The sequence below is a fragment of the Enemella evansiae genome (assembly GCF_004362375.1).
Lineage (GTDB): Bacteria > Actinomycetota > Actinomycetes > Propionibacteriales > Propionibacteriaceae > Enemella > Enemella evansiae.
Map to the genome: position 1 here is coordinate 57,672 of NZ_SNXA01000011.1, position 115,343 is coordinate 173,014.

The 115,343-nt window shown below is 69.5% G+C and carries 100 protein-coding genes, 3 tRNA genes and 1 pseudogene (2 of these 104 cut by a window edge); 38 read left to right on the plus strand and 66 right to left on the minus strand.

What is annotated here, in order from left to right:
- Window positions 1–311 carry the 3' portion of a GNAT family N-acetyltransferase gene (locus C8D81_RS14895; protein WP_133626344.1) on the plus strand. Its footprint begins 271 nt before the window's first position, so 311 of the gene's 582 nt are visible here — the last part of the coding sequence; its start codon lies beyond the left edge, outside the window; its stop codon occupies window positions 309–311.
- A gap of 69 nt (window positions 312–380) precedes the next feature.
- The gene (locus C8D81_RS14900; RefSeq protein WP_133626345.1) at window positions 381–905 is read left to right on the plus strand and encodes a TrmH family RNA methyltransferase; all 525 of its coding nucleotides are present in this window, start codon (window positions 381–383) and stop codon (window positions 903–905) included.
- A 500-nt stretch (window positions 906–1,405) separates the two neighbouring features.
- Here C8D81_RS14900 and C8D81_RS14905 read toward each other — a convergent pair whose 3' ends face one another.
- The 5 genes from C8D81_RS14905 to C8D81_RS14925 are packed head-to-tail and all read right to left on the minus strand — an operon-like array spanning window position 1,406 to window position 6,276.
- Complete coding sequence (locus tag C8D81_RS14905) at window positions 1,406–2,917, minus strand: peptide MFS transporter (RefSeq protein ID WP_133626346.1); 1,512 nt, start codon at window positions 2,915–2,917, stop codon at window positions 1,406–1,408.
- 53 nt (window positions 2,918–2,970) lie between these two features.
- Window positions 2,971–4,041, minus strand: a complete 1,071-nt coding sequence (locus C8D81_RS14910; protein ID WP_094432048.1) for a CPBP family intramembrane glutamic endopeptidase — start codon at window positions 4,039–4,041, stop codon at window positions 2,971–2,973.
- A 24-nt stretch (window positions 4,042–4,065) separates the two neighbouring features.
- Window positions 4,066–4,494: a nucleoside-diphosphate kinase gene (ndk, locus tag C8D81_RS14915; protein ID WP_094406993.1), complete on the minus strand. Its 429-nt coding sequence runs from the start codon at window positions 4,492–4,494 to the stop codon at window positions 4,066–4,068.
- Between the two features lie 10 nt (window positions 4,495–4,504).
- Window positions 4,505–4,855, minus strand: coding sequence for a DUF4233 domain-containing protein (locus tag C8D81_RS14920; protein ID WP_208109318.1), 351 nt, complete (start codon window positions 4,853–4,855; stop codon window positions 4,505–4,507).
- Window positions 4,855–6,276, minus strand: a complete 1,422-nt coding sequence (locus C8D81_RS14925) for a bifunctional folylpolyglutamate synthase/dihydrofolate synthase (RefSeq protein WP_229119637.1) — start codon at window positions 6,274–6,276, stop codon at window positions 4,855–4,857. Before C8D81_RS14925 ends, C8D81_RS14920 begins: the two co-directional genes overlap by 1 nt.
- Window positions 6,277–6,338: 62 nt before the next feature.
- Here C8D81_RS14925 and C8D81_RS14930 point away from each other — a divergent pair, with 62 nt between their 5' ends.
- Genes C8D81_RS14930 through C8D81_RS14940 form a run of 3 tightly spaced genes read left to right on the plus strand, consistent with a single transcriptional unit; the run spans window position 6,339 to window position 8,510 of the window.
- Window positions 6,339–6,953 (plus strand): MauE/DoxX family redox-associated membrane protein, encoded by a 615-nt coding sequence (locus C8D81_RS14930; protein WP_094355919.1) that lies wholly within the window; start codon window positions 6,339–6,341, stop codon window positions 6,951–6,953.
- Complete coding sequence (locus tag C8D81_RS14935) at window positions 6,950–7,717, plus strand: DsbA family protein (protein ID WP_094355918.1); 768 nt, start codon at window positions 6,950–6,952, stop codon at window positions 7,715–7,717. Before C8D81_RS14930 ends, C8D81_RS14935 begins: the two co-directional genes overlap by 4 nt.
- Window positions 7,718–7,730: 13 nt before the next feature.
- On the plus strand, window positions 7,731–8,510 hold the full coding sequence (locus C8D81_RS14940) for a DedA family protein (RefSeq protein ID WP_094432052.1): 780 nt from the start codon (window positions 7,731–7,733) through the stop codon (window positions 8,508–8,510).
- 91 nt (window positions 8,511–8,601) lie between these two features.
- Here the strand turns inward: C8D81_RS14940 and C8D81_RS14945 are convergent, their stop codons facing one another.
- Both C8D81_RS14945 and C8D81_RS14950 read right to left on the minus strand, forming a co-directional pair.
- Entirely contained in the window at window positions 8,602–9,648 is a 1,047-nt protein-coding gene (locus C8D81_RS14945; RefSeq protein ID WP_208109319.1) for a LacI family DNA-binding transcriptional regulator, read from the minus strand.
- Window positions 9,649–9,752: 104 nt separating this feature from the next.
- Window positions 9,753–10,730 (minus strand): hydroxyacid dehydrogenase, encoded by a 978-nt coding sequence (locus C8D81_RS14950; RefSeq protein WP_172421923.1) that lies wholly within the window; start codon window positions 10,728–10,730, stop codon window positions 9,753–9,755.
- 501 nt (window positions 10,731–11,231) lie between these two features.
- On the opposite strand from C8D81_RS14950, the gene C8D81_RS14955 reads away from it, so the two are divergent.
- The 4 genes from C8D81_RS14955 to C8D81_RS14970 are packed head-to-tail and all read left to right on the plus strand — an operon-like array spanning window position 11,232 to window position 16,522.
- Window positions 11,232–11,999, plus strand: a complete 768-nt coding sequence (locus C8D81_RS14955; RefSeq protein WP_229237973.1) for an ABC transporter permease — start codon at window positions 11,232–11,234, stop codon at window positions 11,997–11,999.
- Window positions 11,989–12,918, plus strand: coding sequence for a carbohydrate ABC transporter permease (locus C8D81_RS14960; RefSeq protein ID WP_229119640.1), 930 nt, complete (start codon window positions 11,989–11,991; stop codon window positions 12,916–12,918). Before C8D81_RS14955 ends, C8D81_RS14960 begins: the two co-directional genes overlap by 11 nt.
- A 28-nt stretch (window positions 12,919–12,946) precedes the next feature.
- Window positions 12,947–14,578: an extracellular solute-binding protein gene (locus C8D81_RS14965; protein ID WP_094406985.1), complete on the plus strand. Its 1,632-nt coding sequence runs from the start codon at window positions 12,947–12,949 to the stop codon at window positions 14,576–14,578.
- Window positions 14,579–14,581: 3 nt separating this feature from the next.
- Entirely contained in the window at window positions 14,582–16,522 is a 1,941-nt protein-coding gene (locus C8D81_RS14970; RefSeq protein WP_094432058.1) for a DUF2264 domain-containing protein, read from the plus strand.
- A 12-nt stretch (window positions 16,523–16,534) separates the two neighbouring features.
- Here C8D81_RS14970 and C8D81_RS14975 read toward each other — a convergent pair whose 3' ends face one another.
- Window positions 16,535–17,932, minus strand: a complete 1,398-nt coding sequence (locus C8D81_RS14975) for an alpha-L-fucosidase (protein ID WP_208109321.1) — start codon at window positions 17,930–17,932, stop codon at window positions 16,535–16,537.
- Window positions 17,933–18,277: 345 nt separating this feature from the next.
- On the opposite strand from C8D81_RS14975, the gene valS reads away from it, so the two are divergent.
- Both valS and C8D81_RS14985 read left to right on the plus strand, forming a co-directional pair.
- Window positions 18,278–20,863 carry a valine--tRNA ligase gene (gene valS, locus C8D81_RS14980; protein WP_133626349.1) on the plus strand — a complete coding sequence of 862 codons (2,586 nt, stop codon included), beginning with the start codon at window positions 18,278–18,280 and terminating at the stop codon, window positions 20,861–20,863.
- Between the two features lie 25 nt (window positions 20,864–20,888).
- On the plus strand, window positions 20,889–21,908 hold the full coding sequence (locus C8D81_RS14985) for a zinc-dependent alcohol dehydrogenase family protein (RefSeq protein WP_133626350.1): 1,020 nt from the start codon (window positions 20,889–20,891) through the stop codon (window positions 21,906–21,908).
- Between the two features lie 41 nt (window positions 21,909–21,949).
- Here C8D81_RS14985 and C8D81_RS14990 read toward each other — a convergent pair whose 3' ends face one another.
- The 9 genes from C8D81_RS14990 to C8D81_RS15030 all read right to left on the minus strand — a co-directional run bounded on the left by C8D81_RS14990 (window position 21,950) and on the right by C8D81_RS15030 (window position 30,991).
- Window positions 21,950–23,269: an MFS transporter gene (locus tag C8D81_RS14990; RefSeq protein ID WP_094355910.1), complete on the minus strand. Its 1,320-nt coding sequence runs from the start codon at window positions 23,267–23,269 to the stop codon at window positions 21,950–21,952.
- A 287-nt stretch (window positions 23,270–23,556) separates the two neighbouring features.
- Window positions 23,557–24,849 (minus strand): ATP-dependent Clp protease ATP-binding subunit ClpX, encoded by a 1,293-nt coding sequence (gene clpX / locus C8D81_RS14995; protein WP_094355909.1) that lies wholly within the window; start codon window positions 24,847–24,849, stop codon window positions 23,557–23,559.
- Between the two features lie 215 nt (window positions 24,850–25,064).
- Complete coding sequence (locus C8D81_RS15000; protein ID WP_094355908.1) at window positions 25,065–25,766, minus strand: ATP-dependent Clp protease proteolytic subunit; 702 nt, start codon at window positions 25,764–25,766, stop codon at window positions 25,065–25,067.
- A 25-nt stretch (window positions 25,767–25,791) separates the two neighbouring features.
- Window positions 25,792–26,364 carry an ATP-dependent Clp protease proteolytic subunit gene (locus tag C8D81_RS15005; protein WP_094355907.1) on the minus strand — a complete coding sequence of 191 codons (573 nt, stop codon included), beginning with the start codon at window positions 26,362–26,364 and terminating at the stop codon, window positions 25,792–25,794.
- Window positions 26,365–26,515: 151 nt separating this feature from the next.
- Window positions 26,516–27,313, minus strand: a complete 798-nt coding sequence (locus tag C8D81_RS15010) for an IclR family transcriptional regulator (RefSeq protein ID WP_133626351.1) — start codon at window positions 27,311–27,313, stop codon at window positions 26,516–26,518.
- A gap of 36 nt (window positions 27,314–27,349) precedes the next feature.
- Window positions 27,350–27,796, minus strand: coding sequence for an RbsD/FucU domain-containing protein (locus C8D81_RS15015; protein WP_133626352.1), 447 nt, complete (start codon window positions 27,794–27,796; stop codon window positions 27,350–27,352).
- A complete protein-coding gene (locus C8D81_RS15020) occupies window positions 27,793–28,554 on the minus strand; it encodes an SDR family NAD(P)-dependent oxidoreductase (RefSeq protein ID WP_133626353.1) in 762 nt (253 codons plus the stop codon). Before C8D81_RS15020 ends, C8D81_RS15015 begins: the two co-directional genes overlap by 4 nt.
- Before the next feature lie 53 nt (window positions 28,555–28,607).
- Window positions 28,608–29,951: an MFS transporter gene (locus tag C8D81_RS15025; RefSeq protein WP_208109322.1), complete on the minus strand. Its 1,344-nt coding sequence runs from the start codon at window positions 29,949–29,951 to the stop codon at window positions 28,608–28,610.
- A gap of 170 nt (window positions 29,952–30,121) precedes the next feature.
- Window positions 30,122–30,991, minus strand: coding sequence for a LysR family transcriptional regulator (locus tag C8D81_RS15030; protein ID WP_166646833.1), 870 nt, complete (start codon window positions 30,989–30,991; stop codon window positions 30,122–30,124).
- 93 nt (window positions 30,992–31,084) lie between these two features.
- On the opposite strand from C8D81_RS15030, the gene C8D81_RS15035 reads away from it, so the two are divergent.
- Together C8D81_RS15035 and fgd are read left to right on the plus strand one after the other, a co-directional pair.
- Window positions 31,085–32,044 (plus strand): DMT family transporter, encoded by a 960-nt coding sequence (locus C8D81_RS15035; RefSeq protein WP_208109323.1) that lies wholly within the window; start codon window positions 31,085–31,087, stop codon window positions 32,042–32,044.
- Between the two features lie 34 nt (window positions 32,045–32,078).
- Entirely contained in the window at window positions 32,079–33,080 is a 1,002-nt protein-coding gene (fgd, locus tag C8D81_RS15040) for a glucose-6-phosphate dehydrogenase (coenzyme-F420) (protein WP_094355904.1), read from the plus strand.
- 85 nt (window positions 33,081–33,165) lie between these two features.
- On the opposite strand, the gene C8D81_RS15045 is transcribed toward fgd, so the two are convergent.
- The 5 genes from C8D81_RS15045 to C8D81_RS15065 all read right to left on the minus strand — a co-directional run bounded on the left by C8D81_RS15045 (window position 33,166) and on the right by C8D81_RS15065 (window position 36,577).
- Window positions 33,166–33,699 carry a hypothetical protein gene (locus C8D81_RS15045; RefSeq protein WP_094432079.1) on the minus strand — a complete coding sequence of 178 codons (534 nt, stop codon included), beginning with the start codon at window positions 33,697–33,699 and terminating at the stop codon, window positions 33,166–33,168.
- A gap of 218 nt (window positions 33,700–33,917) precedes the next feature.
- Window positions 33,918–35,372, minus strand: coding sequence for a trigger factor (gene tig / locus C8D81_RS15050; RefSeq protein WP_094355903.1), 1,455 nt, complete (start codon window positions 35,370–35,372; stop codon window positions 33,918–33,920).
- A 154-nt stretch (window positions 35,373–35,526) separates the two neighbouring features.
- Window positions 35,527–35,599: transfer RNA gene (locus C8D81_RS15055), tRNA-Pro, on the minus strand.
- Window positions 35,600–35,665: 66 nt separating this feature from the next.
- Window positions 35,666–36,406 carry a class F sortase gene (locus C8D81_RS15060; RefSeq protein ID WP_094403913.1) on the minus strand — a complete coding sequence of 247 codons (741 nt, stop codon included), beginning with the start codon at window positions 36,404–36,406 and terminating at the stop codon, window positions 35,666–35,668.
- A 97-nt stretch (window positions 36,407–36,503) separates the two neighbouring features.
- Window positions 36,504–36,577 (minus strand) — tRNA-Gly (locus tag C8D81_RS15065).
- A gap of 89 nt (window positions 36,578–36,666) precedes the next feature.
- Here C8D81_RS15065 and C8D81_RS15070 point away from each other — a divergent pair.
- From C8D81_RS15070 to C8D81_RS15080, 3 genes are read left to right on the plus strand one after another with little or no spacing between them, the layout of a single operon-like run.
- Entirely contained in the window at window positions 36,667–37,044 is a 378-nt protein-coding gene (locus tag C8D81_RS15070) for a YidH family protein (protein WP_229118141.1), read from the plus strand.
- A 10-nt stretch (window positions 37,045–37,054) separates the two neighbouring features.
- Window positions 37,055–37,387: a DUF202 domain-containing protein gene (locus tag C8D81_RS15075; protein ID WP_133626354.1), complete on the plus strand. Its 333-nt coding sequence runs from the start codon at window positions 37,055–37,057 to the stop codon at window positions 37,385–37,387.
- Between the two features lie 3 nt (window positions 37,388–37,390).
- Window positions 37,391–38,860 carry a phospholipase D-like domain-containing protein gene (locus C8D81_RS15080; protein WP_133626355.1) on the plus strand — a complete coding sequence of 490 codons (1,470 nt, stop codon included), beginning with the start codon at window positions 37,391–37,393 and terminating at the stop codon, window positions 38,858–38,860.
- A 40-nt stretch (window positions 38,861–38,900) separates the two neighbouring features.
- On the opposite strand, the gene C8D81_RS15085 is transcribed toward C8D81_RS15080, so the two are convergent.
- The 11 genes from C8D81_RS15085 to C8D81_RS15135 form a co-directional block, all read right to left on the minus strand.
- Window positions 38,901–40,205: a M24 family metallopeptidase gene (locus C8D81_RS15085; RefSeq protein WP_133626356.1), complete on the minus strand. Its 1,305-nt coding sequence runs from the start codon at window positions 40,203–40,205 to the stop codon at window positions 38,901–38,903.
- Window positions 40,202–41,137, minus strand: coding sequence for an NAD(P)-dependent oxidoreductase (locus C8D81_RS15090; RefSeq protein WP_133626357.1), 936 nt, complete (start codon window positions 41,135–41,137; stop codon window positions 40,202–40,204). The genes C8D81_RS15085 and C8D81_RS15090 overlap by 4 nt, the downstream gene beginning before the upstream one ends.
- Window positions 41,138–41,166: 29 nt before the next feature.
- Window positions 41,167–41,901 carry an ABC transporter ATP-binding protein gene (locus C8D81_RS15095; RefSeq protein WP_094403910.1) on the minus strand — a complete coding sequence of 245 codons (735 nt, stop codon included), beginning with the start codon at window positions 41,899–41,901 and terminating at the stop codon, window positions 41,167–41,169.
- A complete protein-coding gene (locus C8D81_RS15100) occupies window positions 41,898–43,814 on the minus strand; it encodes a branched-chain amino acid ABC transporter ATP-binding protein/permease (protein ID WP_133626358.1) in 1,917 nt (638 codons plus the stop codon). The genes C8D81_RS15095 and C8D81_RS15100 overlap by 4 nt, the downstream gene beginning before the upstream one ends.
- Window positions 43,811–44,692: a branched-chain amino acid ABC transporter permease gene (locus tag C8D81_RS15105; protein ID WP_094355894.1), complete on the minus strand. Its 882-nt coding sequence runs from the start codon at window positions 44,690–44,692 to the stop codon at window positions 43,811–43,813. The genes C8D81_RS15100 and C8D81_RS15105 overlap by 4 nt, the downstream gene beginning before the upstream one ends.
- On the minus strand, window positions 44,689–45,921 hold the full coding sequence (locus C8D81_RS15110; RefSeq protein WP_229118140.1) for an amino acid ABC transporter substrate-binding protein: 1,233 nt from the start codon (window positions 45,919–45,921) through the stop codon (window positions 44,689–44,691). The genes C8D81_RS15105 and C8D81_RS15110 overlap by 4 nt, the downstream gene beginning before the upstream one ends.
- 148 nt (window positions 45,922–46,069) lie before the next feature.
- On the minus strand, window positions 46,070–47,089 hold the full coding sequence (locus C8D81_RS15115; RefSeq protein WP_133626359.1) for a LacI family DNA-binding transcriptional regulator: 1,020 nt from the start codon (window positions 47,087–47,089) through the stop codon (window positions 46,070–46,072).
- Window positions 47,090–47,138: 49 nt separating this feature from the next.
- The gene (locus C8D81_RS15120) at window positions 47,139–47,990 is read right to left on the minus strand and encodes an alpha/beta fold hydrolase (protein ID WP_133626360.1); all 852 of its coding nucleotides are present in this window, start codon (window positions 47,988–47,990) and stop codon (window positions 47,139–47,141) included.
- Window positions 47,991–47,992: 2 nt separating this feature from the next.
- Window positions 47,993–51,250 carry a bifunctional lysylphosphatidylglycerol synthetase/lysine--tRNA ligase LysX gene (gene lysX, locus C8D81_RS15125; RefSeq protein ID WP_133626361.1) on the minus strand — a complete coding sequence of 1,086 codons (3,258 nt, stop codon included), beginning with the start codon at window positions 51,248–51,250 and terminating at the stop codon, window positions 47,993–47,995.
- Between the two features lie 40 nt (window positions 51,251–51,290).
- On the minus strand, window positions 51,291–52,781 hold the full coding sequence (locus C8D81_RS15130) for a hypothetical protein (protein ID WP_133626362.1): 1,491 nt from the start codon (window positions 52,779–52,781) through the stop codon (window positions 51,291–51,293).
- A complete protein-coding gene (locus C8D81_RS15135; RefSeq protein WP_133626363.1) occupies window positions 52,754–53,560 on the minus strand; it encodes an Fpg/Nei family DNA glycosylase in 807 nt (268 codons plus the stop codon). The genes C8D81_RS15130 and C8D81_RS15135 overlap by 28 nt, the downstream gene beginning before the upstream one ends.
- Window positions 53,561–53,630: 70 nt before the next feature.
- Here C8D81_RS15135 and C8D81_RS15140 point away from each other — a divergent pair, with 70 nt between their 5' ends.
- Window positions 53,631–54,665 (plus strand): NAD(P)H-dependent flavin oxidoreductase, encoded by a 1,035-nt coding sequence (locus C8D81_RS15140; protein WP_133626364.1) that lies wholly within the window; start codon window positions 53,631–53,633, stop codon window positions 54,663–54,665.
- A gap of 265 nt (window positions 54,666–54,930) precedes the next feature.
- Here the strand turns inward: C8D81_RS15140 and C8D81_RS15145 are convergent.
- Window positions 54,931–55,552, minus strand: a pseudogene (locus C8D81_RS15145) (mycothiol-dependent nitroreductase Rv2466c family protein).
- A 161-nt stretch (window positions 55,553–55,713) separates the two neighbouring features.
- Between C8D81_RS15145 and pepN the strand changes: the two are divergent.
- From pepN to C8D81_RS15160, 3 genes are all read left to right on the plus strand, one after another.
- Window positions 55,714–58,299, plus strand: a complete 2,586-nt coding sequence (gene pepN / locus C8D81_RS15150; protein WP_094432113.1) for an aminopeptidase N — start codon at window positions 55,714–55,716, stop codon at window positions 58,297–58,299.
- A 440-nt stretch (window positions 58,300–58,739) separates the two neighbouring features.
- A complete protein-coding gene (locus tag C8D81_RS15155) occupies window positions 58,740–59,867 on the plus strand; it encodes a Nif3-like dinuclear metal center hexameric protein (RefSeq protein WP_229119644.1) in 1,128 nt (375 codons plus the stop codon).
- Window positions 59,864–60,751 (plus strand): DNA-3-methyladenine glycosylase family protein, encoded by an 888-nt coding sequence (locus C8D81_RS15160; protein WP_166646834.1) that lies wholly within the window; start codon window positions 59,864–59,866, stop codon window positions 60,749–60,751. The genes C8D81_RS15155 and C8D81_RS15160 overlap by 4 nt, the downstream gene beginning before the upstream one ends.
- A gap of 9 nt (window positions 60,752–60,760) precedes the next feature.
- Here the strand turns inward: C8D81_RS15160 and C8D81_RS15165 are convergent, their stop codons facing one another.
- The gene (locus C8D81_RS15165; RefSeq protein WP_094355882.1) at window positions 60,761–61,288 is read right to left on the minus strand and encodes a DUF3830 family protein; all 528 of its coding nucleotides are present in this window, start codon (window positions 61,286–61,288) and stop codon (window positions 60,761–60,763) included.
- 98 nt (window positions 61,289–61,386) lie between these two features.
- On the opposite strand from C8D81_RS15165, the gene C8D81_RS15170 reads away from it, so the two are divergent.
- Together C8D81_RS15170 and C8D81_RS15175 are read left to right on the plus strand one after the other, a co-directional pair.
- Window positions 61,387–62,121: a maleate cis-trans isomerase family protein gene (locus C8D81_RS15170; protein WP_208109324.1), complete on the plus strand. Its 735-nt coding sequence runs from the start codon at window positions 61,387–61,389 to the stop codon at window positions 62,119–62,121.
- Window positions 62,118–62,831: a maleate cis-trans isomerase family protein gene (locus tag C8D81_RS15175; RefSeq protein WP_133626365.1), complete on the plus strand. Its 714-nt coding sequence runs from the start codon at window positions 62,118–62,120 to the stop codon at window positions 62,829–62,831. The genes C8D81_RS15170 and C8D81_RS15175 overlap by 4 nt, the downstream gene beginning before the upstream one ends.
- A gap of 128 nt (window positions 62,832–62,959) precedes the next feature.
- Here C8D81_RS15175 and C8D81_RS15180 read toward each other — a convergent pair whose 3' ends face one another.
- Genes C8D81_RS15180 through C8D81_RS15205 form a run of 6 tightly spaced genes read right to left on the minus strand, consistent with a single transcriptional unit; the run spans window position 62,960 to window position 70,109 of the window.
- Window positions 62,960–63,658, minus strand: a complete 699-nt coding sequence (locus tag C8D81_RS15180; protein ID WP_133626366.1) for a GntR family transcriptional regulator — start codon at window positions 63,656–63,658, stop codon at window positions 62,960–62,962.
- A 9-nt stretch (window positions 63,659–63,667) separates the two neighbouring features.
- A complete protein-coding gene (locus C8D81_RS15185; protein ID WP_133626367.1) occupies window positions 63,668–64,870 on the minus strand; it encodes a M20 family metallopeptidase in 1,203 nt (400 codons plus the stop codon).
- Window positions 64,867–66,165, minus strand: a complete 1,299-nt coding sequence (locus tag C8D81_RS15190; protein ID WP_094355878.1) for an aminotransferase-like domain-containing protein — start codon at window positions 66,163–66,165, stop codon at window positions 64,867–64,869. The genes C8D81_RS15185 and C8D81_RS15190 overlap by 4 nt, the downstream gene beginning before the upstream one ends.
- A gap of 19 nt (window positions 66,166–66,184) precedes the next feature.
- The gene (locus tag C8D81_RS15195; protein WP_229237974.1) at window positions 66,185–67,366 is read right to left on the minus strand and encodes a M24 family metallopeptidase; all 1,182 of its coding nucleotides are present in this window, start codon (window positions 67,364–67,366) and stop codon (window positions 66,185–66,187) included.
- A 9-nt stretch (window positions 67,367–67,375) separates the two neighbouring features.
- Window positions 67,376–68,830: an NAD-dependent succinate-semialdehyde dehydrogenase gene (locus C8D81_RS15200; protein WP_133626368.1), complete on the minus strand. Its 1,455-nt coding sequence runs from the start codon at window positions 68,828–68,830 to the stop codon at window positions 67,376–67,378.
- Window positions 68,831–68,858: 28 nt separating this feature from the next.
- Entirely contained in the window at window positions 68,859–70,109 is a 1,251-nt protein-coding gene (locus tag C8D81_RS15205; protein WP_094432127.1) for an aspartate aminotransferase family protein, read from the minus strand.
- Window positions 70,110–70,172: 63 nt separating this feature from the next.
- Here C8D81_RS15205 and C8D81_RS15210 point away from each other — a divergent pair, with 63 nt between their 5' ends.
- The gene (locus C8D81_RS15210) at window positions 70,173–71,177 is read left to right on the plus strand and encodes a D-2-hydroxyacid dehydrogenase (RefSeq protein ID WP_094432130.1); all 1,005 of its coding nucleotides are present in this window, start codon (window positions 70,173–70,175) and stop codon (window positions 71,175–71,177) included.
- A gap of 7 nt (window positions 71,178–71,184) precedes the next feature.
- On the opposite strand, the gene C8D81_RS15215 is transcribed toward C8D81_RS15210, so the two are convergent.
- The 6 genes from C8D81_RS15215 to C8D81_RS15240 all read right to left on the minus strand — a co-directional run bounded on the left by C8D81_RS15215 (window position 71,185) and on the right by C8D81_RS15240 (window position 75,048).
- A complete protein-coding gene (locus C8D81_RS15215) occupies window positions 71,185–71,988 on the minus strand; it encodes an amino acid ABC transporter ATP-binding protein (RefSeq protein WP_324252354.1) in 804 nt (267 codons plus the stop codon).
- Window positions 71,978–72,628: an ectoine/hydroxyectoine ABC transporter permease subunit EhuD gene (ehuD, locus tag C8D81_RS15220; RefSeq protein WP_094432132.1), complete on the minus strand. Its 651-nt coding sequence runs from the start codon at window positions 72,626–72,628 to the stop codon at window positions 71,978–71,980. Before ehuD ends, C8D81_RS15215 begins: the two co-directional genes overlap by 11 nt.
- Window positions 72,625–73,329: an ectoine/hydroxyectoine ABC transporter permease subunit EhuC gene (gene ehuC / locus C8D81_RS15225; protein WP_094403897.1), complete on the minus strand. Its 705-nt coding sequence runs from the start codon at window positions 73,327–73,329 to the stop codon at window positions 72,625–72,627. The genes ehuD and ehuC overlap by 4 nt, the downstream gene beginning before the upstream one ends.
- A gap of 15 nt (window positions 73,330–73,344) precedes the next feature.
- The gene (ehuB, locus tag C8D81_RS15230; RefSeq protein WP_094406941.1) at window positions 73,345–74,232 is read right to left on the minus strand and encodes an ectoine/hydroxyectoine ABC transporter substrate-binding protein EhuB; all 888 of its coding nucleotides are present in this window, start codon (window positions 74,230–74,232) and stop codon (window positions 73,345–73,347) included.
- Between the two features lie 128 nt (window positions 74,233–74,360).
- On the minus strand, window positions 74,361–74,747 hold the full coding sequence (locus C8D81_RS15235) for a DUF5130 family protein (RefSeq protein ID WP_094355871.1): 387 nt from the start codon (window positions 74,745–74,747) through the stop codon (window positions 74,361–74,363).
- Window positions 74,734–75,048, minus strand: a complete 315-nt coding sequence (locus C8D81_RS15240) for a hypothetical protein (protein ID WP_133626369.1) — start codon at window positions 75,046–75,048, stop codon at window positions 74,734–74,736. Before C8D81_RS15240 ends, C8D81_RS15235 begins: the two co-directional genes overlap by 14 nt.
- Before the next feature lie 71 nt (window positions 75,049–75,119).
- Between C8D81_RS15240 and pyrR the strand changes: the two genes are divergently transcribed.
- Genes pyrR through C8D81_RS15255 form a run of 3 tightly spaced genes read left to right on the plus strand, consistent with a single transcriptional unit; the run spans window position 75,120 to window position 77,931 of the window.
- Window positions 75,120–75,674 (plus strand): bifunctional pyr operon transcriptional regulator/uracil phosphoribosyltransferase PyrR, encoded by a 555-nt coding sequence (pyrR, locus tag C8D81_RS15245; protein WP_094403895.1) that lies wholly within the window; start codon window positions 75,120–75,122, stop codon window positions 75,672–75,674.
- Window positions 75,671–76,669, plus strand: coding sequence for an aspartate carbamoyltransferase catalytic subunit (locus tag C8D81_RS15250; protein WP_094432137.1), 999 nt, complete (start codon window positions 75,671–75,673; stop codon window positions 76,667–76,669). The genes pyrR and C8D81_RS15250 overlap by 4 nt, the downstream gene beginning before the upstream one ends.
- Window positions 76,666–77,931: a dihydroorotase gene (locus C8D81_RS15255; RefSeq protein ID WP_133626370.1), complete on the plus strand. Its 1,266-nt coding sequence runs from the start codon at window positions 76,666–76,668 to the stop codon at window positions 77,929–77,931. The genes C8D81_RS15250 and C8D81_RS15255 overlap by 4 nt, the downstream gene beginning before the upstream one ends.
- Before the next feature lie 86 nt (window positions 77,932–78,017).
- Here the strand turns inward: C8D81_RS15255 and C8D81_RS15260 are convergent, their stop codons facing one another.
- Window positions 78,018–79,226: an NAD(P)/FAD-dependent oxidoreductase gene (locus C8D81_RS15260; protein WP_094406931.1), complete on the minus strand. Its 1,209-nt coding sequence runs from the start codon at window positions 79,224–79,226 to the stop codon at window positions 78,018–78,020.
- A gap of 61 nt (window positions 79,227–79,287) precedes the next feature.
- On the opposite strand from C8D81_RS15260, the gene C8D81_RS15265 reads away from it, so the two are divergent.
- Entirely contained in the window at window positions 79,288–79,695 is a 408-nt protein-coding gene (locus tag C8D81_RS15265; RefSeq protein WP_094355865.1) for a globin, read from the plus strand.
- Window positions 79,696–79,768: 73 nt separating this feature from the next.
- On the opposite strand, the gene C8D81_RS15270 is transcribed toward C8D81_RS15265, so the two are convergent.
- The gene (locus tag C8D81_RS15270; RefSeq protein ID WP_094406929.1) at window positions 79,769–81,442 is read right to left on the minus strand and encodes an FAD-binding dehydrogenase; all 1,674 of its coding nucleotides are present in this window, start codon (window positions 81,440–81,442) and stop codon (window positions 79,769–79,771) included.
- 202 nt (window positions 81,443–81,644) lie between these two features.
- On the opposite strand from C8D81_RS15270, the gene C8D81_RS15275 reads away from it, so the two are divergent.
- Together C8D81_RS15275 and C8D81_RS15280 are read left to right on the plus strand one after the other, a co-directional pair.
- Window positions 81,645–82,565, plus strand: a complete 921-nt coding sequence (locus C8D81_RS15275; RefSeq protein ID WP_133626371.1) for an aminoglycoside phosphotransferase family protein — start codon at window positions 81,645–81,647, stop codon at window positions 82,563–82,565.
- 61 nt (window positions 82,566–82,626) lie between these two features.
- Window positions 82,627–84,348 (plus strand): glycoside hydrolase family 13 protein, encoded by a 1,722-nt coding sequence (locus tag C8D81_RS15280; protein ID WP_094458996.1) that lies wholly within the window; start codon window positions 82,627–82,629, stop codon window positions 84,346–84,348.
- 193 nt (window positions 84,349–84,541) lie between these two features.
- Here the strand turns inward: C8D81_RS15280 and C8D81_RS15285 are convergent, their stop codons facing one another.
- Window positions 84,542–85,426, minus strand: a complete 885-nt coding sequence (locus tag C8D81_RS15285; RefSeq protein WP_094428763.1) for an acyl-CoA thioesterase — start codon at window positions 85,424–85,426, stop codon at window positions 84,542–84,544.
- Between the two features lie 2 nt (window positions 85,427–85,428).
- Window positions 85,429–87,294: an AMP-dependent synthetase/ligase gene (locus C8D81_RS15290; protein WP_094355860.1), complete on the minus strand. Its 1,866-nt coding sequence runs from the start codon at window positions 87,292–87,294 to the stop codon at window positions 85,429–85,431.
- 224 nt (window positions 87,295–87,518) lie between these two features.
- On the opposite strand from C8D81_RS15290, the gene C8D81_RS15295 reads away from it, so the two are divergent.
- A complete protein-coding gene (locus tag C8D81_RS15295; protein ID WP_094355859.1) occupies window positions 87,519–87,974 on the plus strand; it encodes a MarR family winged helix-turn-helix transcriptional regulator in 456 nt (151 codons plus the stop codon).
- Between the two features lie 305 nt (window positions 87,975–88,279).
- Here C8D81_RS15295 and C8D81_RS15300 read toward each other — a convergent pair whose 3' ends face one another.
- A complete protein-coding gene (locus C8D81_RS15300) occupies window positions 88,280–88,963 on the minus strand; it encodes an alpha/beta fold hydrolase (RefSeq protein ID WP_166646835.1) in 684 nt (227 codons plus the stop codon).
- A 59-nt stretch (window positions 88,964–89,022) separates the two neighbouring features.
- Between C8D81_RS15300 and C8D81_RS21025 the strand changes: the two genes are divergently transcribed.
- Together C8D81_RS21025 and C8D81_RS15310 are read left to right on the plus strand one after the other, a co-directional pair.
- Window positions 89,023–90,168, plus strand: a complete 1,146-nt coding sequence (locus C8D81_RS21025; protein ID WP_166646836.1) for a hypothetical protein — start codon at window positions 89,023–89,025, stop codon at window positions 90,166–90,168.
- Between the two features lie 48 nt (window positions 90,169–90,216).
- The gene (locus C8D81_RS15310; protein ID WP_133626373.1) at window positions 90,217–93,027 is read left to right on the plus strand and encodes an FAD-binding and (Fe-S)-binding domain-containing protein; all 2,811 of its coding nucleotides are present in this window, start codon (window positions 90,217–90,219) and stop codon (window positions 93,025–93,027) included.
- Here C8D81_RS15310 and C8D81_RS15315 read toward each other — a convergent pair.
- The 5 genes from C8D81_RS15315 to C8D81_RS15335 form a co-directional block, all read right to left on the minus strand.
- Window positions 93,004–93,510: a hypothetical protein gene (locus tag C8D81_RS15315; protein ID WP_133626374.1), complete on the minus strand. Its 507-nt coding sequence runs from the start codon at window positions 93,508–93,510 to the stop codon at window positions 93,004–93,006. The genes C8D81_RS15310 and C8D81_RS15315 overlap by 24 nt on opposite strands.
- Window positions 93,511–93,516: 6 nt before the next feature.
- Window positions 93,517–94,023: a hypothetical protein gene (locus C8D81_RS15320; RefSeq protein ID WP_094403885.1), complete on the minus strand. Its 507-nt coding sequence runs from the start codon at window positions 94,021–94,023 to the stop codon at window positions 93,517–93,519.
- A gap of 3 nt (window positions 94,024–94,026) precedes the next feature.
- On the minus strand, window positions 94,027–95,709 hold the full coding sequence (gene ettA, locus C8D81_RS15325) for an energy-dependent translational throttle protein EttA (protein WP_094355852.1): 1,683 nt from the start codon (window positions 95,707–95,709) through the stop codon (window positions 94,027–94,029).
- Window positions 95,710–95,784: 75 nt separating this feature from the next.
- Window positions 95,785–97,260, minus strand: a complete 1,476-nt coding sequence (locus C8D81_RS15330; RefSeq protein WP_133626375.1) for a serine hydrolase domain-containing protein — start codon at window positions 97,258–97,260, stop codon at window positions 95,785–95,787.
- A 13-nt stretch (window positions 97,261–97,273) separates the two neighbouring features.
- Window positions 97,274–97,801 (minus strand): ArsR/SmtB family transcription factor, encoded by a 528-nt coding sequence (locus C8D81_RS15335; RefSeq protein WP_094355850.1) that lies wholly within the window; start codon window positions 97,799–97,801, stop codon window positions 97,274–97,276.
- Between the two features lie 266 nt (window positions 97,802–98,067).
- Here C8D81_RS15335 and C8D81_RS15340 point away from each other — a divergent pair, with 266 nt between their 5' ends.
- A complete protein-coding gene (locus C8D81_RS15340) occupies window positions 98,068–98,550 on the plus strand; it encodes a single-stranded DNA-binding protein (RefSeq protein WP_166646837.1) in 483 nt (160 codons plus the stop codon).
- A gap of 2 nt (window positions 98,551–98,552) precedes the next feature.
- Here the strand turns inward: C8D81_RS15340 and C8D81_RS21875 are convergent, their stop codons facing one another.
- Genes C8D81_RS21875 through C8D81_RS15355 form a run of 3 tightly spaced genes read right to left on the minus strand, consistent with a single transcriptional unit; the run spans window position 98,553 to window position 103,678 of the window.
- The gene (locus tag C8D81_RS21875) at window positions 98,553–100,292 is read right to left on the minus strand and encodes a GTPase family protein (RefSeq protein WP_094406909.1); all 1,740 of its coding nucleotides are present in this window, start codon (window positions 100,290–100,292) and stop codon (window positions 98,553–98,555) included.
- Window positions 100,279–102,195 (minus strand): GTPase domain-containing protein, encoded by a 1,917-nt coding sequence (locus tag C8D81_RS15350; RefSeq protein WP_208109325.1) that lies wholly within the window; start codon window positions 102,193–102,195, stop codon window positions 100,279–100,281. The genes C8D81_RS21875 and C8D81_RS15350 overlap by 14 nt, the downstream gene beginning before the upstream one ends.
- 28 nt (window positions 102,196–102,223) lie before the next feature.
- The gene (locus C8D81_RS15355; RefSeq protein WP_094432163.1) at window positions 102,224–103,678 is read right to left on the minus strand and encodes a PrsW family intramembrane metalloprotease; all 1,455 of its coding nucleotides are present in this window, start codon (window positions 103,676–103,678) and stop codon (window positions 102,224–102,226) included.
- 82 nt (window positions 103,679–103,760) lie between these two features.
- Between C8D81_RS15355 and C8D81_RS15360 the strand changes: the two genes are divergently transcribed.
- The 3 genes from C8D81_RS15360 (at window position 103,761) to C8D81_RS15370 (ending at window position 105,867) form a co-directional block, all read left to right on the plus strand.
- Window positions 103,761–103,833 (plus strand) — tRNA-Arg (locus C8D81_RS15360).
- Between the two features lie 28 nt (window positions 103,834–103,861).
- Window positions 103,862–104,581, plus strand: a complete 720-nt coding sequence (locus C8D81_RS15365; RefSeq protein ID WP_229119646.1) for an enoyl-CoA hydratase/isomerase family protein — start codon at window positions 103,862–103,864, stop codon at window positions 104,579–104,581.
- Between the two features lie 86 nt (window positions 104,582–104,667).
- Window positions 104,668–105,867 (plus strand): MFS transporter, encoded by a 1,200-nt coding sequence (locus tag C8D81_RS15370; RefSeq protein ID WP_094432167.1) that lies wholly within the window; start codon window positions 104,668–104,670, stop codon window positions 105,865–105,867.
- A 24-nt stretch (window positions 105,868–105,891) separates the two neighbouring features.
- Here the strand turns inward: C8D81_RS15370 and orn are convergent, their stop codons facing one another.
- Complete coding sequence (gene orn, locus C8D81_RS15375) at window positions 105,892–106,539, minus strand: oligoribonuclease (protein WP_094355844.1); 648 nt, start codon at window positions 106,537–106,539, stop codon at window positions 105,892–105,894.
- Between the two features lie 171 nt (window positions 106,540–106,710).
- On the opposite strand from orn, the gene C8D81_RS15380 reads away from it, so the two are divergent.
- Window positions 106,711–108,180 carry a sugar transferase gene (locus tag C8D81_RS15380; RefSeq protein WP_094432170.1) on the plus strand — a complete coding sequence of 490 codons (1,470 nt, stop codon included), beginning with the start codon at window positions 106,711–106,713 and terminating at the stop codon, window positions 108,178–108,180.
- Window positions 108,180–109,322: a glycosyltransferase gene (locus C8D81_RS15385; RefSeq protein ID WP_094432172.1), complete on the plus strand. Its 1,143-nt coding sequence runs from the start codon at window positions 108,180–108,182 to the stop codon at window positions 109,320–109,322. Before C8D81_RS15380 ends, C8D81_RS15385 begins: the two co-directional genes overlap by 1 nt.
- Before the next feature lie 41 nt (window positions 109,323–109,363).
- Here C8D81_RS15385 and C8D81_RS15390 read toward each other — a convergent pair whose 3' ends face one another.
- The 5 genes in view from C8D81_RS15390 to C8D81_RS15410 are tightly spaced (each overlapping or abutting the next) and all read right to left on the minus strand, a layout consistent with a single transcriptional unit that may run on beyond the window.
- A complete protein-coding gene (locus C8D81_RS15390; RefSeq protein WP_094432175.1) occupies window positions 109,364–110,710 on the minus strand; it encodes a glycosyl hydrolase family 28-related protein in 1,347 nt (448 codons plus the stop codon).
- Entirely contained in the window at window positions 110,707–112,431 is a 1,725-nt protein-coding gene (locus C8D81_RS15395; protein ID WP_094432176.1) for an alpha/beta hydrolase family protein, read from the minus strand. Before C8D81_RS15395 ends, C8D81_RS15390 begins: the two co-directional genes overlap by 4 nt.
- Window positions 112,428–113,462, minus strand: coding sequence for a YveK family protein (locus C8D81_RS15400; protein WP_133626376.1), 1,035 nt, complete (start codon window positions 113,460–113,462; stop codon window positions 112,428–112,430). Before C8D81_RS15400 ends, C8D81_RS15395 begins: the two co-directional genes overlap by 4 nt.
- A complete protein-coding gene (locus C8D81_RS15405) occupies window positions 113,459–114,880 on the minus strand; it encodes a hypothetical protein (RefSeq protein ID WP_094432180.1) in 1,422 nt (473 codons plus the stop codon). The genes C8D81_RS15400 and C8D81_RS15405 overlap by 4 nt, the downstream gene beginning before the upstream one ends.
- Window positions 114,870–115,343: the final stretch of a CgeB family protein gene (locus C8D81_RS15410; RefSeq protein WP_094432182.1), read on the minus strand. 531 nt of this gene lie beyond the right edge of the window; only the last 474 of its 1,005 coding nucleotides appear in the window; the start codon falls outside the window, past its right edge — the gene reads right to left on this strand; it ends in the stop codon at window positions 114,870–114,872. Before C8D81_RS15410 ends, C8D81_RS15405 begins: the two co-directional genes overlap by 11 nt.

Consider the following 115,343-nt stretch of genomic DNA (forward strand, 5'->3'; position numbering starts at 1 on the left):
AGGATCCGGAGACCAAGCGGGTCGAGGGACTGCTGGGTTACATCCTCGATCCGGCGCACGCGGGCCAGGGTTATGCCACCGAGTTGGCCGCGGACCTGCTCTCCCTCGCCTTCGACGACCTCGGGCTGCGCCGCGTCACTTCCGGCTGTTTCGCCGACAACATCGCCTCCAGACGGGTGCTCGAGAAGATCGGGATGCGCCTCGAGCAGTACGGCGTCCAGGACTCGTGGCACGCCGAACGCGGCTGGATCGACGGCTGCACCTTTGCGCTGCTCCGGACCGAGTGGCAGACGGCACGGCCGGCCGGCTGAACGCCCGAAAAGGGCTATTCTGATGGACATGTCTCACACTCCGCACCGGAAGGATCTTCCGGCACCCGCATGACCGGGCGGCGGCTGCACTATCGCAGCTCCGCAGAGATCAAGGGCAGCCGTCGACGGCGCCCGCACTCCTGTTGGGACCATCTGATCGCCGCACCCCTGTGGCCGAAGTACGGGGTGAACCTTGGCACCCTGCTCCGCACCTGTGACGCAGTCGGCGCCTGCATTGCCGTGCCGCGGCGCCGTTGGATCAAAGAGGCCCTGGCGCAGGGCAACACCCTCGGCCACGCCGGCTGTGTGCACTGGGTGGGCGAGGACGAGGTCGACTGGCTGGACCGGCAGCGGGCCGCCGGCAGCCGACTGGTCGGGGTCGAGCTGACCGACGAGTCGATCATGCTCGGTGATCTGCCGGCGGCACGGCGCCGGACCGTGATGGTTCTCGGCCACGAACGCACCGGCATCCCGCCCGCCGCCCTGGAGCTGCTCGACGACGCGGTGGAGATCCCCATGGTGGGTACGGGGTTGAGCCTCAACGTCACCGTCGCCGGATCGCTGGTGCTCTATCGACTCGCCGGCCTGATCTGACCGGAAGACCGGCTTACCACCGGTCTCACCGCTGATGTGCACCCTCGATCTCGACTGCCGACGAGCGGATGCGGGTCCGCGGACCGCAACGGAGATCGAGGGTGCACATCAGCTGTTGGCTCGGGACCCAAAGGGGGCGGCTGCCTGGCTCAGCGTGGTCGACACGCCGGCAATCACCTGCAGTTGCGCATCGTGGCCTAACTGCACCCCGGTTCTTGCGTGGCGGGGATGCATTCATGCTACGGAGCGCAACTGCAGCTTGGCGCGGCGTGTCGACCGAGGTGCCCGCTCATCTCGATGCTCCTAGGTCGCCAACTGGGGGCGGTTGATCGGCGACCGGAGCGATCCGACCCGGCCAGGGGTGGCAGCGTCGGAATTTGCGGCTCGATCCAGGAATCGACCGTTTGGCTCGCCAATCTTGAATCGAGCCGCAGATTCCGAATGGGCCTGCACTGGCCTGCCGCTGCGCATGCCCGCGCTACTCGATGAGCGCGCAGTGCTCAGTGCACGTCGACCATCTTCTTGGAGATCCACTTCGACAGCAGGGCGACCACGATGCCGACGGCGATCGAGGCGCCGCCGATGATCAGGAAGTACGGCTTCTCGTTGGCCTCGTCGTAGTAGCCACCCAGCGCCCCCGCACCGGCCGAACCGACCGCGATGGACAGGAAGAACAACGCGATCGTCTGGGTGTGGAAGGCCTTCGGCGCGAGCTTGGTGGCCAGCGACTGACCGACCGGCGAGAGGCACAGCTCGGCCAGGGTGAACAGGAACAGGATCAGCACGATCGCGTACAGCGGCGTGCTGTTCGCGCCCCCGCCCGACCAGGGCAGGAAGGCCAGGAACGCGATCCCCATCATCACGGTGCCCATCGCGAACTTCAGCGGGCTGGACGGCTGCCGGGTCCCGAGCCGGGTCCAGATCGCGGCGAACACCCCGGCGAAGATGATCACGAACAGCGGGTTGATCGAGTTCACCAGCGAGGGCGGCAGCGTGAAGCCGAACACCTCGCGGTTCAGCCGCTGGTCGGCGTAGATCGCGACCACCCCGAACTGCTGCTGGAACAGCGACCAGAACACCGCGCTGGCGATGAACATCGGGATGAACGCCACCACCCGGCTGCGTTCGGTCTCGGTGATCCTGCTGCTGGTCAGGATCACCCCGAACAGCGCCACGGCGGCCAGCAGCGTGGCGGCGACGACGATCCCGGACAACCGCTCGGCGCGCAGCACCCCGGTGCCGGCGAGCACCGCGAGCAGCGCGGCACCGGCGAGTACGCCGATCAGCAGATAACCGCGGTGCTTCTTCGGCAGCGGGTTCGGGGCCGGCTTGCCGACATCGCTGATCGTGTGGCGGCGCATCAGCGCGTACTGGATCAGCCCGATCGCCATCCCGACCGCGGCCAGCCCGAAGCCCCAGTGGAAGCCGCGCCAGCCCCACAGCGCGCTGGTCAGCAGCGGACCGACCAGGGCGCCGAGGTTCACGCCCATGTAGTAGATCGAGAACGCCGCGTCGCGGGTCGGGTCGTTGTGGGCGTACATGTCGCCCAGCACCGAACTGGTGGTGGTCTTGAGCGTGCCCGAGCCGAGCGCGATCAGCACCAGGCCCACCCCGAGCCCGAGCAGGCCGGGCAGCACCGCGAGCGAGATGTGGCCGCACATGATCACGATGGAGGCGATCAGCACGGCCCGCTCTGCGCCGATCAGCCGGTCCGCGACCCAGGCGCCGATGATGGCGGAGAGATAGACGGTGCCGCCGTAGGCGCCGACGATCGAGGTGGCGGCCGCCTCGGGCAGACCGAGCCCGCCCTGCTGCACCGAGTAGTAGATGTAGAAGGCCAGGATGGCCTGCATGCCGTAGAAGCTGAAGCGCTCCCACATCTCCACCCCGGCCAGGTTGGCCAGCCCCCAGGGATGCCCGAAGAACCCCCGTTTCGATGCGGGAACCACGCTGTCGAGCGATTCCTCGTCGGTCGGTTGGTCGGTGCCCCGCGAGGGATGTAGGTCAGACATATCGATCTCTGTCTACTCCCCATCCCGTATCTCGGACAAGTCGGCGCCCGGCGTCAGCTCGTCGGCGGCGGGTACGCCGGCGGGTTCGGACCGGACGCCGGGGGCGGGCCGGACGCCGGGGGCGGGAGCATCGAGGGCAGCCCGGCGATCTGTTCCCGGCCCGGTGCCGTCGCGATCGGTAGGCCCCGGCGGGCCCGCCAGCTGTTCAGGATCAGCAGCACGATGATCCCGGCCAGCACCGGCAGCAGCATCTCCGGCCCGCCGGCGACATTGCCCATCTGCATCGGCCGATCGATCTCACCGGTCAATACCGCGGCATAGAAGGAGATCAGGTTGTTCACCGAGTGCATGGCGATCGCGGCCTCCAGCCCACCGGTCCGCCAGACCAGCAGGCAGGCGACCATCCCGAAGCCGAAGTAGAACGCGTTCGCCCAGATGTCGCTGGAACCGTGCAGAGAGGCGAACAGCCCCGAGGAGACGACCGCCCCGGCCACCAGGCCGACCCGGCGATTGCGGAAGAAGGAGGCGACCGACCGGTTCACCAGCCCGCGGAAGCCGTATTCCTCACCGGCACACTGCAGCGGTGTGGTCAACGTGATCACCACCAGATAGATCACCCATTGCCGCGACGGCCCACCTGTCTGTGCGCCCCCGGCGACCGCGTCACCGCCGAGCGCCAGCCCCTGCACCACGATGGTGCCGAGCCACAGCGGGATCACCGGGACCAGGCTGAGCAGCAGCCAGCGCCAACGGAACCGGCCCTGGACCGAATGCAGCCAGCGCGGCCGCTGGCGGAAGAACCAGACCTGGCAGGCGATCGCGATCGGGATCAGCGCCGCCAACGACAGGTTCGTCCCGAGCAGCACCCACGGGGTCATCAGGATCCGGCCGGCGGACAGCTCCGCCAGGTCCACCCGGCCCTGTGCCAGGTCGAGGATCAGCGGGATGCTGCCCAGCAGGGTGGCGACGAACCAGAGCCCGGCGCCGACCAGCAGCGCGACGATCGGCCGCCAGAAGGCGAACGCCGGGGTGCGATAGAACTGGTGGTACTCCGACTCCTCGACCGGCAGCGTGACCGGTTGCGGCGGCGGCTGGAACACCGGGTACGCCGGCTGAGCGGTCATCGCGCGCCTGCTCCCTCCCCGGACTCAGGCGGTCGGCTGCGGGTCCAGCCCCGGGAACCAGATGGCCATCTCGCGGGCGGCCGATTCGGCCGAATCGGAGCCGTGCACCAGGTTCTCCCGGTTGGACAGGGCCAGGTCACCGCGGATCGAACCGGCCTCGGCCTTCCGACCGTCGGTCCTGCCGTTCAGCAGCCGGACCACCTCGATCGCGCTGTCCCCCTCGAGCACCAGCGCGACCAGCGGCCCGGAGGTGATGAAGGCGCGCAGCGGCGGATAGAAATCCTTCTCGACGTGTTCGGCGTAGTGCTCGTCGGCCAGGTCGCCGTCGGCGGTGCGCTGCTCCAGCGCGACCAGGCTCAGCCCCTTGCGCTCGTAACGGGACAGGATCTCTCCGACCAGACCGCGGCGTACGCCATCGGGCTTGATCAGGACCAGGGTGCGCTCGTTGCTCATGGCGCACAGACTAGGGGGTTTGCGCCCGCTGTCCCGCATCGAGCCGGCGCCCCAGGACGAAGCAGACGACCCACAGCACCGCGAACATCGCACCCATCGCGAGCATGCCGACCGTCAACACGCCGAGTCCGAGGGCGGCGAGCTGGGCCAGCCAGCCCAGCGGGTAGCCGATGGCGGGTCGGCGCAGCAGCGCGGCGGCCAGGATGGCGAGCAGGGCGGCTCCCCCGCCGGCGATTCCGGCGGTCGCGCCCGGTACCTCGCTGACCATGATCATCACCGGGATCGCCAGGCCGATGGTGATCACCTCGAAGATCAGGATCGTCATCATCACCCGGCCCATCGGGTTCCCCTTGGCCAGCATCAGTCGGTGTCCCCCTCGTCCGGATCGGTGTCCGCGCCGAGTTCGTCCAGGGTGCCGCCGTGGTCGTCGGCGTCCCAGTCGACCTCCTCCCGCTCGGTCGCACCGGCGTCGCTGACCAGCAGTGCGCGGGCCTCGCCGGCGGCGATCACCGAACCGGTGACGAGCACGCCCGGGTTGCCCGAGTCCCCGCTCATCCGTTCCGGCACATCGGCCAGCGTGGTCGCCCACTCCAGCGCGTCGTCCAGCCGGGGCCGGACGTGCACCCGGTCGGCACCGAAGATGCCGGTGGCGATCTCGGCCAGTTCCTCGGCCGGCAACCCGCGCTCGGTCGAGGAGACCTGGCTGCAGACCACCGCCGCCATCAACGGCTCCCAGATCCGCAGGATCTGCTCGGCCTCCTTGTCCCGCATCATCGCCACCACGCCGACCAGCGGCTGGAAGGCGTACGCCTCGGCCATCGTCTCCGCGCTGGCCCGGGCGGCGTGTGGGTTGTGCGCACCGTCGAGCACGATCGGCGGGGACTGGCGCACGGTCTCCAGCCGGCCCGGCGCGGTGACCGCCTCGAAGCCCTCCCGGACCACCTCCGGGTCCATCGCGGTGAAGCCGAAGAACGCCTCGGCGGCGGCCAGCGCCACCCCGGCGTTGCGGGCCATGTGCACCCCGTGCAGCGGCAGGAAGATGTCATCGACCGGGCCACCGGCCCCGTTCAACCGGATCAGTTGGCCGTCGACGGCGAGCCGGCGGTCCAGCAACCCGAAGTCGATGCCCTCGCGGTGCGGCAGCGCCCCCACCTCGGCACAGCGGGCCAGCAGCACGTCGGCGGCCTCCCGGGACTGGCCGGCCAGGATCGCCTGCGCGCCGGGCTTGATGATGCCGGCCTTCTCGGCGGCGATCTCGGCGATCGTCTCACCGAGCAGGTGGGTGTGGTCCAGGTCGATGGGCATGATCACCCCCACCTGCGCGTCGGCGATGTTGGTGGCGTCCCAGGTGCCGCCCATCCCGGTCTCGATGATCGCCACATCGACCGGGGCGTCGGCGAAGGCGGCGTACGCCATCGCGGTGATCACCTCGAAGAAGGTCATCTTCACCCCGTCCAGGGCCTGCTCGTCGACGAGCGCCACATAGGGCTTGATGTCGGCCCACACCTCGGCGAAGCGTTCGGCGCTGATCGGCCGGCCGTCGAGGGCGATCCGCTCGGTGATGTCGACCAGGTGCGGGGAGGAGAATCGGCCGGTCCGCAGGCCGGCGGCCCGCAGCAGCGACTCGATCATGATCGCGGTCGAACCCTTGCCGTTGGTGCCGGCGACCTGGATCACCGGGTACGCCCGTTGCGGATCCCCCAGCAGTTCGGTGAGGGCCCGGATCCGCGCCAGGCTGGGCGCGACCCGGTGCTCGGGCCAGCGGGAGGTGAGTTCGCTCACCAGACGCTGATGATCGCTGGGAAGATCGGTAGGCATATTCAAAGACATCCTATGCTGAGGGCATGCACGACGCTGACGGCTCGGCGACCACCCGAGCGACCGCCCACCAGCCGAGCCCCGGGCGTACCGTCACCGGTTGGATCGGGCTGGCTGCCAGGCTGATCCTGGCGGTCGTCTGGATCTGGGCCAGTGTGGCGAAACTACCAAATCTGGAGGCGTCGGTGCTGGCCGTGCGCGGCTACCAGATCCTGCCCTACTCGGTGGCCGTGGTCGTCGGCTATCTGCTGCCGATGATCGAGCTGGTGGTCGGCCTGCTGCTGCTGCTCGGTCTGTTCACCCGCTGGGCCGGTCTGGTCAGCACGCTGCTGATGCTGGCGTTCGTGATCGGGATCTCCCAGGCCTGGGCCCGCGGCCTGTCGATCGACTGCGGCTGTTTCGGCGGCGGCGGGCAGATCGCGCTCGAAGAGGCGCAGAAGAAGTATCCTGTCGACCTGGCTCGGGACGCCGGGCTGATGCTGCTGAGCATCTGGCTCGTCTGGCGTCCGCGGACACCGTTCAGTCTCGATCAGAAACTGTTCGGCGAGGCGGCGTACGCCGATGACCCCGACGACCACCACGATGTCAGCGACGACGAACCCGCAGACGAGCGCACCCAGGAAGAGGAAAAGTCTCGATGAGCAAAGCCAAGGCCGCCAAGCCCGACAGCCGCCGTGCCCAGTTGCGCGCGGCCCAGATCGCGGAGGCGAAGCGCGCCAAGAACAAGCGGATCGCGATCATCGCGGTGAGCGCCATCGTCGCGCTGATCGTGGTGGTCACGTTGGTGCTGGTGGTCCAGCGCTACAACGCCGCCAAAACCGAGACCTATCCCCCGAACGCGACGGCCCAGCGCAACGGCATCGTCGCCAACCCGGGCAAGGGCCAGCAGGGCGCCCCGGTCGTCGAGCTGTACGCCGACTACCAGTGCCCGGCCTGCAAGAGCTTCGAGGACGCCTTCGGCACCCAGCTGAACCAGCTGGCGCAGAGCGGTGACATCCAGCTGCAGTACCACCTGATGACCTTCCTGGACACCAATCTCCGCAACGACGCGTCCTACCGGGCCGCGAACGCCGCCGCCTGCGCCGACCTGACCGGGCGCTACGCGCAGTACCACGACACGATCTACAAGAATCAGCCGGCCCAGGAGGGCACCGGCTACTCCGATGCCCAGCTGACCGGGGCCTTCGCCGAGCAGGCCGGGATCACCGGACCGGCACTGGACACCTTCAAGCAGTGCTACAGCGAGAAGAAGTACTCGGCCTTCGTGAAGAGCGTCGACAACGCCGCCGGTGAGGCCGGGGTGACCGCCACCCCGACGATCAAGGTGAACGGCAAGGTGCTGGACACCAAGAAGCTGACCAACGACCCGAACTCGCTGCGTACCGAGATCATGAAGCTCAAGTAAGGACTCGCCCCTCGTGGACGACACCTCGCCGAAGCCCGACCGCACCGACAACCCCGACAGACCCGACGGGTCGACCGCGCCGCAGGCCGAGCAGGCGTCCGCACCGCAGAACTGGCGGGAGATGCTGCCCTGGGAGGGGAAACCGTCCCGCGGGGACAAGGTGCTGTTGGGTTCGATGCTCGGCATCACCGCCTTCTATCTGGCGATGCTGCCGGTCAAGCCGTTCCTGATCGCCTCGCATCCGATCCTGTTGGAGTTCGTCACCGGTTCGAAGGCCGCGGTCGGGGCGGGTGCGGCGTTCGCCCGGATCGGTGAGGCGCCGTTGTGGCTGGTGATCGTCGCCGGGGTGGTCGGTGCGGCCAAGTTCGACTGGCTGTTCTGGTTCATGGGCGGACGCTGGGGCCATCGGGTGGTCCGGATGTTCGCCCCCAACGACCGGGCCCGGGCGATGCTGGACCGGGCCGAGCAGCTCCCCCGCTGGGTGGGTCCGCTCGCGGTCTTCCTCGGCGTGCTGCCCGGCATCCCGGCGGGGATGGCGTACGCCTTCGCCGGTTGGCAGAAGCTCCGGCTGGGCTGGTTCCTGCTGCTCAACGTGCTCAGCACGCTGCTCATCGTCGGCCTGGTCGCCGGGCTCGGTTTCTGGGCCGGCCAGCGGGCGGTCGATGTGGTGCTGATGGTCGACAAGTACGCCCTGTGGGTCTCGCTGGCGCTGATCGTCGGCGCCGCCTTCTGGAGCTCCTACAAGCAGGCCCGCAAGCAGCAGGCCCGCCAGGCCAGCACCGAGACCGACTGACGCTCATCGAGTAGCACCGCATGCGCAGCGGAGCGGAGCAATGCGGTGCGTGTCGAGATGAGCCAAGCATGTCGTGACACCGCTGCGCGAGCTATTCGCGGAGCGTGGCACCGCTGCGCGGCGGGGCGACCGAGTCGCGGTGCACCAGATAGGTGCCCAGGGTGAGGCCGTCCTCGGGCGTCCTGGCGAAGGCGTCCTGTTCGGCGAGGCCGATGCGCAGAGCCTCGCGGCCCATCTGCTCCAGCGGTACGTGCACGGTGGTCAGCTTCGGCGCCAGGTCGGTCGCGAGCGGGGTGTCGTCGTAGGCGACCACCGACACGTCGGCGGGGATGCGCAGCCCGGCGCTGTGCAGGCTGTCATAGACCCCCGCGGCGATGGTGTCGTTGACCGCGAAGATCGCGGTGACGCCGGTGTCCTCGGCAACCAGGGCCTGCGTCGCGGCATGTCCGGCGACCCGGCCGAATCCCTCGGTGCGGATGATCGACTCGTCGACCTCGATGCCACGGGATTCCAATGCTCGCAGGTATCCCGCCAGTCGCACCGCGATCGTCGGCAGCTCCCGGCGCCCGCCGACGAAGGCGATCCGGCGGTGCCCCTGGGCGATCAGATGCTCGGTGACGGCGAAGGCACCGCCCTCGTTGTCATAGGCCACCGATCGGGCCGGGGACGGGATCGTCAACGGCGGATGGGCACACAGCACCAGCCGGCTGCCCATCGCCTCCAGGGCTTCGGCGCGCTGCACCAGCTGGCGCTGGTAGGGCAGATCGACCTGGGTGCCGCTGACCAGGATGACCGCGTCCACCCGGCGCTCGCGCATCCGATCGATCAGGGTCAGCTCGGCATCGGGGTGCGCATTCGTGGTGGCGATGATGGCCAGCCGGCCGGAGTCCTGGGCCGCCTGTTCCAGGCCGCGCACCATGTAGCCGAAGAACGGGTCCACCAGTTCGGGGACGACGATGCCGATGGTGCGGGTGTTCGAGCCGGCCAGGGCACGCGCGTTCGCATTGGCCGCATAGCCGAGTTTCGCCACCGCCTGCAGCACCCGCTCCCGGGTGGCGATCGCGACCGGATAGTTGCCGTTGAGCACTCGGGAGACGGTCGCCGTCGACACCCCGGCGAGCTCCGCGACATCGCTCACCGTTGCCGACCGTTTCCGACCCGGGCGCGACTCGGCGCCGCGCGCAGCCCTGCCGCGGCGCGAACGATCAGCGGTGGTCGTCATGATCCCCCTGCGGTCCTGCATCAGGCGATGATCCCGAAATCGGTCTGGCGCACCTCATGCGAGAACGTACCATCGGCGACGAATCGGGCGAGTTCGGCCACGGCGAGTTCCCCGAGCCGGGAGATCTCATTGCCCAACGCACCGGCGATGTGCGGTGTCAGGGTGACATTCGGCAGGTGGTAGAGCGGCGAATCGGCCGGCATCGGTTCGGGATGCACGACATCCAGATAGGCGTCCAGCCGGCCGGAGACCAGTTCGGCGGTGAGCGCCGGGGTGTCCACCAGCGCACCGCGCGCGGTGTTCACCAGGATCGTGCCGTCCCGCATCAGCGCCAGCTCGCGGGCACCGATCATTCCGGCGGTCAGCTCGGTGAGCGGTGCATGCAGCGAGACGACCTCACTGCGCCGGCAGAGCTCGGACAGGTCGACCATCGTGGCCCCGAGCGCCCGGCCCTCGTCATCGGTCAGATAGGGATCGCTGAGCAGCACCTCGACATCAAGCACCCGCAGCAGGCGCAGGAACTCCCGTCCCACCCGGGAGGCGCCGACCACCCCGATCGTGACCCGGTGACTGCCGATCGGCGGCATCACGCTGGGATCGCGGACGTCGTGGGTGACCCGCAACTGGTCGATGAATCGGCTGGTGCGCTTGAGCCCGAAGATGGTGCAGGCCAGGGCGAACTCGGCGACCGGCACGGCATTGGCGCTGGCCGAACTGCTCACCCGCAGCCCGTGGTCGAAGACCTTTGGATCGAGGAAGGTACGCACGGTTCCGGCGGCGTGCACGAGGGCCCGCAGGCGCGGGGCGGCGGTGAGGGTGTCCATATTGATCGGCGGGGCGCCCCACCCGGTGAGCAGCACCTCGGTCTCGGCAAGCACCCCGCGCGCATGGTCGGAGCGCAACTCGATCAGCGGCTCGGGGGTGACCACCTCGGCGATCGCCGCGAGCTCGGCGAGCGCGTGCGGTGAGAACGCGGAGGCGTGGGTCTCCTTGTTCATGGCGAACGCCACGCGTGGACGCCGGTCCATATGGGGCCTCCGTATCGACGGTGAGTAAGCGATTACTATCACAGCATCAGGTGAGTCCGCCACCGAATAGCCTCAATTTCCCTTTGTTGAAGCGATCTATTGGACAGGTCGGGTGCAACCCATTGACAGCGCTTTCCCGGCGTACTAGCTTTCGACAGCAATCGCTTACTAGCGATGGCACACCGTCGAGGATGACGCCGGGAGGATTGCGGTGACGACAGCACCTGTCACGAGCAAGACGCGGGCCACCGAGCCCGAGCAGCCACAGGCTGCGCCCGAGTCCCGTCGAGCCCGCCGATCCCGCAACCGGGCCGGGAGGCAGCCGAAACAGTCCTTCGCGGTGCGGCTCCGCCGCGACAGGACGATGCTGCTGCTGGTGCTGCCCGGCTTCCTCTACTTCGTCGTCTTCCACTGGTTGCCGATCCCCGGCAACATCATCGCCTTCGAGACTACCAGCCCTATCTCGGTTTCGTGGACAGCGTCTGGGTGGGTCTGGACAACTTCACCGCGGCGTTCGCCGACCCGATGTTCTGGGCGGCGCTGCGGAACACGCTGGTGATCACCCTGATGCAGCTGGTGCTGTTCTTCCCGGTGCCGATCGCGCTGGCCCTGATCCTGAACAGCATCATGTCACCGGCGATCCGCCGGTTCGTGCAGAGCGTGGTCTACCTGCCGCACTTCCTCGGCTGGGTGATCGTCATCTCGATCTCCACGCAGATCCTGGGCGCCACCGGTGTGGTGCCCAATCTGCTCGATTCGATGGGACTCCCCCGGTTCAGCCCGATGAACAGCCCGGAGTTCTTCCCGGTGCTGGTCACCCTGCAGCTGATCTGGAAGGACGCCGGCTGGGGCACGATCATGTTCCTCGCCGCGCTCGCCAACATCGACGACGAGCTCTATGAGGCCGCCGCCGTCGACGGTGCGGGGCCCTGGCATCGCACCTGGGCGATCACGATCCCCGGCATCATGCCGATCGTCGTCCTGCTGCTCATCCTCAACCTGGGCACGGCCCTGTCGGTGGGCTTCGAGCAGATCGTGCTGCAGCGCGACAACGTCGGCGCCGAGGCAGGTGAGGTGCTCGACACCTATGTCTACTTCAACGGCATCGTCGACGGTCAGTGGGGCACGGCCGCGGCCGTCGGCCTGGTCAAGGGTGTCGTCGGACTGTTCCTGGTCCTCGGGGCGAACAAGCTGGCGCACAGGTTCGGACAGGATGGGGTGTACTCCCGTGACCGCTGACGTATCGACCACCGGGTCCAGCACGGGCCGGGCCCGCACCCGCTGGGTCGCGCAACGCCCTGTCTGGATGGAGAAACCGAGCATCATCGGCCAGGGCCTGAAGGGCCTGGTCCTGCTGGCGGTCTGCTTCGCGGTCATCTATCCGTTCGTCCTGGTGATCGGCACCAGCCTCTCCACCCAGGAGGAGATCGCGGCGAAGAACGGCTTCGTGCTGTTCCCGAGCCGGCCGACCCTGGCGGCGTACGAGCTGATCTTCGCCGGCGGGATCGTCACCGACGCCCTGGTCCGCAGCCTGGCCATCACCCTGGTCGGCACGGCGGTCTCGGTGACCCTGACCGTGATGATGGCCTACGGCCTGTCCCGACGCGGGCTGCTCGGCGGCGGCTTCTTCCTGATGACGGCGCTGCTCACCATGCTGTTCACCCCCGGCATCATCCCCACTTTCCTTGTGGTGAAGGAACTCGGGCTGTTGAACAGCTATGCCGCACTGATCCTGCCCACCGCGGTCTCCGCCTTCAACCTGGTGATCATGCGCTCGTTCATCATGAACCTCCCGACCGAGCTCACCGAGGCGGCCCGGTTGGACGGCGCCGGCGACCTGCGCATCCTGTGGAATCTGGTACTGCCGCTGTCCAAGGGCGTGATCGCGGTGATCGGCCTGTTCTATGCGGTGGGTTACTGGAACGCCTTCTTCAACGCGATGCTCTATGTGAACAGCGACAAGTGGCCGCTGGCGATGGTGCTGCGCCAGTACGTGCTGCTGGGCTCCTCGCTCGAGAACACCACCGAGATCGGCGCACCCAGCCAGGCGATCCAGATGGCGGTGGTCGTGATCAGCGTCGTCCCGATCCTGTGTGTCTATCCGTTCCTGCAGAAGTACTTCACCAAGGGCGTGCTCACCGGCGCCATCAAGGGCTGAGACCTCCCGGTCACCAGAGAGGAAAACCATGTCATTCACCAACGTCGCCGCCGATCGGCGCACCTTCCTCAAACTCACCGGAATGGGGCTGCTCGCGGTCTCCGGTGCCGGCTCGCTGGCCGGCTGCGGGCAGAAGGAGGCGCTGCAGGCCTCCAACGCGTCTGCGGTCAAACTGCCCACCTACGTGCCGGTCGAGGCGCTGAAACCCGACCTGCCCGGCACCGCCCAGGGCGTACCCGCCGCGTACTTCAACTATCCGAGCCCGCCGACCCGGACCGTGACCACTCCCCCACTCAAGGGCGAGACCTTCTCCGCCATCACCAACATCTTCGGTGCCCCGCCGAATCCGCGGGAGAAGAACCCGACCTGGCAGGCGATCGAGGAACGGTTGGGCGGCAAGCTCGACATCACCGCGGTCTCCTCCGATGACTTCAAGACCAAGGTGAACACCACGATCGCGGGCAATGACATCCCCGACCTGATCCTGGACGACGGCGCCTCCATCCCTGACATCATTGGGTTTCTGGAGGCCAAGTGCCAGGATCTCACCCCCTTCCTGTCCGGGGACGCGATCAAGGAGTACCCGAATCTCGCCGCGATTCCCGAGATCTTCTGGAAGCAGACCGTACGCGCCGGGAAGATCTACACCCTGCCGATCCCCCGCAGCCCCGTGGGTGGTCTCGGTATCTATCGCAGCGACCGATTCGCCGAGGTCGGTATCACCGACACCTCGCAGATCAAGAACGCCGATGAATACCTCGAGGTGATGAAGCAACTCACCAACGCCCAGGCCGGCCGCTGGGCCTTCGGCACCAAGGCGTTCGGCATGTCGACCTTCCTCCAGCTCTTCGGCGCGCCGAACCAGTGGCGGGAATCCGGCGGGAAACTGACCTACTACCTGGAGACCGAGGAATATCTGGAAGCGGTGAGCTTCGTCCGGAAGGCCGCCGCAGCCGGTTACATCGTGCCGGGCAGCGAATCCTGGACGAACTCGCAGCGGAGCAACGCTTTCATCAGCGGCCAGGTGGCGCAGATCTACGACGGCATGCCGGCCTACGTGAACGCCGGTGGCTACGGGACCACCATCAAGGATGCGAAGCCGTTCCTGCCGTTCGCCGCCGGTGGCGGCAAGCCGATCGCGTGGCTGGACAACATCCTGTTCGCCAGCACCATGGTGAAGCGGAACGACGAGCAGAAGATCCGCAGCCTGCTCGGGGTGGCCAACTTCCTCGCCGCCCCGTTCGGCAGCGAGGAGTTCATGCTGCTCAACTACGGCCTCGAGGGCACCGATCACACCCGCGACGACCGGGGCAATCCGGTCGCCAAGGCCTCGGCACTGGCGAACACCTCGGTGCCGTGGAAATTCCTGGTCGCACCCGACCCCGCGCTGTACGTCCCGCAGCAGGAGGCACTGACCAGGAACGCCCATGCGGCGTACTCGACGCTGGTCCCACTCGGTGTGGAGAACCCGACCTCGACCCTGTTCAGCCCGACCAATGCCCGCAAGGGCGGCACCCTGCGTACCGCGGTCTCCGACACGGTCACCGATCACATCACCGGCCGCAAGACCCTCGATGATGTGAAATCCGCGATCCAGACCTGGCGGACCGGTGGCGGTGACCAGATCCGGGCGGAATACGAGCAGGCGCTGGCCGGCTGAGCGATGGGGGCTGGAAACCGAGCAGAGCTGCGGACCCGCGCAGACTGGACCGCCACCGCCGACCGCTGGCTGAGCGCGATCCGGGAGCGCGGTGGAGATGACCCGGCGGGGGTGGTGCTGCCGGGCCGGGTGACCCGTGACGGGGTACGCCGGGAGTCGATGGAGACGATCTGCCGCAGCTTCCTGCTGGCCTCCGCGCGGATCGCCGGCGCGCCGGCCGGTGATCCGCAGGCGGAGGCCCTGATCGGGTTCTATGCCCGGGCCATCGTCGATGGGACCAGCACCGACCATCGGTCGCGGTGGCCGCGCGGGGTGACCTGCCGGCCGCCGCTGACCGGAGTGACGAACTCGATCGTCGAGGCCGCGAATCTCTCCTTCGGGCTCTATATCGCCGGGGACCGGTTCTGGTCGCGCTTCACCACCGAGCAGCAGGCCCAGTTGCTCGATTGGCTGCGGCACCACGCCCGGTTGGACGTCTGGGGCAACAACTGGCAACTGTTCCCGGCGATGGCCGAGGCGTTCATCCGGTACCGCGGTGGGGACGCGTCCGGGTTGCGCAACGAGCGCCGGGTCGCCCGCGTCGAGGGCTGGTATCTCGGCGACGGTTGGTACACCGACGGCCCCGACCACGCCATCGACTACTACAACGCCTGGGCCATCCACCCCTACCTGTGGGCCTGGTACCGGATGACCGGGCGGAGCGACACCCCGGAGGCGCAGCGGCAGCTGGCGCGGCTGGCCGCCTTCGTCGAGAGCTTCGAGTCCTTCGTCGCCGGCGACGGCGCCCTGGTGCACTTCGGCCGCTCGCTCACCTATCGCACCGCCGCGCTGGCCCCGCTGTGGTGCGCGGAGATCTCGGGGGTGAACCCGCTGGGATCCGCGCGCACCCGCGAACTCGCCTCCGCGGCGCTCGGCAACTTCGTCGGTCACGGTGTCGGCGCCGACGGGCAGCTCAGGCTGGGCTGGTATCGGGAGTTCCTGCCTGCCATGCAGGACTACAGCGGTTTCGGCTCGCCCTATCTGGCCGGTATCGGTTTCCTGGGGCTGGCCCTGGATGCCGAGCATCCGGTGTGGGCCGAGGCGGGTGAACCCCTGTGCCCGGAACCGTTCACCCGGGTGCTGGACGGCACCGGGTTGACGCTCAGCTCCGCCGGTGGGGACGCCCCGGTCGTGCTGATCAACCACGGCACCGATCACACCGACCTGCCGGTGCAACCGCACGGCATCCGCGACACCGACGACCCGCACTACGCCTCGTTCGCCTACTCCACCCACACCGCTCCCGAGGTCGGTGCGGGCTGGCTGGCCGCCGCCGATGGGCACGTCTGCCTGTTCGACGAGCAGGGCCGGCCCAGCCGCCGGGTGAGTCTGCGCGGCAGCACCACCCGGGGGCCGCTGAGCGCGTCGGTGCACTACCCGCAGATCGACGGTTCCCTGCTGCCCCAGGCGTGGATCGTGACCGCCTCGGTGGTGCACCTGGGCACCGAGGTCCGGGCCCATCTGGTGACGGCGCCCACCGCGCACGACCGGGTACGCGAGGGTGCGTTCGCGCTGGCCGGCGACCGCCCGCCGCAGCGGGTGGTCGGTGCGGAGGCGGCGTACGCCCAGGTCGACAATGGTCGCTGTCGGGTGGTGCTCACCGGGCTGCACGGCTGGGACGCTGCCGAGGTGGTGGATCACCGCGACACGAACGCGCTCGGCGTGCACTCGGCCATTCCGGTGCTCACCGCCCGCCGGGACCAGCCGGAGACGGTGCACGTCGCGGTGCACCAGTTGCTGGCCCACGACGCGGACCCGCAGGCCGGACTGGCCGCGCTGCGGGTGCAGGTCGAGGGCACCCGGTTGCTGGTGGAGTGGCCGGCCGACGGGGTCCGGGTCGAGGCGGAGCTGCGGACCGTCGTCGACTGGGACCGGCAACCGGGCCAGGTCGGCGGCGTACGCTGACCCGGCCGCGGTTCACATCCGGGCGGCCTCGCGGCGCCTGGCCGGGGCATCCGGCGCGCCCAGCTCCAGCTCGATCACGAAGGCCCGCTCGGTGACCAGGTCGGCGGGGATCCGCACATCGACGTAGCTGGCGTCGTCCAGGTCGAGACCGAGGTCGGTACGCCGCAGCTCGAGTTCCCGGCCGGAATCGAGGATCCGGGCCGCCGTCGGAACCCGCTCGGCGTCGCCGGGGAACCGGAGCCGCGCGATCCCGGTGACCGGCCGATTCAGCACCGTGAGGAAGATCCGGTCGTCGGTGCCGGTGAGCCAGCCCATCCCGGTCGGATCGAGGTCCACATGGCCCGCGTCGTGGATCGCGGCGGCATGGGCCGCGACCCAGGCGCCGAGCTCGGTGGCGATCTGCCCCTCGTGGGCGGTCATCCGGCCCGCGCCGTCGGGACCGAAGTTGATCACCAGGTTGCCGTCCATCGAGCGGCAACGCATCAGCAGCTCGATCAGGTCGTCGGTGGTCTTCAGGTAGTCATCGCCGGTGTCCCGGGTCCAGCCCCAGCCGTTGGGGCCGATGGTCATCACACAGTCCCAGTCGTTGCCGGCCAGCATCGCGTGGTCGGCGGGCAGTTTGCGCTCCCAGCCCTGCTCGTAGTCGCCGAGCAGCGCACCGTTGGAGTCGAAGTGCCGGGCGCCGTGCTCGTCGTTGCGGAACCGGGACCCGATGATCAGGCCGGGTCGACGCTCCCGCAGCTCCCGTTCCAACTGATAGGTGAACTCGTGGGAGGCGATCCACGCCTTCCCCCAGGTGCCGTCGAACCAGAGCCCGCGGGCCGCCGGATAGCGATCCAGCAGTTCCAGCAGCTGGCCGCGGGTGTAGCTGAGGAACTCCTGCCAGGCCGCGCGGCCCGCGTCGTCGGTAGGCACCTGGTCGGAGTAGCCGGGGTGGTGCCAGTCCAGCACCGAGAAGTAGAGGAAGACGTCGATACCCTCCGCGGTGTACGCGTCCACCACTTCGGCGACCAGGTCACGGCCCGCGGCCGGTGAGTTCGCGATCGAATAGTCCGAGTGGGCGGTCGGCCAGAGCGCGAACCCGTCGTGGTGCTTGGTGGTGAAGATGACGTACCGGGCGCCGAGCTGCTTGGCCTGTCTGGCCCACTGCCGGGCGTCCAGCTCGGTCGGGTCGAACTGCTCGTTCAGCCGGTCGTAGATCGCGGTCCAGCCGTCGGGGGCACTCGGCCCGCGCCAGGCCCGGATCCATTCCGAGGCCGGCGCACCATCGCGGGCGCTGACGCCCTGGTATTCGTTGCCCAGAATGGAATAGAGCCCGAAGTGGATGAACTGGCCCAGCCCGTAACGGCGGAACCGCTGCATCGCCTCGTCCTCGCGCTTGCTGACCTGGCTGCCGTGACGAAGGGGCACCGGCGCACGGTCCGAACGCTGTCGATTCTGCCAGGGGGACGTCGTCGTCATGGGGGCTCCGCGATCCTCGGGTAAGCGTTTTCCGCAGTCTAGCGCATCCGTTCATCGAGTAGCACCGCATGCGCAGCGAAGCGGAGCAATGCGGTGCGTGTCGAGATGAACCGCCGTGACCGGGTTCCTCTCGACACGGTCGCTGCGCGACCTACTCGAGGAGCGCGGTGGTGACGGTCGCTGCGCGACCTACTCGAGGAGCGTGGAGGTGACGGTCGCTGCGCGACCAACTCGCGGGGCCTGTGGCAGGGAACCGATGTGCACGGCTTCCCCGGCCTCAATAAGATTCACCGCATGACTGCTGAGCCCCAGACGACCCGCGTCCCCGACAAGCCCGCACTGGAGGGCCTGGAGGAGAAGTGGGCCGCGGTATGGGCCGAGCAGGGCACCTACGCATTCGTCCGGCCGCAGTCGCGGGAGCAGGTCTTCTCGATCGACACTCCCCCGCCGACGGTGTCCGGGTCGTTGCACGTCGGGCATGTGTTCTCCTACACCCACACCGATCTGGTCGCGCGCTACCAGCGAATGCGCGGCAAGGAGGTCTACTACCCGATCGGCTGGGATGACAACGGCCTGCCCACCGAACGCCGGGTGCAGAACTACTACGGCGTGCGCTGCGATCCGTCCATCCCCTACGACGCCGACTTCACCCCGCCGGCCAAGCCGGACCCGAAGAAGCAGCAGCCGATCAGCCGCCGCAACTTCGTCGATCTCTGCCTGGAGCTGACCGCGGTCGATGAGAAGGTCTTCGAGGATCTGTGGCGCCGGGTCGGGCTCTCGGTGGACTGGGACACCCTCTACGAGACCATCTCCGACGACTCCCGATCCGTTGCCCAGAAGGCTTTCCTGCGCAATCACGACCGCGGGGAGGCGTACCTCTCCGAAGCCCCGACGCTGTGGGACGTGACCTTCCAGACCGCGGTCGCGCAGGCCGAACTGGAGGCCCGCGACTACCCCGGGGCGTACCACAAGCTCGGCTTCGGGCTCACCGAGGCGAGCGGTCTCGACCCCGAGCTGTTCGCCGACGAGAAGGTGTGGATCGAGACCACCCGGCCCGAGCTGGTCGCCGCCTGCGTGGCCCTGATCGCCCATCCCGACGACGAGCGCTACCAGCCGCTGTTCGGCAAGACCGTGACCTCCCCGGTGTTCGGCGTCGAACTGCCGGTGCTCGCCCACCCGGCGGCCGAGATGGACAAGGGCGCCGGCATCGCGATGTGCTGCACCTTCGGCGATCTGACCGACGTCACCTGGTGGCGTGAGCTGCGCCTGCCGACCCGGACCATCATCGGCCGCGACGGCCGGATCCTGCGCGAGCGACCGGAGTGGATCAGCGACGAGCAGGCGTACGCCCAGATCGCCGGCAAGACCACCTTCTCCGCCCGCGAAACCATGGTGGAGCTGCTGCGTGCCTCCGGTGAGATGGCCGGCGACCCGCAGCCGACCCAGCGCAAGGCGAACTTCTTCGAGAAGGGTGACAAGCCGCTGGAGATCGTCTCCACCCGGCAGTGGTACATCCGCAACGGTGGCCGGGACGAGGACCTGAAACAGGCGCTTCTGCAACGGGGCAAGGAGATCCGCTGGGTGCCGGAGCACATGCGGCACCGCTACGACAACTGGGTCAGCGGGCTGAACGGTGACTGGCTGATCTCCCGGCAGCGGTTCTTCGGTGTCCCGTTCCCGGTCTGGTACGCCCTGGACGAGGCCGGTGAGCCGGACTACGACAACCCGATCACCGCCGCCGAGGAGACCCTGCCGGTCGACCCGAGCAGCGACTGCCCGCCCGGGTACACCGAGGAGCAGCGCGGGGAGCCGGGTGGCTTCATCGGCGATCCGGATGTGATGGACACCTGGGCGACCAGTTCGCTGTCCCCGGAGCTGGTCACCGGTTGGACCCGGGACGAGGAGCTGTTCGCCCTCACCTTCCCGATGGACATGGCCCCGCAGGCGCACGACATCATCCGCACCTGGCTGTTCTCCCGGGTGGTTCGCGCGCACTTCGAGTTCGGCACCGTGCCGTGGCACACCGCGACCATCTCCGGTTTCGTGGTCGACCCGGATCGCAAGAAGATGTCCAAGTCCAAGGGCAATGTCGTGGTGCCCGATGAGATCTTGAAGAAGTACGGCTCCGACGCCGTCCGCTGGCGCGCCGCGATGGCCCGGCCCGGTCTGGACTCCCCCTTCGACGAATCGCAGATGAAGGTCGGCCGCCGGTTGGCGATGAAGGTGCTGAACGCCTCCAAGTTCGTGCTCGGCATGGGCGAGAGCGACGGCGAGCCGACCGCCGCGGTCGACCTGGCCCAGCTGGCCCGGTTGCGCGAGGTCGTCGAGCAGGCCACCGACGCGTTCGAGCGCTTCGACTACACCAGCGCGCTGGAGGCGACCGAGACCTTCTTCTGGTCCTTCTGTGACGACTATCTGGAGCTGGTCAAGGAGCGCGCCTACGGTGCCGACGAGACCGATCCCGAGGGCACCGCCTCGGCCCGCTCCACGCTGCGCCGCGCGCTCGGCGTACAGCTGCGGCTGCTGGCACCCTTCCTGCCGTTCGTCACCGAGGAGGTATGGAGCTGGTGGAAGTCGGGGTCGATCCACCGCGCCGCCTGGCCGAGCGTGGACGAGCTGCCGGCCGGGGACGCTGCCCTGGTTGATGATCTGGCCGCCGCGCTGATCGAGATCCGCGGCAGCAAGTCGAACGCCAAGGTGTCGATGAAGACCCCGATCCTGTCCGCCACGCTGACCGCCCCGGCAGCGGCGCTGACCCGGCTGCGGGAGACCGAGGCGGATCTGCGCGCGGTGGGTCGGATCACCGGCCCGCTGGAGTGGGTCGAGGGTGAGCAGGTGGGTGTCACCGCCGAACTGGATGAGCCGCCGGCGAAGCGCTGAGGAGTGCGCTCCCTAGACTGAGCACATGCGCGCCACTCTGCTGAATGCTCCGGGCGATATCAGCGTCGCCGAGGTCGACGATCCCAGGATCGAGGCGCCCACCGACGCGGTGGTACGCCTCAGCCTGAGCTGTGTCTGCGGTTCGGACCTGCACAACTATCGCGGCCGGCGGCCGTTCCAGGCACCGCAGCGGATCGGCCACGAATACTGCGGGGTGGTCGCCGAGGTCGGTTCGGTGGTGGGTTCGGTACGCCCGGGTGACTTCGTGGTCGGCCCGTTCTTCTCCTGCGACAACACCTGCGCGAACTGCCGGGCCGGATTCCAGTCCGCGTGCCTGAACGTGGCGATGTACAACGGCTGCCAGGCCGAGCTGGTCCGGGTGCCGAACGCCGACGGCACCCTGGTCAAGCTGCCCGACCAGCCCGATGCGGCGCTGCTGCCCTCGATCCTGGCCTGCTCCGATGTGCTCGGCACCGGCTGGCATGCGGCGAAGATGACCGGGGTCGCGCCCGGGCAGACGGTGGCGGTGATCGGTGACGGCGCGGTCGGCCTCTGCGGCGTACTCGCGGCGCAGCAACAGGGCGCGGAGCGGATCATCGTCTCCAGCCGGCACGAGGACCGGGCCCGGTTGGCGCGGGAGTTCGGTGCCACCGAGGTGCTCGCGGAGCGGGGCGAGGAGTTCGCCGCGAAGGTGCTGGAGCTGACCGACGGGATCGGTGCGGACGCGGTGCTGGAGTGCGTCGGCACCGAGGAGTCGTTCGCGCAGGCCTGTGCCTCGGCGCGCCCGGGCAGCATCGTCGGCTATGTCGGCGTACCGGTCGGGGTGAAGCTGGATCTGGCGCCGTTCTTCCGGCGCAACATCGGGTTGCGCGGCGGGATGGCGCCGGTGCGGGAATACCTCGACGAGCTGGTCGCGCTGGTGGTGTCGGGGGCGATCGATCCGGGCAGAGTGTTCGACCTGACCCTCCCCCTCGACGAGGTCGCCGAGGCGTACCGGGCGATGGACGAGCGCCGCGCGATCAAGGTCGCCCTGACGCTCGACTGACGATCCCCGAGTAGGTCGCGCAGCGACCGTGTCGAGGGGCCTCAGTCCCGGGGCAGCATCGGGAAGTGTTGGCGTACCCGACGCAACGAGATCAGGATGCCGAGCGCGGACAGGATGCCGCCGAGCATCACATACAGCGAGATCGGGGTGGTGCTGCCGAACTGGCGCAGCAGCGCGGTGGCGACGAATGAGGACAGACCGCCACCGAGGACCGCGCCGACGTTGTAGGCCAGCGCCACCCCCGAGTAGCGGTGCGAGGGGTCGAAGAGGCTGACGTAGTAGGCCGCCATCGGGCCGAAGATGAACGCCAGCCCGCACATCCCGACGATCATCGCCACGTAGACCGCGGCGGGTGCGCGGGTGTTCAGCAGCAGGAAGTAGGGGAAGGCCCACAGCACCTGGAAGATCGCGCCGCCGAGCATCACCTTGTTCAGCCCGACCCGGTCGGCGATCCGGGAGGCGATGAAGCAGAAGATCAGCTGGCCGAGCGAGGCGAACAGCCCGGCCATCAGGAAGATGTTGCGATCCATCCGCAGCACCTGGGTGCCGTAGGCGTTGGTGAAGGTGATGATCACGAAGACGAACAGGTTGAAACCGAGGTTGACCAGGATGCCGGCCAGCAGCATCGGGCCGGCCTTGGCGAAGACGGCGCCGAGCGGCACCTTGGGGGTGTCCGGGATCTCCTCCTTGAGCTCGCGGAACACCGGGCTCTCCTCCAGCCCGACACGGATGTAGACACCGATCACGACCAGCACCGCCGAGGCCAGGAACGGGATCCGCCAGCCCCAGTCGGTGAAGGCCGGGCCGGTGGCGGCGGCGGTGATCTGGAAGGCGATGATCCCGAGCAGCGAGCCCATCGGCGAACCCGCGGTGGCGGCGGCACCGAAGAACGCCTTGCTGCCGGCCGGGGCGTGCTCGGTGACCATCAGGAAGGCGCCGGACTGCTCGCCGCCCATGAAGAAGCCCTGCAGGGTACGCAGCACGACCAGCAGCACCGGGGCCAGCGGGCCGACGGTCTGGTAGGTCGGCAGCAGCCCCATGCCGACGGTGCAGATGCCGGTGGCGACCAGGCAGATCACCAGCATCAGCCGGCGCGAGACCCGGTCACCGAAGTGCCCGAAGACCAACCCGCCGAGCGGGCGGGGTACGAAGCCGACACCGAAGGTGAGGAAGGAGAGCAGTACGCCGGTGAGCGGGTCGGACTGTGGGAAGAACAGCTTGGGGAAGACCAACCCGGAGGCGAGCCCGAAGATCAGGAAGTCATAGAGCTCGATGCCGGTGCCGAAGCTGCTGGCGACCGCCACCCGGCGCACCTGCCGCGGATCGGAATGGGTCTTCTGATCCAGTGACTGTTCGCTCATCGGTCCCCCTCGGCCGCCGTCGTTGGCTGCGCCAATACTGGCCCCGTTGGGCGGCGAGCGTCCAGCACCCACCCACGTTCATCGAGTAGGAGGCCCGGCGCAGCGGAGCGGAGCCGGGTCTCCGTGTCGAGATGAACCCCACATCGACGCGTGAGCAGGGCGTCCGACTCGGTTCTCGCACCGGACTGCGGTTCTCGCATGGTGTGCCATGCGAGAACCGAACCACCATGCGGGAACCGAGGGCGCGCGGCCAACAACCGCGCGACCGCGCCGCGGGGCGTACCCGCTCAGGCGCTCTTCTCGCGGCGTTCGCGCTTGCCGAACTCGGCGCGCGGGACGAGGGTCGGCACGACCGAGTCGGTGACGACCTCGCCGGTGATGACGACCTGGGCGATGTCCTCGGCCGAGGGCACGTCGTACATCACGTTGAGCAGCACCTCTTCGAGGATGGCGCGCAGGCCTCGGGCACCGGTGCCGCGGGCCAGGGCCAGGTCGGCCACGGCCTCGACGGCCTCGTCGGTGAACTCCAGGTCGACACCATCGAGCTCGAACAGCTTGCGGAACTGCTTGATCAGCGCATTGCGCGGCTCGACCAGGATCCGGATCAGGGCGTCGCGATCGAGCGGGGTGACCGAGGAGATCATCGGCAACCGGCCGATGAACTCGGGGATCAGGCCGTACTTCACCAGATCCTCCGGGCGTACCTGGCCGAACGGGTCATCCGAGTCGGGGCGGCGCGCCTCTTCGTCGTTGTTGAAGCCGATCGGACGCTTGCCGACGCGGGCGTCGATGATGTGGTCCAGGCCGGCGAAGGCACCGCCGACGATGAACAGCACGTTGGTGGTGTCGATCTGGATGAAGTCCTGGTGCGGGTGCTTGCGCCCACCCTGCGGCGGCACGCTGGCGGTGGTGCCCTCGAGGATCTTCAGCAGCGCCTGCTGCACACCCTCACCGGAGACGTCGCGGGTGATCGAGGGGTTCTCCGATTTGCGGGCCACCTTGTCGATCTCGTCGATGTAGATGATGCCGGTCTCGGCCTTCTTCACATCGAAGTCGGCGGCCTGGATCAGCTTGAGCAGGATGTTCTCGACGTCCTCACCGACGTAACCGGCCTCGGTGAGCGCGGTGGCGTCGGCCATCGCGAACGGCACATTGAGCATCTTGGCCAGGGTCTGCGCCAGATAGGTCTTGCCGCAACCGGTGGGGCCGATCAGCAGGATGTTGGACTTGCCCAGCTCGACGCCGTCGTCCTCCGCGGCCCGGCGGGCGGGGGTGGCGGCCTGCGCCTGCACCCGCTTGTAGTGGTTGTAGACCGCGACCGCGAGCGCCTTCTTGGCATCGCCCTGACCGATCACGTACGCATCAAGGAATTCGCGGATCTGGCGGGGCTTGGGCAACTCGTCCAGCAGGCCGACGTCGGAGCCCTCGGAGAACTCCTCCTCGATGATCTCGTTGCACAGATCGATGCACTCGTCACAGATGTAGACCCCGGGGCCCGCGATGAGCTTCTTGACCTGCTTCTGGCTCTTGCCGCAGAAGTTGCACTTGAGCAGGTCACCGCTCTCGCCGATGCGTGCCATCTCTCCAACCTTTCCGCGGACGTTGCTTCACCCTAACCCGGTCCCGGTTCGGGACCCGCGGTCATTTCGACCCGCGGTCCGTGCAGGGTGGATACGACGCTACCTGCCCGGACGGACAAACCCGAGAGGTGACTCCGCGTTGTTCGCTATTGGCGTGAATGCGAAGCGGCTCGCGTGCCGGCCTGGGCACGCGAGCCGCCTGTGTTCTGAAACCCTCAGGCGTCCTTGAGGGACTGCAGCACGTCGTCGATCAGGCCGTACTCCTTGGCCTGCTCGGCGGTGAGGTACTTGTCCCGGTCCACGTCGCTGCTGATCTGCTCCGGGGACTGCCCGGTGGCGTCGGCCAGCATCTGCTCCATCAGGCTGCGGATGCGCAGGATCTCGTTGGCCTGGATCTCCAGGTCCGAGGACTGGCCGTAGGTGCCCTGCCCCATCGACGGCTGGTGGATCAGGATCGTCGAGTTCGGCAGCGCGAGCCGCTTGCCCTTGGTCCCGGCGGCCAGCAGGACGGCGGCCGCGGAGGCGGCCATGCCCAGGCAGATCGTCTGGATGTCGGGCTTGATGTAGCGCATCGTGTCGTAGATCGCGGTCATCGCGGTGAACGAGCCACCGGGGCTGTTGATGTACATGCTGATGGGCCGGTCGGGGTCCATCGACTGCAGGCACAGCAGCTCGGCCATGATCGCGTTGGCCAGGTCATCGCTCACCGGGTCGCCGAGGAAGATGATCCGGTCCTCGAAGAGCTTGGCGAACGGGTCGACCCGCCGGAAGCCGTAGGAGGTGCGCTCCTCCCACTGCGGGATGTAGTGGTTGGCATCCGGTCCGCTCGGGGCCAGTCCGCCGGGGCGTACGCCGCCACGGGCCTGCACCTTCATGGACTGTTCCTGGTTGAACCGTGCGAGGTTCTCGTAGTTCATGGTGTCCTCCCTCACTGGTTCCTGGTCACTGATTCGGCGCGTCTTCACCGCGCGGGATCTGTGAGGCGTTCTCGTAGACGTGGTCGATGAAGCCGTATTCCTTCGCCTGCTCGGCGGTGAACCAGCGGTCCCGATCGGAGTCGGCATTGATCTGCTCGACGGTCTGCCCGGTGTGCTGGGCGATCAGCTCGGCCATCACCTTCTTGATGTGCAGCGACTGCTCCGCCTGGATCCGGATGTCGGAGGCGGTGCCACCGAGGCCGCCGGAGGGCTGGTGCATCATGATCCGGCTGTGCGGCAGCGCGTACCGCTTGCCCGGCGTACCGGCCGAGAGCAGGAACTGCCCCATCGAGGCGGCCAGGCCCATCGCCACGGTGGCGACGTCGTTGGAGATCCACTGCATGGTGTCGAAGATCGCCATGCCGGAGTCCACCGAGCCGCCGGGGCTGTTGATGTAGAGGTAGATGTCCTTGTCGGGGTCCTCGGCGTTCAGCAGCAGCATCTGCGCGGTGATCGCGTTGGCGTTCTCGTCGCGGACCTCGGACCCCAGGAAGATGATCCGGTTGGCCAGCAGCGACTGGTACACATTGTCGGTCATGCTCGGGCCGCCACCACTGGCGGCCGCTCGGATGAGCGCTGGATTCTCTGGGATGTTGTTCACGAAGGCGAAACTACCCGGCACCGCCGACAAACCTGAGCGATCTCGGCGCATGTTCGCTGTGGGCGCACCAGCCGGGCCGGGTGACGGGTCAGGAGGCCTGCGGGGCGGACTCCGGAGAACCGTCGCTCACCTGATGGGTCACCGAGGCGGGGGCGCCGAGTTCGCGGGAGATCGCGCGGGTCGTCTCCAGCAGCTTCGGCAGGTGCTCGGTCAGCTGCGTGATCGTGGCGTGGTGGGTGAACGCGGTGATCGACAGCGCACCGACCACCTCCCCCTGCGAACCGAAGACCGGGGCGGCGATGCAGTTGGAGAACGCCTCGTATTCGCCGTCGTCGCTGGACCAGCCCCGCTCGGCCACCTCGGCGAGGACCTCCCGCAGCTGCTTCGGTGCGGTGATGGTGTGGTCGGTGTACTTCTCGAAGCTGGCGCGGGCGATGATCTCCTCGCGCTGCGCCGGCTCGAGGTACGCCAGGATCGACTTGCTGACCCCGGCGGTGTGGATCACCACCTCGCCGCCGATCTGGGTGTTCAGGGTGATCGAGGCGGGCGGCTCGATCTTGTCCACATAGATCAACCGGTCCTTCTGCGGCACGGCGAGCTGGACGGTGAACCCCACCTCATCGCTGAGCCGCTGCAGATACGGGTGCACCAGGGCGCGCAGATCGAACTGCTCCACCGCCCGGGAGGCGAGCCCCGCCAACCGGAACCCCACGCCGTACTGGCCGTTGCCGACATTGCGCAGGAACCCCGATCCCTCGAGGGTCTGGATCAGCCGCAGCGCGGTGGTGCGGTGGGTGCCCAGCACCTCGGCCAGTTCCTGCGCCGTGCTCGGACGCTCGCTGCACCGCTCGAGGATGGTGATGGCTCGCTGCACCGTCTGCGACATCCGGGATCTCCTCTCTGCGGGCAGGTGCCGATTCTCTCATGGCGTCTCGACCGTCGGCGCGCCGACGGTGAGCAACACATTGGCGAACCGGCGGGTGTCACCGGTGGCCAGGCAGAGCGCCACCTCCCGATCCCGGGCCAGGTCATAGAACGCACCCCGGTCCACCCAGTCGTGCGCCACCCGGGTCGTCGGCAGCAGCGCGTCGATCTCGCGGTGCACCGGCAGCCCGGTCTCCCCCGATTCGGGGCACATCCGCACCAGGGCCTCGATCTCGACGGCCTCGGCCAGGGTGCGCACCACCTCGGTCACGGTCGGCGTACCCGCGGTGAGCGCGAGGTGCACGACCCGGGACCGCGGATTGGTGGCGGTCGCGGTGGAGTAGAGCGCGTCGCAGACCAGGATCCGACCCTTGTGCCCGACCCGGGCCAGGGCATCGAGGATGCCCGGATGGATGATCCGCGCACCGGGCGCCAACAGGGTCATCCGAAGTACTGCCCGCCGTTGATGTCCACGATGGTCCCGGTGACGAACCCGGCACCCTCCTCGGTCAGCCAGCCGACCGCCTGGGCCACATCGGCCGGTACGCCGGCGCGTCCGGTGGGGATGGTGGCGACCGTCTGACGCTTGGAGTCCTCGCTGGTGAACGTCGAGTGGAACGGGGTGTCCTCGATGAACCCGGGCGCGACCGCGTTGACCGTGATCTGTTCCGGGGCGAGTTCCTTGGCGAGCCCGCGAGTGAAGCCGAACAGCGCCGCCTTCGAGGTCGCGTACGCCGTCGCACCGGGATGGCCACCGTTGCGACCGGCGAGCGAGGCCATGTTCACGATCCGACCGCCGGGTCGGCGCAGGAACGGCAGCATGGCGTGGGTGACCAGGTAGGTGGAGTCGAGGTTGGTGGCGAGCACCGCACGCCACAGCTGCAGGTCCATCTCGGCGATCGTCGCCCGCTTGATCAGCCCGCCGACGTTGTTGACCAGGACATCGAGGGTGCCGAACTCGGTGCGGATCGTCTCGGCCAGCTCATCGACCTGGTCCGGGTCGGTGACGTCGACCGGCAGCGCCAGTACCTGCTGACCGCAGGCCTCCCGCAACCCGGTGAGTACCGCGTCGTCGGGTCGATGGGTCCGATAGGTGATGGCGACGCGGGCGCCGCGGTCGGCGAGTTCCTGGGCGATCGCCAGGCCGATACCGACGCCGCCGCCGGTGATCAGGGCGGTGCGGCCGTCGAGGGTGCGGTTCATGATGCTGCTCCTTGTCGTGGTGGTGGCGGGTGGGCGCGTGCTGTCGGGTCCGGTCATCGGTCGACCACCTGGACCCGGCCCTCCGGCCGGCGGCCGGCGTACAGAATCGTGGCGGCCGCGGTGAGAACGAGCAGGCCGGCCAGGAAGAACAGGCTGATCCGGGTACCACCGGTGGCCTGGTTGATCAGACCGACGGCATAGGGGGCGACGAACCCGCCGACGTTGCCGACCGCGTTGACCAGCCCGATCCCGGCGGCCGCGGCCGCACCGACGAAGACCGAGGCGGGCATCGCGAGCAGCGGCGCGGTGGCGGAGTAGACCCCCATCGCGGCGATGGTCAGGAAGAACAGCGCGAGGACCGGTGAGCTGCCGGCGGCGAGGCCGGCGGCGACCAGTCCGACGGCGGCGAGCACCATCGATGCGGCGGCGTGCGCGGCGCGCAGCCCGGTGCGGTCGGAGTTGCGTGCCCACAGATAGAGGAAGATCGCCGCGGCACCGTAGGGGATCACCGAGATCAGTCCGACCTGGATGGTGGAGAACTGACCGAGGGACTTGATCACCGTCGGCAGCCACAGGCCGAAACCGTAGATGCCGCAGACCATGCCGAAGTTGAGCATCGCGTACGCCCAGACGCGGGAGTCCTTGAGCCCGTCGAGGAAGCGGCCGTGCCCGGTCTGCGCGACCAAGGAGTTCTCGTGGGCGATCGTCGAGGTGAGCCAGCCGCGTTCGGTCTCGCTCAGCCAGCTGGCCTCCTCGGGCCGGTCGGTGAGCAGTCTGGGTACCAGCACGCCCAGCACGATCGCCGGGACGCCCTCGATGATGAACAGCCACTGCCAGTCCTGGACGCCCAGGAACTCGGGCATCGCCAGGATGGCTCCGGACAGCGGCGCGCCGATGGCGTTCGAGATCGGCTGGGCCAGGATGAAGGTGCCGAGCACGGTGACCCGCACCTTCTGCGGGAACCAGAGCGTCAGATAGAAGATCATCGCCGGGAAGAAGCCGGCCTCCGCGACGCCCAGCAGGAAGCGCAGCACCGCGAACGAGGTGGGTCCGGTGGTGAAGATCATCGCGGTGGAGACGATCCCCCAGGAGATCATGATCCGCGCGATCCACTTCCGGGCGCCGAAGTGCACCATGCCGGCATTGCTGGGCACCTCGAACAGTGCGTACCCGATGAAGAACACACCCGCCCCGAAACCGAAGGCCGCCTCGGTGAGCCCGACATCGGGACCCATCGTCAGCTTCGCGAACCCCACATTGTTCCGGTCCAGGAAGGCGATGAAGTACAGCACCGCGATGATCGGCAGCAACCGCCGCCGGACCTTGCTCAGCGTCGCCCGCTCGACGCTTTTCATATCGGGGCCGGCCGTGGGGCCGGGAACTGCTGAGGTCGACATCGAAGCTCCTTTGCTGTGATGTTCGCGTTGTGCAACATATGCACTTACTGTGCAAATGTAGTTCGCGCGAAAACAGGAGTCAACCAGCTGTCGTGCCAGGCATGGCGAGGTACGCCCGCCGGTGCGGCGGGGCGTGGGGATTTCGGACGCGGGGATCCCGGGGCGTCACCTCAGGATCCGGTCAGGGCCTCCCGGACCGCGGCCAGCGCGGCCGACTGTTCGGCCCGCTCCGGGCGGACCAGGACCAGATCCCGGGTCGGTGCATTGCGCAGCGGCACCGCGGCCAGGCCGGTCGGCAGGTCGGCGGCGAGCAGGCCGGGCACCAGGGCCAGCCCCAGTCCGCTGGAGACATAGGCGACCCGCGCCGCATGGTCGGGCGCCCGGCGTACCCGCCGCGGCCGCAGCCCCGCATCGGCCGCGACCCGACGCAGCAGGCCCTGGTCACCGACGGCCTCCACCCAGGTCTGATCGGCGAGCTCGGCCAGCGCGACCGGTACGCCCGCCGCGGCGGCCGGGTGGCCGGCCGGGGCGAGCAGCCGCAACTCATCGGTGAGCACCGGTTCGGCGACCAACCCGGGCCGGGGCCGGTCGTCGGGGCCGGCGAGCACCACCGCCGCATCCAGCTCACCGGCGGCCAGCGCCCCGATCAGCCCGCTGGCCGAACCCTGCCGCAGTGCCACGGCCAACCTGGGTCGGGTCCGCTCCAGCACCGCCAGCGCCGGAACCACCAACGAGGCGGTCGCCGAGGGCACACTCCCCAGCCGTAACCGCACCTCCGCCTCCGCGGCCTCCGCGACGTCGACCCGCGCCTGCGCCACCGACCGCACCACCTCCCGGGCGTGCGGCAGCAGCGCCTCGCCGTGCCGGGTCAATCGGATGCCACGGGCGACCCGCTCCAACAGCGGTACGCCGAGATCGGCCTCCAGCGCCTGCAACTGCCGCGACAGCGCCGACTGGGAGTAACCGAGCTCCGCGGCGGCCCGGGAGATCGAGCCGGTCCGGGCGACCGCGGCGAAGGTGCGCAGCTGGGTGAGTTCCACCCGGCCAGCGTAGATCGAGCCATGCGTGCGATGCATGATGAGGCTGCGTTTCTTGCGCTTGTCGCAGGCCTCGGCCGGTACCAGACTCAACGGGTGCCGCACTCTTCGACCTCCCGCACCCCGGACCGCACCTGGCTCGTCGCACTCGCTGCCGCGATGTGGGGCTTCTCCGGGTTGTTGCGCTCGCCGCTCTCCAAGGAGTACGCCTCCACCTCGATCGTGCTGGGCGAGCACGTGCTGCTGGTGCTGCTCACCTCTCCCCTGCTGATCGGGGCACTGCGGGCCTGGTGGCGGGCGAGCCTGCGGACCAGGATCGCCACCCTGGTGATCGGTGCGGGGTCCTCGGCGCTGGCGACGGTGATGTTCACCCTGGCCTTCCGCTACGGCGACCCGATCACCCCGCAGGTGCTGCAGAAACTGCAGCCGCTGATCGCGATCACCTTCGCCGCCCTGCTGCTCGGCGAGCGGCTGCGGCCGAAGTTCTGGCTCTTCCTGGCACCGGCGGTCGCGGGCGCCTGGCTGCTGGCGTTCCCGAACCCGCTCTCGGTCGGAGTGAAGTCGCTGATCCCCGCCCTGCTCGGCCTCGGTTCGGCCGCGCTCTGGGCACTGGGCACCGTGCTCGGCCGGCTGGCCAGCACCGAGCTGAAGTTCTTCCAGGTCACCGCGCTGCGCTTCTTCTTCGGCATGCTGACCCTGCTGATCGTGGCACTGGGTACCGGGGCCCCGCTGGTGCTGCCGGTGAGCACCTGGCCGCGGCTGCTGTCGCTCGCCCTGGTACCGGGGTTGCTGGCGCTGGTGCTCTACTACTACGGGCTGCGCTCCACCCCGGCCGCCCGCGCCACCCTGGCCGAGCTGGCGTTCCCGCTGACCGCCGCCGCGGTCGGGGTGTTCATCCAGCACGCCAGCCTGTCGGCGACCCAGTGGGTCGGGTTCGTCGTGGTGCTGGCCACCGTGGTCGCACTGGCCTGGCATGAGCACCGCAGCCGGGTACCGGCGGTGGCGGCGGCCTCGTCGCCGCGGCAACCCGACCGCGTCCCAGCGGACACCCGCTGAGGCGTACGCCCGGACGCGCTCTAGAGTGCGAACCATGATCCAGATCGGTTACAAGGCCTCCGCCGAACAGTTCGGCCCCCGACGACTCGCCGACTATGCGGTGCAGGCCGAGGAACTCGGCTTCGATTCGGTCACCATCTCCGATCATTTCCAACCCTGGCGGCACAAGGGCGGGCACGCCCCCAACTCGCTGGCCTGGCTCTCCCACGTCGGCGCACGCACCGAACGGGTGCTGCTCGGCACCTCGGTGCTCACCCCGACCTTCCGCTACAACCCGGCAGTGCTGGCGCAGTTCTTCGCCACCATGGGCTGCCTCTATCCGGGCCGGGTGATGCTCGGCGTGGGCACCGGTGAGGCCCTCAACGAGATCGCCGTCGGCCTGCCCGAATGGCCGGATTTCAAGGAGCGGTTCGCCCGGCTGCGCGAGTCGGTACGCCTGATGCGCGCGCTGTGGACCCAGGACCGGGTCACCTTCGAGGGCGATTACTACCGCACCGTGGACGCGATGATCTACGACCGCCCCGACCAGCCGATCCCGGTCTACGTGGCCGCCGGCGGGCCGACCATGGCCAAGTACGCGGGCCGTCAGGGCGACGGGTTCATCTGCACCTCCGGCAAGGGCGCCGAGCTCTACCGCGACCAGCTGGTACCGGCGGTCAAGGAGGGCGCCGAACTGAACAAGCGCGAGTTCGACTCGATCGACCGGATGATCGAGATCAAGCTCTCCTACGACCCGGATCCCGAACGGGCACTGGAGAACACCCGGTTCTGGGCGCCGCTGTCGCTGACCAAGGAGCAGAAGCACGACATCACCGACCCCGAGGAGATGGAGGAGGCGGCCGACGCGCTGCCGATCGAGCAGGTCGCCAAGCGCTGGATCGTGGCCTCCACCCCGGAACAGGCCATCGAGGGGCTGAAGTTCTACACCGATCTCGGCTTCAACCACCTGGTCTTCCACGCCCCCGGTGACGACCAGTCCCGCTTCCTGACCACCTTCTCCGAACAGGTGATGGCCGGCGCCCGCGAACTCGGCTGAGCGAGTACGCGGATCTGCCACTGCGCTGGTCAGCGGCAGCGCCGCCCTGGCGATGAGGTGCGCGAGGTGGCACCGGGCTGACGCGTCACTGCGTCGCCCGGAAACGCCTCCCGGGATCAAGCATCCAGAACAGGGGCATCAGGACAGTGGCCAGCGCGAGCAGAAGTCCCCCGATCCAGTCAGACCCAACGGTGCCGCGCCGGTTCCGCACGAGCCAGATCAGGAGCGGCAATCCGAGATACCCGACGAATGTCGTGAGCGTCATGGTGCCGCCCTGCAGGCCCACCGCGAGCGCGAGCCAGAACGTCGAGTAGACCCGGGCGTTCACACCGAGCTGAACCAATGTGATGATCCAGAAGCTGATGAACAAGATCACCCACCCATAGCCGAGCAGCCACTCATGCGCGAGAGACCACTCGTTGGCAATCGTCAGCCAACCCATGTCGACACCGACGCTCTCCAGAGCCAACCTGACGACATCCAATGGGCGCATCCCGACGAATAGGCCGACTAGCGCAACGACTCCGGCGGCGGCGCAGGCATACGGATAGGCCATGCTGAGGATCGGACGGGATCGTGCGAACTCGATCCCCTGCTTCGCGACGGTAGCCAACTCCATGATCGCCTCCTTGCCTCGGTCGATCTGAAGTCTGCAGGTCGCCACTGACAGTCCACCCCAAACCCGAAAAATGACCATGGAATATTCGCACTTATATCCGAATACTTCGGATGAGGGGCCGAATATTCCATGATCATTCATTGAGACCCGGGAGAAGACGACGCGGCCCGCCCCCGAGGGGACGGGCCGCTTTCGCGTACCAGGTCTGAACCGGCCGATCAGGCCTTGTCGTCGGCCTTCGCCTCGTCGGCCTTGTCGCCCGACTCATCGGCGCCGGCCTCGGTCTCGCCGGCCTCCGCCTCAGCAGCCTCCGCCTCGGCGGCCTCGGCGTCCGGGTCGGCGTAGGTGCCGTCACCGCGCAGGTTGGCCAGATTCAGGTCCTCGCCGTCGGGGCCGGTGACCTTCGCGGCCTCAACCATCAGCGCGAGCGCCTTGCCGCGGCGGATCTCGGTCATCCACTCGGCCATGTGGTTGTGCTCCATCATGTGCTGCGCCTCCTGCTCGGGGGAGGTGCCGCTCTGCTGGGCCTTGCGGATGATGTGCTGGGTCAGGTCGTTCTGGTCCACCCCGACCTCACGGTCATCGGCGATCTTGTCCAGCACCAGCTGAGCCTTCAGCGCATCGCGGGAGCGGGTGTCGACCTCGGCCCAGAACTCCTCGGCGGTCTGCTCGGTCTCGCCGTCCTCGAGGTACTGGTCCAGGGTCAGCCCGGCCTGCGCCAGCTGGCCGTTGATCTGCTCGTGGCGGGCCTGCACCTCGGCCTCGATCAGCTTCTCCGGCAGGTCCATCTCGACCTTCTCGATGACCGCCTCGAGGACCTTGTCCCGGGCGTTGGCGGCCTGCTCGAGCCGGCTCATCCGAACCAGGTTCTCCGACAGGTCGGCCTTCATCTCCTCGACGGAGTCGAACTCCGAGACCAGCTGGGCGAACTCGTCGTCGATCTCCGGCAGCTCCTGCTGCTGGACCTTCTGCACGGTCACCTTGATGTCGGCCTGCTCGCCGCGCAGCGGGCCGCCGACCAGCTCGGAGGTGAAGGTGACCTCCTCGCCGGCGGACTTGCCGGTGACGGCCTCGTCCAGGCCGTCCAGCATGCCGCCGGAGCCGAGGGTGTAGGTGATGCCCTCGGCGGTCGCCTCGGCCAGCTCCTCACCGTTCTTGGAGCCGACCAGGTCGAGGGTGACCACATCGCCCTCGGCGGCCGGGCGGTCCACGTCCACCTGGGTGGCGAAGCGCTCACGCAGGGTCTGCAGCTGGGTCTCGAGCTGCTCGTCGCCGACCTCGGGCTTCTCCACCTCGACGGTGATCGACTCGAAGTCGGGCACCTCGAACTCGGGGCGGACGTCGACCTCGGCGGTGAACTCGACCAGCTCGTTGTCCTCGAGCTTGGTCACCTCGACCTCGGGCTCGCCGAGCGGGTTGAGGTTGTTCTCGGTGACGGCCTTGCCGTAGAGCTCGGGCAGCGAGGAGTTGATCGCCTCCTGCAGCACCACACCCCGGCCGAAGCGCTGGTCGATGACCATCGGCGGGACCTTGCCGGCCCGGAAGCCGGGAATGTTGACCTGGCCCGCGATGTCGCGGTACGCCTTGTCCAGGGCGGGCTTCAGCTCGGCGAAGGGCACCTCGACGGTGATCTTGACCCGGGACGGGCTCAGCTGCTCAACGGTGCTTGGCAAGGTCTACTCCTGATCAAATGATTCCTGGATTCCGGTACGCCGGGCGTACCGCTCACTGCCCCCGCAGGGGCACACCCGCGCAATGCTATCGCCCACCCGGCAGCGCGAGGCAAATGCCGATCCGGCCGGTTGCCCGGCACAGGCGGTGGATGGGTCGGGGCGACAGGACTCGAACCTGCGATCTCCTGCTCCCAAAGCAGGCGCGCTAGCCACTACGCTACGCCCCGGCGCGAACGCGCCCCCGCAGTGTAACCCGCGGAGGCGACGCCTCGCCCAATCGAACCGGGTCGGCCTCAGGCCGCCTTCGGCATCTTCGGGGCGTAGAAGATGATCCGGCTGTCCCAGTTCTCGCGTTCCTTGTTGAAGTCCCAGCAGATCATGATCGCCAGCTGAGCCGGGCCGGTCGGGTTGAAGAAGACGCCGGAGGCCGGGTCGTAGGTCTTCTCCCAGACCTTGAGGTTGTTGGTGTAGCGGTAGCAGACCTGCTTGCCCTCACCGTCGGAGATCTTGATGACGTCGCCCTCCTTGAGGGCCTTGTTGCCACCGTCATAGAGCTGGTTCCCCAGCGCGTTTCCGGTCTGGTAGGTGTGGATCGTCAGGATCACGTTGCCCTGGGCCGAGCCGACCTCGGGGCTGCCGTTGTACCAAGCGGTGGTGTTCGACGCGCTCTTCGGCGGGGCGCCGGGGTTGCCGGCCTCGTCCTTGCCGACGGTGATCATCGGCGAATCGACACCGATCCGCTCGACGGTCAGCTTCTTGGGGTCCTTGATGTCCTCATCGGTGTTGGTGCACGACTCGGTGGCCGGCGTCTTGCTCCCGGTGGGCGATGCGGGCGGGGCCGCGGTGCTGGTGGTCGCGACGGGGGTCGGCTCGGAGCTCTCGAAGCTCGGCTCCTGCGGGGCCGGGTTCGGCGTGGCCGCCACCTCGGTCGTGGTCTGCTTGGGGCCGAAGGCGAAGATCGCCCCCACCACCACGATGGCCACGACGACCAGGCCCAGGACGACCTGGACGACTCGGTTCTTCAGAAACTGCATTTCTCCCACTCCCCCGACGCTCCGGCACTTGCAGGGTAGTCGCTGAACCGGCCAGGCCCCAATCAGCGCCACCGCGCAGGATGCGGAAATCTCCGTCTGGAGCGGATGACGGGAATCGAACCCGCGTAGCCAGTTTGGAAGACTGGGGCTCTACCATTGAGCTACATCCGCGCGCACGCAGCCGTGCGGCGTACAGCATAGCCCAACCGGGCGGTCCTCGGATCGCACGCCGGCCGTCCGCGATGCGGCAGACTGACCCCGTGACCGACGATCGACGCTCCTCCCTCGCCCGGCGACTGCTGCCCGGGGGCAGCGAGCCGGATCCCCGGTTCACGCTGGCCAATGAGCGCACCTTCCTCGCCTGGATCCGCACCTCGCTGGCGCTGCTCGGCGGCGGTGTCGCCCTGGAGGCGTTCACCTTCGACATCTTCCATCCCGAGCTGCGCCGAGCGGCGTCGCTGATCCTGGTGATCACCGCACTGGTGATGGCGGGTACCGCGGTCGGGCGCTGGCTCCGGGTGGAGCGAGCGATGCGGGAGAACCGGCCGTTGCCGATGCCGAGCATGGTGCCGATCCTCGGACTCGGCGTGCTGCTCTCCGCCGCGGCCCTGGCGTTCATCGTCGCCACGGCCCGATGAGGCGGCGCTGATGTCCACCAGGGTCCCCAGCCACGACGACCCCGGGCTGCAACCCGAGCGCACGACACTGGCCTGGAGCCGAACCGCGATGGCGCTGTTCCTGGTCGGGTTGCTGCTGCTGCGCTACGTCGGCCACTACGGGCCCTGGGTGCTCACCGCGGTGGGGCTGATCAGCGTGGTCGCCCTGATCACCTCACTCACCCATCGGGTCCGGCACCGCCGCGGTGTGCACAGCATCAGTGACGACACCCTGCAGCCACCGATCTGGTCGGTGCTGCTGCTCGGCGGCAGCGTCGGGTTGTTCGCGCTGGTCGCCCTGATCGTCATCGTGGTGAAGGGCTGAGGCATGGATTGGAACAGCATCAACTGGGCCCAGGTCTGGTCGATCGTGGTGGTGATCATCGACTACGGGATCAAGATCGTCGCGGTCGGCACCGTGCCGGAGAACCGCTCCCCCTCCTCGTCCTCGGCCTGGCTGCTGATCATCCTGCTGGTACCGATCGTCGGGTTGCCGCTGTACCTGCTGATCGGCAGTCCCTATCTGCGCGGGAAACGGCGCGAGATCCAGGCGTACGCCACCAGGGCGCTCGCGGGCCGGCTCGAACCGGACCCGGACTACCCGCCCGGCTTCACCGCGCCGCCGGGGGTGGCCTCGATCGCCCGCGGCAACCGGGAGCTCACCTCGTTCCCGATGATCACCGGCCACTGCCGCCGGGTGCTGCCCACCGACGTCTCCTTCGACGAGATGGCCGCCGCGGTCGAGGCCGCCCAGTCATGGGTGCACGCCGAGTTCTACATCATGTCCTGGGATTCGGTGACCGACCGCTTCTGCACCGCGCTCACCGATGCGGCCGGGCGCGGGGTGACGGTCCGGGTGCTGTTCGACCAGCTCGGCAGCCAGGGCTACCCGGAGTACAAGAAGCTGCAGACCAGGCTGACCGCCGCCGGCGTCCAGTGGCGCGCGATGATGCCGTTGCACCCCTTGCGCGGCCAGTGGCGGCGGCCCGATCTGCGCAATCACCGCAAGCTGCTGATCGTCGACGACGAGGTGGCGTTCATGGGGTCGATGAACATGATCGACCCGACGTATCTGAAGGCGAAGAATCGTCGCCGGAACCTGCACTGGCTGGATCTGAACGTCGAGGTGTCCGGGCCGATCGTCGCCCAGCTCGCCCAGGTGTTCGCGCTCGACTGGTTCCAGGAGACCGAGGAGCTCGTCCGCGACCGCGACGACGAGGCCGCCTCCGCGCACGAGCACAGCACGATGGCCCCGATGCAGCTGGTGCCCTCGGGCCCGGGCTTCCGCACCGAACCGAACCTGCGGATGTTCGTCGGCCTGGTCAATCTGGCCCAGCGTGAGCTGGATCTGGTCAGCCCCTATTTCGTGCCCGACGAGGCGCTGATGCTGGCCATCACCACCGCGGCCCAGCGCGGCGTCCGGGTGCGGTTGTACGCCTCGGAGCGCGGGGACCAGTTCATGGTGCACCATGCCCAGCAGTCCTACTACGACGCGCTGCTGGAGGCGGGCGTGCACATCCACCTCTATCGGGCGCCGACGATCCTGCACACCAAGCTGATGGTGGTGGACAACCAGCTCGCGGTGATCGGGTCGTCCAACATGGACATGCGCTCGTTCTTCCTCGACTTCGAGGTGTCGCTGTTCGCGGTCGATCCGGAGATGATCCACGACCTGGAGAGCGTGCTGCAGGACTACCGGGACAACTCCTTCGAGCTGATGCTTTCCCAGTGGCGCAAGCGATCGGTGTGGGTGCGCTACACCGACAACGTGATGCGGCTGACCTCGGCGGTGATGTGACCGCCGAGCCTCAGTCCTGGTTGGCTCAGTACCGGTTGGCTCAGTACTGGTTGGCGACGAACAGGTCCTGGGCCGGGAAACGGGTGAGCACCTCGGTGCCGTAGTCGGTGACCACCACCTCCTCCTCGATCCGGGCCGCGGAGATGCCGTCGGAGGCCGGACAGTAGGTCTCCATCGCGAACACCATGCCCGGACGCAGCTCGACCGGGTCGGCGAAGGAGTTCAACCGGGAGATGATCGGCCGCTCGTGCAGCCCCAACCCCAGCCCGTGCGCGAACTGCAACCCGAACGCCGCCAGCTCGTTCTCGAAGCCGAAATCGGTGGCCTTCGGCAGCACCGCGGCAACCTGGTCCGAGCCCACTCCGGGCCGGATGGCATCGAGGGCCCGATCCATCCATTCCCTTGCCTGCTTGTACGCATCGCGCTGCGGCTCGGTCGCCCAGCCCACCCCGAAGGTGCGGTAGTAGCAGGTGCGGTAGCCGTTGAAGGAATGGATGATGTCGAAGAACGCCTGGTCCCCGGGGCGGATGATCCGATCGGTGAAATTGTGCGGATGCGGGTTGCAGCGCTCGCCGGAGATCGCGTTGATCGCCTCCACCTGATCGCTGCCGTATTCGTAGAGCCGCTTGTTGGCGAGCGCGACGATCTCGTTCTCCCGGACACCGGGTTTCAACGCCTCCACGATGTCCTGATAGACCCCGTCGACCATCGCCGCCGCCTGGTTGAGCAGCATGATCTCGTCAGCGCTCTTGATCACCCGGGCATCCAGCATGTGCTGCTGGGCATCCACCACCCGCAACCCCTGGCGCTGCATCTCGAACAGGAACGGCGGTTCCACCAGATCCACCCCGACCGGCGCATCCGCCAGCCCGCGCGCGTTCAACAGCGAGCGGATCTCCTCGATCGCGGTCCGCATCAACCCGGTCGGCTCCGGGGCGACCGCCCCCTTGAAACCGAGGAAACCGGGTCGGTGGTTCTCGGTGGGCAGCCAGTCGGAATAGAGCTGGTGATGCTTCACCGCCGACCCGAAATCCCACAGGATCGGCTCCGCGTCCCGCATCAGCAACGCGTAGCGGATCATCTTGTCGCCCAGTGCGCCACCGATCCAGGTCTGGGTGGTGTAGCGGATGTTGTAGAAGTCGAAGAGCAGGAAGGCACCGCATTCGCTGCTCTCCAACGCTTCCCTGGCCCGACCCAGGCGGTAGTTGCGCAACCGGTCGAAGTCGACCCGGTGCTCGTAGTCCACGCCGAGCTGACCGGGGGCACCGAGCGGGCGGGCCCCGGCCGGCCGCTGGGAGGGCCGCTCGAAGTCGCTCGCCGGCCGGTGCTGCTGCGCCCCGCTCACCGATCGGCCTCCAGCCCGTCGCTGACCTCGACGTCTTCGGCCTGCAACGGCAGTCCGGCACCGCGGGCCACGGTCAGCAGCAAGGTGGCGAAGTCCTGTTCGACGTTGCCGTTGCCCACCTCCTGGGCGACGATGTTGCGGGTCAGTCCGGCGACCGGCATCGGTACGCCGAGTTGGTATCCGGCCTCCAGCCCGAGGTCGAAATCCTTCTGCAGCAGCACATTGGTGAAGGTCGGGGTGAAATCCAGGTTCACGAATGCGGGGGTCTTGTAGCGGGTGAAGGTTGACCCCAGCACCGAGTCGTTGAGGAAGTCGAGGAAGGCCGCGCGGCTCACCCCGCCCTTCTCGGCGAGCACGGTGATCTCGGCCAGCGACTGGGTGACCACCCCGAGGAACACGTTGTGGGCGATCTTCACCAGTCGGGCGGTCTCCCCCTCCCCCACGTAGGTGACACCTCGGCCGAAGACCTGCAGCACCGGTTCCACCTGGTCGAAGACCTGGCGGGGACCGGAGACGGCCACCGTCAGCTTGCCGGCGGCGATCACCGAGGGATTGCCGCTGACCGGAGTGGCCAGCAGCTCGGTGCCGCGCTCGGCGGCGGCCTTGCGCAGGATCTCACTGGCCTCGGCCGAGACCGTCGAGGAGTCGGCGATCACACCAGGGGCGTGCTCGGGGTGGGTGAGCAGGCCGTCGGGGCCGGTGGTCACGGCCGCCAGGTCGGCCGGTGCGGAGACCATCGAGAACACGATGTCCCGATCGGCGAGGTCGACCGGTTTCGGGGCGAACTTCGCCCCCTGGGCCACCAGCGGGTCGGCCTTGGCCGCGGTGCGGTTGTAGACGGTCACGTCGTAACCGGCGGCGAGCAACCGCAGCACCAGCTGCGCGCCCATCCGTCCGGTGCCGATCCAGCCGATGGTTGGTCTGTCGGTCATCGATCTTCCTTTCCTGGGGGTCTTTTCGTTCACGCGTCGGCGTCCGCGGTCTGCACCGCGCCACCGAAGTAGAGGTCGGCGATCTCGGGATTGTCGAGGATCTCGCCCGCGGGTCCGGAGAGCAGCACCCGCCCGGACTCCATCACGATCCCGGTGCTGGCCATCCGCATCCCGAAGCGGACGTTCTGCTCGACCATCAGGATCGCGGTGCCGCGTTCCCGCATCACCGTGACCGATTCGTCGATGACGGTCAGCGACTTGGGATCGAGACCCAGGGAGGGTTCGTCGAGCAGCACCAGTTTCGGATCCAGCATCAACGAACGGGCGAACTCGACCATCCGTCGCTGGCCGCCGGAGAGCATCCCGCAGCGGGTGTTCAACCGGTCCTTGACCAGCGGGAACTGATCCAGCACCTGGTCCAGCCGGTCCCGGACCAGCCCGCGCTGGCGGCGGATCACATAGGCACCCATCAGGATGTTCTCCCTGACGCTCAGATTCGGGAACAGACCGTTGGCCTGCGGCACCTGGGCGACTCCGTGGCGCAGGATCTCATCGGGTGGCAGCCCGGTGAGATCCTGCCCGTCCAGCAGGACCTTGCCCCGGCTGGGTTTCAGCAGGCCGCTGATGGTGCGCAGCACCGTCGACTTGCCGGCGCCGTTGGGGCCGACGATGCAACCCAGTTCCCCGGCCTGCACCTCCAGATCCACCCCCTGCAGCACGTTCCCGCCGCCGTACCCGGCGACCACACCCTCGAGCCTGATCATGACTGTTTCCCTTCCCCGATGAGATCTCCGGAGGTTTCGCGTTCCAGCAGGTAGTCATCGCCCAGATAGGCGTCGATGACCGCCGGGTCGGCCTGGATCTGGTCCGGATCGCCCTCGGCGATCACGCTGCCCTTGGCCAGCACCCGGATCGGATCGCACAGGCCGAGCACGAACGGCATGTTGTGTTCGACGATCAGGAACGTCTTGCCCTCGGCGTTCAGCGCCCGGATCAGGTCCCCCATCCGCTCGATCAGCGTGGGGTTGATGCCACCGGCCGGTTCGTCGAGCAGGATCAGCTTCGGATCGAGGACCAGGATCTGGGCGAGTTCGATCAGCTTCAGCTGGCCGTAGGACAGCGACCCCGCGGGGGCGTCCCGGTAACGGGCCAGCCCGACGAAGTCGAGCAGTTCCATCGCCCGCTCGGCCTCGGAGCCGCTCACCGCATCCCGGCCCAGCTGACCGAAGGAGAAGGCGCGCAGCGGGGTGACGATGTTCTCCAGCACCGTCATCTCCCGGAACAACCGGGTGATCTGGAAGGTACGCCCGATGCCCCGGTGGGCGCGTCCCCAGGGCGGCTGGTTGTCCACCCGGTCACCGTCCAGCAGGATCTGCCCCGAGTCCGGGGTGAGGGTGCCCGAGATCAGATTGAACACCGTCGTCTTGCCCGACCCGTTCGGCCCGATCAGCGCGGTGATCGACCCCTCCGGCACGGTGAAGCTGCAGTCGTCGACCGCCTTCAACCCACCGAAGTTCTTGTTCACCCCCTGCACCTCGAGCAGGGCCCGGGTGTGTTCGGGCGGATGCACCACCTGACGCGGCTCGGTGCTGATCGGCGGTGCGGTGACCGGGGTCAGGCGCTGCCCGGAGAGCCCGACGGTGCCGCGGGTGCGGATCCGCTCCAGCAGATCGGTGACCGAGGGCAGGATTCCCTTGGGCAGCAGGATCACCAGCAGGATGAGCATCCCGCCGAAGATCACCAACCGGGCGTTGCCGCCACCGAGGGTGGAGTTGGCGAAGCTGTTCAGCGGCTCGATGATGAACGCCCCGAGCACGGGGCCGAAGAGCGTACCCCGGCCACCGAGGATGACGGCCAGCACGATCTGCACGCTCATCAGGATCGCGAACATGTTGATCGGGTCGACGAAGGTGAAGTAGTAGCCGTAGACACCGCCGGCCATCCCGACGAACAGGGCGCTGGCGCCGAAGGCGATCAGCTTGTAGACCGGTGCGTTGACTCCGACGGTGCCGGCCTTGCCCTCGTCGTCGCGGATCGCGATCAGGCCCATGCCGAACTTGGTCCGGCGGATCCACCACGACATCAGCAGCGACAGCCCGAGCAGCGCGACCAGGGCCAGGTGGAAGGGCCAGTTGCCCCAGGCCTCGGGCCACTGCGGCAGCGCCATCGTGATGCCGGCGGTGCCGCCGGTGAAGTCGGACGCCTGGATGGCCACGAACTGAACCAGGAAGAGGAAAGCGAGGGTGATGATGACGAAGGCCGGCCCACGGGTGCGGTAGGTGACCAGGCCCAGCAGGGCCGCCAGCAGGGCGGTGATGACACCGGCCATCGGCACCCAGACGAAGGGGCTGACCCCGGGCACCGCCTCACTCATCATCGCCACCACATAGGCACCGATGCCGACGAAGGCACCCTGGCTGAGCGACAGGTAACCGGCGTAGCCGGTGATGATGTTCAACCCGGTCGCACCGATGGCGAGCACCAGCGCCAGGATCACCGTGTTCTCGGCGGAGAGGCTGGGTGAGATCGGGAAGAGCACAATCACCACGGCTGCTGTGATCAGCAGCACCCGGGTGGCGAGCTTGACCGTGCGGGGGTCGAGCCAGCTCGGGCCACCCCGGGGTGCTTCGGTCGCATTCTCCTGCGGCACAACGGTTTCACTCTGCTGGGTGCTCATGCGACTGCGTCCTCTCGAAGGGGCTGGCCGAGGATGCCCTGCGGGCGGACCAGCAGGACGATGAAGATCACCAGGAACGGCACCGCGACCGGCCAGGAGGCACCGATGTAGGCGGTCGCGAACATCTCCCCGACACCGATCAGCAGGGCGCCCAGGACCGCACCGGGCAGACTGCCCAAACCGCCGAGCACGACGATCGCCAGCAACCGGGCGATCCACTGGTAGTGGGTGGCGGGCACGAACGGGTAGGTGGTGGCGAGGATCGCACCGCCGGCACCGACGGTGGCGATACCGATCGCGAAGGTGGTCGCCGCCAGGGCCTTGACGCTCACCCCGACCAGCAGGGCACCGCTCTCGTTCAGCGAGGCGGCGCGGATGGCGCGTCCGGTCCAGGTCCGCTCGAGCAGCAGATGCAGCCCGAACAGCACCAGGGCGGCGATCCCGGCCGCGATCAGGGTGACCACCGGCAGGGCGAAGGGCCCGATCTGCACCGAGGCATCGGCGTACGCCGGGCGGACCGAGGCGGACCGGTTGCCCCAGATGAAGCCCATCACCCCCTCCAGCAGCAGGGCCAGGCCGAAGGTGGCCAGCACGGTCATCGTGATGTGGCTGCCTCGGACGTGCCGGACCACCAGCACGTAGGCGAGCCAACCGAGCCCGAACATGACCACCATCACCACCGGGATCACCAGCAGCGGGTCGAATCCGAAGCTCGCCCACAGCGTGAAGGTGAGATAGGCCGCGACGATGGCGAAGGCGCCGTGGGCGAGGTTGATCACCCGCATGACGCCGAAGATCAGGGTCAGCCCGGAGGCCATCAGGGCGTACACGCCACCGACCAGCAGGCCGAGGATGAGGGTCTGGATCAGGGCGATCATCGGGCACCTCCGATGGGCTGGCCGCGCCAGCGATAGATGGTCTGACTGGTGGCGACCTCACGGGGCAGCACCACCTTGGGTTCACCGGACTGCCACTGCCCGACCAGGAACTCACCCTTGGGGCTGCCGTTGGCGTTCCAGCTCAGTGGGCCGAGCACGGTGGCCACCTCGTTGGCACGCAGCCAGTCGGCCAGTGCGCGCTGGTCGTCGACATCGCCGACGGCCTGCACGGCGGCCGCGAGCACCTGCCCGGCGGCGTACCCGTCGGCGGCGTCCTCGGGTGGCGCGCCACCGAACATCTGCGCGTAGCGTTCCCGGAATTCCTTGTTTCCCGGGGTTTCCAGCCCGACATCGTAACTGGCGGAGAACAGCACGCCCTGGGTGTTGGCCTCCCCCACCCCGTCCAGATACTGCTGGCCGAAGGTGGGTGAGGAGCTCTGGTAGAGCAGCCCGGGCTGGTAGTTGGCCCGGTTCATCGCCCGCACCATGTTGATGCCGTCCTCGTACTGGGAGCCGTGCACGACGATGTCGGCCCGGGCGTCCTTGAGCGTGTTGACGATCGAGTCGAAGTTCTTCGTGGTGGTGGGATAGACGTCGGCGTAGACGGTGCGGATGCCGGCGGCCTCCAGGGTCTGCCGGACGTTCTCGACCACCGGGGCGGCGAACGGATCGTCCAGTGCCGGGTACGCCGCGGTCTTCGGCCGCTCGCTCTCGGGCAGCCCGGCCACCCAGTCGGCGAAGGTCTGCGCCTGCCGGTCCGCGGTCGCCTGCTGGGAGAAGAACATGTACTGGTAGCCGCGGTCGAACATCTTCGGCGAGGCGCACGAGGGGCAGACGTAGAGCATCCTGTTCTTCTCGGCGATCGCCGATCCGGGGATGTTCAGCAGCGAGGACTGGGTGCCCAGCAGCAGATTCACCTTCTCCGAGGAGATCAGCGAGGTGTAGTTGGTGACGACCTGGTTCTGGTTGGTGGCGTCGTCGCGGACGATCATCTCCACCGGCCGGCCGAGCAACCCGCCGCGCTCGTTCTGCAGCGCCTGCCAGACCTCGTAACCCTGCTGGGTGTCGCGGCCACCCTGACTGAACTCACCGCTCAGCGGCAGCGAGGCACCGATCCGGATCGGGCCCGTCCCATCATCGGCCGGCCGATCGGGTGAGCACCCGACCACGGCCAGCAGGGCGGCCGCGGCGGCGGTCGCCCCCACCCTGCGGAGAACGTCTCTGTTCACCATTCTGTTTCCTCAACCTCGAGTGACAGCTGCGATCCGGCTCGGAGTGCCGAGCGGCCATCGACTGCAACAATGTATCAAATCTTGCTTCGCAATCGATTGCGGTCGAGCATAGGTCGAGACCCGGGAGGGGTCAACACCTGCCGGGTCAGGCTGGGACGGGACCGGTCGACTCACGCACCTGCAGGCTCACCGGCAGGGTTCTGGTGATCGGCTTCTGAACGCCGGAATTGATGGCCTGCAGCAGCATTCGCGCGGATTCGCAGCCGATCTGCCGCAGCGGTACATGGATCGTGGTGAGCGCCGGGGAGAGGTCGCCGGCGAACGGCATGTCGTTGAATCCGAGCACCGAGAGGTCCTCCGGGCACCGCAACCCGGCCCGCCGGATTGTATGCAACGCCCCGAGGGCCAGCAGGTCGTTGCCGGCGAGCACGGCGGTCGGGCGATGGCTGGTGGCGAGCACCTCCGCCATCACCCGCTCCCCCTCGGCGATCGACAGGTCCGCGGCCTCGTGCACTCCCCACTCCAGGCCGGCGACCCCGCGCGCGGCGGTGACGAACGCCTCCCGCCGCTGCCGGGTGGTGGAGAAACTGGTCGGGCCGGAGAGGTGCACGATGCGCCCGTGACCGAGCTCGAGCACGTGATCCAGGGCCATCCGGATGCCGGCCTGCGAATCGGCGATCACCGCCGGGAACGGCGCCCTGCCCGCCTCCCGGTTGACCATCACCGCGAGCACCCCGTCGGCCTGCGCCCGGGCGAGCACCGGCTGCTCATCGAGCCGGCCGGTGGCGAGCAGGAACCCGTCCACCCGACGCTGCCGCAGCGAGTCGTAGAGGCTGCTCTCCACCGCCAGATCGCCGTCGCTGTTGGTGAGCAGCGCCGTGTATCCCTGTGGCTGCAGGATTTCCTCGATCCCCCGCACGATCGGCGGGAAGATCGGGCTGGTCAGGTCGGGGATGATCATCCCGACCGTCATCGACCGGCTCATCCGCAGCCCGCGGGCCAACGCATCCGGGACATAACCGAGCGACTCCGCCGCCTGCTTGACCCGGCGTACGGTGTCGATGTTGAGCTGCGACTCGGTCTGCGGATTGAGGGCACGGGACGCGGTGCCACGATGCACGCCGGCGAGTTCGGCGACCTCGCTGAGCGTCACTCGAGTGGCCATCGTCCCTCCCTTCCACGCACCACTGCGGGCAGCGAAACTGGGAGGAACCCTAGCCGTCGAGGGAATCGGTTGGCAGCAGGGCCCGCACCCCGTCGGCGATCACCTCGGGCCGGTCGATCATCATCAGATGGTCCGAACCCTCCACCAGCAACTGGCGGCCGCCGAGCAATCGGGTCAACCGCCGTTGCCGCACCGGCCAGTCCCGCTCGACGGTCTGGTCGGCGGCGGTGAGCACCAGCACCGGCAGGTCCGGCATCGGGTGGTCGCGGCGCAGCGCCAGCAGATCCCAGGCCTGCCGGGGATAGGCGGCCGATTCGGCCAACCCCATCGCCACCGACTCCGGATCGTCGTAGAGCTCACCGACCCGGCGCTCCCACTGGTGCCGCAGGGTGAGCCGGCGGCTCTGCAACGACGCCCCGGCCCGATGCGCGAGCGAACCCAGATGCAGCACCGGGGCCCGGCGCGCGATCTGCTGCAGGGAGCGGATCAGGCGTACGCCGACCGCGCGCGGGGGCCTGGCCGGGAACTCGACCGAGCCGTCGACCAGCACCATTCCGGCGACCAGCTCGGGCCGCAGCCGGGCCAGCGCCTCGGCATGGAAGGCGGCCATCGAGTGCGCGACCAGCACCGCCGGGGCCCCCACGGTGCGGACCAGTTCGGTCAGGCTGCGCACCTCCTCCGCCAGGGTCGGCAGCGTACCCGGCCATCGCGTACCACCCATCCCGGGACGGTCGAACCGCACCAGATGCCGCCCGGGCAACAGCGCCACCACCTGGTCCCAGTGCTCGGCGGCCAGCCCGGCCCCGTTCATCAGCAACACCGTCGGTCCACTGCCCGACTGCTCGCGCCAGTGGATCGCGCGGCCGCCGAAATCGTTCACATTGGCGATCGTGACGGCCACCCTCAGCCCCTTCCCGCCCGCCGGGGGCGGACCAGCGGGAAGGTGATCGCGTCGCGGATCGAGGTGTTGGTGATCATCATCACCAACCGGTCGATGCCCATCCCGAGACCGCCGGCCGGTGGCATGCCGTGTTCCAGCGCGACCAGGAAGTCCTCGTCCAGTTCCATCGCCTCCGGGTCGCCCCCGGCGGCCTGCAGTGACTGCTCGGTGAGCCGCTGCCGCTGCAGCACCGGGTCCACCAGCTCCGAATAGGCGGTACCGATCTCGGCGCCGAAGGCGACCAGGTCCCAGCGTTCGGCGAGCCGGTCGTCGGTGCGGTGCTGGCGGGTCAGCGGGGACACCTCGGCCGGGAAATCGGTATAGAAGGTGGGGGCCACCGTGCGGTCCTCGACCAGGTGCTCATAGAGCTCGAGCAGCACGTTGCCGCGGGTCCAGCGGGCGTCGATCGGGATGTCCAGGCGGCGGGCCAGCGCGACCAGTGCCTCCCGGTCGGTGTCGGCGGTGACCGGTTCCCCGCAGGCGGTCGAGATCGCGTCATTGACCGTGACCACCGGCCAGTCACCGGCCAGGTCCACCTCCTGCACGGTGCCGGTGTGATCGCGGCCGAGCAGGGTGGTGCCACCGGTGCCCGCGGTCACCGCACCGGTGATCAGGTCCTTGGTGAGATGCCGCATGGTGGTGTAGTCGGCGTACGCCTGATAGGCCTCGAGCATCGTGAACTCGGGGTTGTGGGTGGCGTCGGCGCCCTCGTTGCGGAAGTTGCGGCCGAGTTCGAAGACCCGGTCGACGCCGCCGACCAGCAGCCGCTTGAGATAGAGCTCCGGGGCGATCCGCAGATAGAGGTCGAGATCGTAGGCGTTGATGTGGGTGCGGAACGGGCGGGCGTTCGCACCACCGTGGATCGCCTGCAGGATCGGTGTCTCCACCTCGAGGAAACCACGGTCCAGCAGGATCCGGCGGACCTCGCTGATCGCCTCGGACCGGGTACGCAGCCGCGCGGCGGCGCTCCGGTTGATGGTCAGGTCGAGGTAGCGCTGCCGGACCCGGGCCTCGGGGTCGCTGAGCCCGCCGCGCTTGTCCGGCAGCGGCCGCAGCGATTTGGCGGTCAGCCGCCAGCCGTCGGCGAGCAGCGAGCGGGTGCCGGTGCGCGACTCCCCGGCCACCCCGTGGAAGCCGACATGGTCACCGAGGTCGACGTCGCGGCCGAAGTGCTGCAGGTCGGCGACCCGGTCGGCCGACAACAGCACCTGCAGGTCCCCCGACCAGTCCCGCAGCTCGCAGAAGATCACCCCACCGTGGTCACGGATCCGCAGCACCCGGCCGGCGACCGAGCATTCCCCGGTGGCATCGGCACAGGTGGCGGTCGGTTGGAAGTCGGGTGGGTAGGGATCGGCCCCGCCGGCCAGCAGCCGCTCCCGCTTGCCGGCGCGGATCCGGACCTGTTCGGGTCGGGTGTCCGGCGGGGTGGTCGGGACGGGCAGCACGGCCTCCACCTCGGCCAGCGTCGGGGCCGGTGCCAGGGTCGGTTTGCCGACCAGCCAGGCCGGCAGGTCGACGAATCCCTCGGCCACCCCGGAGGCCGCGCCGACCAGCGCCACATCGCCACTTTCCGGGTCGTAACCCAGATAGCGCGGCAGCCAGTCGGGTCGATATTTCACATTGGAGCGGTACAGCGACTCGAGCTGCCACCAGCGGGAGGCGAACAGCAGCAGCCGCCGCCAGAGCCGGATCAGCGGCCCGGCGCCGATCTGCGCACCGCGTTCGAAGGCGGAGCGGAAGACCGCGAAGTTGAGCGAGACCCGGCGTACGCCCGAGGCCATCAGCTCGGCGACCATCAGCTCGGTGACCCCGTTGTCCGCCTCCGGGTTGCGGCGCATCACATCCAGCGAATAACCGTCCGGCCCCCACGGCACGAAGGACAACAGCCCGGCCACCTCGGTACCGGCGCGCTGCTCGTCATCGGCGAACAGCGCCTCCACCATCAAGCAGCCACCGTCCAGCGGGTCGCCGAGGCGGCCCAGTGCCATCGAGAAGCCGCGCTCCTCCTCGGTGTCACGCCAGCGGTCGGCGAGCTCGATCAGCCGCTCCATCTCGACCGGGTCGATCGCATCGTGGCGCCGGATCCGGACCGTGTAGCCGAGCCGCCGCATCCGCTCGACCGCCTGCCGCACCGGACGCAGCTCGTGGCTGTCCAGGTTGAAGTTGCGCGGTTCGAGGACGGCCTCGTCGCCCAGCTTCACGATGCGCAGGTCGGCGTGGCGGGCGTACGCCTCCGCACCGGTCTCCGAGGCCCCGATGACCGCCGGGGTCCAGCCGTAGTCGTGTGCCATCTGCTGCCAGGCGCGGATCGCGCTCGGCCACTCCTGTCGAGGTCCGACCGGGTCGCCGGAGGCGAGGCAGCAGCCCAGCACGACCCGGTAGGCGATCGCGGCCCGGCTGTCGTCGGCGAAGCACCAGGACTTGTCCCGGCGGGTGGCGAAGTAGGCCAGCGAATCGTCCGGGGACTCGGCGACCAGGGCGCGCACCAGCGGTTCGTCACCCGGGTTGTGGGCGACCGCGTTCATCTGGGAGCGCAGCAGCGCCCAGAACGCGGCGAGCAGGCTGACCGCCTGCAGGAAGCCGAGCAGCGCCGCCACCCAGCGCGGCATCGCCAGGGTGGGACCGGCGCTGTCGTGCAGCAGCCGGTGCCAGAGCCATTCCAGCCGGGGTACCGGGCCGCGCCGGCCGGGGTCGGCCGGGACCACCATCACCAGCAGGGCGCCGATCCCGGCGGTCACCGTGAAGCCGATCACCAGCACCAGCAGCGCCTTCAGCCAGTTGCCGCGCGGGGACCGGGCCCCGAACTGCTTGCGGGCGGCGATCAGCCAGACCAGCATCAGGGTGCTGGTGACCAGGGAGACGACGGCGATGGCCAGCACCCGCCGGTCCCCGCGGACGTTCTCCACGATCAGCAGCGAGACGATCAGCAACAGGTTGACCACGGCCTGCAGGCCGAGCAGCAGCACGGTCACCCACCAGGCGAGCCGTTTGCGCCGGGTCAGTCCCCACCCGAGGATCATCAGGAAGGCGCCGAAGCCGAGCGAGGAGCCGATCACGTCGAAGAACGCGATCGAATAGACCCCGACCACCCGGCGGATCCAGATCGCCGAACCGAACAGCAGATGCACCACCTGCAGCACCAGGCCCAGATAGAGCAACCGCGAGAAGACCCACGGGGTGCGTCGGAGGAGGGCGCTCACCGCGCGGCGCAGAACCTGCATCTGCCCACCCTGCCACCGATCGGGTCGTCGCGCCCGGCGTTCACGCCGGCTCCACCTCCCGCAGCGCGAGCCAGGAGAGCGCATCGGTGGCGGCGAGGGGATCCGCGGCGTCGGCGGCGCGCGCCAGCAGCCGGCGGAGCAGCTCGGTGTCCGGCCGCTGGGCGAGTGAGCGGACCGCGAGCAGGCGGGCGAGTTCCTGGTCGGGGTACGCCGGGTGCGGTTCGGCGGGCCGGGTGCCGGTGAGCAGGTCCGCGAGCCGCTCGGCCCGGGCGCGGCGCGGGTCACCGGGGAGCGCCGGCAGCACCGTGCCGAGTTCGAGCAGCAGCAGCGGATCGGTGACCGGGTCGGCCGCGGCCGCGGCGATCGCGGTCAGTGGGCCGGTCGGGTCGGGTTCCTGGCCGGTCAGTCGCTGCCGGATCCACAGGTGCAGGGTGGCCAGGCCGTGCCCGGGCCCGACGGGCAGCCCGGCGAGCTCGTCGGCGGCGCGCTGCAGCAGATCCTCGCCGAGGTCGAGACCATCGGCGTGCATCCGGATCCAGACCAGCACCCGGCGCGGTGACGGGTCGTCGGGGGTGCGTTCGGCGTACTCGGTGAGCAGCTGGGCGGCCTCGTCGGCGCCGAGCAGTTGGCGGTGGGCGGCGTGCTGCAGCACCAGCGCCTGGGTCGCGTCGGCGAGCCGACCCTGGCCGCGGATCGCGTCCACGACGCCACGCAGCAGGGGCTCCTCGTCGGCGAATGCGACATCGAGCCGGATCAACCCCTCCGGCCCGGCGATGCTCAGGGTGCGCAGCGACCGGCCCGGATCGCTCCACTCCAGCGCGGCGTCGGGATGTTCCAGCAGCGGGTCCGGGTCGGCATGGACGTCGAGGTCGAGCCGCGGCGGGAACCACTGCGGCAGCCGCGCGGCCAGCGCGGTCTGGTCGGCGTACCACTCACCGTGCAGGGTGAGGGTGTACGCCTTCCCCGGGCCGAGCCGCAGCGGCGGCGTACGCAGCTCACCGTCGACGAGTTCGAGGTCACCGCGGCCCAGGCGCAACCCGAGGGTCTGCGGGCCGGCCGGGCCGGATGGGCCCGATGGGCCGGTACCGAGGCGGTGCCAGCCGAGCAGGCCGAGCGCGCCGGCGGCGTACACGGTGAGCAGCGCGTCCTTTCCGGCGGCGGCGTCGAGGACGAGCCCGTCGATGGCGATCTCGTGATCGGTGGCATTGCGCAGCAGCACCCGCAGCTGCCAGGTGTGGTCCAGGTTGTGCCGCACCCGCAGCTGCAGGCCGGCGCAGTCGCCGCGGGCCTCGACCTCATCGGATTCCAGCCAGAGCTGCCGCGGCTCCCAGCGGTGCAGCTCGCCGTCCCGGCGGATGCCGGCCACCGCGAGCCGGTCGATGATCTGCTCCCCGCCGCCGGCCTGCAGCCCGGTCAGGGTGCCGTTCTCGTCGAACTCGAGCTGGCAGCCGAACCGCTCCCCCGCCGCCTGCCAGCCCCAGCCGAGCACGGCCTCGGTCTCGCTCATCGGCGCCGCTGACAGGTCGCGCACCAGAACAGATTGCGGCCCTCCAGCAGCTGGGTCCGCACCTCGCGGCCGCAGACCAGGCAATCCATGCCGTTGCGGCGATAGACATAGACCTCACCGCCGTGGTCGTCGCGGCGCGGTGGGCGGCCCATCGCCTCGGGGGTGTGCTCGTCGCGGACGGTGTCGATCCGGTTGTCGCGCACGCCGATCGGCATCAGTTCGACCAGGTCGGACCAGATCGCCCGCCAGGACTGGCGCCGCAGCTGGTTGCCCGGGGTCATCGGGGACAGCCGATTGCGGAACAGCACCTCGGCCCGGTAGACGTTGCCGACCCCGGACAACACGCTCTGGTCCATCAGCAGAGCGGCGATCGGCTTGCCGGAGCGCTGGATCTTCCGCCAGGCGAGCTCCGGGTCGGCGTCGGTGCGCAGCGGGTCGGGCCCGAGCTTCGCGACCTGGGCGGACACCTCGGCCGGCGTCCGCAGCGCGCACAGCTGCGGGCCGCGCAGATCGGCGGCGGTCTCGTCGTTCGCCAGCCGCAGCCGCACCTGACCGGTCGGCGGGGCGAAAGGGGTCAGGGTGAACTTGCCGATCAGGCCCAGGTGCACGTGGATCACCCGGTCGCCGGCGAAGTCGAGGAAGAGGTGCTTGCCGTGCGCGCTCGCCGACTCCAGCTCGGTGCCGTCGACCAGGGCCGCGGCCTCGCCCATCCGGCCCTGCGGGGAGCTGACGCGCGGGCTGGTGCCGGCGAAGGCCGTCGACAGGTCGTCGGCGAGCCGGTGCAGGGTGTGTCCCTCGGGCAACGATTCTTCCTTCTGATCGGTTGGGCTGATCGTTCGGAGCAGCTGGCAGCAATCAGCCTATTGTGCTGCCATGACAGAAATCCCGATCATCGCCGACTCCGCACTGCCCGCGCACCGGTTGCCGATCGTGCTGGCGCCGATGGCCGGCGGGCCGAGTACGCCGGAGCTGGTCGCCGCGGTCTGCGAGGCCGGTGGCTTCGGTTATCTGCCGGCGGGTTACCTGACCGCGGACGCACTGGCGGAACGGATCGCCCGGACCCGCGAGCTGACCGACCGGCCGTTCGGGGTGAACCTGTTCGTGCCCGAGCCGCAGCAGCGACAGGACCTGTCGGCGTACGCCGAATCCCTGCGGCCCGACGCGGAGCGGCTGGGTGCCGCGGTCGGCGAGCTGGACTGGTCAGATACCGACCACTGGGCGGCGAAACTGGAGCTGCTCGCCGGGGGCCCGGTCGCGGTGGTGTCGTTCACCTTCGGGCTGCCGTCGGCCGAGGAGGCGGAGCGGTTGCACGCCGCCGGGTCGGCGCTGGTGGGCACGGTCACCACCGTGCCCGAGGCCCGGGCGGCCGCCGATCGCGGGATGGACGCGCTCTGCGTGCAGGGCCCGGATGCCGGCGGGCATCGCGGTACCCACCGGGTCACCGACGAACCGTCGACGCTGCCGCTGGCCGACCTGCTCGCCGAGGTCCGCGCGGCGGTGGAGCTGCCGCTGATCGCCGCCGGGGGCATCGGTACCGCGGCGCAGATCCGGGAACTGCTGGCCGCCGGGGCGACCGCGGTGCAGCTGGGCAGCCTGTTCCTGCGCTGCCCCGAGGCCGGTACGAACGAGACCCATCGCAAGGCGCTCACCAGACGCCGCGACACGGTGGTCACCCGCGCCTTCTCCGGCCGGCCGGCCCGTGGGCTGCGGAACCGATTCATCGACGAACACGATGCCGACGCCCCGGCCGCCTACCCGCAGGTCAACCAGCTCACCGGCCCGCTGCGCAAGGCAGCAGCAGCCGCCGGTGACGCCGACAGCCTGCATCTGTGGGCCGGTACGAACTATCGCCGCGCCGTCGACCTCCCCGCCGCCGACCTGGTCACCGCCCTCGCCGCCGAACTCTGAGGCGGACCGAGTCATCTCGACACGCTGCCCCGGCTCCGCTCCGCTCCGCCCGGCCAGCTACTCGATGACCGTCACCACACGCTCATCGAGTAGCTCGCGCAGCGAACGTAACCACACGCTCATCGAGTAGCTCGCGCAGCGAGCGTGTCGAGATGAGCGGCGCAGTGGATCATCGACCCCACCCACACCTGCGGAGTCATCTCGACACGCTGCCCCGGCTCCGCTGCGCTGCGCCCGGCCAGCCACTCGATGACCGTTGTGAGACTCAGTCGAAGATCGGGTCGCGGGTGCGGGTCCGCTTGGCCTCGAAGAAACCGTCGTACTCGGTCAGCAGCGAGAAGCCGTCGAACAGGCGACCGGCCTGCTCATTTGGGGGCCGGGGAGATCACCGGGCCGAACAGGGCCTCACCGTTGATGTGGATCACCGGCGTACCGACCTCGTCACCGACGGGGTCCATGCCCTCGTGGTGCGAGCGCTTCAGCGCCTCGTCGTTCGCATCGGTCCAACCGGCGTCGGCCAGCTCAGTGGGCAGGCCGACCTCGCTCAGCGCGGCCTCGATGGTGGCGCGCTCACTGCCGTCCTCACCGCCGGGATGGATCCGGGTGCCGATGGCGGTGTAGTACTCACCGAGCTTGTCCGAGCCGTACTTCTCCTCGACGGCCAGGGCGACGCGGACGCCGCGCCAGCCGGCGTCCATCTTGGCGCGGTACTCCTCGCGCAGGTCGCGGCCCTCGTTGAGCACCGAGAGGCTCATCACGTGGAAGACGGCCTTCACCGGGCGTACCTTCTCCACCTCGAGCAGCCAGCGGGAGGTCATCCAGGCCCAGGGGCAGAGCGGGTCGAACCAGAGATCGACGGTCGTGACAGGTGCATCGGTCTGCGTCATGGGTGCAGTCTAGGAGTGCGGGTCATCGCTGATCGGCGCTGCCCCCGATCCGGACCTCCGCCGGGGTTTTGGTCGGGCAGTCACCGACAGTAGGCTCGTGCGTCGAACTCGAACCACATGACCGTGCCCGCCCGAGCGACGCCCACCGAAAGCAGGCCCCGTTGTACCCAGCGAACATCACGCGTCAGGAAGCCCACGCCCGCGCCGGCCTGGTCCGGACCGATGCCTATGAACTGGTCATCGATCTGACCGGCCGCGACCCGAGTGGAGCCGACCTGGAGCAGCGGGACCAGAACTTCGTGACGAGCAGCACGATCCGGTTCTCCTCCGACGCCGGGATGACCTACGTCGACGCGATCGCCGACGAACTGCTCTCCGGTGAGTTCGACGGCAAGCCGCTGGACACCACCGACTTCGACGGCGAACGGCTGCCGATCGAGCTGACCAAGGGCGACCACGTGCTCACCGTCGTCGCCAGACACCGTTACAGCCGCAGCGGCCAGGGCCTGCACCGCTTCGTCGATCCGGCCGACGGTGGCATCTACCTCTACACCCAGTTCGAGCCGGCCGATGCGCGGCGGGTTTACGCGAACCTCGAGCAGCCCGATCTGAAGGCGAGCTTCACCGTCTCGGTGCTGGCGCCGGAGAGCTGGACCGTGCTCGGCAACTCCCCCGATGCCGAGCCGAAGCCGATCGGCGATGGTTTCGCCCGCTGGGATTTCCAACCCACCAAGCGGATCTCGACCTATGTGACCGGGATCGTGGCCGGCGACTACCACCGCGAGCAGGCCACCATCACCAGCAGCAAGGGCACCATTCCCGCCTCGGTCGTCTGCCGTCGCTCGCTGGCGGACAAGCTGGACCTGGACCGGATCATGGCGACCACCCAGGGTGGTTTCGAGGTCTTCGAGAAGCACTTCGGTACGCCGTACCCGTTCGAGTCCTACGACCAGGCGTTCGTGCCGGAATACAACATGGGCGCGATGGAGAACGTCGGGCTGGTCACCTTCCGCGACGACCTGATCTTCCGCTCCCGGGCGACCGCCGCGCAGTACGAGTCCCGCGACAACACGATCCTGCACGAGCTGGCGCACATGTGGTTCGGCGACCTGGTGACGATGCGCTGGTGGGATGACCTGTGGTTGAAGGAATCCTTTGCCGAGTGGGCATCGCACTTCGCCCAGTCGCAGCTGGACACCGACGAGAACCACGCCTGGGCGGCGTTCAGCAACGCCCGCAAGAACTGGGCGTACCGGGCCGATCAGCTGCCCTCCACCCACCCGATCGCCGCCGACATGGTCGACCTGGAAGCGGTCGAGCTGAACTTCGACGGCATCACCTACGCCAAGGGCGCCTCCACGCTGCGTCAGCTGGTCGCCTTCGTCGGCCGGGATGCCTTCCTGGCGGGGGCCCGCCGCTATTTCGAGAAGCACGCCTTCGGAAACACCGAGCTGACCGATCTCCTTGCCGTGCTTGAGGAATCCTCCGGCCGGAACCTCACCGAATGGTCGAAGCAGTGGCTCGAATCGGCCGGGGTGAACACCCTGGCGGCCGAGTTCAGCACCGACCGCTCCGGGGTGATCACCGAGTTCGCGATCCGCCAGACGGCCTCCGCCGAACACCCGACGCTGCGCCAGCACCGGATCGCGATCGGCCTCTATGAATCGATCGACGGAAAGCTGCGCCGGGTGCACCGGGTGGAGACCGATGTGGCCGGTGAGCTGACCCCGGTCAAGGAGCTGATCGGCAAGCACCAACCGGATCTGGTGCTGGTCAACGACGACGACCTGACCTTCGCGAAGGTACGCCTGGACCCGCGTTCGCGGCGGACCGCGGTCGAGAATCTCGACCAGGTCGACGACGAGCTGGCCCGCGCCGTGCTCTGGGGTTCGGCCTGGGACATGTGCCGTGACGCCGAACTGCCGGTGGCGGACTACCTGCAGCTGGCGCTCACCGGGGTGGCCACCGAGACCGATCAGACCGCGGTCTCCCGGGTCCTCGGTCAGGCACAGACCGCGCTCGCCCGTTATGTGCCCGCCGATCGGCAGCCGGAGCTGCGCACCCAGCTGATCACCGGACTGGCCGGCCTGCTCCGCGATGCGGCGCCGGGTTCGGACCACCAGCTGGCGTTCGCGCGGGCGCTGGCCAGCAGCGTCGACAGCGACGCCGGGGTGGAGCTGCTGAACGGCTGGCTGAACGATGAGGAGGTGCCGCCGGGGCTGACCATCGACACCGAGCTGCGCTGGCACCTGCTCACCCAGTTGGCCAGACTCGGTGCGGTCGGTGCCGAGCAGCTGGACGCCGAGCTGCAGCGCGACAACACCATCTCCGGTGCCGAGCACGCCGCCGGCGCCCGCGCCGCCCTGCCCGGGGAGGCCGACAAGGCCGCCGCCTGGCAGCTGGCCACCGCCACCGCCGGGCTGCCCAACGAGACCCACCGCAGCATCTGCCTGCAGTTCAACCAGGCCGGCCAGGCCGGGGTGCTGGCGCCCTACGCCGAGCGCTATCTGGATCTGGCGGAGCTGATCTCCGGCCGCAAGGGTGTCTGGGAATCCAACGGCACAGTGTTCGCGCAGGCCGCGCTCACCTACCTCTTCCCGTGGCCGAATGCCGATCAGGATTTCCTGCACCGACTGGATTCCTGGCTGGCCGAGGCCCAGATCGAGGACTCCGCCCGCCGGATCATCGGTGAGGGCCGCGACGATGCGCTGCGCGCCCTGCGGGCCCGGGAGTTCAACGCCGGCTGAGTCCCCGTTCATCGAGTAGGCCGCCATGCGCAGCGAAGCGGTGTTTCGACGTTCATCGAGTAGCTGCTCCGGCGCAGCGAAGCGGAGCCGGACCAGCGTGTCGAGATGAGTCCCGCAGGCGATTCGCCGACGCTCAGCTGCTGCTCCCCCGGCCCGCCCGGTCGGAATCTGCGGCTCGATGTGCGATCGGCGAGCAAACCGGTCGATTCCCGGATCGAGCCGCAAGTTCCGAACGGGCCACCAGCAACAACCCGTCCTCCCTGGCCGGCCGTGCCCCCACCCCGCGAGGTTTCGACTCGGTCGTCCCTCCCTCGCTCAACCGACGCGGGGCCCGCCCTGGGACCTGTTCATCTCGACACGGCCGCCATTGCTCCGCTTCGCTCCGCATGGCGACCTACTCGATGAACGTGTCGGGTGGGACCTCGCGTAGGGTCGCTGGGGTGACGACACTCGGTGACCTGCAACAGTTTCTCGACCGCCACTACCCGCCGCGTACCGCGGAGGGCTGGGACCAGGTGGGGATGGTCTGCGGTGATCCGGACTGGCCGGTGCAGCGGGTGCTGCTCACCGTCGACATCACCCTGCCGGTCGTCCGGCAGGCGATCGAGGTGGGCGCCGATGCGATCATCGCGCACCATCCCCTGCTGCTGAAGGGAATCCACGGCATCGATGCCCGCCACCCGAAGGGCCGGATGCTGCTCGAACTCGCCGGCAACCGGATCGGTTGCCTGGCCGCGCACACCAACGCCGACATCCCGAGCGACGGGGTCTGCGAGGCGCTCGCGAAGGTGATCGGGTTGTCCGAGCTGCAGCCATTGGATCCGCGGCACACCGGGCAAGCCCTGGATCAACTCGTCTGCTTCGTCCCGAGCGACCACACCCAGGCCGTGGTGGATGCGCTGTCGGCCGCGGGGGCGGGTGCGATCGGCGACTACGAACGCTGCCACTTCACCAGCCCCGGTACCGGTTCGTTCCGCCCGCTGAGCGGTGCGAACCCGTTCACCGGCAGCGTCGGTGAGACCGAGCAGGTGCGCGAGGACCGGTTGGAGATGGTGCTGCCGCGGCGGCAGCGGGCCGCGGTGGTCGACGCGCTGCTGGCGGCTCACCCCTATGAGGAGCCCGCCTACCACGTGCTGGAACTGGCGCCCATCGACCGCGACGCCGGGATCGGCCGGCTCGGCGTACTCTCCCCCGAACGCAGTGCCGCCGACTTCGCCCGCCAGGTGGCCGCGGCACTGCCGGAGACGGTGTCGGGAGTACGCCTCGGCGGTGACCCGGAGCGGACGGTGCGCACCGTGGCGGTGCTGGCCGGGGCCGGTGACTCGCATCTGGACGCGGCCCGCGCCGCCGGCGCCGATCTCTATCTGACCTCGGATCTGCGGCACCACCCGGCCACCGAGGCGCTGGAGTGGGCGGAGGCACCGGTGCTGCTGGATGTGGCGCACTGGGCGGCGGAGTGGACCTGGCTGCCGGTGCTGTCCCGGCTCGTCACCGAGGAGCTCCCCGGGGTCGCGGTGGAGGTCTCCGAGCTGCGTACCGATGCCTGGGTCGAGGCCTTCCACCGGTGAGCTCTCCCCCGCCGGTGAGCAGCAGCGAGCTCCTGCCGGCCCTGCCACCGTTCGATTTCCGGGCGCTGCTGGGATTTCTCGGTGTCCGGGTGGTGACCGGGGTGGAGTACGCCGACGAGAACACCTTCGCCCGCACGGTCCGCCTGCCCGGTGGGCCGGCGGTGCTGCGGTTGACCGGCCGCCCGGACGGGGTCGAGCTGACCTGCTGGCTGAGCGACCCGGCCGATCTGGCCGAGGCGCGGACCCGGGCCGGTGCGCTGTGCGATCTGGCCGCCGACCCGTCGCTCATCGATCCGGCGCTCGCCCGGGTACCCGCACTCGCCGGCCTGGTCGCCGACCATCCCGGGATCCGGATCCCCGGCACCCTGGACCGGCCGGAGACCGCGGTCCGCGGGCTGCTCGGCCAGCAGATCTCGCTGGCCGGTGCGACCCGGGCCGCGGAACGGCTGGTCGACGAGCACGGTGATCCGCTGCCCGAGGAGCTGCGGCGGGCCGGGGAGCCGTTCGGGCTGACCGCCCTGTTCCCCACCAGTGCACGGATTGCGGCGGTCGACCCGGCCCGGTTCGCGATGCCCGGCTCCCGGCAGCGGGCGCTGCACACTCTCGCCGCCGCGGTGGAGGCCGGCACGGTCGATCTCACCGATCCGGACCTGGACCGGGTGCGGAAATCCCTGCTGGCGTTGAAAGGGATCGGTCCGTGGACCGCCGGCTACATCCTGCTGCGGGCCTGCGGCGACCCGGATGTCTGGCTGGATTCGGATCTGGTGCTGCGCCGGGAGGCCGAGGCCCGCGGTATCACCGCCGAGCAGCTCCGCCCGGTCGCCGGCTGGCGCTCGTACGCCTCCCTGCAGCTGTGGCGTGCGGCTGCCGAACGCCGCCGCTGACCGGCGTACTCAGTCGATCCGCTCGAAGCGCAGGGTCTCCCCGCGAGCACCACCCATCCAGAGGTCCTGGCAGGCCGCGGCCATCTCATCCAGACCCTCGACGACCGTGCCGAACACATTGCCCGGCACCCAGCCCTGGTCGCCGTTGATCAGCAGGTTGTTGCGGCCGTAGAACAGCGCCAGGTCGATGATCGCGGTCATCTCGCGGTGCTCGGTCTCGCGTTCGTAGCCGTAGGCCGGATTGCCGAGCTGATCGCCACCGAAGGTGAACCAGCACAGGTCACCCGGGATCGGGGTGATGGTGGTGTTCTCCGGGCCGGGGTCGCGGTCGGTGAAGCTCGGCAGCAGCGCATAGATCTCGTTGCGGGCGTACTTGCCGTGATAGACCTGCGCCTCCAGCGGCAGCGCGTCCCAGACGGCGGCGCTGGTCCGCGGGGCCGCCGTCTGCAGCAGCTCGGCGACACAACTCACCCCGCGTCGGGTGAGGGTCACCCGGACCCGGCGGACGGCTTCGTTGGACTCTCCCTGGGCGGTCACCCGACTGATTGTCAACAATCAGACGATTGCTGTCAAGGGGTCGTCCACGGCCGTGACATGCCCTTTCGCGGCGCGCCCGCACGGTGCATCCTGACTGCGTGGGAGCAGTGGAGCTCACTGGATTGGGGCTCGCCGCCTCGGTGGCGATGGTGGCCCCCTACGACTTCGTGCTGGACCGGGAGCTGTGGCGCTGGGTGCCGGACGACACCTCGGTGCTGCTCGCGCGCACCCGGCATCTCACGCTGACCGGTGGCGTGGCGCAGGCGCACGCGATCGCCGATCACACCGGTCTGAAGGAGCTGGCCCGGTCGGTGTCGATCCTGCACTCCCCGGTGGTCGGCTACCTGTGCACCTCGGCCAGCTTCGTCGACGGGCCGGCGGGTGAGGTGAAGCTGCGCCGGCTGCTCCGCGGTGCCGGGTTCCCGGCCGCGGTGACCACCAGCGGAGCGCTGGTCGACGCACTGCACGCGCTGTCGGTGCACCGGGTCGCGGTCGCCACCCCCTATCTGGGCGAGGTCACCCGCCTACTGGTGGATTTCCTGGCAGCACACGGATTCCGGGTCACCGGATCGGGCCAGCTGGAGATGGGCGCCGAGATCTGGACCACCGAGGCGGCGACGCTGCGCGCCCTGGCCCGCCGGGTGGTCACCCCCGACGCCGAGGCGCTGTTCCTGTCCTGCACGAACCTGCCGAGTTACGACCAGATCGAGATATTGGAGGACGAGTTGCAGATCCCGGTGCTGAGCGCCAACCAGGTCACCATGTGGTCCTGCCTGCGGGCCGCGGGACGTTCCGCGGTCGGCGCCGGCCGGTTGCTGCGGGAGCACCCATGAGCACACCGGTGGCCTCGGCGATGCTCTATCCCGGCCACAGCGCCGAGGACGAATTCCCTGCGCTGGAAGGCATTCTGGAGGGGGTACGCCTGCCGGTGCGGCACACCTGGGAGGGTCCGACCGACCACACCGTGGCGGCCCTGCGGGAGCTCGGCTCTGCGGAGCAGCTCGCCCCGGCCGCCCGCGCCGCGGCCGAGGCCGGTGCCGGCTCGGTGGTCTGGGCCTGCACCTCCGGCTCCTTCGTCCACGGGCCGGACGGAATGCGCGAGCAGGCCGGCTGGATGGCCGAGGCGAGCGGCCTGCCGAGCACCTCGACCAGCCTGGCTTTCCTTGCCGCACTGGAACATCTCGGCATCGGCGAGGTGTCGGTGGCCGCCACCTATCCGGCCGAGGTGGCCGCGCACCTCACCGCGGTGCTGGCCGCCGCCGGGGTCCGGGTGACCGCGATCGCCACCCACGACGTGCCCAGCGGTGAGGACGCCGGCCGGCTCTCCCCCGACCAGGTGCGCGCGCTGATCGGCACCGAGCATGACGCCCCCGCCGTGCTGGTGCCCGACACCGCCCTGCACACCGTCGGCCTGATCAGTGAGCTGGAGCAGACCGTGGGGCGTACCGTGCTGACCGCCAATCTGGTCTCCGCCTGGCACGGTCTGCGGCTCGCCGGCTGGCGCGGGCACTCCGACCGGCTGGGCCGCCTCTTCCGGTCCTGAGTCGCGCGGCGTACTCACCCGGTGAATTACACGGGTCCACCGCGGTGCCGACCAAGGGCGTCCGATTCACCAGTTGTACACAGAGTACAAATTGGCTGCGCTGCGCATGCCGCGCTCCTCGATGAACGTCACTGCCAGGGTTCGACGCGGAGCACGCGTTGCAGGCCGTCCTCCATGTGTGCGACCAGCAACTGGTCGGCCTGGACCGCATCACCGGCGACGATCGCCTTCAGCAGGCCGCGGTGCTCGGCGACCCGGTGGTCGACGGTGTCGTAGGTGGGCTGCATCAGGCTCAGGCAGAGCCGCATCTGGGTGACCAGGGTGTTGTGCATCCGGGTCAGCCGGGGGCTGGCCGCCAGCCCGACGAGCACCTGGTGGTACTCCATGTCGGCATCGGAGACGCGCGGGTCGTCGGCCGCCAGCGATTCCATCCGGGCCACGATCGGCTCCAGGCCGGCGGCATCCGCCCCCCGCCCCTGGCCGATCAGATGCCCGACGGCGGCCCGTTCGACCGCCAGCCGGGCCAGGTAGATGTCGCGGATCACCGGCTCGTCGAGCTGCATCACGAACAGTCCGCGGTTGCGGTGGCTGACCAGCAGGCCCTCCTGGGTGAGCCGCTGCATCGCCTCCCGCAGCGGCCCGCGGCTGACCCCGAGTCGCTCCGCCAGCGCCTTCTCCGACAACTGCTGGCCCGGGGCGTACTGGCCGCTCGCGACCGCCTCGCGCAACATGCCCGCGATCAGCTCCGGGGTGGATGCCTGCACGATGGGCTGCAGCACGCCCGGGGCCTCACCGAGACCCACGGCGCGTTCCTTCGACGGCGACATCTTCCCCTCCTAGTCCGCGCCCCGGCCGGGCGACTCCGGGACCCGCATTGCCAGCAGAGCGTACCGTTTCGCGGCGCGCACCAGCTCATCCAGCGACACCGACTCATCGACCTGATGCGCCTGATCGTTGAGCCCACCGGGGCCCATCACCACGGTCGGAATGCCCAGATCCCGGGCCACGAAGCCCCCGTCGCAGGCGGCGGTCCAGCCGGTCACCTCGGGCTCGGCCCCCAGGTCCCGCGCCGCGTCCCGGACGGTCCGCACCAGCGGATCGTCCACCGGGGTGCGGAATCCCGGCATCTCCATCGTCACCTCGATGCGCAACCCGATCCCGTCCCCGGTGATCCCGGCACGATCGACCCGGGCCGCGAGCCGCTCGGCGATCTGCTGGGGTCGTTCATCGGGCATCAGCCGGCGATCGACCCAGACGGTGCAGTCCGGAGCGACGATCGAGGTCCCGCGGCCGCCGCTGATCCGGCCAACACTCCAGGTTCCCGAACCCAGCAGTCGATCCTGGCTGCGGGCGAGCTCGGCCTGGTCGGAACGGATCAGTTCGAGCACCCGGGTCGCGGCGTCGATCGCATTGCGGCCGTCGGCGGGCCGGCCGGAGTGCGCCGGTACCCCGCTGAGCTGCAGTTCCAGGTAGGAGTCACCGCGGCAGGCGATCACCAGCTCCAGATCGGTCGGTTCGGCGACCACGCAACCGGCGAACTCGCCCGCCAACCCGTCTGCGGCGAGCGCCCGGATGCCCAGGCCGAGATCCTCCTCATCGACGGTGCAGGCCAGTCGGATCTCCCCGGCCGGGCGTACGCCGACCGTGCGCAGGGCGCCCATCGCCGCGACGATCGCGGCCAGGCCACCCTTCATGTCCGAGGCGCCGCGGCCGATGATCCGATCCCCGTCGCGGCGCGCCAGGAACGGGTCGGCGGACCAACCCGGCCCAGCCGGCACCACGTCGGAATGCCCGAGGAACAACAACCCCGGCCGATCCCCACCGGCCAGCGCGGCGAACAGGTTCTCCCGCCCCTCGGCCACCGGCCGCCGCTCGACCTGCAGACCGGCCCGTCGGCAGGCCGCCTCGAGGACCGCGACGGTGCGTTCCTCGGTCTGACCGGGATTCTCGCTGGGGGCGGCGATCAACTCGGCGGTGACGGCCGCGATCTGCTCGGCGTCGATCGCGGCGAGCACCCGCCGCTCGCACTCGGAGATCATTGCCCAGAACGCTCCCGCGCCGGCCGGTCCGCGGCGACCCGATCGAGGGCCCGGGTGAGCCGGCGTACGCCTTCATCGATCCGCTCCGGTGACTCGGAGGCGAAGCAGAGTCGGAACGCGTCGGTGAACCGCTCCGACGGCGACAGCGCGGTCCCGGGGATGAACGCCACCCCTTCGGCGAGCGCGGCATCGAACAACCGGCGCACATCGGTCGCGGCGTCGGCGCCCTGCAGGGTCACCCAGAGGAAGAAGCCGCCGTCCGGATCGGTGTGCCGGACCCGGTCCCCGAGATGCTCGGCCAGCGCGCGCTGCATCGCCTGCTTGCGGCCCCGGTAGCTCTCCCGCAGCCGGGCGAGGTGCGCATCCAGACCGCCGCGGACCAGGTATTCGGTGATCACGTGCTGGTTCGGCACATTGGTGCAGGTGTCCATCGCCTGCTTGGCGTGGATCAGCAGTTGCCGCAACCGCGGGTCGGCGTTCACCCAACCGACCCGCAGCCCGGGTGCCATGATCTTGGAGAAGGTACGGACCGAGAAGACCTGCGGATCGTCCGGCGACAGCTGGTTGAACCCGGGCAGATCGCTGCCCTCGAAACGCAGCAGATGGTAGGGATCGTCGTCCAGGATGATCGAACCCCAGCGATGTGCGAGCTCGAGCAACCGCTGGCGGCGCTCGGCGGAAAGCGTGACACCAGAGGGATTCTGGAAGTTGGGGATGGTGTAGATGACCTTCGGGGTACGCCCGGTGGCGGCGACCAGCCGTTCCAGCTCGTCGACCCGCATCCCGTCGTCGTCGACCGGGACCTCCAGCAGGTCCGCGCCGTAGCTCAGCGCGGTCGCGGAACCGTTGGTGTAGGTCGGGCTCTCGACGGTGACCAGGTCGCCCGGTTCGACGAACAGTTTGAACGCCAGGTCCAGCCCCTGCATCCCGCCGGAGGTGACGACGATCCGCTCCGGGTCGGTCGGCTCCCCCACCCGGGCGTACTCCTTGACGATCGCCTCGATCAACCCGGGCTCACCCTCGCTGGCACCGTAGGTGAAGGAACTGGCGTCCAGCACCTCGGTGCCGATCATCCGGAATTCCTGCACCGGCAGCGCTTCCGGGGCGGGCGCACCCATCGCGAAGCGGACGATGTCGTGGGTCTGCGCGGCCAGCAGCGAGGTGCTGGAGTCGATCACCGACCCGATCAGACCGTCGGCCCGGCTCGCCAGTGGCAGCGCCCCCTCGGCCGCGGGACCGCTGATTCCGGTGGTGGGCAGCACCGCCAGGTCGGCGATGGTCGTGAGGTCACGCATCGATGCTCCTCTCGTCGGGTCAGCCCTTGCTGATCAGGGCTCGCGGGAAATCGGTGAAGGTCTCGACGCCGTCCGCGGTGACCCGGATCGACTCCGAGACCTCATAGCCGTAACCGGTCATCCACATCCCGCAGATCACGTGGAAGGTCATGTTCTCGGCCAGCACGGTCGGGTCGCTGGCGCGGATGCTCATCGTCCGCTCACCCCAGTCGGGCGGATAGCCGACGCCGATGGAATAGCCGAGCCGGCTGCGTTTCTCGATCCCGTAGCGGGCCAGGACCGTGTTCCAGGCGTCGGCGACCTCGACCATCCGCACCCCGGCACGGATGGTCTCGAGCACCGCGGAAAGGCCTTCGGCGACAGCGGTTTCGGTACGCCGCAGCTCGGCGGACGGCTCCCCCAGCATCACGGTGCGGGCCAGTGGGACGTGGTAGCGCCGGTGGGCCCCGGCCAGTTCGACCACCACCGCGTCCCCCGCGACGAACCGCTGGTCGCTCCAGGTCAGATGCGGGGTGTCCGCCGCGGCGCCGGTCGGCAGCAGCGGCACGATCGCGGGGAAGTCACCCCAGGCGTCGGCGTCCCCGAGCACCTGGGCGCGCATGATCTCGGCGGCCACCACATGCTGCGGGACACCGACGCCGATCGTGTCGATCGCCGCCTGCATGGCCTTGGTGGTCACCCGTGCAGCGGTCCGCATGGTGGCGATCTCGGCGTCGGACTTGATCGCGCGGACCCAGTTGACCAGCTCCTGGCTGTCGGTGAGCGCCCACTCCCCGAATCCCTTCTCCAGTGCGAGAAACGCCTTCGGGGAGAAGAAGTGCGCATCCGCCTCGATGCCGACCCGGGCCGGTGCGACCAGCCCCCGGCGCCGGAGCTCGCTCGCCATCCAGTCGAAGGGATGCCGGTCGGGCACATGGACCAGTTCCTCGGGATAGCCGAGGATCTGTTCGATCGGCAGCCAGGTGGTCCGGGTCGCTCCGCGGGCATCCATCTCCCGGGTCACCAGCAGCAGCTCACCCTCGGCGGGCACGAACAGCAGCTGCGGGGTGTAGAAGGACCACGCCTGGTAACCGGTCAGGTAGTAGAGATTCGCGGGATCGCTGACCAGCAGGGCATCCAGCCCGGCGGCAGCCATTCGGTCCCTGGTCGCGGCGAGCCGCCGGGCGTACTCATCGGGACCGAATGCCTGCACCGGACTCACGGTCTCACCTCAGCTTCGTGGCAATGCGTAGTACTTGGTCTCCAGGAACTCATCGATGCCGATCCGGCCGCCCTCGCGGCCGAGCCCGGACTCCTTCACCCCGCCGAAGGGGGCGACCGGGTTGGACACCAGACCGGTGTTCATCCCGATCATGCCGGCCTCGATCCGTTCCCCGACACGGAATGCGCGCTCCAGGTCGCTGGTGAACAGATAACCCACCAGGCCCCAGACGGTGTTGTTGGCCAGCTCGATCGCCTGCTCCTCGGTGTCGAACGGAACGATCGGGGCGACCGGGCCGAAGATCTCATTCGCGAGCAGCGCGGAATCCGGATCGACGTTGTTGAGCACCGTCGGGTTGTAGAAGAAGCCCTTGCCGTCGGGGCGATCGCCGCCACACATCACGGTGGCCCCGCGGGAGACCGCGTCGTCGACGAACTGCTGCACCTTGTCCAGGGCCTTGCGTTCCACCAGCGGGCCGACCTGGATGCCCTCGGCGGCGCCGTCGCCGACCGCGAGCTTGCCCATCTCCTCGCTCAGCCGGCGGGCGAACTCGTCGACGACCGAGGACTGCACATAGAGCCGGTTGGCCGCGGTGCAGGCCTCGCCCATGTTGCGCATCTTCGCGATCATCGCGCCGGCCACCGCCTGGTCCAGGTCGGCATCGTCGAACACGATGAACGGCGCATTGCCACCGAGCTCCATCGAGGACTTCATCACGTGCTCGGCGGCCTGCTGGAGCAGCTTCACCCCGACCGGTGTCGAGCCGGTGAAGGAGACCTTGCGGGCGATCCCGCTGGCCATCCACGGTTCGACGACCGATCCGGGATCGGTGGTGGTGACCACATTCAGCACGCCGGCCGGCAGGCCTGCCTCGGTGAAGATGTCGACCAGCGCCAGCGAGGTCAGCGGGGTCAGTTCGGCGGGCTTGAAGACCATCGTGCACCCGGCGGCGACCGCGGGGCCGATCTTGCGTGCCCCCATCGCCAGCGGGAAGTTCCACGGGGTGATCAGCACGCTCGGGCCGACCGGCTCGTGGGTGACCATGATCCGGGTCTTGCCGTCCCCGGTCAGCGTCATGTCACCGCCGATGCGTACCGCTTCCTCGGAGAACCAGCGCAGGAACTCCGCCCCGTAGGCGACCTCGCCCTTGGCCTCGGCGAGCGGTTTGCCCATCTCGGCGGTCATGATCGCCGCCAGGTCGTCGGCGCGCTCCATCACCAGGTCGTAGGCCCGGCGGAGGATCTCGCTGCGCTCGCGCGGTGCGGTGCGCCCCCACTCCTCCTGCTTCTTGCCGGCCACCTCGATGGCCCGGCGCGCGTCGTCGCCGTTGCCGTCGGCGACGCTGGCCAGCACCTCTTCGGTGGCGGGGTTGATGACGTCGAAGGTCTTGCCGGAGGCCGACGGCCCCCATTGCCCGTCGATGAACAGGCCGGTGTTGACTGCCGAGACCGGATCGGTGGCCATGACTTCCTCCTTGAATTGGGCGGGTGGCTCAGCCGACGACCTCGGCCACAGCGGCACCGAACCGCTCCAGTCCGAGATCGATCTCATCCGCCGAGACCACCAACGCGGGGATCAGGCGTACGACGTTACCCAGTGGGCCGCAGGTCAACGACAGCAGCCCCTGCCCGGTCGTCGCCTGCTGCACCGCGGTGGCGAGCTGGCCACCGGTGCGGCCGTCGGCGTCCCCGAACTCGATGCCCTGCATCAGCCCCCGGCCGCGGACATCGGTGATCACCTGATACTTCTCGGCGATCCGCTGCAGCCCCTCGGCGAGCTGATCGCCGCGGACCCGGGCGTTCTCGACCAGGTTCTCCTCGGCGATCACATCGATGGTCGCGCAGGCGGCCGCGGCGGCGACCGCGTTGCCGCCGTAGGTGCCCCCCTGGGAACCCGGCCAGGCCTTGCCCATCAGCTCGGTCGGGGCGGCGATCGCCGAGATCGGGAAGCCGGAGGCCAGCCCCTTGGCGGTGATCAGGATGTCGGGATCGATGCCGGAGAACTCGTGGCCCCAGAACCTGCCGGTCCGCCCGAATCCGGCCTGCACCTCATCGACGATCAGCAGGATGCCGTGCTCCGCGCGCTCTCGCAGCCCCTGCAGGAAGGCGTCCGGGGTGGGCAGGTATCCGCCGTCACCGAGCACCGGTTCGATCAGGAAGGCGGCGGTGTCGTTCGGCGCGACGCGGGAGGCGAACAGGTAGTCCAGCTCCCGCAGCGCGAAGTCGACCGCCTCCGCCTCGCTCATCCCATAGCGGTGGGCGTACGGGAAGGGCGCCATCTGCACCCCGCCCATCAACGGTGAGAAACCGGCCGAGAACCGGGTACCGGCGGTGGTCAGGCTGGCGGCGGCGACGGTACGCCCGTGGAAGCCACCCTGGAAGACGACGATGTTGGGCTTGCCGGTGGCCATCCGGGCGAGCCGGACCGCGGCCTCCACCGCCTCGGAGCCCGAGTTGGCGAAGAACAGCGAATCGAGCTGGCTGGGCAGCACCCCGCCGAGTTTGTCGACCAGTTCCAGCAGCGGCTTGTGCATCACCGTGGTGTACTGGGCATGGATCACCTGGCCGACCTGCTGCTGTGCGGCGGCCACCACCTTGGGATGGCAGTGCCCGGTGCTGGTCACCCCGATGCCGGTGGTGAAGTCCAGGTAGTCCCGCCCGTCGGTGCCGTGGATCCAGGAGCCCTCGGCGCGGTCGACCACCACGGGGGTGGCCTGCTTGAGGATCGGGCTGAGAGAGGTCATGCAGTGACGAAACCAAACACCGGGGAGATTGTCAACAATCTGCAATCCCGTAGTCTGGGGTCCGTGACGAACACCGAGAGCGCCGCGACACCGGCCGACCGACCGATCGTGGTGGTGCTGACCAGCGACGACCTGGGCCCGCCGCCCGATCTGGCCGCCCTCTCGGAGCTGGCCACGATCCGGATCGCCACCGCCGACGAGCTGCCGACCGCGCTGCCGGGTGCCCGGGCGGTGTTCGTCTGGGACTTCTTCAACCCGGCGCTGGCGGATGCCTGGCCGGCCGCGGACGCGCTGGAGTGGGTGCATGTGGCGGCCGCCGGGGTGGATGCGGTGATGTTCGACGGGTTGCGCGATTCGGCGGTGCAGGTGACGAACGCGCGCGGGGTCTTCGACACCCCGATCGCGGAGTTCGTGCTCACCTCGGTCCTCGCCCACCTCAAGGATCTCCCCCAGCTGGCCCGGGCGCAGCAGGAGCAGCGCTGGGAGCACCGGGAGACGCGGACCGCGGCCGGCCGACGGGCTCTGGTGGTCGGCACCGGCGGCATCGGACGGGCCACCGCGCGCCTGCTGCGGGCCGTCGGGATGGAGGTACGCGGGGTGGGCCGGGTGGGCCGGGAGTCCGACCCGGACTTCGGGGTGGTGCTGCCCAGCGACGAGTTGGCCGAGCACGTCGGCTGGGCCGATCACCTGGTGCTGGTCGCCCCGCTCACCGCGCAGACCCGCGGCCTGGTCGATGCCCGGGTGCTCGCCGCGATGCGGCCGGAGGCGCAACTGATCAACGTCGGCCGCGGTGAACTCGTCGACGAGTCGGCACTGGTCGCGGCCCTCCAGCGGGGCGAACTCGCTGCGGCCGCCCTCGACGTCTTCGTCACCGAACCGCTGCCCGCCGACTCACCGCTGTGGACCCTGCCCGGCGTACAGATCTCGGCACACCTGTCCGGGGACGCGGTCGGCTGGCGGCAGGCGCTGGCCGCGCAGTTCGAGGCCAATCTGCGCCGCTGGCTGGCCGGCGAGCCGTTCGAGTCGGTGGTCGACAAGCGACGCGGGTACGCCTCCAGCGGGCGCTGAGCGCTGCTCAGATGTGGTCCCCGCGCTGACTCAACACCTTGCTGAGGAAGCGCTGGGTGCGCTCGTGCCGGGGTTCGTTGAAGATCTGCTGCGGCGGGCCCTGTTCGATGGCGACCCCCTCGTCGAACATCACCACCCGATCGGAGATCTGTTCGGCGAAGTGCATCTCGTGGGTGACCAGCAGCATGGTCATGTCGGTATTGCTGGCCAGGTCGTGGATCACCCGCAACACCTCGCCGATGAGTTCCGGGTCCAGCGCCGAGGTCGGCTCATCGAACAGCATCACCTTCGGCTTCATCGCCATCGCCCGGGCGATCGCCACCCGCTGTTGCTGGCCACCCGACAGCATCGCGGGGCGCTTGCCGGCGTGCTGCTCCAGACCGACCTGACGCAGCAGTTCCATCCCCTCGGCCCGGGCCTGCTCCTTCGGCGTACGCAGCACCGCGACCGGCGCCTCGATCACATTCTCCAGCGCCGTCATGTGCGGGAACAGATTGAACTGCTGGAAGACCATGCCGATGTTCTTGCGGGTCTCCCGCAGCTGGGCGGTCTCCCGGGCCCGGGCACCGGCAGCCACGTTCCACAGCTCCTTGCCGTCCACGCGCACCACCCCCTGGGTCGGTGTCTCCAGGGTCATCAGGATCCGCAGGATCGTCGTCTTGCCCGACCCCGACGGCCCGATCACCGTCACCTTCTCACCCGCGCGGACATCGAAGTTGAGCTCCCGCAGCACCACCAGCTCACCGAAAGCCTTGGTGACGTTCTCGAAGTGGATCATCGGTTGCGGCGAACCGGGACTCTCAGTCGGCATGACGGGCCTCCAATCGGCTGACGAGCAGCGAGGATGGATAGCTGACCAGCAGGAACAACAGGCCGGCCAGGGTGAGCGGTTCGAGATAGCGGAAGTTGCTGGACCCGATCGCCTGCGCGGTGGCCATCAGGTCGACGACGGTGATCGCGGACAGCACCGCGGAGTCCTTGAACATGGCGATCAGATAGTTGCCCATCATCGGCAGCACGATCCGGAATGCCTGTGGCAGAACGATTCTGCGCCAGGTGCGCGTCGTCGGCAGGTTGAGCGCGGTGGCCGCCTCCCACTGCCCCCTGGGGACCGCCTCGATCCCGGCGCGGTAGACCTCGGCCAGGTAGGCGGAGTAGTTGATGCCGATCACCACGACGCCGGTCTCGAAGGCAGGGAAGGTGAGGCCGAAGTTCGGCAGGATGAAGTAGGCGCAGTATGCCTGGACGAGCAGCGGGGTGCCGCGCACGAAGAGCACCAGGAAGGTCGCCAGCCGGCTGACCACCGGAATCCTTGCGCGCCTGACGATCGCCAGCCCGAGCCCGACGACGGCAGAGATCGCGAAACCGAGCAGGGTGATCTCGACGGTGGTCAGCAGTCCGCGCAGCAGAGCCGGGAGGATCTGGATCGCGAAGGCGTTGTCCCAGGTCATCGCCGCCCTCCCCCGCCGGCACCGACGAGCATCCGGCGCCGCCGCGCGCTGCGCGGGGTCGGCTCGATCGCGAAGTGCTTCTCCAGCAGCCTGATGATTCCGGCGACCCCGAGGTTGACCAGGAAGTACATCACCAGGATCGTCAGGAAGATCGCGGTGGTCTCACCGGTGGCGCTGCGGATCAGCTGGGCATTGAAGGTGAGGTCGGCGACGGTGACCAGGGACACCAGGGCGGTGTTCTTGACCAGGTCGACCATGACATTGCCCAACCCCGGCAGCATCACCGGAATTGCCTGTGGCAGCAGGATTCTGCGCATTCGCCGGGCCGGTGAGAGACCCAGGGCGATGCTGGCCTCGGTCTGGCCGCGGGGGCGCGACCTGATCGCCGCGCGCACCACCTCCGAGGCGTACGCCCCCTGATTGAGTCCGAGCGCGAGCACCGCCGCGGCGATCGGGGTCAGCTGGAACCCGAGGAACGGCAGTGCGAAGAACAGCCAGAACATCTGCACCACCATCGAGGTACCGCGGAACACCTCGACGAAGACGGTGGCGGGCAACCGGATCCACCGGTTCGGCGAGGTCCGGATGATACCGGCGGTGAACCCGACGACCAGGCAGAGCAGCGCACCGAGCACCGAGACCAGCAGCGTGATCCCGAGGCCCTTCAACAGCAGCGGGAAATAGTCGACGATGACCTGCATGGCCGGCAGCCGGTCTCAGCCCTCGTTCTTGCACAGCTCCGCGGCCGTGGCGCTGCGGGCGGCCTCCGGGTCGAATCCCCACTTGTCCAGGATGGCGTCGAACTCCGGGGTCTTCTTGAACTCGGCGAGGGCCTGGTTGTACTGGTCGACGAAGGCCTTGTCGGCGGGTCGGAAGCCGGCACCGGAACCGGTCTTCGGCGCATCGGGGACCTGCGGGGTGATCTCCACCGAGGCATCGTTGGTGACCAGCGACTTCAGCGAGAGGGTGGGCAGCAGGAACGCGTCGACCCGCTTGGCCTTGAGCGCCTCGTAACCGGAGCGGCCGTCGGCGGTGGAGACCCGTTGATTGTCTGGAACCTTTGCGGACTTGAGAATCCCCTCCTCGAAACCGCCGGGGATCACCCCGATCTTCAGCGAGGGATCCGCCAGCACCGACGCCACTGTGGTGATGTTCTTGGGATTCCCCGCGGGCACCAGGAAGGATTCGGTGGAGACGATCACCGGTTCGGAGTAGGCGACCTGGGAGCAGCGGGACTGTTTCATGAACAACCCGGCCGCGATCACGTCCCAGCGATTGGCCTGCAGCCCAGGGATCATCGACTCGTACGGGCTGACGATGCCCTTGACCTCGTTGATGCCGAGCTTCTTGCAGACCGCACGGAGCACATCGGGTTCACACCCGGTGACGGTGCCGTCGGTCTCCACCTTGGTGTAGGGCGGCTCATTGCCGACCACGCAGGTGAGGAAGCCCTGCTGCGTGGCCCTCGACATCAGATCCGCGCCACCCCCGCCGGCCGGGTTGCCCGGGGTGACGTTGGTCCTGGTGCAGCCCGCGAGCACCCCGATGGCGACGGCGCCGCCACCGGCGATCAGTGAGCGACGGGAGAACGGGGAGTCGAGCATGGGAGCCTCCTGGTCCGGACGCGCGGCACCACGATGAGCCGGGCGCGATTGGGCCAGTCTTGAGGTCTACCTTCCGATTGTCAACAATCGGACAGGGTGCAAACGGTTTTGGATCGTCGGAGTGGAGTTCAGCCCTCGGTGACGTGCAGGATCCGCGCCTTGCGGGCGTACCCGCCCAGCTGCGCGAGCCCGTGCGCCAGGCCGCCGATCAGGTCACCGGCGACGAAGTTGGACTGCATGCTGGCCGCGGCGAGCTGGCACTCGCCGTCGGTGAGGCTCCGCCTGGCCTCGGCGCCGGTGATGATCTCCAGGGCTCGCTGCTTCGGATCGCAGAGCACCAGCACCGACTGATCGGGGTCGACCAGCCGGCCGTGCAGCTCCCGCGCCGTGGCCTGCGGATCCTCCCCGCTGTCGCCCAGATAGAGCGAGAACTTCAGTCCGGACATGCCCTCGGCACGCTGGATCCCATCCTTCAGGCGGGCGTCGTCGGTCCCGCTCAGCTCACCACCGGACACTTGCGCCTCCCGTCTGTCCGATCTGCTCGGCCTCGGCCACCCGCTGCGACGCCGGGTCGGCGGTCAGCTCGGCCCGCGGGGTGGTGCCCGCGACATCACCGGCGGTCTGTCCGTACCACACGGGTTCCGCCAGGTCCGTGCCACCGCGGCCGCGCTTGGCCAGCGAGCCGGCGGCGGCGAGCACCCCGACGACCACCATGCTGATCGCCGGAATCCCGATCACCACGAAGAGCCAGTGCGCCACCGAGGGTTGCGGGGCGGCCGGCCAACCGGGGAAGGTCCCCGTCAGGGGGATTAGCATGCTCGACAGATCATTCACCTGCCCTACGGTAGTGGAGATGGCCCGCGTCAGCACGCCAGCAAGGAGTTTCGATGACAGAGCCGCCGACCGGGGCCCGTGTGGTCCTGGACTCCGGTGAGATCACCCGGGCGATCACCCGGATGGCGCACGAGATCGTGGAGTCCAATCGGGGCATCGAGGGGTTGATGCTGCTCGGCATCCCGACCCGCGGGGTGCCGCTGGCCGAACGACTGGCCGGGGTCATCGAGCGCTCCGGTGAGGGCACGGTGCCACTGGGTCGACTGGACATCACCATGTATCGCGACGATCTGCGCCAGCACCCCACCCGACAGGTCGGCCGCACCCAGCTGCCGGGGTCGGTGGACGGGGCCACCGTCGTCCTGGTCGACGATGTGCTGTTCTCCGGGCGCAGCGTGGCCGCGGCACTGGACGCGCTCAAGGACCTCGGCCGGCCCCGGGCGGTCCGGCTGGCGGTGCTGGTGGATCGGGGGCACCGGCAGCTGCCGATCCGCGCCGACCACGTCGGCAAGAACCTGCCCACCGCCGCCGGCGAGCGGGTCGGCGTACGCCTGGACGAGACCGACGGCCAGACCGAGGTCACCATCTCTCGAGGGGATGCCGGATGAAGCACCTGTTGTCCGCCGCGGATCTGCAGCGCGGTGAGATCGATTCGATCTGCGATCTGGCCGAGGAGATGTCGGAGCTGCAGCACCGCGAGATCAAGAAGCTGCCCACCCTGCGCGGGCGCACCGTGGTGAACCTGTTCTTCGAGGATTCGACTCGGACCCGCAGTTCCTTCGAGATCGCCGGGAAGTGGCTGAGCGCCGATGTGATCAACGTCTCGGCGAAGGGATCCTCGGTGAGCAAGGGGGAATCGCTGCGCGACACCGTGCAGGTGATCGACGCGATGGGTGTCGATGCGATGGTGATCCGGCACTCCTCCTCCGGCGCCCCGGCCCAGGCCGCGCGCTGGATCTCCGGCTCGGTGGTGAACGCCGGCGACGGTACCCATGAGCACCCCACCCAGGCGCTGCTGGACGCGTTCACGATGCGTCGGCACTTCCGGGGGCTGGACCCCGATTTCGACTGGTCCGACAAGACCATCGCGATCACCGGTGACCTGACCCATTCCCGGGTGGTGCGCAGCAATGTGCTGCTGCTGCGCACCCTCGGCGCGAAGGTCGTGCTGGTCGCACCGCCGACGCTGCTGCCCTCGGGGGTGGACAGCTGGCCGGCCGAGGTGCACACCGATTTCGATGAGGTGATCGGCGAGGTCGATGTGGCGATGATGCTGCGGGTGCAGCGGGAGCGGATGAGCGGTGGCTACTTCCCCACCCCGCGCGAGTACACGATCGGTTACGGGCTCACCCCCGACCGGCTGGCGCGGATGCGACCGGAGGCGGCGGTGATGCACCCGGGCCCGATGAACCGTGGCCTGGAGATCTCCACCGCGGCAGCGGATGCGGCCTCCTCGCGGGTGCTGGATCAGGTCGCCGCCGGGGTGGCGGTGCGGATGAGCGTGCTCTATCACCTGCTCGGCGGGGCGAGTGAGGACGGGGCCGATGCGGCGAAGACGGAGCTGGGCACCTCGGTTGCCGGCCAGACGGGAGTGAATGCGTGAGCGAGATCCTGATCAGCGGGGCCACCCTGCCGGACGGCGGGACCGGTGACCTGCTGGTGGTCGACGGCCGGTTCGCCGATCCCAACCAGGCAACGGATCCCGAGCGGATCGATGCCGCTGGCCTGATCGCCCTGCCCGGCCTGGTCGACAGCCACACGCATCTGCGCGAGCCCGGCCGCGAGGACGCGGAGACGATCGAGACCGGTACGCAGGCGGCGGCCCGCGGTGGTTACACCGCGGTGCTGGCGATGGCCAACACCGACCCGGTCACCGACACCGCCGAGGCCGCCCGGCACCTGCGTGAGGTGGCCGAACTGACCGGCAGCGCCGAGGTGGTACCGGTCGGCGCGGTCACCAAGGGGCTCCAGGGCGAGCAGCTGGCCGAGCTGGGGCTGATGGCCCGGGCCGGGGTGCGGGTGTTCTCCGACGACGGGCACTGCGTCGCCGATTCGCGGCTGATGCGCCGGGCGCTGGAATACGTGCGCGCCTTCGACGGGGTGATCGCCCAGCACGCGCAGGATCCACGGCTCGCGGGCCGGGACGCCTGCTGCCACGAGGGTGAGATCTCCGGCCGGCTGGGGCTCGGCGGCTGGCCCGCGGCGGCGGAATCGGTGATCGTGGCCCGCGATGTCGAGCTGGCCCGGTTGACCCGTTCCCGGGTGCACATCTGCCACGTCTCCACCGCCGAATCGGTCGAGGTGCTGCGCTGGGCCAAGGCCCAGGGCGTCCAGGTCACCGCCGAGGTGACCCCGCACCATCTGCTGCTGACCACCGATGAGGTCACCGGTTACGACCCCACCTACAAAGTGAATCCGCCGCTGCGTCCCGACGAGCATGTCAGCGCGCTGCGCGCGGCACTGGCCGACGGCACCATCGACTGCGTCGGCACCGACCATGCCCCGCACGCCGCCCAGGACAAGGACCACGCCTTCGGCGATGCCGCGTTCGGGATGCTCGGCCTGGAGACCGCGCTCGGCGTCCTGATCGAGACGATGGTCCGGCCCGGTCTGCTCGACTGGGAGCAGCTGGCCGACCGGATGGCGTACGCCCCCGCGCGGATCGCCGGGTTGAACGCGCAGGGCCGCCCGCTGGCGGCCGGCGAGCCGGCCAATCTGGTGCTCATCGACCCGGACCGCCGCGCGGTCGTCGACCGCGCCGACTCCGCCTCCCTCTCCCGCAACAATCCCTACCACGGCAGGGAATTGCCCGATCCGGTCGAGCTGACGATGTGGAACGGCCGGATCACCTTCAGCCGCCGCTGACCCCCCGCCCACGTTCATCGAGTAGCCGACCATGCGGAGCGCAGCGGAGCAATGGTCGGCTACTCGATGAACGTGGAGTAGGTGGGTCAGCCGAGGGGGATGCGGCCCTTCAGGGAGTCGGGGTCGCTGACGGGGTCGTCGGCGGTCTGCTCGATCACCTCGAGGGCCTTGGGCACGCTGTCCCAGACGTTCCAGAGCAGCACCCCGCGTACCGAACCGCCGTCGAGGTAGTAGACGACACCGGTGTCCAGGCTCTCGTCCTTCCAGTCCTCGACCATCGTGTGCTTCGTCGAGGTCTCGCCGACGGCCTCGTAACCGTAGTCGAACAGATCCGACCAGAAGAACGGCGTGTTCTGGTAGGCCTCGTCCTTCCCGGCCATGTTCTGCCCGGCGGTCTCGCCCATCTTCTCGGCATTGTCGACGTGCTCGACCCGGCGCCGGCCGAGCAGTTTGTCCGGATAGTTGGCGACGTCACCGGCGGCGTAGACGTCGGGGGCGCTGGTCCGCAGCTCGGCGTCCACCACGATCCCGTTGTCCACCTTCAGCCCGGCCTGCTCGGCGAGCTGGACGCGCGGTTTCACCCCGATCCCGATCACCGCGGCGTCGGCCTCGAGGGTCTGCCCGTCCTTGAGTTCCAGGCGTACGCCGTCAGCGGTCGCCGTACCGCCGGCGAGCAGGCCGTCGACGATCTGCACACCGTGATCGATGAAGGCCTTGGTGACCACCGTGGCCAGATCCGGCGGGAACATCGACGCCTGCACGATGCCGCCCCCGACGACCATCGTCACCTTGACCTCGTTCTGGGCCAGCGCGGAGGCCATCTCGGAGCCGATGTAGCCACCGCCGACGACCACGATGTGGCTGCCCGGCTTGGCCAGCTCCCGCAGCTCGCGGTAGTCGGCGACGGTGCGGTAGTAGACGACCCGCGGGCCGGCCGACAGCGAGGTGGTGATCGGCTGGGAACCGCTGGCGATCAGCAACTTGTCGTAACCGACCTGGGAACCATCGGAGAGGGTCACCTGGTGCTGATCCGGTTCGATCCGCTCGACATCGACACCGGTACGCAGGTCGACGCCCTTGGTGTCGCCGAGGAGTTCGGAGTTGTCCAGGCTGGCGTCCTTGTCCAGCCAGAGGGTCTTCGACAGGTCAGGACGATAGACCGGCGGATCGCCTTCCGCACCAAGGATTCCGATGCTGCCGTCCGAATCGACCGCGCGGATGCCCTGCGCGGCGTTGGCGGCGGCCACTCCGGCCCCGATGATCAGGTACTCGTACTTGTTGCTCTGGTCGTTCATTGACTGACCCTCCTGTTCCCTGCCAAGGCTAACCACGCGGCACACGACGTAGGATGCGGGGGTGAGTGCCGAGCAACCGAACGCCCCGACGACCTTCTACGACGCGGTGGGTGGCCACGACACCTTCGTGAAGCTGGTCCGCGGTTTCTATGCCCGGGTCGCCGAGGACGCCGAGTTCAAGGCGATCTATCCCGAGGAGGATCTCGGTCCGGCCGAGGAGCGGCTGCGGATGTTCTTCGAGCAGTACTGGGGCGGTCCGACGACCTATTCCGAGCAGCGTGGACACCCGCGGCTGCGGATGCGGCACTTCCCGTTCCGGATCACCAGCGCCGAGCGCGACACCTGGCTGAAACACATGCGCGGCGCCCTCGACGATGTCGCGCTGACCCCGGAACAGGACGCGATCTTCTGGACCTATCTGGTCCGCGCCGCGGACTCGATGCGGAACACCCCCGAGCCGCTGGGCTGAGGGAGACTGTTCGGGAGGTTCATCTCGACACGTTGAACGTCTGGTGGCTTCGTCTCGCTCGTTCCTCACTCGCTCAGCCAAGGTCGGTGAGGCCGAGGGCACGACCGGCGGCCCGGCCGGAGAAGATGCAGCCACCGAGGAAGGTGCCCTCCAGGGCATTGTGGCCGTGCACTCCCCCGCCGCCGAATCCGGCGACCTCGCCGGCGGCGTACAGGCCTGGGATCGGTTGCCCCTCGGCATCGAGCACCCGGGAGTCGAGATCGGTCTGCAGCCCGCCCAGTGTCTTGCGGGACAGGATGTTCAGGCGTACGCCGATCAGCGGACCGTGCGCGGGGTCGAGGATCCGGTGCGGTTTCGCGACCCGGATCAGCTTGTCGGTCCGCGAGCGACGGGCGTTGTGGATGGCCATCACCTGGACGTCCTTGGTGAAGGAGTTGTCGAGCTCGCGGTCCCTGGCGGCGATCTGAGACTCGATCGTGGCGAGCTCCAGGTCCGGGCCCCGGCTGATCGCGTTCATCCCCCGGACCAGTTCGGGCAGGGTGTCGGCGACCACGAAGTCGTCACCGTGCTCCATGAAGGCGGCCACCGGTGCCGGTGCTCCGCCGCCCAGCCGGGTGCGGATCAGGTAGCCGAGGTCGCGGCCGGTGAGGTCGGGGTTCTGCTCCGATCCGGAGAGCGCGAACTCCTTCTCGATGATCGACTGGGTGAGGATGAACCAGGAGTAGTCGTGCCCGGTGGCCAGGATCTGGGTCATCGCGCCGATCGAGTCCGCACCCGGCACCCCGGACATGCCACGCAGTCGCCGGCCGGTGGCGTCGAACCACATCGAGGACGGCCCCGGCAGGATCCGGATCGCGTGGTTCGGCCAGACCGGGTCCCAGTTGTGGACGCCCTCGGTGTAGGCCCACATCCGGTCCCGGTTGACCACCCGGCCGCCGGCGGCCTCGGTGATCGCGAGCATCCGGCCGTCGACATGCGCGGGTACGCCGGAGATCAGGTGGGACGGGAACGGGCCGACGCGTTCGGCGGGCCAGCTACGCCGCATCAGCTCGTGGTTGTGCCCGATGCCACCGGAGGTGACGATCACCGCGGGCGCCCGGATCTCGAATTCTCCTGCCACAGCACGGTTCGAGGCGACACCCCGGGCGGCGTCGTCCGCGGCCAGTACGCCACCGCGGACCCCGACGACCGCCCCGTCCTCGACGATCAGCTGGTCCGCCCGGTGCCGGAAGCCGAATCGCACCAGCCCGGTGCGCTCGGCCGCCAGCACCGGTTTGGCGAAGAGTTCGACGACACCGGGTCCGGTCCCCCAGGTGAGGTGGAAGCGCGGTACCGAGTTGCCGTGACCGCTTGCCGAACCGTCGCCGCGCTCGGCCCAGCCGACGAACGGCACCGCCCGCCAACCCAACCGGTGCAGGTAATCCCGCTTCCCGTGCGCGGCCCACTCCACATAGGCCCGCGCCCATTCGTATCCCCAGGCATCCTCGTCGGCCAACCGGTCGAACTGCGCCGACCCGAGCCAGTCCTGCAGTGCGAGCTCGGGCGAATCCCGGATTCCCATCCGCCGCTGCTCGGGGCTGTCGACCAGGAAGATCCCACCCAGCGACCAGTACGCCTGCCCGCCCAGGTTGTTGCGGTTCTCCTGGTCCAGCAACAGGACCCGCTTGCCGGCCAGGACCAGCTCATAGGTCGCCACCAGCCCCGCGATCCCGGCACCGACGACGATCGCATCCGCCTCGAACTCCATTGGGCGAGTCTGCCATCCGCTCATCGAGTCCCCACGCTCATCGAGTAGGTCGCGCAGCGACCGTGCCGAGATGAGCCCTGATCGGGGAGTTCATCTCGACACGTGGAACGGACGAAAAGGCTGCGCTGCGCCGGGCCACTACTCGATGAACCTGGGGAAAATCGGTCGACGGGTTCGCATCGGAGCGGTTGGATCGGGACCCATGACGCTGTTCCCCGATGAGGTCGCCCTCGACGCCGAGGACGCCCGTCGGCTGGTGGCCTCGCAGGCTCCGCAGTGGGCCGGCCTCCCGCTGACCGTGGCCGGTGCCGGTACCGACAACCAGATGTATCGGCTGGGCGGCGAGCTGCTGGTCCGGCTCCCCCGCCGCCCCGGTACCGCCAGCGACGTGGCCAAGGAACAGACCTGGCTGCCCAGGCTCGCACCGCACCTGCCGCTGGAGATCCCCACTCCGGTCTTCCGCGGCCGGCCGGACGAGCGCTACCCGCATCCCTGGTCGATCTACCGCTGGATCGACGGTTCGGTACCGACCGCGGACAACGTCACCGACTGGGCCGACTTCGGCGACCGGCTCGCCGACTTCGTCGAGCAGCTCCATGCCCTGGACACCATGGGGGCCACCCGCACCGGGTCGCTGGCCTGGTACCGCGGTAAGCGGCTGCACGACTTCGCCGACCAGGGCTGGGGTGCCATCGATCGGCTCCGAGCGGCGGCGGACGGCGGCGTACTCCACGACACCGAACTCGACTGGGACGCCGTCGCCGCCCTCTGGCGGACCGCGCTGGCGGTCGACGACCCGATCCTGCCCGACGGGTGGCTGCACGGTGATCTGCGCGCGGCGAACCTGCTGGTACGCGAGGGCCGGTTGGTCGCGGCGATCGACTTCGGCGTCCTCGGGCTGGGCAATCCGACCGCCGAACACGCGGCGATCTGGGAATATCCCGGGACCGCCCGGGCGGCGTACCGGAACCGGCTCGACCTCGACGACGCGACCTGGCAGCGGGCGCGTGGGTGGAAGCTGTTCGTGGCCGTCCAGGCAGTCGACCACTACTGGGAGCGCTGGCCCGCGTTCGCCCGGGACAACCTGGTGACGGTCCACAGACTGCTCCACGAAACGGACTGACAGATTGGTAAGTGGTCGGGCATGATGGTGCGGTCCGCTGACGCCCAGCTTGAGGAAGACCATGACCCAGCAGACCGCGACCCCGGACCAGAGCGCCGCCGACTGGTGGCGCAGTGCGGTGGTCTACCAGATCTACCCGCGCTCCTTCGCCGACGCGAACGGCGACGGCACCGGTGACCTGCGCGGCATCATCGACCGGCTCGACCACCTGGTCGAGCTCGGCATCGACGCACTCTGGATCTCGCCGTGGTATCCCTCCCCGCTCGCCGACGGTGGCTACGACGTCGCCGACTACCGCGACATCCACCCCGACTTCGGCGATCTCGCCGACGCCGATGAGCTGATCACCAAGGCCCACCAGCACGGGCTGCGGGTGCTGATCGACCTGGTGCCGAACCACTGTTCCGATGAGCATCCCTGGTTCGCCGAGGCGCTGGCCGCCGAACCCGGTTCGCCCGAGCGGGAGCTGTTCTGGTTCCGCGACGGCCGCGGTGATGCCGGTTCCGAGCCGCCGACCAACTGGGAGGCGTTGTTCGGCGGCTCCACCTGGCAGCGAGTGCTGGACTCCGACAACCATCCCGGGCAGTTCTATCTGCACCTGTTCGATGTGAAGCAACCGGACTGGAACTGGGACAACCCCAAGGTCGCCGACGAATTCGACGACATCCTGCGGTTCTGGTTCGACCGCGGTGTGGACGGATTCCGGATCGATGTCGCCGACTCGATGGCCAAGGACGGCAGCCTGCCGGATCTGCCGCTGAACAAGCACACCGGATTCGGGATCAGCAAGGACAAGTTCCCCGGTGCGCCGCTGTGGGACGTGCACCCGCAGCTCGAGCAGATCCACCGCCGCTGGCGCGGGGTCGCCGACGAGTACGCCGACAGCGAGCAGGGGGCGCGGGTGTTCGTCTCCGAGGCCTATCTGGAACCGGTCGAGCGACTGGTCAGCTATGTCGAACCGGGCCGCCTGCACAGCACCTTCAACTTCGACCACCTGCTCTCGGAGTGGTCCGCCGAGTCGCTCCACAACGTGATCACCCGGTCGCTGCGCGCCCACCAGCAGGTCGGTGCACCGGCCACCTGGGTGCTCTCCAACCACGACACCCCGCGGGTCGCGACCCGCTACGGCAAGGCCGAGACCGGGTCCCGGTTCGAGCGGGACGGGGTCGCACCGGAGCACCGCGGCCGGGAGTGGCAGCACTACACCCAGTTCGAGACCGATCTGGCCCTCGGCCGGCGGCGGGCCCGCGCGGCCGCGCTGCTGGAGCTCGCGCTGCCGGGCGGTTGCTACGTCTACCAGGGGGACGAACTGGGTCTCGACGAGGTCGAGGATCTGCCCGCCGAGGTGTTGCAGGACCCGACCTGGGAGCGGTCCGGGCACACCGTCAAGGGCCGCGACGGCTGCCGGGTGCCGATCCCGTGGTCGGGATCGCAGTCCCCGTTCGGTTTCGGGCCGTCGGGTACGCCGTGGCTGCCGCAGCCGGCGCACTGGTCGAGCCTCAGCGTCGCCGCCCAGACCGACGATCCGGGCAGCCACCTGAACCTCTACCGGACCGCACTCGCCGAGCGGCGCCGCAATCCCGCCCTCGGTGACGGTGATCTGACCTGGCGCGAGGGTGAGCACGCCGACCTGTTGGTCTTCGACCGGGAGCCCGGATTCCGTTGCATGGTGAACTTCGGGGCGCCCGTGGCCCTGCCCGAGGGTGCCGAGGTGCTGGTGCACAGTGGTGAGGCCGCCAGCGGCAAGCTCGGTACCGATGAGGCGGTCTGGCTGAAGGTCTGAGTAGGTCGCGCAGCGACCGTGTCGAGATGAGCCCCGCCTGGGGGGTTCATCTCGACACGCAACCCATTGCTCCGCTTCGCTCCGCATGGGTTGCTACTCGATGAACGGGTGGGGAGGCTCCGCTCCGCATGGGTTGCTACTCGATGAACGGGTGGGGAGGCTCCGCTCCGCATGGGTTGCTACTCGATGAACGTCAAGCGGGGTCGAGGAGATGGGGTTCCAGGGCCTTGCGGGCGGTGTCGCTGAGCGGGGCGGGGCGACCCTTGGCATCGGCGTGCACCAGCACGGTCCGGGCGTTGGCGAAGACCATGCCGGTCTCCTCATCCATCATCCGCACCTGCATGGTGATGGAGCTCCCACCGATCCGCTCGACGACGGTGAGCGCCGAATAGGGTTCGGTGCGGAACTTCAACTGGCCGAGATAGTCGACGTCCTGACGGACCAGCAGCCACAGGGAGTCCGAGGAGCTGTCGCTGACCTCGAGACCGTCACCGAGACGACGCATCATCTCGATCCGGGCCTCCTGGGCGTAGTCGTAGTAGCGGACGTTGTTGACGTGCCCGTACCGGTCGACATCGGACCAGCGCACCTTCAGCGGCGTACGGAATGCCTTGTCCGCAACGAATTCCGGCACTGCGGGCAGTTCACGCAGCGGTTCGCCCGACTCCACCGCATCGACGAACGCGGCCCTGGCGACCGGGTCGAAGCGCCGGATCTGCTGGGCGTTCCGGTCGAAGTTGCAGAGCACCGTCCGCGCCCGGACCGCCACCTCGTCATCGGCGGTCACCTCGTAGGCGATCACGAACCGCGCCGCGCCCACCGACTCGACCCACAGGCGTACCCGGACGGCCTGTCCGTGCACCACCGGACGCAGGTATTCCACCCGATGGCCGACCACCAGGATCGCGTTCCCGGCATGATCGGGATCGTCCTCATCACCGAGGAGATGGCCGAAGGACGCGGAGTGCAGGAAGTCGACGCGGGCGTCCTGCAGGAAGTCCACGTAGACCGCATTGTTCAGGTGTGCCTGGGCGTCCATGTCTCCCCACCGGGTGGGGATGTCGACGACATGGGGCAAAGTCAGTCCTCCTTGTCATACATGGAGTCGAACCAGTCGGCGTACTTGTTCTCCACCGCACCGCGGCGGATCTTCAGGCTCGGGGTCACCGCACCCTCGTCGACCGTCAGTTCCTGGTCGAGGATCCGGAACCGCTTCACAGTCTCCCAGCGTTCCAGCCGGGCGTTGCCCTGGTCCACATAACCCGAGATCATCTTCTCGACCTCGGGGCTGCGGACCAGTTCGGCGTACCCCATGCCCTTGAGCCGGCTGTCGTCCTGGCTCTGCGCCCAACCCTCCAGCGCCTCGGGATCCAAGGAGATGAGCGCGGAGATGTACTTGCGGTTCTCCCCGTGCACGATCACCTGCGAGATGTAGGGACAGTTCGCGACGAGTGCGCCCTCGACCTTCTGCGGTGCCACATACTTTCCGCCGGAGGTCTTGATCAGGTCCTTCTTCCGGTCGGTGATCTTCAGTCGGTCGCCCTCGTCGATCTCACCGATGTCACCGGTACGCAACCAGCCGTCGGGGGTGAGCGTCTCGGCGGTCTGCTCGGGCAGATTGTGGTAACCGCGCATCACCGCCGGGCCCGCGATCAGCACCTCGCCGTCCTCGGCGATCTTCAGCCTGGTCCCGGGGATCGGGGTGCCGACGGTACCGAGCTTCGGCAGCCGCGGGTCGTTGACGCAGGTGACGGCCGAGGACTCGGTCATCCCGTAACCCTCGACGATCAGGATGCCGGCGGCGTAGAACCACTGCTGCACCTGGGAGTTCAGCTTCGCCGACCCCGAGATCATGAAGCGCAGGTTGCCACCCAGCCGTTCCTTGAGCTTGCTGAACACCAGCTTGTCGGCCAGCGCGTACTGGGTCGCCAGCCCCCGCGGCAGCGGGCGGTTCTCCAGCCGGTAGGGAATGGTCTTCTTGCCGACCTGGAAGGCCCACCGGGCGATCTTCGCCTTCAGACCGGTGGCGGTGCCCATCATCACCTTGGCGCGCACCTTCTCGAAGATCCGCGGCGCACCGCACATGAAGGTCGGCTTGATCGTGCCGAGTCCGTCGACGATCTTGTCGATCCGCCCGTCCACGGCGGTCTGGAAACCGATCTGCACCTGGATCGCGATCAGCGCCTTGCCGAAGACGTGCGACAGCGGCAGCCACAGGTACTGCAGGTCGTCGTAGGTGGCCAGGTCGAACAGCTGCACCGAGCGGCCCAGATAGCACCAGGCGTCGTGGGTCAGGCGGACGCCCTTGGGCCGGCCGGTGGTGCCGGAGGTGTAGATCAGGGTGGACAGGGTGTCCGGGCCGGTGCCCGCGATGGCGCGCTCGACGGCATCCGGATTCTGATTCCGGTACGCCTGACCGAGCTCGCGGAACTCCTGCCAGCTGTGCACCTTGTCATCGCTGGAGTCGCCGTCGATCAGCACCACCGCGAGCAGGTTGGTGTAGACGTCCTGGTTCTGGGCGAGCTTCTCCAGCTGCTCGGTGTCCTCGACGATCGCGACCCGCGAGCCGGAGTCACCCATGATGTAGCTGACGTCATCGTGCTTGGTGGTCGGATAGACCGTCGTGGTGGCGCCGCCGGCGCACATCACCGCCAGGTCGGCCAGGATCCACTCGACCCGGGTGGTGGAGGCCAGCGCGACCCGACCCTCGGGTTCGAGACCGACGGCCAGCAGACCGGCCGCCAGGTCGTAGATGATCTCCCCGGCCTGCTGCCAGGTCAGCGGCTGCCAGTTCTCCTGGGCATCCGGGTAGAGGAAGGCCGTGCGCTGCGGGTCGCTGGCGATGCGCCGACGCAACATCTCGCCCATCGACGGGGCCCGGTCGTCCAGTTGGGCCTGGACCTCCGGACTGATCTCGGCGGTGGTCTGTTCGCGGGTGTTGCTCATGGTCCCTCCAGTCGAGTTGGCCGGAGGGCACCCCCGGCCTCCGTGGCCGTTGATCCTACTGGTCGGCCGTGGCGCACGGTCGATCGTCGGTCGGATTCCTTACAGTTCTCTTACGCGCGGTCATGTTACTGACAAGTAGGTCGCTTGCCCAGCCCGACCCAGCTCCGCCCGAGTAATCAAAACTTCGATTGTTGAGGATTGAATCCAATGGGTATCATCGGGGCATGACCGAGACCGTGACCGCCCCCTGGCTCAATGACCAGCAGCAGCAGATCTGGCGTACCTATCTGCTCGGGGTGGCCCGGATCACCGAACGCCTGGACGCGGATCTGCGCCGGTTCGGGATCGACATCGGCGAGTACGAGATCCTGGTCTCGCTCGAGGAGGCCCCCAACCGCCAGCTGCGGATGAGCGAACTGGCGAGCCTGGTGCACCAGTCCCGCTCCCGGCTCACCCACACCATCGCGCGGATGGAGAAGGCCGGCCTGGTGCTCCGCGAGGCCTGCCCCGACGATCGCCGCGGCGTCCTGGCGCGGCTCACCGACGCCGGGTACGCGCTGTTGGAGCGGGCCGCGCCCAACCATGTCACCGAGGTCCGCCGGGCCTTCGTCGATGTCGTCGCCCCCGAGGACTTCGAGGCCCTCGGCCGCGCCTTCCGCGCCGTTCTCGACGCCGACTGAACCCCCGGTACGTTCATCGCCCCGTACGTTCATCGCGTAGGTCGCGCAGCGACCGCCGGTACGTTCATCGCGTAGGTCGCGCAGCGACCGCCGGTACGTTCATCGAGTAGGTCGCGCAGCGACCGTGTCGAGATGAACCCCTTCGCATCCCATCTCGATGCTCGGCGAGAGCGTACGCCGGCGCTCATCTCGACACGCAACCCATTGCTCCGCTTCGCTCCGCATGGGTTGCTACTCGATGAGCGTGAGAGAGGCTCCGCATGGGTTGCTACTCGATGAGCGTGGGAGACGCTCCGCATGGGTTGCTACTCGATGAGCGTGGGCTCGCGGAGCACGTCGGTGAGCAGCCAGTGACGGATCTGGGCGCCGACCTCGTCGGGGCGCAGGTTCGGCCAGGCGTGCGAGCGGCCCCGGGCGGTGACCACCCGGCTGTTCGGGGTGGCTCGGGCGAACTGGCGCGCGCCGAGGTGCAGCTGATCCAGCGCACCGCCCAGGATCAGCACCGGGCAGTCGAGCTCGGCCAGCTGGTGCGATCCGCAGGTCGAGATGACCTGACCCCAGACCGGTGCCAGCGGATTGTGCGGGAGCCGGCGTACCCGATTCCAACGGGCGCCGAACGCGTCGTACAACCGCCCGGCGGCCTGGTAGGCGACCGCCCCGGCACCCCGCGGCTCCACCGCACAACCCATCAGCAGCAGCCCGGCCGGGCGCTCCGGCCGGCGGGCCGCACAGGTGAGCGCGGTGAACCCGCCGAGCGAATGCCCACCGAGCAGCACCGGCCGCGCGCCCGCCGCGTCGATGATCTCCTCCATCACCGCCACCGACTCGGGCAGCGAATAGGGCTCGGCCGACCGGGTGGCGTGCCCGGGCAGATCCGGGGCCACGACATCGACCAGATCCGCCACCGCCGCACCGACGCGCTCCATGTGCGCACCGGTCGCCAGACTGCCGTGCGCGAGCACCAGCAGCGGCTTGTCAGCAGAACTCATGGCCTCCAGCCTGACACACGGTGCAGAATTGCCGAGGCTGAACCGGAAAGGTGGCACTCGTGACCGAGGAGATCGAGCAGCGTGAGACTGCGGCATCCGTACCGCCGTCCGGTACCGGTTCGACGGCGATCGATCCGGCACCGGCGGACACCGCGCCGCTGGACCGGGTCGCCCCCTCGCCGCTGGTCGAGTCGCGCGCGCTGTGGGCCGGCGGTGGTTCCGGGGTGCTCGGGTTGCTGGTCGGCCTGATCGCGTTCTGGAACAAGGACGTGCCGATGTTCGACCGGGATCTGTCCATCGGTGTCGTCGCCATCCTCTGCTGCCTGGTGGCGACCGCGGCCTCCTACGGCTGGTCGCTGCATGCGCTCTGGCGGAGCCGCGGCCGGACGCCGGCGCGCGGGGCCGGTTCGGTGTTCCGACGGGTGCTGGCCGCGATCGGTCTGCTGCTCACCCATCTGGCGATCACCCTGTTCGCGACGTTGGGAGTGTTCACCCTGCTGGCCATGTCCTTCCGCGGGTTGACGCTGCCGTTGCCGCATTCGGCGGCGCTGGTCGGGGTCGCGGCGATGCTGGCCGGGTACGCGAGCAGCCTGTCGGGTGCCGACGGCAGCACCATGCACCTGGCGACCCTGCTGACCATGCTGATGGTGGGCGGGGTGTTCACCGCGATGCTGACCGCCCCCGATCCGGACTGGTGGATCCACCATTTCAGCTATCTGGGCGGCGGCGGCACCAGCGGGCTGACCTTCAACGGCACGCTGATCGTGGCCGGGTTGGTGCTGATCACCCTGGCCGACCGGCTCACCAACGACCTGAGCCGCGCGCCGGCGACGGCCGGCGGCCGGACCACCATCGTGCGGACCCTGTTGATCGTCGCCGGCGCCTGCTGCGCGCTGACCGGTTTCTTCCCCTACGACTGGTACGAACCGATCCACATGGCGTTCGCGTTCACCATGATGCTGTCGATCGCGGCGCTGATGGTGATCGCGCCGCGCGCCATCCCGGGGCTGCCGGCCTCCTTCCGGCTCGCCTCCCTGGCGCTGCTCGCGGTGCCGATCGTCTCGGTGCTGCTCTTCCTGTTCCACTCCTTCTCCTGGACCGGTGCGGAGCTGGTCATCGCGCTCGGCTGCTTCGCCTGGCTGGTGCTGTTCATCCGCACCACCAACGCGGTGATCAACGAGGAATCGGTCAGGGGCGCGTCCTGATACCGGTCGGGTGCGCGGACCCGGTGCCGGCCTTGGCAGGATGGGTCCATGGCACAGTCCTCCGCGGAGTTCGCACGAGTCGTCGATGAGCCCGGGTACGCCGGGGAGCTCGACACCTCGACCCTGGCCCGGGCGCTCTACTCCTCCGACGCCAGCCTCTACCGGGTGGTCCCGGAGGCGGTGGCGTACCCGCGGAGCACCGCGGACCTGCTCGCCCTGGTGGACCTGTCCCGCCGTTCCGGTACGCCGCTGACCACCCGCGGCGCCGGCACCAGTTGTGCGGGCAACGCCGTCGGCCCGGGCGTGGTGATGGACACCAGGCGACACCTCAACCGGGTGCTCTCGATCGACCCGGCCGCCCGCACCGCGACCGTCGAACCCGGCACCGTGCACGCGGTCCTGCAGCGGGAGGCCACCCGGCACGGGCTGCGCTTCGGACCCGACCCCTCGACCCACACCCGGTGCACCATCGGCGGCATGGTCGGCAACAACGCCTGCGGCCCGCGGGCGATGGGTTACGGCCGCACCGCCGACAACGTGGTGGCCGCGGATATCGTGTGTGGCAACGGAGAACGGCTCCGGGTGGTCTCCGGCGAACCGGCCCCGGACTCACCCACGCTGGCCGCGCTGCGCGAGCTGGTGGCCGACAATCTGGCCCTGATCCGCACCGAGTTCGGCCGCTTCGGCCGGCAGGTGTCGGGCTATTCGCTGGAGCATCTGCTGCCGGAGAACGGTTTCGACGTGGCCCGCTTCCTGGCCGGCACCGAGGGCACCCTGGCGGTACTCACCGAGATCACCGTACGCCTGGTCGCGGACGCCCCGCACAAGGCGCTGGTCGCGCTGGGCTATCCCACCATGGCCGACGCCGGGGACGACGCGGTGGTCCTGGGCCGGCACTCCCCGACCGCGGCCGAGGGATTGGACCGGCGGATCGTGAACGTGGTCGCCCGGGCCAAGGGACCGGGTGCGGTGCCCACGCTGCCCGAGGGCGACGGGTGGATGCTGGTCGAGCTCGTCGACGACGATCCGGACCGGTTGCTGACCCGGGCCGAGGCGTTGCTCGCCGACGCCCACGCGATCGACGGCTTCGTGGTCGCCGATCCGGCGCAGGCCCTTGCCCTGTGGAAGATCCGCGAGGACGGCGCCGGGCTGGCCGGGGTATCGCTGGAGCGCCCGGCCTACGGTGGCTGGGAGGATGCGGCGGTCCCGCCGGAGCGGCTCGGGGACTACCTGCGCGACTTCGATGCGCTGCTGCGCAAGCACCAGGTGCACGGCCTGCCCTACGGCCACTTCGGCGACGGCTGCGTGCACTGCCGGATCGACTTCCCGCTGGACCGCGAGGGTGGTGCGGACGCCTACCGCGCGTTCGTCACCGAGGCTGCCGAGCTGGTCGCCGGTTACGGCGGGTCGATGTCGGGTGAGCACGGTGACGGCCGGGCCCGCTCCGCACTGCTGCCGAAGATGTACTCCGCCCAGGCCCTGGCGCTGATGGGCAAGGTGAAGCAGATCTTCGACCCCGACAACGTGCTCAACCCCGGGGTGCTGGTGGATCCGCGGCCGCTGATCGCGGACCTGCGGGTCCCGCAGCTGCTCGGAACACCCTTGCTGCGCAGGGATCCCGAGCTGGTGGAGGCGGTGCACCAGTGCTCCGGTGTCGGCAAGTGCATCGCCGACACGACCGCCTCGGGCGGGGTGATGTGCCCCTCCTATCTGGCCACCGGCGAGGAGAAGGACTCCACCCGCGGCCGGGCCCGGGTGCTGCAGGAGCTGACCAACGGCTCCCTGGTGCACGGCTGGGACTCCCCCGCCGTGCACGACGCGCTCGATCTCTGCCTGTCCTGCAAGGGTTGCTATCGCGACTGCCCGACCGGCATCGACATGGCCAGCTACAAGTCGGTGGTCACCGACAAGGCCTACGCCGGCAAGCTGCGACCCCGGTCCCACTATGCGCTCGGCTGGTTGCCGCGCTGGGGCCGGTTGATCACCGCCAGCCGCCTGGCGCCGGTGGTCAACCTGGCCGGCCGGTTGCCCGGGATCTCCACGCTGCTGAAGAAATCGGCCGGTGTCGACACCCGCCGGGAGCTGCCGCAGTTCGCCTCCGGGTCGGCCCGGCGGCGCACCCCGCGGCCGGCGACCAGCGGCCGGCCGATCGCGGTCTGGGTGGACTCGTTCAGCGACTGCTTCGACGGGACCGGGCTGGAACCGCTGCTCGAGGTGTTGGTGGCGGCCGGCTGGGCCCCGCAGCTGGTCGAACGCAACGCCTGCTGCGGGCTGACCTGGATCAGTACCGGCCAGCGCGAGGGTGCGCGCCGGCAGTTGCGGGCCGCGTTGGAGGTGCTGCATCCGATCATCGCCGCCGGCACCCCGGTGATCGGGGTGGAACCGTCCTGCACCGCGGTGTGGCGCACCGACGCCCTGGAGCTGCTGCCCGACGACCCGCGGGTGCCGGAGGTGGCGGCCGGAATCCTCACCCTGGCCGAGGTGTTGACCCGCTCACCCGAGTGGCAGGCACCGGACCTCAGCGGCGTACGCCTGGTGGCGCAGCCGCACTGCCACCATGCCTCGGTGCTCGGCTGGCAGACCGACCAGGCGCTGCTGGCCCGCACCGGCGCCGAGGTCACCACGGTCGGCGGATGCTGTGGCCTGGCAGGAAACTTCGGCGTCGAGAAGGGGCACTACGAGGTGTCGGTGAAGGTCGCCGAACACGATCTGCTGCCAGCGGTGCGGGCCGCCGGTCCGGACGCGGTGGTGCTCGCCGACGGTTTCTCCTGCCGACTGCAGCTGGAGCAGCTGGAGGGCCGGCGGGCGATCACCCTGGCGGAGTTGCTGGCGGATTCAGCGCGGCCGGTGCTTGGCTGAATATCTGCGTGCGTAGTGCATGATCTGCGCTTCGTCGTGGCTGAGGAACTCCTCCGGATAGGCCGTCTCGACACCGTCCCCACCGAGCTGCAGCACCGGTACGCCCCGGACCAGGACCGAGTCGATGCGGACCCGGTCCCAGGGGATCCGGACCGGCCCCGCGGGCCGGTTGATCACCACCCCGTCGCGGCGCAGTCGCCAGGCGATCCCCTCGGGAGCGGCGGCCCGGGCGTACGCCGGGGTGAGCACCCCCGCCAGCAGCAGCACGCAGCACACCGCCAGCACCGGGCTCAACACCGCGATCGTCACCAACTGACGGGACCCCGCCAGCCGGTCGAGGTTCAACAGCGCCAGCGCGCCGCCGACGAGCGCGATGACACCGGCCAGCACCCCGGTCAACCGCTCGATGCGCCGGACCCGCCGCCGCATGGCGCCGTTGCGGTATTCGACGACCAGCTCCATCCAGGTCCTCCGTTCGGTCACCCGGGTTCAGCGGAGCGGACGTTCCTCCGCGTACCGGGCGGCCAGGGCCAGCAACTGGCCCAGATTGTGGCTGAGCCCCGGCTCGGGGTAGGCGACCTCGACGCCGGGGCCGCTGAGGCGTACCCCCGGAAGGCCGGCCACCGGCACCCGGTCGAAGCGGGCCGCCGACCAGGGAATCAGGGTCTCGCCCCGGTCGGTACGCACCAGCACCCCGCCGGGTTGCAGCACCCAGGCGACCCCGTCGGGCGCCGAGATCTTGCGCAGCGGAGAGTCGAAAACCCCAACCAGCATGAGGATCCCGAGGATCAGAGGGCAGAGCACGACCACCGCACCGCCGATCACGACGTTCCGGACGATGGAGGAATCCACCCCGGTGACGACCATCGGGATGGTGACCATCAGCACCACAACCACCAGCACGGCGAGCAGGCCGGCCAGTCCCAGCAGCACCCCACCGATCACCCGGAGCGACGAACCCGCCGCCAGCCGACGGTAACCGACGACGCGGTTCATGACTCAGCCGCGGGTGAGGCGACGGTGGGTGGTGGCGTGCGGGCGGGCGGCCTCGGCACCGAGCCGGTCGATCTTGTTCTTCTCGTAGTCGGCGAAGTTGCCCTCGAACCAGTACCACTTGGCCTGGTTCTCGTCGTCACCCTCCCAGGCGAGGATGTGGGTGGCGACGCGGTCCAGGAACCAGCGATCGTGGGAGATCACCACGGCACAACCGGGGAACTCGAGCAGCGCGTCTTCCAACGACTGCAGGGTTTCCACGTCCAGGTCGTTGGTCGGCTCGTCGAGCAGCAGCAGGTTGCCGCCCATCTTCAGCGTGAGCGCCAGGTTCAACCGGTTCCGCTCACCGCCGGAGAGCACGCCGGTCGGCTTCTGCTGGTCCGGGCCCTTGAAGCCGAAGGAGGCGACGTAGGCACGCGAGGCCATCTCGAAGTTGGCGACCTTGATGAAGTCGAGCCCGTCGGAGACCACTTCCCAGACGTTCTTCTTCGGATCGAGGCCGCCGCGGCCCTGGTCGACGTAGGAGATCGACACGGTCTTGCCGAGGTCGAGGGTGCCGGAGTCGGGTTCCTGCTCGTCGACGATCATCTTGAACAGCGTGGACTTGCCGACACCGTTGGGGCCGATGATGCCGACGATGCCCGAACGCGGCAGGGTGAACGACAGGTCGTCGATCAGCACCCGGTCGCCGAAGCCCTTGGTCAGGTTCTTCACCTCGAGGACATCGGTGCCCAGCCGCGGGCCGGGCGGGATGTTGATCTCCGACGGATCGATCTTGCGGTTCCGCTCGGCCTCGGCGGCCATCTCCTCGTAGCGGGCGAGGCGAGCCTTGTTCTTGGCCTGCCGTGCCTTGGGGCTGGAGCGGACCCAGTCGAGTTCCTTCTCCAGGATCTTGGCGCGCTTGGCGTCCTTCTGGCCCTCGATCTGCAGCCGCTTGCGCTTGGTGTCGAGGTAGGTGGAGTAGTTGCCCTCATAGGGGTGCAGCCGGCCGCGGTCGATCTCGCAGATCCACTCGGCGACGTTGTCCAGGAAGTAGCGATCGTGGGTCACCGCCAGGACCGCGCCCGGGTAGTTCTTCAGGTGGCCCTCGAGCCAGTTCACGCTCTCCGCGTCCAGGTGGTTGGTCGGCTCGTCGAGGAGCAGCAGGTCGGGCTGCTGCAGCAGCAGCTTGCAGAGCGCGACGCGGCGTCGCTCACCGCCGGAGAGGTGGTCGACGAGTTCGTCACCGGGCGGGCAGCGCAGCGCGTCCATCGCCTGCTCCAGCTGGGAATCCAGGTCCCAGGCGTTCGCCGCGTCGAGGTCGGTCTGCAGGTCGCCCATCTCGGCCATCAGCGCATCGAAGTCGGCGTCCGGGTCGGCCATCAGCTCACCGATCTCGTTGAACCGGTCGAGCTTCTTCTTGATCTCCCCGGCGGCCTCCTGGACGTTCTCCAGGACGGTCTTGCCCTCGGTCAGCGGCGGCTCCTGGAGCAGGATGCCGACGGTCTTGCCCTTGCCGAGCATGGCGTCGCCGTTGCCGGGCTGCTCGAGACCGGCCATCACCTTGAGCAGGGTGGATTTGCCGGCTCCGTTGGGTCCGACGACCCCGATCTTGGCGCCCTCGTAGAAGGACAGCGTCACGTTGTCGAGGATCACCTTGTCACCGGCCGTCTTGCGGACGTTGTGCATGGTGTAGACGAACTCTGGCATCGGGTTTGTCAACCTTCGCGGTAGCGGGATCTGGGCCGCGTCACAGTATGCCACCGCCGTGGTCGGGTCGGACGCTCAGCGCAGCATCAGCGCCGCGAGTACGCCGAGCAGGGCGAGGCTGATGCCGAGCGCGAGCCATTCACCGATCCGCTTCTTCCCGACCCACGGCAACCCCGCCCATCGGCGTACGCCCCAGAGCACGGCCGCCAGCGCGACCCCGACCAGCGCGGTCCAGAGCAGACCCGGTACCAGCTGCCACGGGCCGAGCCGCCAGGCCAGGAACAGCATCAGGGCACTGTCGATGGCCGCGGAGAGCAGCGGTAGCCGGGATCGGGTGCGGACCGCTCGCCAAGCCAGCAGACCGATCGCGCCGGCGGTGAGCAGCAGCACCACCAGCGCCACGATCGGCAACGGCGAGGCCTTCACCGGGTTGTCGGCGAGCAGGCCGACGCCGAGGCTGTCGACCGAGACCGTCGAGTCGTTGAGCACGACCACCGCGCGCTGGTTGGCGCGATCCAGGCCGAAGAAGGTGCGCGCTCCCCCGGTGCCGCCGTTGTGCCAGGTGATCGCCGGTCGACCGGGTTCGCTGCTGGTGATCCAGAAGTAGCCGATCCGGTTGTCGGCGCCGCTGGCCTGCCAGCGCGGCTCGAGGGCGGCCATCCCGGGTGCGGTGCCGTCGAGCAGGGCGCGGGCGTAGCGGGTCAGATCGTCGACGGTGACATAGGTGGAGACCCCGGCCGGCAGCATCCCTTCGGCGGTCCACGGCTCGGGCCGGTTGCCGTTGGTCGTCCGGCCGATGCTGGCGTCGGCCGGTATCAGGTCGGGGCGGGTGGCGAAGACCACGCCGGTCATCCCCAGCGGCAGCAGCAACCGCTGGCGGACCAGGGTCTGCCAGTCGGGCTGGTTCGCGGCGCGGGCCAGGGCGTGGCCGAGCAGCGCGGCGCCGAGATTGGAGTACGCGTAGCTGCCGCGATCGGTCAGCTCGATCCGGCCCGCGGCGCGGATCACCTCGGCGGTGCTGGCCGAGTACGGGTCCTTCAGGGTGATCGGCATGGCGAGACCGGCGAGCAGTTCGGCCGGAATCAGCGGGGGTACGCCCCCGCGGTGGCTGGCGAGTTCGTCGAGGGTGACCTCCCCGACCGGGGTGCCGGCGAGTTCGGGCAGCCGGCCGGCGAGCCGGTCGTCGGGGCGCACCTCGCCGCGGGTGATGGCGTCGGCGAACAGTTGGCCGGTGAAGGTCTTGGTGATCGAGCCGAGCTCGTGGCGCTGACCGACGGGGCCGAGGTCGGCGCTGCGGACGGTGCCGCGGTCCAGTTCGGCGACGCTCATCGAATAGATCCCGCGTTCGGCGCGCAGTGCGTCGGTGAGCCGGGTGCTGAGGGTGGGGTCGCCGCGCCACCGTCCGGGGTCGGCGGCACCGGGGGCAATCAACAGGCCGAGCAGGCCGCCGACGATCGCGCCGATGAGCAGGGTCAGTGGGAATCGGCGGGCGGTCCGCGGGGTGCCCGGGGTCTCGGTGGGTGGGGATGGTGCGGTGGCCAGGACGGGCATCGGAAGCTCCTTCTCAGGTGGGCCGGGCGGCGAGGATGATCGCGAGCAGCGGGATCACCCGGGTGGCCGGGATCTCGTAGTGACCGCGGCCGGTGGAGGCGAGCCAGCCGGCGTTGATCAGCACCCGCAGGTGGTGGTGCAGCTGGCCGGTGGTGCCCAGGCCCTCCTGGGCGGCCAGCTCGGCGGTGGAGCGGACACCGGAGTGGATCAGCTGCAGCAGGGTGAGCCGGACCGGGTGACCGAGGGCGTCGAGCTGGGTGGCGTACGCCGACCAGTCGGCCTCGGCGAGCCGTTCGGACGTCGATCCGTATTGCCAGCGAACCGGTCCCCGCTCCGGCACCTCGACCGACCCGGTGAACGCGACCGCACCCTCGGGTTCCCGACGCTCCAGCTCCTCCAGGTACCAGAAGTCGGAATCCCTGTCCGGGTTGGGATCGGTGGACTCGGCCGCGGGACGGGAATCGGTCGCCGCCGCGGACCCGGTTCCGGTCAATCGGGCCACCGCCGCCTCGAGGGCGGCCACGCGCTCTTCAAGCTCCATGGTCCGATACTACGTATATACGTTTTTACGTGCAACCGGTTTCCGAAGATGTCAGGGGTTATGCACAGTTCGAGCGCCGAAACACGTGCGATCGACCGCAAGAGATTGGCGGACCGAGCGGCACGGAAACCAGTGCCGGTGTTGTCCACAGCTCGGGGCGGTTCGAAGTGTTGTCCACAGGCGGTACGCCGGGGGTGCACGATTCGGGTGCTGGGGCGCCATGGTGCGGAAAGGACTCGTGCAGGACCCGAGAAAGGATGCACACCATGGAGCCGATCGTCAGCATGACCGGTCGCCTCGGCACCGACGTCGAGGAACGGACGACCCGCCAGGGGGTCCCCTATGTCAGCTTCCGGATGGCCAACACCTCACGCTTCCAGCGGGAGGGGCACTGGGTCGACGGTCCCACCACCTGGGTGAGTGTGCGCTGCTACCGCCAGCTCGCCGAACATGTCTCGATGAGCCTGCGCAAGGGGCAGCCCGTGGTGGTGACCGGCCGGTTGCGCACCGAGAGCTGGCAGGACCAGTCCGGCGGCACCCGGGAGCGCACCGTGCTCGAGGCGCAGGCGGTGGGGCACGATCTGACCTGGGGTGCGACCGTGTTCAAACGGGTGATGAAAGACGTGCCACCGGCCGAGCGTGAAGCGGCCGATCTGGACGGGCCGACCGAGGTCGTGGGGCACGAACCGGTCAGCGACGGCGCGGCCGAGCCCGAGGAGCAGGAGCACACCAGGGAGGTGGCCGCCTGAGCTCAGCGCCGGGCGCGCTGCAGGGCCTCGCGCACGGATTCGTAACGGTCGAGTTCGGCGTTCACAGGATCGATGACCAGCTCCCGGGTGACCTCGCCGACAGCGGTCATCAGCGCCGAGCGGGCTCGCCGTTCCTTGCGTCGGGCACCGACGAGCACCCCGATCCGGGCCAACAGGGCGACCAGCAGTCCCGCACCGATACCGCCGACCAGCAGCACCGTGGGCGCGGGCAGTCCCCACCACCGCACCTCCGGCAACGGCGGCAGCTGCAGATAGAGCATCACGAAGGCGACACCGAGCCAGAGCAACCCGGCCGCCATCACCGCGACCAGCAGCCACTGCAGCACCGTGACCGCCTTCCACCAACCACGGTTGCGGTCCAGCTCCAGGTCGGTGGTGGCGACGGCGCGGTCCAACCGGTCGGAGAGCTTGTCGGAATGGGTACGCGCGGCGGCGCGGACCGAGGTGGCCCAGCCGCGGGTGAGGCCGCCGGCGGCCTCGTCGGCCAGGTCACGGACCGCGGAATCGACCCGTGCCTGCTGCACCGAGGTGGTGGCGGGCAGCGAGGTGCGCGACACGCGGGCCGGATCGATCTCCTTGCCGCGCTTGCCGACGCCCCAGCGGTCCAGATGCAGCCGGCGCAGCGGGTCGGGCCGGAATCTGCCCAGCCAGGACAGCACCGGCCAGCCGGTGGCGAGACCGCCGCGGTGCCGCCAGGCGCCGCCGACGGCCTCGGCGACGGTGTCCACGCCCGCCGCGGCGGCCATGGCCTGGTTCAACCGGCGCGCCGATCCCCTGGTGATCGGTTCCGCGGGTTCGGTGCCGGAGGCCTCGGCGAGCCGATCCGCGGCCCGGCGGACGTCCGCGCCCAGCCGGTCGGCGGCGGCCCGCTTGTCGGCGACCCGGGCCTGGATCCGGCGGCGCAGCTCGGCGATCCCCTCCCCGGTCTGGGCGCTGACGGCTGCGATCTCGGTCTGCTCCAGTCCCTCGGAGTCGAGCAGGCGGCGCAGATCGCTGAGGCAACGGTTCCGGGCGGCGTCATCGAGCCGGTCGATCTGGTTGAGCACCACCATCATCACCGAGGCGTGGTGCGCCAGCGGTTTCAGATAGCCGTCGTGCAGGGCGGCGTCCGCATATTTCTGCGGGTCGACGACCCAGATCAGCATGTCCACCAGCTCGACCAACCGATCCACCTCCTGCCGGTGGGCGGCCTCGGTGGAGTCGTGGTCGGGCAGATCGATCAGCACCAGGTGGTCGAACGGCCGATCGGCGGCCTCACCCTGCCGGCCGCGCCGGCTGGGCAGCAGCGACCGACCGCGGGGCCGGGAGGATTCCAGTTCGGCGGTCGCGGTGGTGCTGGTCGCGCCCGCCGGGGCGATGGCCCGGTCCGGGGCCGATTCGCTGACCTGGTGTCGGGTGCGGATGTCGAGCCAGTCGAGGAGATCCTCGGCGGAGGTGTCACCGAAGGAGGCGGCCATGGCCTTGCTGGTGGTCGGGCGACGGACGCCGGCGACGGCGAGCTCGGTGCCGGAGAGCGCGTTGAACGTGGAGGACTTGCCCGATCCGGTGGCGCCACCGAGGGCGATCACGGTGGTGTCGCCGGCCAGCTCGAGTCGGCGGCCGGCCCGGGTGACCACGGCCGCGGCCTGGTCGACGACCTCGTCGTCGACCCGGCCGCGGGCGTGGTCGCTGGCGTCGCGGAGGGCGCGCAGCCGAGCACCCAGGTCGTCAGCGCGTGCCATCGTGGTCCTCCACGATCTCGGCCTCCAGCACCTCATCGGCGGACCGGTCACCGTGCTGCTCGAGATAGCTCGGTGCCGGCTGGCCACCTTCGAGCGCGGCCCGCTCCGGTTCGTCCGTGAGCTCGCGACCGGTCGACAGTTCGCGCGCTTCGTGCTGGCCGGCGGGCAGCGCCGCCTCGAGCTGGGCGGGTTCCTCACCGGCGCGGACCGCCCGGACCCGCTCCAGCGCGGCCCGCAGCTCACCGGCGCGATCCTGGGTGGGGGCCGCGGCGTCGAGCAACCGGTGGTAGCGCTCCAGCTCATGGGCCATCAGGGCCGAGACGCGGGCGTCCAGGTCATCCTTCGCCTTCTTGGCGAGTCGGCGTACCGCATCGTCACCGAAGACGGCCTCCAGGACCCGCTGCGCCAGCGCCGCGGTCCCGCCGGCGACGCCGATCTCGGCTCCGGTGAGGCCACCGGTGTGGGCGAAGACCACGATCATCAGCGCCAGCCCGATGGTGTTCACCCCGATCGCCAGGAAGCGGGCCTGGGACCGTTTGCCCATCCCCTCATCGGCGACCAGGTCGAGCACCGCACCCTGCCAGTCGCGGACCGCGCGGGCGGCCTCGCTGGGATAGTCGCGGGATGCCCGGGTGAGGTCCTCACGGCTGGTACGCAGCAGCTCGCGGCCCGCCGGGTTCGCCGCCCAGGCCGCCTCGGCGCGTTCGGCCGCGGCGTCGCCCTCCTCGCGGAGCAGGGCCTCCAGTCCGGACTCGACGGCTACCTGGACCTTCTCCGCGCTCGGTGGGCGACCGCGGAGCACGTTCATCACCCGGTCCCGCAGCCAGCCGATCTTCTCGTCCAGGGCGCGGAAGAGCTCACCGGTGCCGATGAAGTCGTGCCACCGGGTCAGCACCTCACCACGCAGCAGCGTGCCGTCTGCGGTCTGCACCGAGACCGCCCGCACCCCCTCGGCGTACGCCTTGTCGACGTCCTCGCGGAGCTGGGCGAGCACCTCCTGCTGGTCCTGCAAGGCCTCGACCACACCGGGCCCGCGGGCGAGCAGCGCCCCGATGGCGCCATCGAGGGTCTGGTGCACCACCTCCTGCCGGCTGGCCGCGTCGTGGGCGAGGGTGGCGAGCCAGGTCCGGATCGGCGAGACCGCCGAGTCGGGCAGCAACCCCTCGGCATCGACCGAGGTCTCCGGGACCGCGAACAGCGGCGAATCACCCAGGCCACGCTGGGTCATCATGGTGCCGAGGTGGCTGGGGATGTCGGCCATCGCGGCCGGGGGCACCCGGTCCAGCACGACGGCGACCGCGGCGGACCGGTCGGCGGCGTGCAGCAGGAACTCCCACGGCACCGCATCGGCGTACCGGGCGGCCGAGGTGACGAACAGCCACAGATCGGCGGCGGCGAGCAGCTGGGCCGCCAACCGCCGGTTCTCCTCCACCACCGAATCCACATCCGGCGCGTCCAGGATCGCCAACCCCGGCGGGATGGTGTCATCGCTGACCAGCTGCAGCTCGCGCTGATCGTCGGACTGGCCGGTGGTCCGCGCCAGCCCGGGCAGGATCCGGTCGTCCTCGAACCAGTGCGCGTCGCGCGGATGGAAGATCAGCACCGGCGCCCTGGTGGTCGGCCGGATCACCCCGGGCCGGGAGACCACCCGGCCGACGAGCGAGTTGACCAGGGTCGACTTGCCCGCACCGGTGGACCCACCGACGACGGCCAGCAGCGGTGCGTCGATGGTGGCCAGGCGCGGCAGGATGTAGTCGTCGAGCTGGGCGGCCATCTCGCCCGCGGCCCGCCGTTGGTCCGCGGCGGCCGGCAGCTGCAACGGCAGGTCGACGGCCGCCAGGGTGTCGCGCAGGCCGGCCAGGGAATCCGGCAAGGACCTGGGATTCGGGCGGTCGCTCGACATCGGGCCTCCTGTCCGGGCGTCGTTGCGGCTATCCCGGCGGGGGCTTCCAACGCGGATCGACCGCCGAGTACTGAGTCGCCCGAGATCCTAGCGGTACGTCGTGGGCCGGTAGTGGAGCAGGGGCCGGGTAGTTGCCGCCCAGCCCGGCGGGCCCGGGATAACTGGGTGCGGACCAGCCCGCGGTGCTCCGACGTCGGCGCTGCCAGGGGTAGACGGTGCGCGGCAGCGGGGCGACCAGCGCCCGGTCCCGCAGCGAGCGGATGCGGAACAACAGCTCCTTCTCGCGGATCAGTCCGCCGTCGTCGACGAGCCCGCGGGCCATCGAGTCGCGCAGGTAGGCGAGCTCGGTCAGCGCCCGCTGCATCCGCCAGGTGCTGATGATCCGGCCGGCCCACAGGGACTGCCAGAGCACCCGGATCCGGGTCAGCGGTTTCGGCGCGAACTCGGCATCCGACTCGTTCAGCCAACCCATCCGGGCGTAGTCGGTCAGCCGCGCCCCGATCAGCCCACGCTGCCGCAGGAAGTCGCGCACGGTGAAGATCGCCAGCGTGATCACCAGCGGATAGGCCACCAGCAGCAGCGGGATCAGCAGCGCCTGCTCGGACAACCCGGCGGAGGCGGTGCCGTTGAACAGCATGTGCAGCAGGGCCGCGGCGAGGAATCCGGTGACCGGCGCCAGCACGCGTACCAGCTTGCTCTTGGACCGCATCGCGAACGCCAGACCGATGCCGGTCATCGAGGTGAACAGGGGGTGCCCGAAGAAGGTGAAGATGCCGCGACGGACGAAGATCTCCTGCAGCACCATCTGATCATCGACGCCATAGGCGTACGCCGCCCGCACCGCTCGGGTGTAGTAGAGGATGTTCTCGGTGAACGCGAACCCCGCACCGCACAGTCCCGCCAGGGTGATCCCGGACAGCATGCTCACCCAGCGGTAGCGCATCGCGATCGCCAGGAAGAACAGGATCGTCGCCTTCATCGCCTCCTCGACGAATGGTGCGACGAAGGTGGCGGCGCGCGGTGCGGTGGCCGGGTCGCCGTTGCCGAGGATCGACAGGTGTTCGGAGGCCATCGTGTTGAGCTGCATCGAGAAGTAGGTCGCCACGCAGGCACCCCAGCCGAAGGTGACCAGCCAGACCCAGAAGCGCTGCGGCCGGAAGCGGTCGGCCCACAGGAAGAGCAGGCTCAGCGGGATGACGGTGATCAGCGCATAGGGCAACGTCTGCTGGACGGTCTCGGTGCCGAGCCCGATCATGGTGCCGCCGGGCACCCGCTTGTCCGGCACCAGTTCCTGCCACATCAACACGATGCAGAGCAGTTCGAAGCCGAGCAGCAGCACCGTCGCCCAGGTGAACGGGTTCTTCAGGAAACGCTTGATCCAGGAGCTGCCCGGCCCGGCCGGGGTCGGCAGGTCGTTGCGCCGCAGCGCCGCCCGGAGCCGCGGGTCGCTGACGTCAGGCTCGTTGGCGGCCGCGAGATGCATGCGGCCAGAGTAGCGGGGGCACGGGTAGCCACCCCCGGACGTGACCTGTCCCGAGCGGACCGCCCGATACACTGTTCGCCCGGCCCCGATAGCTCAGCGGATAGAGCAGCAGCCTTCTAATCTGACGGTCGTAGGTTCGAGTCCTACTCGGGGCGCCCCGCCGGGATCGATGGAGGACCACCCGTGATCGAGCACGCCGTCAGCGACGGGATCGCGGTGATCACCATCGCCAACCCGGGCCGATTCAATGCGCTGACGATCGGGATGTGGATCGAGCTGGAACGCATCGTCACCGAGCTGAGCGCCGACCCGCGGGTGCTGGTCCTGGTCATCCGCGGCGCCGGCGACGACTTCAGCTCCGGGTTCGACATCCACGATCTGCCCGATACCGACCCCGACCGGTTCCATCCGGTCCATCTGGCCGCCGAGCAGGCGATCGCGACCTGTCCGAAACCGGTGCTGGCAGCGATCCGCGGCACCTGCGTCGGCGGCGGGTGCGAGATCGCGGTCGCCGCGGATCTGCGGTACGCCGACCCGGGCGCCCGGTTCGGGGTCACCCCGAGCCGGCTCGGGATCGTCTACCCCAGCCAACCGACCAGACGGCTGGTGGAGCTGATCGGGGTCGGTGAGGCCCGCCGGTTGCTGTTCCTCGGTGAGCTGATGGATGCCTCGTGGGCACTGCGCGTCGGGCTGGTCAGCGAGGTCGTCGCCGAGGGTGAGGACGTCATCGACCGGACGATGGCGGTGGCCAGGTTGCTGACCACCCGCTCCCAGATCAGCATCGCCGCCGCCAAGCACTACACCGCCGGCGGGGCCGAGCGGAGCTGGCCGGCCACCGACTACGCCGAGGGTGTCCGCGCCTTCCGCGAACGCCGCTCCCCCGGATTCCCCTCCGCCAGGTGAACTCGTCCGGGATCATGCACACTCCTCGCGCCCGGCACCGTGAGATCGGCCCCAGGGGTTCGTTGGGGAGCCGATAGCGTGGCCCGGTGACGGAGTCGATCCAGTGGCGCAAGGTGGCGATCGCGGCGTACGCCCCCACCCTGCTGGTATCGATCGGATACGGCGCGGTGCTCCCGCTGGTCGCACTCTCGGCACGGGAGATGGGCGCCAGTGTCGGGATGGCCGCTCTCGTCGTCGGGTTGCACGGCTTCGGGCAGCTGGTCGGCGATCTGCCGGCCGGGTCCATCGCGGCGAAGCTCGGGGAGAAGAAGGCACTGATCGGTGCCGCCCTGGTCGAGGCCGCCGCCCAGCTGGTCGCCTGGCGGGCCACCCAGCTCGCGGTGCTGGCCGCCGCGGTGTTCGTGATCGGCCTGGCCGGCGCGGTCTTCGGGCTGGCGCGGCAGGCGTACCTCACCGAGGTGGTACCGCTGCGCCAGCGCGCCCGCGCCCTGTCCACCCTCGGCGGGATGCTCCGCGTCGGGTTCTTCATCGGGCCACTGATCGCGGCCGCGGTCGTCGGCCGCTTCGGCCTCTCCGCCGCGTACGCCGCAGCGGCGGTGATGACGCTGGCGGCGGCCGCGTTCACCCTGGCCCTGCCGGATGTGCAGCCGAGCGGCGGCGCGGCCATCCCGCGTACCCCGGCCCGGTTGCTTCCGGTGATCCGCGAGCACCGCAAGGTGCTGGCCACCCTCGGTACCGGGGCGATGGTGATCATGCTGGGCCGGGCCGGCCGGCTCAGCCTGCTGCCGCTGTGGGCCCAGGCCGCCGGGCTCAGCCCGCAGGCGACCAGTCTGATCTTCGCCATCGCCGCCTTCACCGATATGGCGATGTTCTATCCGTCGGGGTTGATCATGGACCGCTTCGGCCGTTTCTGGTCGACCGCGCCGACGTTGATCGTGCTGGGTCTCGGTTTCGCGCTGCTGCCGCTGACCGATGGCCCGTGGACGATCGGGTTGGTCGCGGTGCTGCTCGGGGTCGGCAACGGGTTCTCCGCCGGCATCGTGATGACGCTCGGTTCGGACGCCTCCCCGCGGGTCGGCCGGCCCCAGTTCCTGGCCGCCTGGCGGTTGCTGTCCGATGCCGGGAACACCGTCGGCCCGTTCCTGATCTCGGCGGTGGTGGCGGTCGCGCCGCTGTGGGCGGCCGCGTTCGCCACCGCCGTCACCTGCTGGGCCGGTGCGGCCTGGTTCGTCCGCTGGCTGCCCCGCGGCCGTCAGGAGCTGGAGCCGCTGCAACCGAACCCGTGACCGGGTGCCGGGGCGCGGCGGCGATCAGGAAGCCGGTTCCGGGGAGCTGTCCGGTCGGTCCGGGCGGGCGCCGGTCAGCGACCCCTGATACTTCTCGGCGATCTTCTTCAGCGACTCGGTGCTGGGACCGGGCTCGGGCACGAACAGCGCCTCGCGGTAGTAGCGCAGCTCCTCGATCGACTCCTGGATGTCGGCCAGCGCGCGATGGTTGCCCGACTTGGCCGGGGTGTTGAAGTAGATCCGCGGATACCAGCGCCGGGCGAGCTCCTTCAGGCTGGAGACGTCGACATTGCGGTAGTGCACATGGTGCTCCAGGGTCGGCATGTCCCGCGCCAGGAACGCCCGGTCGGTGCCGATGGTGTTGCCCGCCAGCGGCGCCTTGCGCGCATCCGGCACATGGCTGCGGACATAGTCGAGCACCTGCTCCTCGGCCTCGGCCATCGTCAGGCCGGCGGCGAGCTCGTCGAGCAGCCCGGACCCGGTGTGCATCTGGCGGACGAAATCACCCATCCGCTCGAGCGCTTCGGCCGGCGGCTTGATCAGCACATCGACACCCGGACCGAGCACGTTCAACTGCGGATCGGTGACCAGCGCAGCCACCTCGATCAGGGCGTCACCGGTCAGGTCCAGCCCGGTCATCTCACAGTCGATCCACACCAAGGTCTCATTCACGACAGCACACCCTACCGGTCGGTCTCTGCGTACGCCTCTGCATGCGCGGGGGGAATGCCCACGGAAGAAAGGGCAGCCAGGGCCGAGATTTGGCTGGACAGCGAATCGGGCGGCGACATAACTTTGCCGGTAGCACTTACGGGGATTGCGGGCTTTTGCCTGCTTTAGTGTATGGGGGTGTGTGCCCGAGTGGTCACACAGGAGCTGGCTTTTGCCTGCCGTGAATTACAACCAAAGAGTTGGTTATTCCGTTACCGCCGAGGTCTTCTTGTCGGAGATCTCGTCGTCGTCATCAGCAGTACCTTCGGGGCGCAGGCGGTGCGAGACGTGTTGGTCGGTTCGTTCGGGGCGAGCCTGACCGAGCACTTGATCATGTCCAGTGCGATCTGCATCGCCTGGATGGCCGGGCTGGTGTTCTTCGAGACCCGCAGCCAGGGGACGATCGCCGGACGCACCGTGCTGGAGCTGCGGCAGATCATCATCACCACCCTGGTCGTCTTCGGCGCCTTCGCCATCTGGTGCACCATCAGCGGCAGCCGGATCGGCCGGGGCTACCTGATGGTGGCGCTGCCGGTGGGGACGACGCTGCTGGTGGCGACCCGGTTGTCGTGGCGGGCCTGGTTGCGCCGCCAGCGCGCGGCCGGCAGCCATCAGTACCGGGTGCTGCTCGCCGGCAACCCGGCGACGGTCGCCAAGGTCGCCGACGAGCTGCGCCGCAGCCCGGAGGCCGGCTACCGCATCGTCGGCAGCTGGACGCCGGACGACGCCGTCCAGACCGGTACCGGGCCGACCATGACGACCGCCCTGGATTCGGTGGTCGAGGCCGCCGAACGCCGCTCGGCCGACACCGTCATCGTCACCGGTTCGGATGATCTGACCCATGAGCAGATCCAACGGCTGAGCTGGCTGCTCGACGACGCCCGGCTCGATCTGGCGGTGGCGCCGAGCCTGACCGATGTCGCCGGTGACCGGCTGCACATGACACCGGTCGCCGGGTTGCCGCTGATCCACATCGAGACCCCGCGCTTGCACGGCCGCCAGGCGATGCTCAAGCGGGCCTTCGACATCGTCGGATCGCTGATGCTGTTGACCCTGCTCTCGGTGCCGATGCTGGTCATCGCGCTGCTGGTCAAGCTCACCAGTCGCGGGCCGGTGCTCTATCACCAGGAACGGATCGGCTTCAACGGCACCCCGTTCAAGATGACCAAGTTCCGCACCATGCGGCAGGGCGCGGACGCCGAGCTCGCGGCGCTGCTCGCCGCCCGGGGTGACGAGACGACCCCGTTGTTCAAGCTGCGCGACGACCCCCGGATCACCCGGGTCGGGCGGGTGCTGCGCAAATACTCCCTGGATGAGTTCCCGCAGCTGTTCAACGTGTTGCGCGGGGAGATGAGTCTGGTCGGGCCACGCCCCCAGGTCGCCGCCGAGGTCGCGCTCTATGAGGATCAGGCGCTGCGTCGGCTGATCGTCCAACCCGGGATGACCGGGCTGTGGCAGGTCAGCGGCCGGTCGACACTGAGCTGGGAGGACGCCCTGCGCCTGGATCTGTTCTATGTCCGGAACTGGTCGCTGCTGGCCGATCTGGTCATCCTGCTGCGCACCTTCCGGGCCGTGGCACTGCCCGGCGAGTCCGCCCACTGATGGCCGCTGCCACGGACCCGGTGCTCCCGCACGGGGTGCTGGTGCACGACTGGGTCGAGGTCACCGGTGGATCGGAGAACGTGCTGGAGGTGATCGCGGATCTCTTCCCGGGCACCGATCTCGCGTGCTCCTGGATGAACGCCCCGGACCGGTTCCCGGCCCGGCGGGTCGTCGAGACGGCGGTGGCGCGTACGCCGCTGCGGGGCCGTAAGGCGCTGGCACTGACGGCGCTGGCCGCGGCCTGGCGGGTGATGCCGAACGACGACTATCGGTGGGCGCTGGTCAGCTCCCACTCGTTCGCCCACCACTGCCGGTTCCGCGGCACCGGCCCGGGGTTCGCCAAGCTCGTCTACGTGCATTCCCCCGCCCGCTATCTGTGGGAGCCCTCCCTGGACCACCGCGGTCAGGGGCGGTTGGTACGCCTGGCGGCCGCGCCGCTGCGCCACCTCGACCGGCGCCGCGCCCAGGAGGCCCGGGCGCTGGCGGCGAACAGTGCCTATGTCGCCGAACGGATCCGCCGACACTGGGGCCGCGACAGCACGGTGATCCATCCACCGGTGGAGGTGGCCGAGATCCAGGCGGTCGAGGACTGGAGCAGCCGGCTCACCCCGGCCGAACAGGCCGTGCTGGCGGAACTGCCGGAGGACTTCCTGCTCGGCGCCTCCCGACTGATTCCCTACAAGCGCCTCGATCTGGCGCTGGCCACCGGGTCGGCCAGCGGACTGCCGGTGGTGATCGCCGGCGAGGGCCCCGAGCTCCCCCGGTTGCGCCGGCTGGCCGCGGACCGGCAGATCCGGGCGCACTTCGTCGGCCGGGTGTCGACACCGCTGCTGCGGGCGCTTTTCCAACGAGCACAGAGTTTCGTCTTCCCCGCCGTCGAGGACTTCGGCATCATGCCGGTCGAGGCGATGGCGGTCGGTACGCCGGTGATCGTCGGTTCGGTCGGCGGTGCGCTGGAGACGGTGCTGCCCGGGGTGACCGGTGCCCAGGTGCGCGACTGGGACGATCCGGAGGAGCTGCACCGGGCGGTCCGGGCGAGCGCCGCCTGCCGGCCGGCCGACTGCCGGGACCGGGCCCGCCAGTTCTCCCGCGCCCGTTTCGAGACGGACCTGTTGGACTGGATCGGCCGCAATCTCAACTGAGACAGGGAAAGCCGAACCCGGAGCACCACGACCGGCCGGATTCAGCTCGGCCGGTCGGTGCCCAGGTCGAGCGGGGCCAGCTGACCCTCGGCGTTGACGACGAGTCGGTAGTAGCGCCCGTTGGCCCCGCGGAGCACGACACCCGCGGTGGGGCTGTCGGAGATCAGGCTGCCATCGGCCAGCACGCCACCCACCCGCGTACCGGCGGCGTCGCGATGGTCGGCCAACGGCTGCCCGGGCCGGCCCCGCAGCTGCAGCGGGCCCAGGAACTCCCCACCGGATCGCTGCCCGCCGCCCTGCACCGTCCACCCCGGTGGGAAGGCCGCGGCCTCCACCGGCCGCCGCTGGTCGACGATGAGTTCCTCCGCCGTCCCGGTGGGACAACCGCGCGGGTCGATGGCGAGCGGGGCCGGGCTGCTGCCGGCGTCGGGGTCCAGGGCGACACTGGCCAGGTACGCCTGGCCGCAGCGCCGCAGGTCGAGCACCACCCGACGCGCGGCCAGCTTGCAGTTGACCAGCCCGAACTGGGCCGGGCCGCCGTTGGCGTCGCCGACCCGCACGGCGGTGTCACAACCCTCGAACCACAGATTCGTCAGCCACCAGACGTTGGCGATCCCCTCGACCAGCAGGTGCGCATCGGTGGTCTCCGGATGGGTGTCGGAGGTGAACTCGCTGTCCACGATCGACAGCCCGGCGTTGGCGCCGTTGCGCACCCCGAGCACCCCGACCCGGTTGGTCAGGAACCGGCAGCCGGCGACGTAGTTCTGGATGCAGGCGGTCCGCAGGCCGACCCCGAGGTTGGTGAAGAAGCAGTTGGTGAAGGTGTTCGCCCCGGAGTTCTCGATCAGCTCCACCCCGACCTGGCCGGCGTACTGCGGAAAGTTGGCGCCCTGGTGGTCGCCCCGCAGGATGACGTCGTCGAAACCGCACATGAACGCACCCCGCAGCCGCATGCCCATCCCCGACGGGTGCACCAGGTGCACCCCGAAGGAGCGGAACGAGGCGCGATTGGTGCCCGCCAGGTTGAACAACGGCCCGTCGCCCTGATGGATCAGCAGCGACTTGTCCGGGCCGTCCCCGAGGATCGTGGTGTAGCGGGTGATGTCGGGCAGCCCGGTGAGCCGGTAGGTGCCGGTCGGGATGTAGACCGCCCGCTCCTCACCCGCCTGCTCGAGGGCGGTGGCGAAGGCTTTGGTGTCGTCGGCCTGCCCGTCACCGACCGCGCCGACGGTGCGCACATCGATCCGCGGACCGCCCGGCATCACCTCCGGAAGCTGGGGTGGCACCGGGGTCCGGCTGCAGGCGGCCAGACCGACCAGCGCGGCCCCCGCCGCACCGCCGAGCACCCAGCGCCGATCAACCCGATCGGGCCGGCTCGGCTCGTTCACGACGCGTCCGCCGCCCTGGTCGGGTCGAGGTCGGCCGGTCGGGCAGCCGCGCGCACCCAGGCCACCAGCTCCGCGCTGATCGGCGCCCGGGCGGCGGGATGGAAGGCGGAGTGGTCTCCGGGAAGTTCCTTGATCTGTGGCACCCTCGAACCGTACCGGCGGCGCAACCGGGTCATCCCCTCAGGGCCCCGTTGACTGCGGAACCAGTCGCGATCGGCGTCGATCAGCAGGGCGACGGTGTCCACCTCGGCACGCGCCAGCGGACGGAGCAGTACCTCCGGCACCTGGGTGATGCCGCGTTGACCGAGCAACCGCCACAGCGGATACGGCAGATGCCGCTGCAGCAGCGCCTTGATCCGTCCGCGCGGGGAACGCTGCCAGGTAGGGGTGTTCCGCGGTACGCCGAGATCCTCGGGTCGCACCGACCCGTAGACCGAGCGCTTCCGGACCCAGGACCAGGCCACCGCGTTGACCAGCACGACCTTGCCCAGCCGCAGGTCCCGGGCGACCGAGGCGGCGTACCAGGAGCCGGAGCAGACGCCGACGCTGAGCAGGTCCCGGCCGGCGACCTCCAGATGCCTGGCGGCGGCGAGCGCCTGGGCCCGCGCCGCATCGCTGTAGAGCGGGGTCAGTTCACCGGCCTCGACCGGGCCGCTCTCCCCGGTGCCGACGCGATCGAACCGCAGCGCCTGGCCACCGGCGGCGGCGATCCGGCGGCTCGCCCAGACCCACTCCCCCGCCGGCCCGTGATGGGTGTCGTCGGCGGTCGCGAAGAACAACACCGCCCGCGTCGGATCGCTGCGCAGCGGCAGGCTCCGGATGGCGAACATCCGGTCCGTCCCGATGCTCTCGATCCGTTCCTGCACAGGGATTCCGCCGGGTCCGGTGACCGTGGCAGTGGTCTTCGGCACCGGGGTGACCGACCGCCGTTCGGCACCGAAGCGCGGCGCCAGCCAGTCCACCACCCGGTCGATCAGCCGCTCGGGGATCTCGACCAGGAAGCTGCGCGGGTTGGCGAAATTGCGGAGCTCGTCGGAGCCGTCGAGGATCACCGCCTCGGCCTGCTCGCCGACCTCCCGGGCGCGCCGGTCGCCCTTCTCGTCGCGGCGGACCACCAGCAGCGGAGCGGCCGGTACGCCGAGGCTCAGCTCGGCGAACCCGGCCGCGGCGTCCGGGTGCAGCTCGAGCCCGAGCAGGTGCGTGGCACCCGGTTCCGGTGCCGGGGTGGCGCCCATCGCCATCGCGAACAGCGCCCCCTGGGCGCGCAGGTGCCGGCGCCCCGACCCGACCGGATCGAACCAGACGGTGGCGGCCAGGTCGGGCAGTTCGTCGGTGAGCTGGCTGGCGAGCAGGGCGCCCACCCGGACCCCGATCAGGCCGAGCTCACCGACCCCGAGCCGACGCAGCCAGGCGTACCCGGTGCGGATGCTGTCGAGCCATTCGCTGAGCGCGGTGGGGCTGCCCGGGGCGCCGCTGGAGTCCTGGGTGCCGGCATAGTCGAAGCGGAGCACCGCGATCCCGCGGCGGGCGAGCCGATCGGCCAGCAGGCGCAGCCCGCGGGTGGTGTCGGCGGCCTCCTTGGCGATCGAACCGCAGAGCAGCACCCCGCCGCGGACCTGCCGGTCCGCGGGCAGGTGCAGGGCCGCGAACAACGGCGGGTCACCGAGATAGGTCGGCAGTTCGGTGGTCGGCACGTCGGTGGTCGGCACGTCGGTGGTCACCGGTCCAGACCTCCCGACGGGGTCCGGGCCAGCACGATCAGGTTGGCGGCGGCGTTCCGGATCGGGGCGAGTCGCTCGGTCAGGTCTCGGGTCGAGAAGGCGTCCACATCGACCACGGCGACGACATCGGCCTCCCGGGCCACCGCGGCCACCTCACCGGGCGCGGTGAGATCGGGGGCGTCGATGACCACCCGGCCCCCCTCGCGCACCCGCGCCCGGGCCGGCCGGGGATCGGCGGATTCGTCACGGTCGTTGAGATCGATGAAGGTGACCGGTGTCCCGTTGTCGCTGAACCAGTCCGCCAGCTGCCGGGCGAAGGGGCTGCTGCCCGAGCCGTGGGTCACCACCACCGTCGCGGTGTCCAGCGCGGAGGCCACCCGCCGCAGCATCGCCGAGGAGGCGCTGCCGGAGAGCGCGAGCACCTCATCGGTGCTGCCGGATTCCGGATCGGGCCGCGGGTGGACCCTCGGATCGCGGCGCCAGCGCAGATAGGCCACGCCCACCCCGAGCAGCAGGCCGGCGGCCCCGAGCAGCGCGATGGTGCGGGCCCGGCCACCCGTGGCGACCCCGTCCGCGGGTGGGGTGACCTGGACCAGGGCCGCCTCGGCCGGCGTACCCGGCGGGTTCTCCAGGGAGTTGAACAACGACTGCAGCTGGCGTACCACCGCCGCATTCAGCTCCCGCGCCCGAACCGGATCGGTCACCTCGGTCCGCAGGCTGATCAGCGCGGTGCCCGGTGCGGTGGTGGCGGTGAAACCGTTCCGCACCTCCGACACCGGCAGGCCCACGTCACCGGCCGCCGGGACGAGCACCGCATCGCTGCCGGCCAGTTCGGTGTAGGTGGCCACCAGATCCTTGGCGGCCTGGCTCCGCTCGGCGGCGCTGGTCCCCGACCGCACCGAGACGAACACCTGGGATTCGGACTGGTAGACCGTCGGCGTCGCGAAGGCGAGGACGGCCCCCGCGATCACCCCGAGCACCAGCCCGACGAGCCCAGCCAGCACGGCGGCCCGGATCAAACGTCGCATCATGACCTTTCCCCCGTCGGCTCCACCCGCAACCGCACCGGATCCGCTGGGACCCGTGATGGCCGGTCGGTGGTCGGGGCCCCGGCGGGGCCCCAACGGAGCCATTTCAACATGATCGTCAGCAACCAGATGGCCAGCGCCCCCTGGAGCCCTTTTCCTGCGGTCTCGGCGATGCCGAGCACGCCTCGTTCGAACAGCGCCGGAGTCTGCACCATGGTCAGCGCCCACGCCGCCAGGAAGATGTGTTTCGACTCCAGCCCGCGGACCACCAGCAGCAGCACCGCGAGCAGGATCAGCGATTCCACCAGCACCCCGGGCAGTCCGGCGAGCAGCAGACCCTCGCTGAGGTGCCCCTCGGCCAGCGACACGCTGACCTCGCGCATGTCCACCGAGGACCCCCGGACCAGCTCGGCCCAGACCGTCCCGGAGGTCACCTTGGTCACCCCCAGCTGGGCCGGGATGAACGCCAGCAGTGCCGCACCGGCGGCCTGCCCCGGGGTGTACCAGGGCGGGCCCACTGCGGCGTACACGTCGGTGGCCGCCTGGAACAGATCGAAGCGGGTCAACAGCGGCAGGAACGGTCGCAGCGGGGCCGGATAGTTCAACTGGAAGGTGGCATCGGTCGCGGCGCCGGCGGTCTTGAACGACTGCAACCAGCCGAAGGCGGCGATCACCACCGCACCGGTACCGACCAGGGCCAGGGCCCGGCGCCGGTCCAGCCCGACCCGGCCGATCCGCAGCGCCAGCGCCAGCGCGATCCCGATCGCGGGGGTCTTGGACTGGGTCACCATCCCCCAGCCGAGCTCCCCGGCGCCGAGGACGCCGAGCACGAGCAGCACCTGCAGCGGACGGCCACGGGTGTGGAACACCAGCGCGATGGCGGCGATCCCGGCCAGCGACGCGATGGTCGCCAGATAGGGATTGGCCGATTCGACCTCCCCGGCCGAACTCACCGTTCCGGTGGCCATGGTGGCGGCCCGGGCGAGCATCCCGATCGCGTACACCACCCAGAAGACCGGCAACCAGGCCGGTGCCCCGCTGTCCGCGGCCCGTCGGGTCACCCCGTCCGGGTGCGACCACCGGCGGGCGCGCAGCACCTCGACCAGGATCAGCGCGAGCAGGGCATAGCACCAGATGCCGGGGACGATCAGGGTGAGCACGGCCGCCACCCCGCGGTCGTAGCCGACCTGGTAGAGCCGCGGGTCGGCGAGATTGTCGGCGAAGGCGGGCCGCGGCTGCACCGTCAGCAGCACGATCGCCCGGCCCAGATAGCCGATCGCCCAGTAGACCGCCTGCCCGACCAGCAGGATCCGGAGCAGACCGCGGGCCCGCAGCCCGGCCACGGCCAGCACCAGCAGCCCGGCGGCCACCAGCAGGACGCCGAGGCCGGGGGCCAGTTCGATCGCAGGATCAACCGACATGGGCGACGATCTCCTCGGCCCGGTGCCGGTAGCTGTGCCCGCCGGTGACGATCCGCTGGTGACCGGCCGCCGCGATCCGGCGTACGCCCTCGGGGTCGCGGCGGCAGCGGTGCAGGTGGTCGCGCAGTTCGGTCTCGTCGTCGAAGAGCAGCGCCTCGCGGCCCTCGGTGAGCAGCTCGCGGTGCTGGTCGGTGCGCTGCCCGACGAACAGCCCGCCCGCGGCCGGGACCTCGAAGGTGCGGCAGGTGTGGGTGTCGCGGTTGTCGGAGTTCAGCAGCACCAGATTCGCGGTCACCGCGGCGATCGCCCGGGACAGCTCGCCGCCGAACCGGCCGCCGGTGACGGTGGCCGCCGACCGCTGCAGCTCCGGCGCCCGCCGCCAGCCGGGTCCGGCGAGATAGAACTGCTCACCGAACTCGGTGGCGAGATCGTTGATGAGTCGCCGCCGGTCGGGGCGGCGGGC

Coding starts and splice junctions, on each gene's coding strand:
- C8D81_RS15400 (WP_133626376.1), bottom strand. CDS start 113,462: ATGATGCGACGTTTGATCCGGGCCGCCGTGCTGGCTGGGCTCGTCGGG.
- ehuD (WP_094432132.1), bottom strand. CDS start 72,628: ATGACCTGGGACAACGCCTTCGCGATCCAGATCCTCCCGGCTCTGCTG.
- pyrR (WP_094403895.1), top strand. CDS start 75,120: ATGACAGAGCCGCCGACCGGGGCCCGTGTGGTCCTGGACTCCGGTGAG.
- C8D81_RS15405 (WP_094432180.1), bottom strand. CDS start 114,880: ATGTCGGTTGATCCTGCGATCGAACTGGCCCCCGGCCTCGGCGTCCTG.
- C8D81_RS15080 (WP_133626355.1), top strand. CDS start 37,391: ATGGATTGGAACAGCATCAACTGGGCCCAGGTCTGGTCGATCGTGGTG.
- C8D81_RS15280 (WP_094458996.1), top strand. CDS start 82,627: ATGACCCAGCAGACCGCGACCCCGGACCAGAGCGCCGCCGACTGGTGG.
- C8D81_RS14905 (WP_133626346.1), bottom strand. CDS start 2,917: ATGTCTGACCTACATCCCTCGCGGGGCACCGACCAACCGACCGACGAG.
- C8D81_RS15240 (WP_133626369.1), bottom strand. CDS start 75,048: ATGCTAATCCCCCTGACGGGGACCTTCCCCGGTTGGCCGGCCGCCCCG.
- C8D81_RS15190 (WP_094355878.1), bottom strand. CDS start 66,165: ATGCGTGACCTCACGACCATCGCCGACCTGGCGGTGCTGCCCACCACC.
- ndk (WP_094406993.1), bottom strand. CDS start 4,494: ATGAGCAACGAGCGCACCCTGGTCCTGATCAAGCCCGATGGCGTACGC.
- C8D81_RS15215 (WP_324252354.1), bottom strand. CDS start 71,988: ATGCCGACTGAGAGTCCCGGTTCGCCGCAACCGATGATCCACTTCGAG.
- C8D81_RS14930 (WP_094355919.1), top strand. CDS start 6,339: ATGCACGACGCTGACGGCTCGGCGACCACCCGAGCGACCGCCCACCAG.
- C8D81_RS15200 (WP_133626368.1), bottom strand. CDS start 68,830: ATGGCCACCGATCCGGTCTCGGCAGTCAACACCGGCCTGTTCATCGAC.
- valS (WP_133626349.1), top strand. CDS start 18,278: ATGACTGCTGAGCCCCAGACGACCCGCGTCCCCGACAAGCCCGCACTG.
- C8D81_RS15045 (WP_094432079.1), bottom strand. CDS start 33,699: ATGGAGTTGGCTACCGTCGCGAAGCAGGGGATCGAGTTCGCACGATCC.
- C8D81_RS15015 (WP_133626352.1), bottom strand. CDS start 27,796: ATGACCCTGTTGGCGCCCGGTGCGCGGATCATCCATCCGGGCATCCTC.
- C8D81_RS15020 (WP_133626353.1), bottom strand. CDS start 28,554: ATGAACCGCACCCTCGACGGCCGCACCGCCCTGATCACCGGCGGCGGC.
- C8D81_RS15185 (WP_133626367.1), bottom strand. CDS start 64,870: ATGATCTCCGAGTGCGAGCGGCGGGTGCTCGCCGCGATCGACGCCGAG.
- C8D81_RS15340 (WP_166646837.1), top strand. CDS start 98,068: ATGGAGCCGATCGTCAGCATGACCGGTCGCCTCGGCACCGACGTCGAG.
- C8D81_RS15275 (WP_133626371.1), top strand. CDS start 81,645: ATGACGCTGTTCCCCGATGAGGTCGCCCTCGACGCCGAGGACGCCCGT.
- C8D81_RS15005 (WP_094355907.1), bottom strand. CDS start 26,364: ATGACCGACAATGTGTACCAGTCGCTGCTGGCCAACCGGATCATCTTC.
- C8D81_RS15180 (WP_133626366.1), bottom strand. CDS start 63,658: ATGTCGCCGTCGAAGGAACGCGCCGTGGGTCTCGGTGAGGCCCCGGGC.
- C8D81_RS15000 (WP_094355908.1), bottom strand. CDS start 25,766: ATGAACTACGAGAACCTCGCACGGTTCAACCAGGAACAGTCCATGAAG.
- C8D81_RS15205 (WP_094432127.1), bottom strand. CDS start 70,109: ATGACCTCTCTCAGCCCGATCCTCAAGCAGGCCACCCCCGTGGTGGTC.
- C8D81_RS15295 (WP_094355859.1), top strand. CDS start 87,519: ATGACCGAGACCGTGACCGCCCCCTGGCTCAATGACCAGCAGCAGCAG.
- C8D81_RS15290 (WP_094355860.1), bottom strand. CDS start 87,294: ATGAGCAACACCCGCGAACAGACCACCGCCGAGATCAGTCCGGAGGTC.
- C8D81_RS14965 (WP_094406985.1), top strand. CDS start 12,947: ATGTCATTCACCAACGTCGCCGCCGATCGGCGCACCTTCCTCAAACTC.
- C8D81_RS15320 (WP_094403885.1), bottom strand. CDS start 94,023: ATGAACCGCGTCGTCGGTTACCGTCGGCTGGCGGCGGGTTCGTCGCTC.
- C8D81_RS15140 (WP_133626364.1), top strand. CDS start 53,631: ATGACAGAAATCCCGATCATCGCCGACTCCGCACTGCCCGCGCACCGG.
- C8D81_RS15250 (WP_094432137.1), top strand. CDS start 75,671: ATGAAGCACCTGTTGTCCGCCGCGGATCTGCAGCGCGGTGAGATCGAT.
- C8D81_RS15095 (WP_094403910.1), bottom strand. CDS start 41,901: ATGATCAGGCTCGAGGGTGTGGTCGCCGGGTACGGCGGCGGGAACGTG.
- lysX (WP_133626361.1), bottom strand. CDS start 51,250: ATGCAGGTTCTGCGCCGCGCGGTGAGCGCCCTCCTCCGACGCACCCCG.
- C8D81_RS14900 (WP_133626345.1), top strand. CDS start 381: ATGACCGGGCGGCGGCTGCACTATCGCAGCTCCGCAGAGATCAAGGGC.
- C8D81_RS15090 (WP_133626357.1), bottom strand. CDS start 41,137: ATGACCGACAGACCAACCATCGGCTGGATCGGCACCGGACGGATGGGC.
- C8D81_RS14920 (WP_208109318.1), bottom strand. CDS start 4,855: ATGCTGGCCAAGGGGAACCCGATGGGCCGGGTGATGATGACGATCCTG.
- C8D81_RS15300 (WP_166646835.1), bottom strand. CDS start 88,963: ATGAGTTCTGCTGACAAGCCGCTGCTGGTGCTCGCGCACGGCAGTCTG.
- C8D81_RS15115 (WP_133626359.1), bottom strand. CDS start 47,089: ATGGCCACTCGAGTGACGCTCAGCGAGGTCGCCGAACTCGCCGGCGTG.
- C8D81_RS15010 (WP_133626351.1), bottom strand. CDS start 27,313: ATGTCGCAGACGGTGCAGCGAGCCATCACCATCCTCGAGCGGTGCAGC.
- clpX (WP_094355909.1), bottom strand. CDS start 24,849: ATGGCACGCATCGGCGAGAGCGGTGACCTGCTCAAGTGCAACTTCTGC.
- C8D81_RS21875 (WP_094406909.1), bottom strand. CDS start 100,292: ATGGCACGCGCTGACGACCTGGGTGCTCGGCTGCGCGCCCTCCGCGAC.
- C8D81_RS15060 (WP_094403913.1), bottom strand. CDS start 36,406: ATGCAGTTTCTGAAGAACCGAGTCGTCCAGGTCGTCCTGGGCCTGGTC.
- C8D81_RS14910 (WP_094432048.1), bottom strand. CDS start 4,041: ATGACCGCTCAGCCGGCGTACCCGGTGTTCCAGCCGCCGCCGCAACCG.
- C8D81_RS15380 (WP_094432170.1), top strand. CDS start 106,711: ATGGGGGTGTGTGCCCGAGTGGTCACACAGGAGCTGGCTTTTGCCTGC.
- C8D81_RS15335 (WP_094355850.1), bottom strand. CDS start 97,801: ATGGAGCTTGAAGAGCGCGTGGCCGCCCTCGAGGCGGCGGTGGCCCGA.
- fgd (WP_094355904.1), top strand. CDS start 32,079: ATGATCCAGATCGGTTACAAGGCCTCCGCCGAACAGTTCGGCCCCCGA.
- C8D81_RS15100 (WP_133626358.1), bottom strand. CDS start 43,814: ATGAGCACCCAGCAGAGTGAAACCGTTGTGCCGCAGGAGAATGCGACC.
- C8D81_RS15330 (WP_133626375.1), bottom strand. CDS start 97,260: ATGCCCGTCCTGGCCACCGCACCATCCCCACCCACCGAGACCCCGGGC.
- C8D81_RS15260 (WP_094406931.1), bottom strand. CDS start 79,226: ATGAACGACCAGAGCAACAAGTACGAGTACCTGATCATCGGGGCCGGA.
- C8D81_RS15385 (WP_094432172.1), top strand. CDS start 108,180: ATGGCCGCTGCCACGGACCCGGTGCTCCCGCACGGGGTGCTGGTGCAC.
- ettA (WP_094355852.1), bottom strand. CDS start 95,709: ATGCCAGAGTTCGTCTACACCATGCACAACGTCCGCAAGACGGCCGGT.
- C8D81_RS14985 (WP_133626350.1), top strand. CDS start 20,889: ATGCGCGCCACTCTGCTGAATGCTCCGGGCGATATCAGCGTCGCCGAG.
- C8D81_RS14950 (WP_172421923.1), bottom strand. CDS start 10,730: ATGAACAAGGAGACCCACGCCTCCGCGTTCTCACCGCACGCGCTCGCC.
- C8D81_RS15075 (WP_133626354.1), top strand. CDS start 37,055: ATGTCCACCAGGGTCCCCAGCCACGACGACCCCGGGCTGCAACCCGAG.
- C8D81_RS15310 (WP_133626373.1), top strand. CDS start 90,217: ATGGCACAGTCCTCCGCGGAGTTCGCACGAGTCGTCGATGAGCCCGGG.
- C8D81_RS15105 (WP_094355894.1), bottom strand. CDS start 44,692: ATGATCGCCCTGATCCAGACCCTCATCCTCGGCCTGCTGGTCGGTGGC.
- C8D81_RS15270 (WP_094406929.1), bottom strand. CDS start 81,442: ATGGAGTTCGAGGCGGATGCGATCGTCGTCGGTGCCGGGATCGCGGGG.
- C8D81_RS14970 (WP_094432058.1), top strand. CDS start 14,582: ATGGGGGCTGGAAACCGAGCAGAGCTGCGGACCCGCGCAGACTGGACC.
- C8D81_RS15350 (WP_208109325.1), bottom strand. CDS start 102,195: ATGTCGAGCGACCGCCCGAATCCCAGGTCCTTGCCGGATTCCCTGGCC.
- C8D81_RS15025 (WP_208109322.1), bottom strand. CDS start 29,951: ATGTCGACCTCAGCAGTTCCCGGCCCCACGGCCGGCCCCGATATGAAA.
- ehuC (WP_094403897.1), bottom strand. CDS start 73,329: ATGCAGGTCATCGTCGACTATTTCCCGCTGCTGTTGAAGGGCCTCGGG.
- C8D81_RS14935 (WP_094355918.1), top strand. CDS start 6,950: ATGAGCAAAGCCAAGGCCGCCAAGCCCGACAGCCGCCGTGCCCAGTTG.
- ehuB (WP_094406941.1), bottom strand. CDS start 74,232: ATGCTCGACTCCCCGTTCTCCCGTCGCTCACTGATCGCCGGTGGCGGC.
- C8D81_RS14990 (WP_094355910.1), bottom strand. CDS start 23,269: ATGAGCGAACAGTCACTGGATCAGAAGACCCATTCCGATCCGCGGCAG.
- C8D81_RS15355 (WP_094432163.1), bottom strand. CDS start 103,678: ATGCATCTCGCGGCCGCCAACGAGCCTGACGTCAGCGACCCGCGGCTC.
- C8D81_RS15175 (WP_133626365.1), top strand. CDS start 62,118: ATGAGCACACCGGTGGCCTCGGCGATGCTCTATCCCGGCCACAGCGCC.